A 115,343-nucleotide genomic window follows, 5' to 3' on the forward strand; every position below is an offset into this window, starting at 1 on the left:
ATTTGAATATCAAAAAGTTCTTTGGTCAAAGTGAATGGGCCATTCATAATCAAGTGTACATCGCACTCGTTGTCTATTGCCTGAATGTCTTAGCACAATTAGCGACGCAGAGTAAGCGAAAGATCCTACAAATTAGCCGTTACTTAAGAGCTGCACTCTGGAAACCTGCACATATCTGGATTCGTAAAATAAAAGAGACAGCAGTTCCTTAACAAATAAACTGTCGATGCCGCAAATGTCTAATTGTAAATAAAAACCAAATGGATGGACCCAACTCTATTAGAGTGTCTATCTTTTTGGCTCATAACAAGAAATAATAATTGTAAGAATTTTCATTCATTATTTACGCAACGCTAGTGATATTTATTATATGATATAATTCTGACTTTTCGAGGTGTTAATATATGACTTATTATTTAAAAAAACTTGGTCATCAAGAATTGGGAAGTGTTACGCCAACAAGACCTACTCCTTCTAGAGGGAGATATATTTATATCTCTAAAAATATAAATGTACTTTCATTTTTTCCGCCATTATCTCAAACTGTTAAAAATGATTCATCCTTACTACCGATAATCCCTTTATATTTAAATGAACCTACAAAAATATATTGTAATTATATTTATCACAATGACCATTTGTTTGGTGGTTCACGTAATGAATATAGAATCTATTTAAATAATGCGTTGGAAAATAATTCATTCTTATTTACTAGTACCGATATCATTGTTTTTAAAAAAGAAGAAATTAAAATTGAAGAAGAAATTCAGATTGTTTACTTTTTAGAATTACTTAAAACTACAGATAACTTATATGATCTTTGCAATGATATTATTGAAAATTCAAGTATTCGTGGAGATCATGCAACTTACGACGGAGAACTCAAAATCATTGATGACAAAATTAGTCGTTTCTTACAACATGGAACTTTTAATCCTGTTGTAGATGAAACAGTGGCTAAAAAAGTTGAAGAATCTTCTACTAATATAGAAAACTTATTTAATGCAACTTCCTTTAGAGATTTTGTAATGACAGGTTATGGTGGGGTTTGTGCTATTACAGGAAACGTTATAAAATACGGCCAATTCAATAATTTGGAAACGGCTCATATTAAACCAAAAAGTCATGGAGGGACATATTTACCTAATAATGGTATACCCCTTAGCAGAGATATTCATTGGGCTTTCGATAAAGGATTTTTCACTTTATCGGATGATTATACAATAATGGTGCATGAGAAAGTAGAAAACGAGTATTTAGCTTCATTAGATGGTTCAAAAATTAAAATACCCGAAAATGAATTTTTCATACCAGATAAGTCTAGCCTTAAATATCACCGAAACAATGTCTATGGTTTGTTTTTAACTTCAGGGAGACTCTAAAAATGGCCTAGGGAATGAAAATATTCCCTAGGCCATCATCAGTTAATTAGAATACTTTTCATTGCTATCACTATAATATTAACCTATTGCCTAAATAAAGAGAGGATTTAATAAATCCCCTCTAATTTGTTACAAAATTTCTAAGATTGCCAGAGCTAGCTTTTCAGCAAACTTTGGAGGTACAGCATTACCTATCATTTTATAATTGTCTCCTGCACTAGATATAAATTCATAATCGTCAGGAAATGTTTGTAATCTGGCAGCTTCACGCACGGTAATAGAACGAGCCTGTTCAGGATCTGGATGAATATGACGTAAACCATCTTTATATAGATGAGCTGGTATGGTATTACTTGGTTTATCCCAACGTAACACATGATATTTATGAACATTTGAGTTTTTACCGGTAAGTTGTGTATACAGATTTCTTAATGCCTCTGTCGATGTGTATTCGTTTCTACCTGCCTCAATGTCTTCGGCTAGTAGGCGGAATATATCAATATCTCTTGCGCTGTGGAATCTTGGCATATGATTTTTAATCGTTGGATCTTCGCTATAAGAGTGTGATAACTTTTTTCCGCCTAATTTTTCAATTGTATCTGATGGATACAACCTTGGAAGGTCAAATAATGTATCACGAACTGTTCGAGTGTTCTCTTTATACTGAGGCAAAATATTAGAGTAAAAGTTTATTAGCGTTTCTTGAGGATTTTCATATAAATCATTTCGAAGACCTATTAATATTACTCGTTTCCGTAATTGGGGAACACCATATTCTGCAAGATTTATTTGCGCATGAGTTCGTAAATCATCAATGATGGTATAGCCTAGATCATTAATTGCGTCTCTTATTAAAGTGGTAACAGGCTCCCCACCTGGAGCAGCACTTAGCATGCCAGGAACATTTTCAAATACGAATACTTTCGGTCGGTATGCACCGATGATTTTTAAGTAGCTCTCGAATAGGTAGTTTCGATAATCCTCACGCATACCATTCTCATCTCTTATTCTGCCTGCCACGGAGTACGCTTGACATGGAGGTCCACCTATTACTATATCAACTTCTTTATTATTAATTAGACTGTTTAGCCCCGGATGTGATCCATAATCTTCATCATTGGACCATCCGTTTAATAGCTCCTCAGAACGCTGAATATCAAATCGCATAACAATTTCATCCGCATTTGAGTAACCCCATCTTGTTTTTAAGCGATTGATAAGGTTTAGTACTTGTGGCTTTTCCCATTCAATAGCAGCTAATGTTTTATATTGATTAGTTGCCTTAAAACCTTCAGATAAACCTCCGCAACCTGCAAAAGCATCGATAAAATTATAAGTTGCCATATTATTTATCCTCTTCAGTAATATATTTTTTTAATTGTTTTCCCAAGGCAAATCCTAAGAGTGGAGGAACAGCATTCCCAACTTGTCTATATTGTTGTGTTTTGTTTCCATAGAATCTGAAATCGTCCGGAAATGATTGTAATCGAGCGTTTTCTCTAACAGATGGTACTCGATTGTATTGATAATGAAAGTGGTTACGGTGACCAGTATCAATTGTTTTTGATGGTTTGTTACGATGATATCTTGTCCATGCTTCGTTAAACTTTCGACTTTCCCCTACACCTGGTGGTAAATCTTTATGGTTCCCACCCTCTGGGACTTGGGAAATTACATCTATTACAAGTTCGGTATGTTTTGTTCCTATGTGATTAAATAAATCAGTTGCATGTTTACGCATTAACTTTTGATACTTACTTTGTGGAGCTGATTTGTAAGAACTAACTTCAGACCCCAAATTGTCATCGGTGAAATCGTGCAAATCACTTATTGCATCGCCACATGTTACGTATTTATCAGGTGTTAAAATTGGTTCTGGAAATTCGAATGTCTCCCCGTGTAGAAGGCCAACAAAGAAAAGACGCTTTCTGATTTGTGGTACTCCGTAGTCTGGCGCATATAAAATTTGATCATTGACTGTATATCCTAAATCAGTGAATTCTTTTATGATGACTTCTCGAGCCTTCCCTTTATATAAGGTAGTTAAGCCAGGAACATTTTCTAAAACGAAGGCCTTAGGTTGGAAGAATGCTACAGCATTAACCATTGACTTAAATAAAGTATTTCGTTCATCGTCTTCCTCACGTTTCCCAGTCAATGAAAATCCTTGGCACGGTGGTCCACCTATAATCAAATCAACTTGACTATTATTTGTTAAACTTGCCATTTCTAATATAGTGGAACCTTCAAATAAGTTTCCATTCATTGCGACAGCACCATTATGGTTTGCTTTAAAACTAACTAGTGCGTCTTTATTATTGTCAATACCTAATAAAACTTCGTATCCAGCATCCATAAATCCTCTTGATAGTCCACCGCATCCACAAAACATATCGATTACGGTCGGTTTTTTCTTAGTCATTAATTTCAACTCCGCATATATTTCTCTGTTAATTAAATTTTTGTATAAATTTGTTGATTAGCACTGCTTTTTTTAGTTACTTTTATCCCATCTTTTAAGCGACCGTTTTTAACTTCATTTAAAAATAAAGAACCTAACAAACGGCGTTCACCAATTGCTAGACGATTCCATTCATATCCTTTAAATAGGTCTTTCACCAAGAATTCTTCATCAGATTGCAAGTATTTAGTTTCTTTCACCGCAATTTCTAAACAGTTCATATATTCAACCCTCCATAAACATAAGCATAAGCTTAACTATATGTTTATGTTAAATGAAAAGAGATTCATTGTAAATGGTCTATACAACCAAAAGGAACATATGTTCTTTGATTAGTATATCAAATTCAAGATTCAAAACCAATATAAAAATAGAAAGCTAAAATTATCAAATCAGATCTCCTGAATATCAGCGCTTCTGAGGAGTATGATCCAGATAATGCATGTGCAAGAAAGAGAAGACTCAATTCTTGAGGCATGCACCGACCTAGAAAAATGAGGCAAAAAAAAGAGCTGCCGAAATTGTACCTTCGGCAGCTTCCTGTCTATATAGACAGGAAACTATGTGTACTATGTCTTTGCCCCACTCATTCAATCATCAATATCTCCCGAATATCCTCCTCACTCATACCAGTCATTCCATCCTCACCAGATTGAATAACTTCATCAATCAAACTCATCTTTTTCTGCTGCAATTCATTTATTTTCTCTTCAATAGTCCCTTTCGCTACCAAACGAATAACATGCACTTCATTCTCCTGTCCCATACGGTGGGCACGGTCTGCTGCTTGTCGCTCGACAGCTGGGTTCCACCAAAGATCATAGAGTACGACTGTATCTGCTCCCGTTAAGTTTAAGCCAGTGCCTCCAGCTTTTAAGGAAATGAGAAATAGATCTCCTTCACCTTCATTAAAGCGATTGCATAATTCGACACGATCAGCCGGTGGAGTTTGACCGTCTAAGTAAAAATAGGGTGTGCCTTGGCGGATAAGCTGTCTTCGAATAATGCCAAGCATCTCCGTGAATTGGGAAAAGACAAGCACTCGCCTTCCGGATGTTCTGCATTCTTCTAGTATTTCCATCAATTGCTCGTACTTTGCGGAGCTTCCTTTATACCCTTCCACGAACAGGGCGGGATGGCAGCATAATTGTCGAAGTCTCGTTAGCCCGGCTAAAATTTTTATACGGTTCCTTTTTAAATCGCCCTTCTTTAAGTGTTTTAAAGTGTCTTGTTTTAGTTCCGCGAGATAGGCTGCATATAGTTTTTTCTGTTCCAGTTGTAACTCAGAGAATTGTAAGGTCTCGATTTTATTCGGTAATTCGGTCAAAACGTCTTCTTTCATACGTCTTAGAATAAATGGACGTACGCGTTTTGCAATGTTTGCTCTACTTAATTCACTAAACGCTCTGCGGTCTGGTAAAAGACTTGGGAACACTACATGGAAAATCGACCATAGTTCGTCTAATCTGTTTTCTATTGGAGTCCCCGTCAGTGCAAATCGGTATTCAGCTTGAATCATTTTTACCGCTTTTGCGGTCTTTGTTATCGGGTTTTTGAAAGCTTGGGCTTCATCCAAAAACAGTGTATGAAAGTCCAGCTTACGGTAAAGATCTGTATCCATACGCAATGATGGATAAGAAGTGATAATCACATCCACTCCCAAAGATGCTTTCCATAAGGTGCTTCTTTCTTCTTTATTCCCGTCAATAATTTGTGCGTTTATATGCGGAGTGAATTTTTCGAGCTCGCTCTTCCAGTTGTAAATGAGTGATGCTGGAGAGACGATTAATACTGGCAGTTTTCGCTCCCGCACATCTGGAAGTACAGATTCTATGAATGCAATGCTTTGCAGTGTTTTACCTAGCCCCATATCATCCGCTAATATCCCTCCGAATTTATACTTGGATAATAGTTTAAACCATCTGAAACCTACCTTTTGGTAATCACGAAGGACGGATGTTAATGCTGTAGGTATAGTAGCATTCGAATGTTCCGGATCATTTAAGTTCTTTATTAACTTGGCGAAGTTTTCATCTGGATCTACCAAATCTTCTTGTTCCAATGAATCGACCATCTGCATACCACGGATCAAAGGAATCCGAATTCCTTCTCCCATATTGTCGCTGGATAGCCCCATGTCTTGGATGAAATTAGCTAGTGCCAGATATTCCGGTGTCTCCAATGAAACTAAATTGCCATTTGGAATCCGGTAATATTTTCGTTTTTCTTCTATCGAGACCATTAGTTTTTGAATTTCTTTTTCCGAAATTCCCTTCAAATCAAAACGGAACTCCAACCACTCTGTTCGTTCTTTTACGTCCACTTTTATCCTTGGGCCAGTATATGCCTTTTGGACACGCATTTTAACAGCCGTCGAAGCGTATACTTGCACCCATTTTTCCATACTTCCAAGTACATGGTACAAAAAATGGTACTCTGCTTCTTCATCGTATAAAAAAAATCCACCATCCGTTTGCGTAAAGGAGTTTTCCAGCAGTAAATCAATAATTTGCTGCTCCTTATTGCGCTGACGTCTGATTCCCGGATAATGAGTAAAGATTTCTTCACATGGATTGATGATTAAATGCCCATAATGGAACTCTAACCCTACTAGTAACCGGTGCTTCACTCTATCAAGGAACATCTTAATACGAAGTGGCGTTTCCCCCATTCTTTTGGAAATGGATTCAGCAATATTCACATGACCTAGCTTCATTAGCCCAGGTACGACCTTCTCCATAAAATGATCTATTTGGGTCTCCGATATGATCAGTTGATGCTTGCCAGACTGATCAAGCATTGCTTTCAATTCTGCCAACCGGTTGCATTCTTCTTCTGGAAGCTTAAATAATTCACCGTTTGAAAGTGCATAGCCATAAGCCTTTAAAACGTTAATCCCGTCTAGCCCTTTTACGTTCAGTTGGTAGTCTGTCGTATTTCCTTCCTCAAATTCAAAACTTAAAGAAAGTTCTTTTCCAATACGTACCCCATCATAAATCTCTCCACCTTGCATAAACCTTACTGTCGGTGCTTTTTTCAATAAAGGAAGGAGCTGCTCCCAATCGGAAGCAGAAATCAGTAATAATCCATCTTGTAAAGCGGCTTTACTTTTTACTCGTTGACTTTTCATTAGAAATTGAAGAACTTCATCCGTCTCTCTTGGAAAACTATAGAGCTCCGGCGCATATTTCAAGCCCCGGCCATATTCAAACGCTTTTCTATTTTCTATTGCATCTAAAAAATTGGTTATATGCGAGACTGAATGCAAAGAGTGGGTACCTACTCTTACCTGTATTCCTATTGCATACTCCCCTTCTGTTTGATAAACGGGGCGGCAAGTAAACTCCACATGAAATGTTTCTCGATTGTCAAAATGCAGTTGCTTACCTGTTGGTGGTAAAGATCTATTTTCGAATAAACCCAACATTTGGGCTGCCAAGTGATCTTCCACTAGTTGTTCCTTTTCTATGGCGAATAAGACAGCTGCAACATGCTGACAATATGTCTGTACAAAGTTTACTTGGGGGCATGTACAAGTAGCGACTATTTTTCCATTAGGAGCGACTTTTACCATGACTTCAAAATCATCCCCCGCAATCACGCTAGCTTTTATTACTGAACTACTTGCTTGAAAGGGATGAAGATTTACTTTTTCCGCCTGAAAATAAGCCTTACCCTTTTTAAAAGCGGTAACCCCACATAATTTTTTTATTTTTGTTTCATTCATCGAAAAGTTCATCTTGTAGTCCTTTCTCGATTACTGTTAGGTATCTCTTTTATCGTTCTATTTGGTTATATTTTAGCATGTTTTGCTAAGAAGAATAGAACAAGGTGAAGGTCAATAAATTCTGATATACTAGTATTCATGTCTTTTAATGGAGTGAAATAGATGGGTTTCATTAGTAATCAGCTTTTAAAATTTAATATGGATCCTACCTTAACCAAGTATCTTTCCATTTTTATTATGCTTCTTATAATAATTATTTTCTGTATGGTGGCTAATTTTATTACGAAAAGGGTAGTAATTAGGCTCATCACTAAAATCGTGAATAATACTAAGTTCCAATGGGATAATATGCTTTTGGATAGGAAGGTTTTTCATAAACTATCACATATAGTTCCCGCGATTATTATTTACCGCTTTGCCACCACTTTTCCATCCTATCGAGATTTGATCGAAAAGGGTGCGATGACGTATTTAATTATTATGGGATTAGTAATTATCAGTAGCTCATTAAATGCCATGAATGATATTTATCAAACGTATGAAATATCTAAGACCAAGCCTATTAAAGGATATATTCAAGTAGTTAAAATTATTGTTATAACGCTTGGGGTCATCTTGGTGATTGCGAACCTAATTGGGAAAAGTCCACTTCTTTTACTAAGTGGAATTGGAGCTCTCTCTGCTGTATTTATGTTGGTTTTTAGAGATTCGTTATTAGGCCTTGTTGCGGGGATTCAGTTGTCGACCAATGATATGGTTAAGGTTGGTGACTGGATTGAAATGTCTAAGTATGGGGCAAACGGAGACATTATTGATATCTCCCTAAATACAGTGAAGGTGCAAAACTTTGATAAAACGATTACGATGATTCCAAGCTATGCACTAATATCCGATTCTTTTATCAATTGGCGAGGGATGCAATCCTCTGGAGGACGACGGATCAAGCGATCATTACTTATCGATACAAATAGTATTTCATTTTGTACCGAGGATATGATTAATGATTTTAAAAACATTCATTATCTTACTGAATATATCATCTCTAGGGAACATGAAATTGCAGAGTATAATACGAAAAATAAAATTAACCAAAGTAATTCAGTGAATGGAAGGGCTCTTACGAATATCGGTGTATTTAGAGCGTATATTAGCAATTATCTTCAACATCATCCTGGCATCAATCAAGAAATGGCCTTAATGGTTAGACAGTTAGCACCTAGCGAATACGGGTTACCATTAGAAATATATGCGTTCACAAATGATACAAAATGGACGGTGTATGAAACGGTTCAAGCCGATATCTTTGACCATCTTTTCGCCGTAGCACCGGATTTTGGAGTTCAATTATTCCAAAATCCAACTGGGAATGATTTTAAAAAATTCGCAGATACATGAAGACGAGCTAGTACTGAAAAACTCAGTACTAGCTCGTCTTTAATATTTTTAGACTCTATTTATAGAGATTAGAAACTTTCTAAAAATTATTTTCTAAATTCAAGTATAAAAGAAAGATAGATTGACTATATTGTTAATAGATTACTAGCTAACAAAAAGGAGGGGTGAAAATGATGAGTCCATTTGGATTGCCGGAGCAATTACCGGAGACACTAGAAGAATTATTGAAACTTTTACTAGAAACGATTGTTGCTTAAAGGAGACTTAAGATTATTGATGATATTTATAAACGTAGAAAAGTAGATACTACTACTTGGATATCTACTTTTCTAATTTACCAAAAGCTTCATTCTAATATTTCCTTCACTCGCTCCACATAAGGTTCTTTATTATACAAGTAATACAGTAGACTAGATAGACGTATAGGATCACCAAAGAAAAAGCGTTCGTATAGCGTTTGGCGTGTGCCGAAAGAGCTCATTGTTAAATCCCATGCTAAACGAAAGAGTTTGACGCGTTCTTCTGCGTTAGTTGTTTTTGATTGCAAGTACTGATCTAAGTCCTTTCGTATAGATGATTGAAATGTCAGTTCGGTTGGGACAGTCATCAAGCCACTTGCGCCTAAAAGCTGAATGATTTCGGTGAATCTTGGGTAGACGCGAGGAAAGATATTGATGCCCACTTGCAATGATGTACGATCTGGTCGCATAACCCCCCATTCATCCAGTTGTGCCTCTACTTCTGATTTGATGACTAATGCTTTCATCGTTTCCAGTGCCACAATAATCTCGGAGACCTTTTCTTGCACATGCTGGTAATCTTTGATATTAATTGTGTCGATGATGGATTGGGCGACCCCTAATATAAACTCTGTTTTCACTATTTGTCTAGAAATAACTTGATGTAGTGCAAATGCTTGAAAGGAACTCGTTATTTGAAAGCTGTTTGCAATCTCAGAATTATCATAATAAAATACGCGCTCCCACGGTACGAGCACGTTGTCGAAAACAACAATACTGTCCATTTCCTCATAGCGTGAACTTAATGGATAGCTAAATGCGGAGTCTCCCCCTACAAATGATTCCCTACAAATGAACTTTAAACCTTTAGAATTACTTGGGATGGAAAAGGCAAACCCACTTTCCTCCTCCATAATTTCTCCAGAAGAAAGGACCAAAATTTCATCTGTTATTCCACCTTGTGTTGCAAGTAATTTTGCACCTTTTACAATAATCCCTTCTGCGTTTCGATCAACGACTTTTGCAGCAATAGGCTCATGTTCGTTCTCGAAATAATATGGTGATCTATTCACTTGTGGATCTATAAAAGTATGCGTCATTGATAAATCATGCTCACGTGCAAATTCATAGAACGATTGTAAATACTCCGGAAAACAGTTCTTTTTCCCTTTTAACAGGTCGGAAGATGATGCAAGCGCCATTAATGTCGTATTCATATAATCTGGGCTTCTTCCCATGAAACCATTGTTTGTTTTCGCCCAATGTTGGATCATCTCCCTTCTTTTCACTAAGTCTTCTTTTGTTTTAGGCTGTAAATAAGACATCCCGACTAGTTCTCCAGTAGATGGCGATAGATAAGTCAGAATATCTTTTAACGTATTATCGTGTTGTAGATCATACAAAGTTGCTTGACTCTTCATAACCCCTTTAAATGCGGGGTGCTCCGAAATATTACCCGTTACCCGTTCTCCATTTACCCATACTTCCGTTTTTAACTTATCAATTCTTTCTATATATTGCTTCCCCGTAATCACTGACATTCACTCACTCCTCTATGGTGCATGCTAATTGTTCCGAACTTCTTTAGATGTATATTATTAATAGTTGCTATTAGGTGTGACAAATACAAATTTGTGCACTTTAAAATGGAATAAAAAATAAATCTATTGTAATTTCCGAATTTTAACTATATTATAATAACTGAGAGGTGATTCATATGTCAGAAACAATAAAATTAGCTTCAAATTCTCTACCACTCACTAAGAAAGGAGAAAAAACACGACAGCATTTATTAAAAATTGCGGAAGAAGTGTTTGGCGAAAAAGGATATTTTAATGCATCAATTGTTGATATTACGCAAAAGGCAAAAGTAGCTCAAGGAACTTTTTATAATTATTTCCCTTCTAAACAGTCTATTTTTGAAGAGCTTGTGAGAACGATGAGCCATACTTTTCGGAATGAAATTCGAAATGCAATTACAACTGCTTCCAATTTTGAAGAATCACAACGAATTGGATTTAGAACTTTCTTTTCTTGGGTAAAAAATCATCGAAATTTATATAGCATTGTTCAGCAAACAGTTCTTGTAGATGAGCAGCTTTATCGCTGGTACTATGAGCGGCTTGCTTTAGGTTACATTAAAGGCTTAGAAGAAGCTCTAGGCAAGGAAGAAATTAAAAAGTACGACACGGAGACGATTGCTTATTGTTTAATGGGAATTAGTCAGTTTTTAGGAATGAGATGGATCTATTGGGAAGATAAAAATGTACCAGAAGACCTTTTAGAAGATGCAATATCTTTTATTTTCCAAGGTCTAAAGAAGTAAAGTTAGGAGTGAAATCAAGGTGTACGGCATATCACATTGGATTGATCAGCGTGCGAGCATAACGCCGGAAAGGAAAGCGCTAATCGATGAACATAGAGACCTTACCTATTTTGAAATGAGCAAATTGGTTGATCATTTTGCTGGGTTGTTACAGTCAACGTATTCCATAAAAAAAGGCGATAGAGTCGGTTTGTTATCCAAAAATAGTATGGAATACATTATCACTTTATTTGCAGTAGCCAAACTTAATGCTATTGTTGTCCCTTTAAATACTCGCTTATCCGTAGATGAATTGAAGTTTCAGCTGATAGATAGTGGACTTCAAACACTAATAGTAGACAGGGATCATCATTCGATAGGAAAAGAGTTACTACAGAGCATTCATTTTCAAAATCTACTAGCTTTCGATTCTCTCCATCAAGCCGAGTCAGAATCATTCGTATTCACTGAAATTGACCCCGCTGCACCGTACATCATTTGTTATACATCAGGGACAACCGGCAGACCAAAAGGAGCTGTATTGACGCAGGAGAATATGTTTTGGAACGCAGTTAATAACATATTCAGTCTCGATATTACCTCTAAAGACACGATCATTACACTATTGCCATTATTTCATATAGGTGGAATTGGCCTTTTCACCTTACCTGTATTGTTAGCCGGAGGAACGGTCGTTGTTCCAGACAGATTTGAACCTGAGCTAGCGTTGAAATATATTGAAAAATATACAGTCACGATTGTAATGGGTGTTCCTACAATCCATGATGCTTTGCGAAAATCGCCCATCTTTGAAACTACGAATCTAGCGTCCGTTCGTTTCTTTTATAACGGTGGTGCGCCATGTCCAGAGGAGTTAATACGGTGGTATTTACAAAAAGGCATTCGTTTCGGACAGGGTTATGGTTTAACCGAAACATCGCCTACTGTATGTTTACTTTCTGAAGAGGACTATGAACGTAAAGCCGGTTCTATAGGAAAACCGGTTATGTTTACGCAAATACGCGTTGTGAATGATGAAGGAAAAGAAGTAGTTCCAGGTGAAATAGGAGAGCTGCTAATCAAAGGCCCCAATGTTATGAAGGAGTATTGGAATCTGCCTAAAGAAACCGATAAATCCATTCAAAACGGTTGGTTTGCTACAGGAGATGTCGTTAGACAGGATGACGAAGGATTCGTTTATGTTGCAGGACGAAAAAAAGAAATGATTATTTCCGGCGGAGAAAATATTTATCCACTAGAAGTGGAAAAAGTTATTTACGACATACCTGAAGTAGAAGAAGTAGCTGTAATTGGGGTTTCTCATGACAAATGGGGGGAAACACCTATTGCCTTTGTATCGCTAAAAGGTGAAGTCGTTCTAACGGAGGACGATTTAAAACAACATTGTGCATTAAAATTAGCCCGTTATAAAGTACCGAGTGTTTTTAAGTTTGTAAGCGCTTTACCGAAAAATGCAACTGGCAAAATTGATAAAGCTACTCTAAAAAAATATTACGTAGGAGAAGTGATAAACTTATGATGAATTTTTTTGTAGGTCAGACCGCCTCCTTTAGCAGAACTGTTACGGAAACGGATGTTGTCATGTACGCAGGTATAAGCGGAGATTATAATCCTGTTCATGTCGACCAGGAATTTGCTAGTGGCACTAGATTTGGTCAGCGGATTGCCCATGGTCTATTAACTACCTCCTTTCTTTCAAGGCTTCTTGGAATGGAGCTTCCTGGTCAAGGATCTGTTTATTTAGAGCAGTCCTTAAAGTTCAAAAAACCAGTATTTATTGGAGATACGGTAACAGCAACTGCTGAAATTTTAGACATCGATCATGACAGAGGAATCATTCGACTGGAGACAATTTGCCGAAAACAAGATAACACAGTCGTATTAACTGGCGAAGCGAAGATGATGATGCCAAAGGAAGGAGAAAAGATATGATACAAATTGTACAAACAAGCACTTACTTTCCTAATGGAATTGAAACCGCAAAAGATCTTGAAGCAAAAACGGGAATTCCTGAACAAGTGATAAAAGAAAAGTTTGGTCTCTACGAAAAACATGTAGCGGATTCATTTACGCATGCTTCTGATATGGCCATAAAGGCTGCTTTACCAATATTAGAAAAAATAGACCCTCTCGCCATTGATGTCATTATTTACTTTGGAAGTCCATTCAAAGATTATGGAGTTTGGTCAAGTGCTTCTAAAATTCAACATGAATTAGGCGCCAAAAATGCATATGCGTTTGAAATAATGAATGTTAGCTCCTGTTTTCCAATTGCTCTTAAAGTAGCAAAAGATATATTGAATGCGGACAAAACAGTTAATCATATTTTGCTTGTTGGTGGATGTAAGGAGTCTCAAATAATAGATTATGAAAATCCTAGATCGAGGTTTATGTTTAATTTTGCGGACGGTGGAGCTGCAGCGCTTCTATCAAAAGATGATGGTAAATTTGAGATTTTAGAGTCTTCTATTTACACAGATGGTTCTTTCCATGATGATATCCGGGTTCCAGCAGGAGGATCTGTTCTACCTGCTTCATATGAAACAGTTGAAAATAATCTTCATTTTATTGATGTGAAAGATCCAGCGGAAATGAAAGAACGGCTTGACCCTGTCTCAGTATCTAATTTTATAAAAGTAATAAAGGAATCCGTTATAAAAAGTGGATACTCCTTAAACGATATCGATATGGTGCTCCCATTACACACAAAAAAATCCATGTTTAAACAAATTTTAGATGGACTTAATCTTCCAGAGGAAAAAGCAATATACCTCGATCACTATGGCCATATGTCCTCTCTCGATCCATTAGTTGGATTAAATATGGCAGAAGAAGAGAAAAAATTACAAAAAGGAAGTATTGTTGTTGCGGTTAGTGCAGGTACTGGATACACATGGGCAGCGACAACGTTAAGAAAAATAAAAGACTAGGGGGAAAGAAAATGAAATTGTCTACAAGTAAGAAAGCTTACTTTGGTTTATTCGTTTTACTCATGCTCTTCATCTATGGTTGTAGCTCCGAGAATGGCGATAAACCAGAAACAAAAGCCGATACAGATACAGTTGGTAATAAAAGTACCGAACCAATCAAAATCGGTGTGCTCGCTTCTCTAACAGGTGGGCTTGAATCCTACGGAAAGCAAACCGTCCGAGGATTTGAGCTTGGGCTTGAATATGCAACAGATGGCAAAATGGAAGTCGATGGTCGCAAAATAGAATTTATCATAGAAGATACGGAAACAAAAGCAGAAGTTGCGGTTCAAAAGGCTACCAAACTACTGGAAGACGACAAGGTAGATTTCCTTGTAGGCTCTTCTAGCTCAGGGGACACCCTTGCGGTATTACCACTTGCCGAAGAATATGAAAAAATTATGGTAGTAGAACCTGCTGCTGCCGATAGTATTACAGGAGCGGAATTCAATAAATACATTTTCCGAACTGCACGTAACTCCTCTCAAGACGCTGTAGCAGGAGCTGCGGCCATTGTTAAAAAAGGCGTTAAAATTGCAACGCTTGCACCTGATTACTCCTTCGGTCAAGATGGTGTGGCTGCATTTAAAGAAGCAGCTATCAAGTTAGGTGGAGAGATTATTCACGAAGAATATGTAGATCCAGCAGCGACTGATTTTACTTCCAATATTCAAAAGATTATTGACCAAAAACCTGATTATTTATATGTTATCTGGGCAGGATCCAATACCCCTTGGAACCAAATCATGGATATGAAAGTACAAGAAAAAGGAATCAAAATTTCAACTGGTGTTGCCGACATTGCAACTCTTCCTACTATGAAACCGCTTGTAGGGATGGAAGGCTTCACGGTTTATTATCATGAGTTACCTAATAACGATGTAAATAAATGGCTTGTGGAAGAACACAAAAAGAGACATAATGGCGACGTACCTGATCTATTTACTCCAGGTGGCATGAGTGCAGCGCTAGCGATTGTAGAGGCGTTGAAGAAAACAGATGGCGATACCGATTCTGCTAAGCTTATTGAAACCATGGAAGGTATGAGCTTTGAATCACCAAAAGGAACGATGACATTCCGTCCAGAAGACCATCAAGCACTTCAATCGCTTTATGCAGTAAAACTAGAAAATAGAGAAGGGCTAGATTATCCTGTGCCGGTATTAATTAGAGAGTTAACCCCTGAAGAGACGGCTCCACCTATACGGAATAAATAATTCGTTCATTCATAAAAAAGAAGACTCCCACTTCTATAAGAAGCTAAAATGGGAGTCTTTCCATATTATTGCTCTTCTAACGCGTCTGGATAGATAATTGTGTCAAATACTTCTCCAGAGGCCTCATCTTGAATAGAGATTTCTACTTTGTACGCCTCTGCATCTACTCCATTGAAAATTTGATAGTATGCTCCTACCATTCCTAAGCCTAGCGCTGCAAAACCATCAAAACTATTTTCATATGCAGCTTTATCCACTACTATTGTAAATGCTGAAAAGGAGTCATTGGATGTGATGTCTTTGATAGACGCAAAATCTTCACTATTCTTTGTTTCTTCTACACTTTCCATTATGCTTTTTTGGATATCGGCTAACATTTCTTTATGTTGAGACTTAGACATTTTATATGTAACGGATCCATCCTCATTTGCTGTCGCCTCGCCAATACCTTCTTCTTTTGCATTAGCAACAACTTGATTGATGTCTTCCCCTTCAAAAAAAGTTGCTGGTAACGTAATTTCTACATTGAACAATCCTTTATCCACATTAACGGATTCGCTATCTGCTTTTTCTACACTACTTTTTTCCGTTTCTTTTTCTTTTTCACTGCTTGTTTCTTCTTGACCACATGCAGATACGATAAAAACTAAAACTAATAAAGACGATAATAACTTTTTCAAAACTCTATCTCCTGTCTATTCTATTTAGTAGAGAAAAATACATTATCCCAATTTCCATCTTCGTAAACTACCTTGATTGGATCATCTACTTTCACTTGATTGATAATAAGTCCTTCTACAGTTCCTCCAACATAAACTTTCCCATGGTATTCTGGCTCATGAACAACTGAAACCGTTTCATAAGGAGAACCATCTTCACCGATAAAGTTAAAGTCCCATCCATCAGCTAACCAGGCATAATCTTCCGTTTCTGCTTCCTTCAATGTCGCTTTGACATTTAGCATGATATATTCGTATCCTTCTGGAGGCGTTTCATTGAATTCATTTTGCCCTTTTACAAAATCCAATACTTCTTGACCACGTTTTACTTCAGTAATCGTAATATCTGCTTTCCCTGCGAATGAATTGGATTCATTGTCAAAAATCATGATATCAACCAGCTGAGTTGTCCCTACTGGTACGGGATTTGATCTTTTTCCAAATGCCGCTTCTTCTGCTACATTTTCCTTCTGTTTTTCTGTCGTTTTCACATCTTGCTCTTTTTCTACGTCAGAAGTTGTATTCTCTTGTTCTACTGCTCCTTCACTACATGCAGCTAATAGCAATGCAAATAAAAAAGTTGTAGATAGTAATAATTTTTTCATCACAATTCTCCTACCTTATTCTATTAAATATTGAAACACTCGTATAATTTTACCATATTTTCTATTCAATATTTATCCAATTTTTGGTCCTATTTCCACTTTGATATATATTAATCAGTGGAATCTTTCTAATTAATAAGGTAACTTATAGGAAAGGGGTGATTTTAGATGCAAAATGCAAGTTTTGTAGCTTCATGGAGTGGTGGAAAGGATTCAGCTTTAGCTTATTACCGAGCTTTGCAATTAGGAATGATGCCGAAAAAAGTGCTGACGATGTTTGAAGAAGATGGAGAATTTTCTAAGTCACATGCACTTCCCTTAGAGGTAGTCCAAGCCCAAGTGGACCGACTTGGCGTGCCTTTATTAACAAAAGCAGCTAGTTGGGGTTCATATGAAAACCAGTTTACTAGAGCTATGGATGCTTGCCGGGAAGAAGGAATTACACACGGGGTGTTTGGCGATATCGATCTAGAAGGGCATTTGGAGTGGGTACAAAAGACGTGTGCGAAGTCGGACATCATTGCCGTGCACCCGCTTTGGCAAATCCCAAGAAGAACGGTCGTGGACGAGTTGTTAGCTGAAGGATTCGAAGCTTGGATTGTTGTTGTGAATACAACGATGATGCCCGCTAAGTTTGTTGGAAAAAGATTGACGAGAGATATTGTCGAGGAACTCGAACTTGCGGGCATCGATGCGTGTGGGGAAAACGGCGAGTTTCACACCGTCGTCGTAGACGGTCCGATTTTTTCCTCGCGTGTTCCGGTTATGATTGGGGAACCGCTTGAGAAAGGCAATTATGTGTTCACACACGTCGCGCTTTCGGAGTAGTTTATTGGCTTGTGGCGTTCGGTATGGTGTTTGTCATTTTGAGCGGTTGGTTTGTCGTGTTCACTAGTCGTTTTGTCGCGTTCAGCATACCTTTTGTCTCGTTAGGATTATTTATCCAAATAAGCGACACTTTAATAAGAAAACGCCCTCGTTACTGCAACAAGCCATTGCCATGTATCATTCTCAAATGATGATAGTAAAGGAAGTTTTAGATTCTACGGATGTTCTGGTTGCTACAAAATATCCGGAAATAAAAAAAAGAGCAAAACCTGAATTTAAGGTTTGCTCTCAATTTTCCGATACAGAATACTCTTTTTCCAAACTGGCTATCAGCTATATAGTATTCATCCATCAGCATCTTTAATTCCAGTCAGACAAGGTATTGAAGTGGTTGAAACTTTAGAGTGAATTGATATAACTATTATCATCCGTAGCTGACTAAAGTTACTAACGCCGTCAATCTATTAGATTAGCTTATTTAGCATTAGGTCTTTTTCCATCTGAAATAAGGTGATGAATTCTCTCAATTAATGGTGGCAATTCGCTCATCGATTTGATTGTAAAATCTGCCCCGTTTTGTAAAAAGGATTTTTCTGTTTTAGAGATCACTTTCTCTTGCTCTTCTTTAGATAAAGCATTAAATTCATCTAAACTTAATCCCATTTCAGAGCTGCCGATCACGACACCCACTGCCCAAACACCTGCATTTATTGCCTCTTTAATATCTGAAGTAGTATCTCCTACTTTTACGACTTTCCATGATGCTGATAATTTTAATGCCTCCATATTGCGATATATCATATAAGGATACGGTCTTCCCAAAGAATTTGTTCCATCTGGTGTAATATAAAAATCTGGATCATAGCCTTTTTTCAAAGCATTAGGAACAACAACATCCATCATAGTTTGTGTATATCCTGTTGTTGAACCGATTTTCAATCCTTTGCTTCTTAATACTTGCACAGTCTCCACAACCTCTGGAATTGGATCTGTATACTCGCTTAAAGAAGACATGAGCGCAGTTTCAAATTCAGAATATAGATTCTCTACATCTTGTTCATTAAATGGTCTTTTGTATTTTTCTTCCCATTTTGTCGAGATTCTTGGCATGGACAGCATCGCGCGAATATGGTCAATTTTCAACATTCCCATTGGTTCTCTTGCTTCATCCATGGTTACTTCAATACTTGCATTTTTAAAAATATCAATAAACACGTTTACTGGTGCAAAGCAACCAAAATCCACTGTTGTACCAGCCCAATCTAAAATAATTCCTTCTACATTGTTCATTATTTATTCACTCCCATGTAAGATTCTATAATAGTGCATAATTGTTCCATATCGGCTTCATAAATTTCACCAATATTTCCGATTCGAAATGTATTTTCATTCGTCAATTTTCCAGGATAAAGTACGTAGCCTTTTTCTTTAACAAATGTATAAAAGTGTTCAAAATTAAAGCAATCATCCGGAAAAAGAAAAGTTGTAATAATAGGAGATTGTTTTTCTTTTGATATATAGGCTTGAAATCCTATTTTTTCAAGTCTCTCTCTTAATATCCGATTATTATTCTGATAACGGGAAAACCTTGCTGGAATGCCACCTTCTTCATCTAATTCATCTAGGGCTTTAGAAAAAGCAGCTACTACATGTGTTGGAGAAGTAAAACGCCATTTCCCATCCTTGTCCATTTCCTTCCATTGATCATATAAATCAAATGACAAACTGCTCGAATTACCTTCACAATTCATTAGCTTCTCTAGTCTAGCAATGACAAAAGCAAAACCAGGAACTCCTTGAATACATTTATTGGCACTGCTAATTAAATAATCAATCCCTAGTTCAGGAACATTCATCTCCATTCCACCGAAACTGCTCATGGCATCAATGATTAACGTTTTCTCAAATTCCTTTGATAGTTTTGAAATCGTCTCAAGTGGATTTAATATGCCTGTTGTTGTTTCACAATGGACCATTACTATATGCGTAATGTTTTGATCCTCTTTTAGAATACTTCTAATTTCTTCTTCGCTTGGGTATTCATCGTAAGCTACGCTGTATTCTCTATATGCTAGTCCAATATAGTTAGCAATTTTTACAATTCTTTCTCCATAGGCACCATTCGTTACAATTAAAACCTTATCTTGATTCGATATAGTTGAATTCATCACCGCTTCAACGGCAAATGTTCCACTTCCTTGCATGAGTACAGTTGTATATTCTTCTTGATCAGCTCCGGCTAATTCGAGAAGCTTAGCTCTTATTTTTTGTGTAATGGCTTTATAGTCATTGTCCCAAGTACAACGGTCTAAAAGCATTTCCTCTTTCACTCTACTTGTCGTTGTCAAAGGTCCAGGTGTTAAAAGTTTGTAGTGATTCATGGTTCTATATAATCTCCTTCATTTATGAATTTAGTTAGAAGTTGCTGGAAGGTAACGTTTTTTCAAACGGGTTGAAATGACCTCTAATAGAAAAGCAATAATGAGAATTGCGTAGGTAATAAAGCCAACCTCCCGCAGATCGAAGTAGAAGCTAGATGCCATAAAAAGCTCAAATCCGATTCCGCCTGCTCCAGCTGCTGCACCCATTGCTACTGCTACACCAAAATTAATTTCAAATCGCAAGAAAACCCATGATAGTAAATAGGTAAATGTAGATGGTATGACACCGCTTCTTACGATATGCCACCAGTTCGCACCAGTTGATTGCAGCGCTTCAAAGATTCCTTTATCGACTTCTTCAAAGCCTTCCGAAAATGCTTTTACTAAATAAGCGATAGAATGCAATAGCATCCCCAAAACCGCCGCTTCACTTCCTAACCCAGCGGCAATCGCAAAGATTAACACCCATAATACCGTTGGAACAGCCCGAATAATCGCAACAAAGACACGAACAATTCTTGATACCCATACAGGAGCTAAATTCGTTGCGGCCATCAAAGAAAGGAAAAAAGCAATTATGGCACCGATAATCGTAGCTAAGAACGCTAAACTAAGTGTAATTCCAACTTGATAGATGGCTTCTCCCAAATTAAAATGACTTAATGCCGGCTCAAGAAACATCACTTTCAAGTTATAAGCTGTTTCCGAAATCGCTGAACCTAATTCAAGCCCTGCATAGTTAAAAAATAGAAAGGAAACAACCGTCAAAATTGTCAGAATCAATAACGTCCATCTTACGACTTGATCACCCTTGTTACCCGATTTTATTCGAATCTGGCCGTTTTTCTTTCTATTAATATAGGTTGCTACCATTATAGAATCACCTTCCGTACATAATTTGAAATAAGATCCACAATAATAACGGTAATGACAATACATAATGTCACAAGTGCTACGGCATTATAATTTAACATCTTATAATACATATCAAACGTATATCCAATTCCCGTACCCGTTAAGATCCCTACCAAAGTAGCATTTCTAATATTGGTTTCCACCATAAACAATACCCAGCTGAGCATCTGTGGCAAGCATTGTGGAATAACTGCCTTACTCACAACTTGGAAATAGGTTGCCCCCGTTGCAGTTAATGCTTCAACAGAACTTTGACTGGCTTCATCAATCGATTCGATAAATGCCCTTGTTAAAAATCCTACTGTCCCAATAAATAGAGCGAGAAATCCTGTTACTGAATTTTGCCCAAAAGAAATAAGCAAAACCAAGGACCATGCGACAACTGGAATATTTCTTGATACGGAAGCAATAAAACGAGCAAATACACTTAAGAAGTTGTTTACTTTTGTTGTTTTTGATCCAAATACCCCTAAGAAAAGAGAAACAACAGCCGCTATAGTTGTTGCAGCAATAGACATAAAGATGGTTTCAGCTAATTTTTCTAGGATCTTTGGCAATTTATCAAACGACTCCTGTGTCACCATTAAATTGGAAAAGATCCAACCTATAGCTTTAGGGATTGTCGCCATCCCCTCTACAAAGTTAAATGTTGTAATAACTGATGAAAAATAGGTAAGAACAATGATGATGAGAAGAAAGATTACTGTCTGCCATCTGCTTTTTCGCATCGTTTTTTCATTCACGGTCATTTCTCCTTACGCTGTTATTAAATCTTTGGTTTTGGTTCCGTAGATTTTGTGAATTTGTTCGTCAGAAAGCTCGCGGCCATTTCCATTAAATACAACTTCACCACTATTTAACCCAATAATTCGATCTGAATAGTGTTGTGCCACTTCCACTTGGTGTAAATTCACTAAACATGTAATGCCCATTTCCGTACTAATCGATTTTAAATGGTCCATGATCACCTTAGAAGAATTCGGATCAAGTGAAGCAATTGGTTCATCACATAGAATCAATTTAGGTTCTTGAATAAGCGCTCGGCATATCCCTACACGTTGCTGCTGACCACCGCTTAATTGGTCACATCGCTTATAAGCATGTTCATGAATTCCTAGTTTCTCCAACAGGTAAAAGGCATGTTCTTTTTCCTCTTCTGTATATCTGCCTAGTATTCCTTGTAGCGTTGTTTTATAACCAAACCGACCATGTAACACATTCTCAATCACCGTCAAACGAGGTACGAGATTATAGTGCTGAAACACCATCCCAAAATTTGTTCGCAATTTACGTAACTCTTTTTTACTTAAACTTCCAACATCTTGATTGTTAAAAATAATCTTTCCTTCATTAAATTCAACCATTCGATTCATACAACGCAGCATGGTAGACTTACCAGCACCTGATGGACCAATGATAGAAACAAATTCTCCTGCTGTTATTTCAAAATTAATATTCTTTAGTATTTGTTTGTCTGTTGTATATGATTTACCAAGTCCTTCTACCTTTAACAAAGACATTCGAAATGACTCCTTTTTGGTTTAATTAGCAAGTAAGAGTGTACATAACGAATATCCCCCTAGGCACACTCTTCTTCCTATACAGTTTTACCTATCGATGAAGTGGTGTATTATTTTGAAAGTTCTCGGATTGGATCATACCATTTATCTTCTACAGCAATCAGTCTTTCTTTCCCCTTTTTCGTGAATAAAGCTGACTGTTCTGAATCTACAGGAGCAAAGATTTTTTCATTGTTTGCAAATTCATCTGAAGTTAATAAGGCTTGAATTTTATCAAAATCCTCTTGACCAATTACATCCATGTTTACTACGAATGGCTCATTTAATACAGGTGTTACACTCATTAATGTAAATTCCTTTCCTGCAACCGTATTAAAAGGTTCTGCTGCAACATCTTTTACGTGATAAACAGCACCAACTGTATTTTCATCTCCTTCAGCAATCTCCACATAGTCTTCCACACATGTATCACAAAATGCTGCAACATCTGCATTACCAGTTAATAAATTAACTGCGGAGCCTTGATGAGAGCTACCAAATAATACTTGAGAGAATAACGAGCCGCCTTCCATTAAATCCTCTTGCGTTAAATCTGCATATTTTTCTTGTTGTGTGAAATGACTTAAAACGTTAGAAGCTGGAACCTTAAAACCTGATGTTGAGCTATTAGATACGAAAGAGATCTTTTTATCTGCTATTGTATCAAGTGAAAATTCTCCATTTACTTTGTACTTGTCCTGTTCGTCTACATTAACTGCTAACCAGCTATGATATTTAGCATCCTCCAAAGTACCGGATTCACCAGATTTCACTGCAATTGTATGAATCGAATCATTTCTATTTTTTGCTTGGACATAACTTTGTGAACCCGTAAATGCAATGTCCGCATTGTTATTCACTAATGTTTCAATTGCAATGGCATAGTCAGTTGTTAATTGATGCTCTACTTTTTTACCTGTAGCCTCTGAAATCAGTCGTCCAATTTCTTCACGGGACGATTTCATATCTTGACCAGATTCGTTTGGATACCAAACCATTTTAATCACATCATCCACTTCCGCAACACCATCATTACCTCCAGCGCACGCCGTTAACAAAACAGTTAATACTAAGAGCATTGTGAACATAAATTTAGTTTTCATTATTATTCTCCTTTTTTAAAAAACAGAATTTTTAAATTTTTAACTAGATTTGTTGTCTAGCTTCAGCGTTTTTCTTATTAATAGATAGATAGAAGAATTTGTGTAACATCTTCTTTTGTTAAAGCAACTGGGTTATTATCCATCCGGCCCTTTGTAAAGGCGTTACTGGAGATTTTTTCAATTAATTCTTCATTCGCCTTGTAATCTCTGAGCCTGCTTGAGAAACCAGATAGTTGATGGAAATACTCGATAAGCTCTTGTATTTCACTGACACTGCTTACTCCAAAGGCTTGAAGCAGCTTATCGTTTTCAATAATCGAGTCAAAATTAATTTCCATCACTTTTGCCAAGGTGATGCTTGCCGCAATCCCGTGAACCATTCCAAGTTCCAATGTAAGAGGATACGAGATGGAATGGCATGCCGTTGTTCTTGTGTTGCTAAAGGCTAGACCTCCATACAAGCTTCCTAAAGCAATTTCTTTCCTTACTGTGATGTCATTCGGATGTTTTAATACACTTTCAAAATTGTTGACAATCCGATTGATTGCTTCTAATGAATAGATTCTAGAAATTTCATTAGAGTTTTTTGACCAGTAAGCCTCAGTAGCATGACATAAAGCATCTAAAGCGGTTGCCGCCGTTATTTCCTTCGGTAATGAAGCTGTCAGAGTTGAGTCAATGATAGCGGTATGTGCATATAGTTTTTCCCAATCAACTGACATTTTTACTCCGTTAGCGCGATCCCAAATTGTTGCCCAGCAAGTAACCTCGGAACCCGTACCTGAGGTTGTCGGAATCCCAATCCAGGGTACGAAATTTTGACTCTCTATATAAAGCTTTTGGTTAATGACAGTGCGTAAAGCAGAGGTAGAATCTATTTTCATATTCTTTATAGCAGCTAAGGACTTTGAAAGATCCAGAACGCTTCCCCCACCAATTCCTACTATGCATTGATAATCAAAGCTTTCAATTTGTTTATAATAGTGAAACAAGTCTTCTATATCAGGATTGGATATGTTCACTGCTAATTGTTTGACCTCAAAACCCTCAAGACCTTTGTAGAGGGTACGTCCAGCCTCAGTTTCTAAAAAATCACCTCCTCGATGTAAAAGGACAATATTTTTTAATTGAGGATTAATTGTATTTAAGACTTCCTCGATAACATTTATCGTAGCTATTTTAATTTTTACTGGATTATAATAGTTTCCCATTCAGTTTTTTCCCTTCTTTTTCGGTTTTTGTTTACTTACAATGCAAGATTAGTCCGTTTTTTGCTGTTTTACAAGTGGTTTTACACTTTAATTACATAACATTTACACTTTTTTCATAAAGAATATATACTTTTAACTTTACACATTGCTTTTTTGTGCATCGTTTTGCTTTTTTCAGATTTGTGATATTATTTTTATAAAGTTATATAAGAGAATAGGGGGAGTAGTTCGTGATGCTACAAGAACAAAGACATCAAATGATTGAATCCTTTTTAAAACAGCAAAAAGCTGTAAAAGCTTCTGAGCTCGCTACTTTATTGGATGTCTCAATCGATACTGTAAGAAGAGATTTAGAGGTTCTTGAGAATAAAGGAAACGTAAAACGCGTTCACGGCGGGGCTGTTTTAATCCAAAATACTGATAATGTTGTAAACAAGCTTTTTAATGAAAGAGAAGTCAAAAATCTAGAAAAAAAAGAAGAAGTTGCCTCTGTAGCAATTGAATTAATTGAAGAGGGGCAAGCGATTGCTCTAAACGGCGGGACTACGACGATCGAAATTGCAAAAGCACTTGTTGGAAGGTTTAAAAGATTAACCATTATTACAAACGATCTTCGTATTTTATCGATTCTTGGAGAGAACAAACATTTCAATGTCATCCTCACTGGAGGCTTTTTTAATCCAGATGAATATACATTATATGGGAAACAATGTGAAGAAGTCTTGTCTAATTTCAATATTGATATTGCTTTTATCACGGTGAATGCATTATCACTTGAACACGGTTTAACCGATTTTAGAATGCATGAAGTAGGCGTTATTCAAACTATTATGTCACGGACAAAATATAAAGTAGTAGTTGCTGATTCATCAAAGTTTGAGACATCTTCTTACATCAATATTTGTCCACTAAAGGATATTGACTTGATCGTTACCGATAGTTCATTATCATCTAATATGGTAGAGGAATATAGCAAACATGATATTCGGATTCTTTCTCCACATTAAGCCACTATACTGCTTGTTCACCTAAACCGGCACCCTAGTTTAGGAGTAACATTTCACATTTCGGCCTTCGAAATCTACTTGATGTTCTGGGCATAATAATAGACCATCAAAATGATGGTCCTGTTTATACAGATAGGTAAGGGTTTGAAGTTATCGCTCACTTTTCCTCCACATTATGGGGCTCAATTCCTTCAATCATTTGGCTTTCGGCACGCCACTTAACTGTCTACACTTTAAAAAATAATGTAAATTTTACGACAAATTAGTCCTTTCCTTTAACATATCCATTTTTAAAAAAGGGCTTTCCGTCAGCCGGAAAGCCCTTTTCTTATTATCTACTAGCTTTTACTGGAAAGTAGCGATTTTTCAATTGAGTAGACATAATCTCCAAAACAACCGCTAGCAATAGAATCATATAAGTGATTAATCCAACTTCACGCATATCAAAGTAAAATCCTGATGCCATGAACAGTTCAAATCCTATACCTCCCGCTCCTGCTGCAGCTCCCATTGCGACAGCTACAGAGAAGTTGATCTCAAATCGCAAGAACGTCCATGATAACAAATAAGTGAACGTAGATGGTAAAACTGCATGTGTGACGATATGCCACCAGTTAGCACCCGTTGCCGTCAGTGCTTCTAAAATTCCTTTATCGACTTCTTCAAAAGCTTCCGAAAATGCTTTGACCAAGTAGGCAATTGAGTGGAAAAGCATTCCTAGTACAGCTGCTTCACTTCCTAGTCCAGCAGCAATTGCGAAGATTAGAACCCATAAAACAGTTGGTACCGCGCGAATGAAGGCAACTAAAATTCGTATCGCCTTGGACATCCATGGATTTGATAGATTCGTTGCCGCCATCAACGCTAAGAAAAATGCAATCACAGCGCCAAGAATCGTTGCTAGAAAGGCTAATCCAAGTGTAATACCTACTTGATAAATTGCTTCCCCCCAAGTGAAATGGCTCAAAGCTGGCTCCAAGAACATTGTTTTCAAGTTATAAGCCGTTTCGGGGATGGCCTTGGCCATATCTAGTCCTGCATAATTGAAGAAGAAAAAGGCAAGTATTGTTAAAAGTGATAAAATGACGATTGTCCCGGTCATGACTTGCTCTACCTTGTTGCCCGATTTAATCGATATTCGACCGTTCGCTCTCCGTTTTACATAAGATGAAGTGGCTTCCATTATAAAATCACCTTCCGTATTCTGTTTGATATAAGCTCAATAATAATTACGGAGAGGACGATCGTAAAAGTAACAAGTGCTACCGCATTATAGTTAAGCATCTTATAATACAAGTCAAAAGAATATCCAATTCCCGTCCCTGTTAAAATGCCAACTAATGTGGCGCTACGGATGTTCGTTTCTATCATAAACAAAATCCAGCTGATCATTTGAGGTAGACATTGAGGAATAACTGCTTTGAAGACGATCTGAAAGTAAGTAGAACCTGTAGCTCGGAGCGCCTCTACCGCACTATGACTCGCTTCATCTATTGTTTCAATAAATGCTCTCGTTAAAAAGCCTAAAGAGCCTACAAATAATGCCAAGTATCCTGTTATCGAATTTTGACCAAAAGATAAAAGTAGTATTAATGCCCAAGCAACCACTGGAATATTTCGTGCGACAGAAGCAACAAATCGTGCGATTACGCCTAGTACATTACTAGTACCTGTTGTCTTAGAGCCCATTAACCCTAAAAATAATGAAAAGATTGTCGCTGTTGTAGTAGCAGCAATAGACATAAGGATCGTCTCGGCTAATTTCTTTAGTATTTTCGGTAATCTTTCGAGCGTTTCTGGCGTAATATACAGATTAGAAATTATCCATGTAGCTGCATTCGGTAATGTTGTAATTCCATGAATTATGTTAAAATTTGTAACGTCAGATGCTATATACGTAAACACAATAATAATTGCTACCCAGATAATCGTTTGCCATTTTCGCTGGCTCCGCATTTCTTTTTCATTCACGTCTAGTTGCCCCTTACACAGTGACTAGTTTTCTAGTCTCTACCGTTTTTGTCCCATAAATTTCATCTGTATTATCGGCAGTAAGCATGAAGCTCGGACCGTCAAATACGACATTACCTTTACTTAAACCAATAATACGATCCGAATAACTACATGCAATTTCCACTTGATGAAGGTTTACGATGCATGCAATATTAAGTTCTTTCGTAATCGATTTTAAGTAATCCATAATAACTTCAGAGGAATTTGGATCTAGTGAAGCGATTGGTTCATCACAAAGCACAACTTTTGGTTCCTGAATGAGAGAACGCGCAATACCAACGCGTTGCTGTTGTCCACCGCTTAATTGATCACATCTTTTATACGCATGATCTGCGATACCTAACTTTTCTAATAGGAAAAATGCGTGCTCTTTTTCAATCTCGGTAAATCGATTAAATACACCTTGTAGCGTTGTTTTATATCCTAAACGACCGTGTAATACATTTTCAATAACAGATAAGCGGGGTACGAGGTTATAATGCTGGAAGATCATTCCGATATTAGTGCGCATTTTACGTAATTTTTTTTTGTCTAGACTTCCCACATCTAGACCATCAAAAATGACATTTCCTTCATCGATTTCAACCATTCGATTAATGCATCGTAATAGCGTCGATTTTCCTGCTCCCGACAGACCGATAATGGAAACAAATTCTCCAGCTTCTACTTCAAAACTAACATCCTTTAATACTCTCGTTTGTGCATTATAAGATTTACCTAAATTTCTCACTTCAACTAAAGACACGCTTTTAACCTCCTTTTTTGTAAATTAGAGCATGCACGATAAGACATGCATGCTCTATTTGTTCAAAAGTACATTCAATTAATTAGAAAGCTCACGGATTGGATTAAACCATGCATCTTCCACTTCTGCAAATCTTTCATTTTCTGTTTTGAAGAATAATCCTGGTTCTCCAGAATCTTTTGGAACGAAGATCTTTTCATTATTTGCTACTTCATCAGAAGCGAATAATTTTTTTAATGTATCATAATCTTCTTGACCTAATGCTTCTAGGTTTGCTGCGAATGGTGCATTTAATACCGGTGTCACTGACATTAAAATAAATTCTTTTCCAGTTACTGTGTTAAAAGGTTCTGCTGCATCGTCCTTTACTTTATAAACAGATCCTACTTTGTTTTCTTCGCCTTTTACAACTTCTACATAGTTTCCTACGCAAGTGTCACAGAAAGCTGCAACTTCTGAATTGTTACTTAATAAGTTAACTGCCGAACCTTGGTGTGAGTTGCCGAATAATACTTGTGAGAATAGTGGTCCGCCTTCCATTAAATCTTCTGGAACTAAATTTTCAAAGCCAGATTTTTTGGCATAATGTCCAATAATTGATGATGACGGGACAACAAAACCTGATGTTGAACTATTCGATACAAAAGACATACTTTTTTGTTCTAATGTATCTAATGAAAATTCTCCGTTCACTTTAAAATCATCTTGTGCGTCTACATTTACTGCTAACCAGCTGTGATACAATGCATCATCTAATGTTCCTGATTTACCAGTAGGTACAACTAATGGTTGAATAGCATCGTTTCCATTTTTCGCTTCGATATAACCTTGTGCTCCCATAAATGCAAGGTCTGCATTATTATTGATCAATGTTTCAATGGCAATTGCATAATCCGTTGTTAATTGGTGTTCTACTGTTTTGCCTGTTGCTTCTTCAATTACTCGACCAATTTCATCACGAGAAGCTTTCATATCTGTACCAGATTCATTTGGGTACCAGGCAATTTTAATTACGTCATCCACTTTTGCTTCTTTAGCTCCAGCTGTTCCTTCTGAGCATGCTGATAATAATAGAGCAACTACTAAAAACAGGCTAATTCCAAACCAACTTTTCTTCATTAATAATTCTCCTTTTCGCTAAATAAAATGGCAGTGCAATGTTGACAGTTCACCTTACTATTACATTGAACCATATTATTTTTTACAATTGTGGGAATTTACAGTAACTTTATATACTATTAACTTAATTTACATCAACTTTTTTAAACGTTAAGAAGATTAGATGGGCTAGAAAACTCTCCAAGTTCAATCGTCGTCCCGTACAAACCGTGGTAATCTGACCCACCTGTCATTACAAGGCCAAATTGCTGTGCTAAAGCTTCTACTTTTTGATAATCTTCCGCTGTATGATCTGGATGATTTCTTTCAATTCCTCCTAAACCATATGGCACAAGCTGTGGAATCAGATCATACGAATCTAGTTGACCAGGGTGTGCTACGACAGCAAGTCCCCCGTCTGCAACAATTGCTTTCACAGCATCGACTGCATCAATGTATACAATGTCCCCTGATGCTACCCCGTCTCCTTTAAACAAGCTTTTATACAATTGCTTATATGCAGGAGATGTATAGTCGGCTTCTGTTAAATGACGCATAATATGCTGTTTGTAAATCGTCTCTGAAGGCTTAGCTGTTTCTATGATTTGTTGGATATCTAGTTCATATCCTGCGGTTTGGATTTGTTCTATTTGCCAAAGGGAATGAGCTTGCCGTCGTTTGAGTAAATTATCGCAAATTGATCGAATATGTACTGCGTTGGCATTATAGTTATAACCTAGCACATGTACTTTACGATCTCTTTTAAAGTCATACGCAGAGATTTCAATACCTGGTATGACTTCTATTCCGTAGTTTTCACCGAGTATTGTCACTTCATGTCGTCCTTTAACGGTATCGTGATCGACAAAACTAATTTGTGTGACACCGCGCTCCTTTGCAAGCTTCATCACTTTTTCGGCTGTTTCAGATCCGTCTGAGTAGCTACTATGAACATGTAAATCAGCTTTCATGACTTACTACCTCTTTTGTGGTAGCCAGTTGTCTTGTTTGCATGTCGTAAACCTTGTCGCATAATCCATCCATAAATTCGATATCATGAAAAATTCCAACTAAAGTGGTGCCTTGTTTTTTTAGTTTCTCGATGATTTCTCGAACTTTTATTTTGGATTGTTGGTCCAAGCTTGCAGTTGGTTCATCCAGTAGTAATAGTCTAGGCTTCTTCACAGTTGCCATCGCAATGTTTAGTCGTAACTTTTCCCCACCGGAAAATGTATTTGGATAGCTGTCCCATAGTTTTGGATCCAATTCAAAATGAGCTAATGCTTTTTCTGCTTCTTCGATTGCAACTGTTTCCGACTCACCCATTTCTAGTAATGCATTCGTTACGAGCTGGCGACATGTTGTTCTTGGCATCACACTTAGAAACTGTGACACATAGCCAATTTCATATTTTCTCAAGTACAACATTTGTCTTTCTGAGATTTGTGCCAAATCAATTTCTCCAAAGCGTTCGGAGTCGTACATAATTTTCCCTTTATCAGGTAAATACGTTCGATAAATACTTTTTAGTATGGTGGACTTTCCGCTACCACTCTTACCGACAATACCGATGAATTCTCCTGCTTCCAACGAAAGATTGATATTTTCGATAGCGGGCATCGTTTTTCCTAAATGATGAATGGTGAATCGTTTGCCAAAATCCACTATTTCTAGCATTGCCATATGACTATCTCCTCGTTTCGTTATTTAATCCGGTAATTGGTCGTCGTTATTAATGCACCATTAACCATTGTTGCAGTTAGCATTGGATATCCATCTTCCATTCTTTCAATGATAAGAATGTCGGCTTTTTTCCCAACTTTTATCGAGCCTAGTTCTTCATCCATGCGTACTGCTTTTGCAGGATTAAGTGTGACCATCATGAACATTTTGTGTAAATCATTTCCTTGTTTTTCATGTAAATCAAATATGGCATGTAATAATGCTGCAGGGTAATAATCGCTACAAAGAATATCAACACAATCATGCGTAATCGCTTCTGCTGCAGATAAGTTGCCAGAGTGTGATCCACCAAGCAACACATTTGGTGCACCTGCAATTGTATGTAAACCGATTTCTTTTGCTTTTTTAGCGACTTCTAGCGTAATAGGAAACTCACTTATTGTCGTTCCGAATGATTGCACTAATTCTAATTTCTTTATATCATCATCGTCATGCGAGGCAACCGCAATTCCTCTAGATAAAGCGATATCTGCCACTTCTTTTATTTTTTCAATCGTTAAATACTCCGTACTTTGTCGTTCCGCAATGAGCACATTTACGTCATCATCCGAAATATTACGGTATCCTTTTAATGTTTCGCGGTACACTTCTAAATTACGGTATTGTCCTTGACCAGGAGTATGATCCATAAAGGATAGTAAATGTACTTTACCGTCTTCGATGTTTTGGACAAGACTCTCTACTTCATCGATATTGTCTATTTCAAAACGTGCATGTAAACGGTGGCGTATTAAATGCAATTCATTATGCGTCGCATCAATCGCATCTACCATTCGCTGAATATTTTTCGGATTTCGCATCGGTTTATGAGTAAATACGTCTTCTTTGTAAAAAGAAAGAGAATGGAACATCGTCGTTATTCCATGGCTGATTAATATTTTCTCTGCTTCTCTTAAACTAATATTGAAGTCCATCATGCTCGTCGGTCTTGGCGATGCAACTGTTTCGATATAATCGGAATGAATATCGATAAAACCTGGTGAAATATATCCACCTCTTGCATCGATCACTTGCGCATTTGGATAATTTATTATGTCTGCTTCCGGGATAATCGATTCAATGATCTCTCCCACAACAACGACTGCTTTTCCTTCGATAATTCCTTCTTCTGTTATAACTTTTCCGTTATGAATAATATACAAAGTGGTCGTTCCTCCTATAGTAATGAGTAGACTAATTGTTGCGTGTACTCATGTTGTGGGTCTTCTAACACTTGGTCCGTTAAACCTTCTTCGATAATTTTCCCGTTCAGTAAAACAATGGTGCGGTCTGCGAGCATACGTATAACGGCTAGATCATGTGATACGACAATCATGCTAATCCCTAAATCACGTTGGATTACTTTGATTAAATCGAGTACATTTGCTTGTACAGATAAATCTAGCCCTGTTGTTACTTCATCCAAAAACAATATCGGTGGATTGTTTGATAATGCTTTCGCAATTTGAACACGTTGTTGCATCCCTCCAGAGAAGTTTCTCGGTTCTTCTTTCATACGATGCAACGGGATATGCACGTTTTCTAGCAGCCTTTTACTCGTCGCTTCCATTTGACCAACGTTTCGGTTTCCAGCCGCGATTAGTTTCTCCGCTATATTACCAACCGAAGAAAAGTTCATTTTCAATCCTTGCACTGGATTTTGATAAACCATACCATACACATGATTTCGGATGGAGCGCTTTTGCTGCGCGGACATTTCAAATACATTGTTGTTCGCCAATTCGGGCGTGTCGATATACGCTTCTCCTGATGACACATCGCTATCAAAGTATAAACATTGCATCATCGTCGATTTTCCACTTCCACTTTCCCCAACAATCCCTAATATTTCTCCTGGATACAAGTCGAATGAAATATCTTGGCAAGCATACACGGTGCCACAGCTCTCGCAAAAGTTTTTCACTAGTTTCCTAGTTTCCACTTGTCGACACTCTGCACACCCTGTACCGAACTGCTTTTGTAGATTTCTAACTTGTAATATTGGCACTTCATGCATAGCTCGTTTGCACCTCCGCTTCTGCTTTCTTATTCAACTGCTCTATACAGTAGCTTGTATCATTACATTGATGAATCGTTTCTCCGGTTTCCGGGTCGGTTAATTCATCTAAAAAGACATCTGTTGAACTACATAAGTGACAATGTTTGTCTTCAAAAGCTTCTACCGTAAATGGATAATCTTCAAAAGCAAGTGATTTTACATTTGTATAAGGGGGTACTGCATATATTTTCTTTTCTCTCCCTGCTCCCAGTAGTATTAAAGCTTCTGATTGGTGCAGTTTGGTGTTATCAAATCGAGGTATCGGACTAGGAGCCATTACATACCGATTATTTACATACACCGGATGGTCTGCACCAGTAGCCGTCTTGCCGTATTTCATAATTTGTTCGAATAACATGAGCCACACGCCGCTATAATCATCTTCTGCATGCATTCTCTTTGTCATATATTCGCTCGCTTCCACTTTGCGTAGTGGTTCCGGCATTGGAACTTGCAGGACGATAATTTGATCTTCGTTTAATATCACTTCTGGAATACGGTGTCTCGATTGGATGATGCTCGCTTTTTCCGTTTGTTCGGTTAGCTCAACGCCAGTGGTTTCATGGACTAACTTTTTTATGCTTACGGCATTAACAGACTCGTCTGCTCCTTGGTCAATCACTTTCAACACATCGGATTTTCCGATAATGGAAAGTGTAATTTGCAAACCACCTGTGCCCCAACCTCTCGCAATAGGCATTTCTCTAGAAGCAAACGGCACTTGGTAGCCAGGAATCGCAACAGCCTTCATAATCGCCCGACGAATTTCTTTTTTTGAACCTTCATCGAAAAAAGCAAAATGCGTATTAGTTTTCAACTTCCTGCACCTCTTTCTTCACTTGACGTACACTATCCAGTCTGGATTGGAACGTCACATAATGCGGTAATTTCAAGTGGGAAATAAACCCTGTCGACTCCACAGAATCGATGTGCAATAAAACAAATTCCTCGTCATGTGTAGGAAAGTTAGCTTCTGGGTGCTCGAGACATTGATCTAAAATACTCATAGCAATCGCCTTCGTTTCATTTTGCCCATAGCAAATGCCGTAGCCAATTTCAAATTGTAATTCATATTCATTGTTGGCATTTTTCACTTGTGTCGGGACAAATGACTCCACTTCTGTTATTTTAATGTCACCGATATAAAAGTCGTCATCTGTATCGTGTTCCATTTCATTTGGATGGCCTACATAAATAGGAACAGCGCCAACACGCACTTCGCCGACGTTCGGATGCACTTGCCCGTATCCTCGTAAAGAAGCATATCCAAGAGATGTGACAGCTCCCGTTTGCCCACGCGTCAATACTTGTAGTCTCTCACTTCTAGTAGAAGGAAATTGTAAACTTTGTTTGGTAATGTCTTTAGGCGCTGTGTTGTTTTCCTCGTATTTCTCAAACAGCCCTTCTTCGCGTAAATAATCTACTACTTTAGGGAAATATTTCACTTCCTCGAAAGTTTCTACCTGCTGCAATTCCTCTTGGTAGTTGTTTAGCCACTGCTGGATGCTTTCTGAACTTTCACCTAGCAAATCAAAATCTAATAATCGATGCGTGTAATCATAAGTAGCACCTAATAGTTGACCACCTGGGATATCTTTAAAACTTGCGGAAATGCGACGTTCGACTAGCATAGCCTCGGGTTCCACAGTCTTACTGTAATAAGAGCGAGGCAATGTAGATCGATGCGCACGCATAAGGAAAACGGCTTCTTCCATACTACCTTCCGCTTGTTTAATCGCTAGCGCCGCTAGGAAAGGTGAATATAAGCTACTTTCGGACATTACTTGATCAATCATTCCACGCATCGTGGACATAATGGTATGGATCTCTATTGTTTCCTGTCCTTTTAGACGCTCGTATTTTAAACGTTTAATAGAGGCATCAATTGCTTGTGTACCACCTTTTACTGGAACATAACCCATTAGCTCACCCCCGTAATTTCCACTGTAGTTGTACGAGGAATGCAGACAACTTGGGCATTCTCATCTGTGATAATCAAGTCGATGCCTAGTGGATATTCCTTCGTTCGTTCGTTTCTTGCTTGCCACAATGTCCGGCTTAAACTTGTATGTAGCCTAGCTTCATGTTGTATACCAGGACCAGTTAATGTTAGTTCGCCCGAATTAGATAAGGTTGAACTTTCCATAATCCATATCGAAGAATGTTGCGGATCAATGAGCGTGCCATTTTTACACTCCGCGATAGCATGTTTAATGGACTCTTCTGTATCTTTCTGAAGAATAATAATAAAATCCGCTTCGTTAATCGGTGCATATTTTGAGGATGTATATGCGGAAATTTTATCTATTAAGTTTTGTTGCTCTGTTGAAAGAATATGAAATGTCACTTCTGCATCTAGAAATGTCATCGCACTTAAGATAGTTGCCTCAAAGCAAGGTAGATTGTAATCTACTTGTTCTGCGATTTCTGATAAAGAAGAAATTGTGCCTGGTCGTGACATACTGTGCAATATTTTTCTGTAAACTTGTTGCAAATCATGTACTTGATCAATTGCCATACCTTTCCCTCCTGTTAGACTTCCATTGTTTCAAAGCTGACTTTCGTCTTGAAAAGCTCAGCTTGTTTTTTCGCGCGTTCCTTTGTGATCTGTTTTTCCACTTCAATTAGTTGTGTTTGCCACATAGTTGTTTCTGGTAATTCTGCTTTATATGCTGCATCGATTATTGCAAGGTGTTTGGCAAGTTCATCTTCTATGCCTACAACGATTCCTATACCGATGCAATTATTTATCTCTACCTTTGCTTCTGTTATAAGAACTTCTCCTATATAAAATAAGGAGTTTTTAGCGGACTCACGCATTTTGATCATCGTTAATCCATATTGCGGTGCCAGAATTTCTTTGCATTCATATGCATCTATAATCGTTTCTGCTAGCTTTTGTGCTAAGTGGCCATTTTCTTGAATAAGAATCTCGGTTCTTCTTCTTCGTTTCATAAGGTTGAATCCTCCTTTGCAAGTTCATCTTAACTTGTTGCCAAGTTGCTGTGTTTTAAGGTATCGTAAATGTTTGTAAATTTTCTTAATAATTGGACTCATTTAGTTGGCATGTTCGGTATATTTTACGATGAAAAAACTGCCTTAATAATCGATAGTTCATGCATAATATAGGGATAATGCGTCGTAAGAAGTGAAGTGTCCGCTGTGATTTTCACTGCAGGGCGGACGCTTTCCGCCGGGTGAGCGATGAACCATCGCCGACGCTGCGCGTTCGCCTGCGATGGTTCATCTGTCTCACTCATCCGGCAGGAGTCGCCGCCCTTCCGCTTCAATTCATGAGAATTTCTTTCTAATTTAGTGTCTGCAGTTCGGAGATGTAAATTGCTCAGGTTCACTGTGTGCTATTTAGTAAACCTAATTAGAAAATGCTGTCTCTAACATAAAAGGAATTGGATAAAAGCCTAATTAACTCAACCATTTGTTGGGATAAACCACCTTATTCATCGGCGTCTCATTCCAAGTAAACTTGTTATTTCAAGAATTGGTTGCTTTCCATGACTGATTTATTACCCAAGGTCATTTTCTGGATGCACACATGTGAAAAACTGCATAATATTTAGTCTTAGCGAGTCGGTACTGATAAATAAGCAATTCCTTTTGGATTGGAGCGAAAGGGCGGTGACTCCAGCGGAGGCCAACAGGATGTTGGTCACGAAGGCGTTGCCACACGATGTGGCGCTCCTAGCCTTGGTTCCTAAGTGAGTCAGGTGAGACTTCACAACGTACGCGCAAGCGGCGGTGAAGGCTCATCGCTCACCCCACGGAAAGCATCCGCCCTGAAGCGGAAATCCCAGAGGACACTTAACAGAGCTTTCTTACGACGCATTATCTCTATATTGCGATTAATATAGGCATACCTTATGTTGTTTGGTTATACATTTCCCAGAACATAAAAAAAGCAGGTAAAGGACAATTTCGTCCTTTACCTGCTTTTCAATCCATCGTAATATCGTATTTAAATTTATCACTTCGATACAGTATTTTCGTATGTTCGAGCACTTTGTTTGAAGCTACATCGATGCAATCACTTTCCACGACGATGAGCGGTACCATGCTTTTACAAGAAAGTAATTGTTGTTCCTCGGAAGTTGGAAACGTAATGCTTAACAAACTTTTTTGACTTGCAAATTCGCTGTAGCCGAGTTTTCGATAGTAAGCAAACATTGAATCAATCTTTGGACCGTCTTCCGCAATTTCCGGGAACATCTTATCACCCACATAGGAATAGTGAATGGCTATTGGTTCCCCGTTAATATACCGAATTCGTCCTATTTTATAAACATTATCCTCTTTGCTTGCGTTTATTTTTGGATAGAGTTGTTCGTTATACGCTATTTTTTCGCAGAGGATATTCTCTGTTTTTAAATGATACCCTGCTTCTTTCATTTTATCTGTAAAGCTTGTTTTTCCTGTTAAATGTAGCTGAATTTGAGTGGATGCTTCTTTTAAATAACGCCCTTTTCCTTGAACGGAGTAAATATATCCTCGTTCTTCTAATTTTATCAGTGCGTTCCTTACCGTCATTCTGGGCACTTTATAATTGGTAGCAAGTTTGTTTTCTGAAGGTAGTTTTTCCCCGTGCTTCATTGTTTTTGAAACGATTTGATACATGATGTCGTCGATAATTTGTGTTTCCATATCCGCTGAAATAGGGATCCCCCCTTGGTTTTGATCCTTTATTTTAGCTTCATTATACTATAACAATACCTACTATTTACAGAATGTATCTTTCTTCAATTACGTACATTAAGATCGTTTCCACCAATACAACTATCCCAAATATAGTTGCAAGTTTGCTTTTATCTGAAAAATATAAAGCTGCTACGGCTAGAGCAAATATAATAGATTGAAGTATAATTCTTAATGGAACTGACACTGGATGGGAAGCTTTTGGTGCGATAAAAGTCCCCCAAAACACTGCTATTAGGAGTGGGGTACCTAATCCTAATAAACTATTTATTAGCCATCCGCGATTCATATGAAAGCCCCAATAGGAAAAAGCCGCAAGTGTACATAATTCCATTAGAAAAAATAGACCTAATACTACATAGTAAACAGCCAGCACGATTAATCCCCTCCGAATTTCTTCTCAGTTTTTTGAACATATCCTTCTAATTGTTCAGCAGGGTTAAACACTGTGCTACCATGGCATACTTCGAGTCGCTTTGGTTTTAATTCCTTCACAATAGCACTACTTTGAATTGCTTCATCCATAAAAGGCGTGAACATAGGCGGATGTAACTTTCCTTTTTTGGAGTTAAAAAGGTCGCCTGCTAACAAAACCTTATCTTGCTCATGATAATACACGACATGACCTGGGGAGTGCCCTGGAGTCAAATATGGTGTTAGTCCATCAACTATTCTTAAGTTTCCAAACTGGTCTTCTAAAAGGGGTTGCGTTAATTGTTTAGGCAAATTGTATTCCAATTTCTTTCGTTTCGGATAAAGAAGTTCTCCTTCTAAATAAGGAATTTCCACTCGATGTGCATATACAGGCACCTCATTCTCAGCTACGATTGCCTTTACCGCTCCCACATGATCTGAATGACCGTGCGTTAAGAGGATTCGTTTTAGTGGTCCAGCATTCAGTTGTTTTATAAATTTCTTTATTGCTTTTGCCATCATCGGCATTCCAGCATCTACTAATGTGACCCCGTCTTCATCCACAACGACCCACACGTGAATAGGAACTATCATCCACGTTTTTAAGCTCCAAATATGTTCAGAAATCCTTTCCGCTTTCATCGTCATATCCCCTTATTTTAATTTTTCTTTGAAGCCCAATAAAAGTATTTCAATTGCAAGGTCAAACGTTGGCGTCAATCTCTCCATTAATACGTTAAGCGGTTCATGTTGATACGAATAAGTACTTAAAATACCATTCAACTGATAATAATAAATACGGGATAAGGTCAATAATTGTTCATCGTTTGGAATAGAAAGGCACTCCTGGATTACTACCTTCATCAGCGCAAAAATTTCCAATCGCAGTTTATTGATTTCTAGTTCTGGCACTTCTTCATCTACTCTTGAAGATTTTGCATTGAAAAAAACATCGTACATATTGCGATTGTTTAAGCAAAAGTAAATATATTCATGACTAATTTCTTTTAGTTTGTCTTCCGCTGAGGATGTACTTACTTTTGAAATTTGTTGCAATTGTTCATGTAATTCATGCAAAGAAGGCATAGAAAGCTGGTGCAGAAGCGCATCCTTATCTTTAAAATAAAGATAAATTGTTGTATGAGAACAACCCGCATCCTTAGCAATTTCTCGTATCGTTACTGCATCGTATCCCTTTTTGGCAAATAACTTTCCTGCTGATTGTAAAATCTGTTTTTTTGTTTCTTCTGAACGTTGCACTTGTTTACTTTTCATATAATCACTTCTTCCCACAAAACTAACCACTGGTTATAATATAACCAGTGGTTAGTTTTGTGTCAATATGATTTTTGAAGGAATTTTCTGTGATTTCTGTTGTTTTCCAACTAAAGCATTTACTTTTACAACTAAATATGAATTTTTTACAACTAAACCTAACATTTTTCCAACTAAATCTTTATGTGCCTATTAGATTTATATTTAGATGCAAAAAACCAGAAACGTTTACCTGTTTCTGGTTTTAATTCTTCATTTATTGTTGTGGGAATTTTAACGCCGTTATTTCATCTATATTCCCTTTCGAATCTCCGGAAAGTACATCCAAAAATATGGTAGTATCACCTAAACCATAAGAATATCTATAAGCTGTGTATGGATGTTCAATTAAATCTGCACTATCTGGTTCGCCAAGTACGCCTTTGAAATCTTCAATAGTAACTTTGTTTGGAATTTTGGATGTGAAGTAGAGGATTTCATCTTTATCGTCTGCTTTACATATGATGAAATCTTCATAGTCAGCACACAATCCACCCTCCATATTAAATTCTTCTTTTGGTTGGCCCATTTTTTCTTTCGTTTCTTCGTAGCTTGCTCCAAGGGTAATTGGGAATTTTTTTATTTTAGCATCACCTATAACATTCCAAAACTCTTCCTCAAATAAATTGGTTGAAATTTCTATATTATCCTCAGAATCAGTTTCTACATTCGATTCTTCATCGGTCTCTGGTAACGTTACAATGTCATTTGTTTCTGTTTCCTTTTCATTTTCAACCGGCTTATTTGTGTCTCCCTGACTACAAGCAGCAAGCAAAAAGAGAAGCGATAGGATAGAAATACTTTTTTTAATCACAAAATCTCTCCTTAATAGGTAAATATAGTATTATTTTTAGAATTCAAATAGTAATATTAACATGTTAGTAATTGCTTTAGAAGATTAGAAGTACACGGGTAAATTAGACTAAAAACCTATTAAAAAAAGCCAAGGAATCAACTGGATAATTGACTCTTGTTCCCATAGAAAAAACACCTCCGAATTGATAATTTAGGTATTGTATACCCGTATTTCAACGAAAGATGTTTTATTTGTCTCATTTTTCTAGGTCACTGCAGATTTCAAGTTTTGGGGGCTCTTATTATTTTCAGTTATTCCAGTTCCGATTCATCGATCCATAAAACATTTTCAAGGTCGATCACATCATTCCAAATAGAATTTCCATTTGGAAGTTTTATTGGGTCAATCACGTTGTCAACTTTATCATAAGGCAACCAACGAAAAGTAAAGTATTGTGGATAATTCATATAGTTAGTAAACAAACCCGACTCGCTTGGTGATAGTTTATTGGTTGACTGTATGATAGAAATCCATTCTTTTGGCATTTGCATGCTGCCATATGGATTTTCTGAAATGATTATTTTTTCTTCCATTTGAACACCTGGATAGTAATGCTCCACATTATTACTTACATAATAATTTCTTCTCTTCATCAAGTAAAGTTTCATGTAATCTACCTTAGTTTGTGTTGAAAAGTTCCACACTACCCGATAAGTGGATGGATCTTTTTTGTCTATCCTCCATACTAACGGCTGTCCGTTCGTAGTAACATATACAACTTTCCATTTTTGACTTTTCCATTCCCATAAGCTCATTCCATTAGCGTTCGCATCCGAAAGAAACGGAACATACACATGGCGATTATCTAGGAAAATAGTATTTAGAATAGCTCCGTCACCTGCTTGTGGAAAAACACTGCGTATCTCATCTATTGACTCCTCATTAGAGGGAAATGGCGTTGGTTTCGTAAAAGAAAATAAATAAAAGATTGTTCCAAAAAGCAAAACTCCAGCAATTCCTATAAAGCTCCATAACTTTTTCTTTGTCATATCATTTCCCCTCCTCTATAAGTGATTCGTCGGATTGAAAATAATACTGCTTTTTCGGAGTTGCTATTAAAAGCCCTTTTCCATCTTTTTCGATATAAATAGCCGCGCCTAATCCACTTCCCCATTTAGGCAAAGTATTTATAAGTAAATATGGAAATCGTTCTTTTCTTTTGTCAGCCCCCGCTTCCATATACGTTTCGTTATACCATTCATTACTAAAAAATGTTTTCGTTTTTAAATTATGTATAGGCTTCTGTAAGTTTTCCTTAACTACCATATGTTCTTTTGCAGATGGATGGATTGCAATAATCGATGCATTTTCAACATTTGATATATATGTTCGCGGTTCATTCTCAGGGTAGACGAAGTAATTGATAGGTATAGCAATTAATGCCGTACTTAAGAAAATGAAATTAGACCAAAAGCCTAGCCACGCATAATATCGATATTTCTCCCACAGTCCATCCTTTCTATTTAAAAATGCATATAAAATCCATACGCCAAGTGGTAAAATTGCAATCTGAACGAGTGTATCAAAGACATCCCAATTAATCGAAAAAGAAAAGAGCCCTATTAAGATGACAATAATTGTTTTCCAAGTTTTTGGCTGTTCCAATTGTTTTTTATAGATGCGAATTGCCAGTACCACAATGATTATCCAAGCTGCTATGGATGTCGCAATTTCTATGATATTTCCATTCCACAACAATATCATCCCCCTCGTTTCCTTAAATTCGACAAAACTTCCAGTATTACCTTCATAAATTAGGTAAAAAAGGCGTTACCATGAGTATATTCCGAATTGGAATACTCGATGACAACACCTTACATTTCCATCCTTATTTCCATCAACCCAAAATATCTCGTCTATTATAAGAGACGAACCCCACAATCGTTAGAACCATCGCTATTACTATCAACATGGAAAGCGTCATAACATTCATCTCTTCCACCGGAATCCGTGGAATATGCCCAAATGGTGTGAGTTTACTCACCCAATCGGGTAACTGAAGTAAACCTCCAAGATAAACGACAATGAACGAATATACAAAATATGCCCAAGTGAAGCCTGTGAATTGTGGAAATAAGCCTACCAATAATACTGCAAGACCAATCATCATCCACATGGCAGGCAAATAAACAAGCGCTGATTCTAAGATTGTACTAATAGAAATTGCATCGGCCATCACTGCTAAACCTGCGGACCATAATCCAATTATCGCCAACAATAACATCCCCAAGCTAATAACCATCGAAACTACAAAATAACTTCCCATTACCTTTGTTCGCGATACTGCTCGACTTAATAAATGCTCCGTATGATTCTTCTTCTCCTCGCTCTTTAACTTGAAAATTGTCATTATTGCAGGAATTGTACTAAACATTGCCATTATCATCATTAACACAGGGATAAACTGCTCTGTTAATGAAAATCCTTCCATTGGTTTTATTAAAGCATCCATTATGTCTATATCTTTATAAAAAGATTCTAAATCTCCTAAAACAGAGCCATAGGATGCACCCAAAATAAACATCCCGATTGCCCAAGCGATTAGTCCCGTACGCTGAATTCTTAGTGCAAGACCAATTGGGCTTTGCAGAAGGTTTGAAGCATGTATTTTGCCCGGCTTTGCAGGTAAAAATCCTGCATCTAAGTCACGAATGGAATTCAAATAGAATGCAAGTATCATTAAAAGAAATGCTAAACCTAACAACAATAAAATCGGCGACCAGTAATTGTAAACATACGTTTCCGTTTTTATTATCATCCCTAATGGTGAAAACCAGGAAAGTGTTCCACTGCCAACATCACCTATTGCACGAATCAAATACGCCAGCACAAGCACAGCGAAGCTTAACCCTATCGTCCCACGAGAGTTCTCGGACAGTTGAGCAAATATAGCCGTAATAGCTGCGAAAAAAATTCCCGTTCCACCTAATGCTGCTCCATATAATAGCGATCCCTGTAAATCTATACTGTCGAGCTTCAATACATACATAGCAAACGCCATGATGAATACTAACAATATGTTTGTTCCAATAACTACTAGAACAGTCGCACTCAAATTCGACAAACGTCCAACAGGTAGAGCACGGACCATTTCCATTTGGCCATCCTCTTCCTCCGTGCGAGTGTGCTTTGCAACAAGCAAAATACTCATGATAGCTACCGCTATAGCAGTAAAAAGTAGCATTTGGTGAGCCATCATTGCACCATTTGTATAATTATCTAGCCCTTCGCTAGGACCAACCATTGCGGTCATTGCAGGGTTCAACATTGTTTGTGCAATTGCCTGTCTTTCCTCCGTAGTTTTGTACAAATTCGAAAATGCGGAAGCCGTGCTACAAGTTATTAGTACTAATGCGATAATCCAAATAACAATCCGTAAACGATCCTGACGTAATTGAAATCGTACAAGTATCCCTGCATGTTTGAACAGCTGTTTTGACATTAGAGTACGCCTCCCGCTCCCTCGTAATGGCGCATAAACAAATCTTCTAATGTAGGGGGGGTACTTTCTAGCCTTACAATGCCAAACTGGCTAATATGTCTAATCACACTATCCAAATATTCTGCGTCTACTTGAAATGAAAGCGTCCGATTCTTTTCTTCCATTGCATATACTCCTATAAACTCACTTAATCCGAGAATCGGTAGTTTCGTTTCGACAACTAAATTTGTTCTGGTTAAATGACGTAAATCATTTAGAGTACCTGTTTCGATCATTTTACCTTCACGAATGATCCCTACTCTGTCACATAATTTTTCAACTTCCGATAAAATGTGACTGGATAGTAGTATGCTTTTCCCATTTTCCTTGGCATCCATTACACATTCTTGAAACACTCTTTCCATCAGTGGATCTAATCCTGATGTCGGTTCATCTAATATATATAAGTCAGCACCCGATGCAAATGCTGCTACTAATGCAACCTTTTGGCGATTTCCTTTTGAATACGTTCTACACTTTTTAGATGGATCTAATTGAAACCTTTCAATCATTTCTTCGCGCCGGCTCTTATTTGTCGCACCTCGCAATTTCATCAAAAGATCGATCACTTCTCCGCCTGTTAAGTTCGGCCATAAATTTACATCGCCAGGCACATAGGCAATACGCTTATGAATATCAACGGCATCTCTCCAAGCATCCAATCCAAAAATAGTGGCTTCACCTTCTGTTGCTTTAATCATTCCAAGTAGCAATCGAATAGTCGTGGACTTACCTGCTCCATTTGGACCGATGAACCCATACACTTCCCCTTCGTTCACATCGAGATTTACAGAATCTAGAGCAGTCAACTTTCCAAACTTTTTTGTTAAGTTAGTCGTTTTAACAATCGTCAAGTTTCTCACCCTTCCCTTATTTGTGAAAACAGGTTCGTATCATATCTAGATAACTATAAAACTCCTCTATATATGGCCAATAGTCCAGTTCATTCAATTCCTGACCTTTCAAACGTCGCCTTAACTCATTTTCATAACCTTCAATTGACCACCGGATTAAATTAAATGCCCTTTGAATGTCTATACCCTCTTTAAAAAGTGTAGAATCGATTTTCCCAAAAATTTTAGCGTATCCTGTTTCGTGCAACGACTCTATCCGAGATTTTATGTTCTCATCGATTTGATTATTCAATAGAATAGTTCCTATAAAATTGATGGCATCTGGATATTTCGAAAGAAACTCCATTTTAACTACTACAATTTGTTTCATTCTTTCAAATAAATCCGGCTCATTTTCATCAATTGCACTAAAATATTCCTCTTCCACAACTTTCAAACAATATTCCATTAAGTACAAATAAAGATCCTGTTTATTGTTAAAATAATAAAAGAGCATTCCTTTTCCAATTCCAGCTTGCTTTACTATTTGATTTGTGGAGGCTAATTCAAAACCCTTTTCCTTAAATTCTTTTAACGCAGCGTCTATAATTCTTTTTTGTTTACTAGCATCCAAATTTTCAAATGACTTTGTAATTCCGAATCACCCCTATATGTCATTAGTTTATATTCAAAATAGTAATATTAGACCAGCTCGGTCGATAAAAGTATGGTATATATCGACCGAACTAGTATATGGTCTGAATTTTCCACCTGTTTTATTTACCATAACCAATTGAAAGTTGGAGCCACACACTAACTTTTTGTTATACCACTTTTTTGAGGTTATTATTAACTCACATACGAAAAGGTAATTACATAAAAACGGAGGTTGTTAAATGAGTAAATTATTTCAAGTCGATTACCCAACTCCTATTGGGGTTTTGGAAATCATCGGTACAGAGGAAGCAATAAGTTCTATTATGTTTGCTGAGCAGGATGTTGTTGTACATTCGTTACAGGAGGAAACCCCAGCTGTACTTAAAGAATGCTATGTTCAGATGGATGAATATTTTAAAGGCGAGCGACGAGCGTTTTCATTTCCTTATACTAGTATTGGGACAGAATTCCAAAAAAGTGTATGGAATGCGTTATTGACTATCCCTTATGCGGAAACTGGATCTTATAAAGACATTGCGATTAGCATTGGAAATGAAAAAGCCATTCGTGCTGTAGGAAGTGCAAACGGCAAAAATAAACTAAGTATCGTAGTTCCTTGTCATCGAATTATCGGTTCTGATGGGAAACTAACTGGATATGCAGGTGGCGTGTGGAGAAAAGAATGGTTACTTGCGCATGAAAAAGGCATTACTAAACTTCCAATATGATTGCTGGGCTTTTTTCACTTTTTCAGTTGCTAGTTTATCCTTTTTAACGGTATGGAATATGGGATATTTTAATAGGTACCGTTGGATATCCTACATTTTTTAAATAATAGTTAAGGCTTCTAGCTGTAAACTCATTTGTTCCAGAAGGACCGACTGTTATTTGATTGATCGGGAGTTGGTTATCATTTTGCGTCACTTTGTTATGCGTTAGCAATTCGATATAGGGCAAAATAATATTATCGCGGGCACGGAATTTCAATTCGTGTTGATAAGGCATGCTTTTGGAGTTTGTTACGATGATTCGCCATTCTTTTTCTTCGGAGAAAGTAGAATGTTTGAATAGCGGCAAGAAGTACCCGATTGTTCTCGCTACTTCTTTCGGTGAATATGCTAGTTTGTCAGCATTCATTTCAATACTAGCTAACGCGACTTCGATGATACGATGAATGATCTGCTGTTGTAATTGATGGTTGTAAATGACTTTTCGTGGAAAGAAGTTTTCTTCGCTTAGATGAAAAGAGACGTCAAAAAGAGCAGCATAGTCAAAACCAATTGATACACCATATTTGCTACGACTATATCCCCTCCATTGACTAAGTAAATCTTCACTTTCACAAAAAGATACGACAAAAATGTCCGTATCTTGTTCTTCTAAAATTGTAAATACTTTCTCCAAATAGGCACGTTTTGGATTTTCTTTTGGAAATTCCTGCATTAAATTTTGTACAATTGCTTCACATATTTCCAAGCCATGGCTATATTCTTTGGAATCATTCATAAATTTTATATGAGAAGCCCAAAATGTCTTGTTGCTAATTATCCCTTGGGCTCCTTCTAGATCCGTGTAATGATACAATGCGGTAATATCTTTCGTGAAATGCGTTTTGAATTCTTTACTAATGAATGGAATAAGTGACTTAGAATCGATTGGGCGGTTATTCATTATAGATTGAAACTGTTCATTCGACATCTTTATTCCTCCACTCTCGTAGTTCTTCTGGCTTCATCGGCTTTGCAAAGTAGTAACCTTGAATAATTGGATTTTTACATGTGGCGACTAAAAACTCTACTTGTTCCTTCGTTTCGACCCCTTCAAATACGATGCTTAAGTCTAATGACTCTCCAAGTCCAATAATCGCTTGAATAATCGATGAATCCTTTTTTGAATGCGGTATTTCATCGATGAACGACTTATCTATTTTTAGCGTAGATATCGGCATCTGCTTTAAATAGGATAAAGAAGAGACACCTGTACCGAAATCGTCTAATGCTACGGAGAATCCTTCTTGGCGAAAAATGCTTACTGCTCGCATCGCTTCGCCAATATTTTTCACAAAACTTGTTTCTGTAATCTCAAGCTCTAATTGCACTGGTTTCACATCATAATCGTTCAAAGTGCGTTTTAATACTTCTAATAAACGCAGAGAAGTGACATACTGACCTGGAATATTAATCGCTGCTTGACCAAAAGGAAGTTCCTCGACATTCCATATGGAAATTTGACGACAGACAAGCTTAATAATCCAATCCGTCACTTCAATCATTCGATCATGTTTTTCTAAAATAGGAATGAAGACGCCTGGTGAGAGCATTCCATAAACAGGATGATTCCACCTTAGTAATGTTTCCACTCCCATTATTTCATTTGTTGGCATACTAACTTTAGGCTGAAATACAAGATATAGTTCACCTTTATACATTGCACTTAATACATCATCTACAATTTCTCTTTCAAACGTATATGTATGAATAGATGGATCATACGAAACTACCTCATGGTTGTATTGAAGGGATGGGTGATTTAAAACACTTAGCGCATTTGCGTAAATACTCGATGCTTCATCATAATTATATGCTTTTGAAATTGCACATATAGCTTTGATCGTCACTTCCTGATTGCGAATAGAAAGCGGCTGACGAAGTAATTGCGCTACTTTCTCCATCTCTTCTCGCATTTGTTTTTCTTCATAAATATCCCTCGTCAAAAAAGCAAAACGATTGCCTTCTATTCGGTATAAGTCCACCATTTTGGAAGTGGATGACTCTAACAATTTTGCAACCCATTGTATAACCTCGTCGCCAAACTGGTAATCATACTCTCTATTCACTTTTTCAAAATCATGTATATGCCAAATTGCTAAATGCTCAGGAAATACCGGCTTACTTAACTTTTGCTCAAATAAACGACGATTCGGTAATTTTGTTAACACATCAAAATAATTGGCTCGGTATCCTACATAACGATCGACCAGGCTAGAAAATAGTAAGGATCCAAGTAAAACAATCATTCCAGTAGTTACGCTTATTGCAACTCCATTCATGTTCATCCTATGCATGTGCTTCGGATCCGGAATAAAGTCATTTGGAACGTAAAAGGTAATAGCAGCCATCCCTGTGTAATGCATACTGGAAACAGCAAGTCCCATAACGATAGCCGTTATTAACTGGATAAATCGATTTACTACAAATCGATGGAAACTAGAAAATACATACACTGCTGTAACAGAAACAATCACTGCAATGCTAATAGATGCTACAAACAAACCTTTATCATATGCATATAGAACATCCATCTCCATTGCATACATTCCTATGTAATGCATGGTAGATATGCCCAATCCCATTACAGCACCAGCAAATGTATACGCCCAAAAAGTTCTCTTCGAGCGATTAGATATATAAAACGCAAAAAATGATGCGATCATAGCTGGTATAACTGATACAACCGTTAATAGTCTATGAAACTGCATTTCAACTGGCAATGAATAAGCACTCATTCCTATAAAATGCATGGACCATATTCCAAAACCCATTGCGATAGATGCTAACATTAGCCAAATATTTCGAGGAATAAAACTATTTTTTTGCGCTCGATCATTCATTGATATTGCTGTATAAGAAGCAACTGTAGCTATAATAACCGACAAGAAAACAAGTAAAATGGAATAACTTCCATGTAATTCGATAAATTGTTCTCCAGAAGGAGTAGTGAACATGCTCGTCACTCTTTTCTACATATTCGATATTGTTTATGATTTGAAAAAATAATCACCCTCCTTGTATCGGCTCAGTGAGAATTTTGTTTAGAATCTACATATGAGATAGGAGAGGTCAAAAAAGCACAGAATATTACTCCTGTGCTTGTTTTTCTTCTATATTGTCACTAATTAAGCTCGCTAGTATTTTTAAACTACTCTATTCTCAGGCTCTTTGTTCTCCAAAACTGCTTCAATAGCTTCCGCATTCATCTGCATCATAGCCATGCGGGTGTGAATACTTGCACTCCCTATGTGAGGTAATACAGTTACGTTTGGCAATGTTAGGAGTGGATGATCCAGTGGCACCGGTTCGACTTCAAATACATCAAGTCCAGCAGCCCATATTTTATTTGTAGTTAACGCTTCGTATAGTGCTTGTTCGTCAATAATTCCACCACGTGCAACGTTAATAATTGCAGCAGTTTCTTTCATCAAGCCTAGCTCACGTTCTCCAATTAATCCTTTTGTTTCTGGTGTTAACGGTGTTAATAAAACAACAAAATCCGATTCTTGAAGAAGTGTGTCGAGTTCTACATACGAAAAACCAAATTGTTCCTCTGTCTCGATTTTGCGAGTGCGATTATGGTAAAGTACTTTCATATTAAACCCTTTTGCACGTCTTGCTACTGCTTCACCGATACGCCCCATACCGATAATTCCAAGTGTGGCACCAAACATATCCATACCAGTAAGGCCCATTGGTGTCCATGATTTCCACTTACCAGCACGAAGAGCACGTTCTGCTTCTGTAACGCGTCGAGCGGTCGCTAAAAGCAAGGCAAATGTCAGATCCGCTGTTGTTTCCGTTAGAACCCCAGGTGTATTTGTGACAATGATGCCGTGCTCTTTTGCTGCTTCGATATCAATATTATTGTAGCCAACTGCTAGGTTACTAATTATTTTTAAGTTCGGTAGACTTTCTATCATTTCACGATCTACTTTATCTGAAAGCATTGTCCAAAGTGCATGTGCATCTTTTGCTTCTGTTTTTAATTCATCGTAAGTCATTTGAATTTCTTCGCTATACCACATCGTTACATCGAACTTTTCTTTTAATGGATTTACTATTTCATCTGGTAATTTTCGAGTAATAAATATTTTTTTCAAACTTCAAACCTCCAAACGTTCTAATAATTTAAGCATGGACGAGTTAATGAAATTTTTCAACTATATTTACAATATTTTTTTCGTAAGGTATACTTGGGGCACATTTAAAAAACTACATACCGTTTCTGCACTAGGGGTGCCCATTATGGCTGAGATGCGAGCGTTTGCTCCGATCCCTTATAACTCGATCAGGATAATACCTGCGTGAGGAAGTGCGGTGACTTTCCGATTTTTTCATATTGGATAAGTGGCTGCATCTTCACGGATGTAGTCTTTTTTTTATGAAAATTTATCGGGAGGTTTTTTATTATGCAATGCGGTTTAAGCCCTATCGTTGGATTTCGTTTTTCGCTACATCCAATGACCAATGATTTTATTTCTGTAATTAAAGGAGTGCTTCAAGAAACGGATACGTCGAATGTGTGGATGCATACAGATGATGTGTCCACGGTCATTCGCGGGAAACAAGTGCATGTGTTTAATGTCGCAAAAGCACTAACACTACACGCAGCCAAAACAGGAGTACATGTTGCGTTATCAGGGACTTTTTCTGCTGGCTGTCCGGGTGATTCTGCAGGAGACGCGTATTTAGATAAAGGAGATGAAGTCGCAAATAACGATCTAACGAAGCAATACGTGTCTTCTCAGTTTGCGTTGTATCCAATGAATAACCCCAATTATATGGACGTCATATATCGTGAAGTAGACCGTGCAAAAGAACGTGGCGTTTTCAACGAATCGATGCATTATGCAAGCGGTATTCACGGAGATATTCATGATGTGTTCGCATTTTACGAGGAGACATTTACGCGCGCCCGCCCCGAAGAACACAAACATTTAGTAATGACGGTTTCGATGAGTATTAATAGTCCTTCGCACGGAGGTCTTTAGTATGTTGAACTCTTGGAAGTTAAAAGAGATTGTACTGATGTCTTTATTTGCAGTCGTGTTTGGGATCGTATATTTGTTGTTTTTGCATGTCGGCAATATTTGGGCAGGGTTTATCGGTCCTATTGCGTATGAATGGATTTTTGGTATTTGGTTTATCGTATCAATTATATGTATGTACATTATTCGTAAACCCGGTGCTGCTGTGGTTTCGGAGACGATTGCTGCAGCGATTGAGGTCTTACTTGGAAATGCAGTTGGCCCTCGCTTAATACTTTCTGGTGTGGTGCAAGGTTTAGGGGCGGAAGCGGTGTTTGCTACTACCCGTTACAAACTTTTTGATATGTGGGTACTGATGCTAGCAGGGGTCGGGTCTTCGATATTTAGTTTTGTTTATGGGTATTTTTTAGGCGGTTTTGCAGTTTATAGCACTGGTTACGTAGCTCTGATGTTTGGAATACGAATCTTAAGCGGAGCATTACTAGCCGGGGTGGGTGGTAAAGCAGTTGCTGATGGGCTACTTGCGACTGGTTCACTTCGTGGATATGCGATTGCACGTGCGAAAAAAGGTGAGGCTAGTGCATGAGGTTATTCGGTTTGAAAAAGTGAGTTTTCGTTATCCAGATGAGGAAAAATGGATACTGGAAGATCTCTCACTTACCATTCAGCGCGATGAAAGAGTAGTTATCACTGGTCCGAGTGGTTGTGGAAAGACGACATTGCTATATTTGTGTAATCGCTTGTATCCAGATAATTGTGATGGCATTTTATCCGGTAAAGTGAAACTTTTTGACAAAGATAGCCTTTCTTTTATTCCCGGGGAAATAAATCATCGAATTGCGACAGTTTTTCAGGATCCGGATACGCAGTTTTGCATGCAAACAGTCGAAGAAGAGCTTGCTTTTACATTGGAAAACTTACATGTGGAACGAGAAGAAATGGAGAAAAGGATTCGTGAAGTGTTGGCACTGACTGATTTAACCGAGTTTCGCTATGCAGTTATCCAAAAGCTTTCCGGCGGTCAGAAACAGCGTATTGCTGCTGCATGTGCACTTGTCATGGAACCCGAAGTTTTGTTGTTAGATGAACCGCTTGCTCACCTAGACCCGTATACCGCTAAAAAATACGTCGAATGGTTAGATGAACTCCAACAAAAAAGAGCAATGACGATAGTTGCTATTGAGCATAGGCTCGATTTATGGGGAAACTTTTTTGAAAGAAGCATTTCTTTGAATAAAGCTACAGTACCTACTCCCTTTGACAAGCGGAAAAGTAGTAAACAAGATGACGTTTCATTAGTAGTTGATAAAGTACGAACAAAGTCTTTTTTACAAGAAACTACTTTTGCGTTAAATCATGGGGAAATAGCAGTGCTTGCCGGGCCAAATGGAAGTGGTAAGTCGACGCTTTTGAAAGCATTATGTCGGCTAATTCCATCGAGTGGAACTGTACAACCTTCGCGCATAGGGTATGTTCCCCAGTCTCCTGAGTTTTTATTTCTAACGAAAAATGTGCGGGATGAGGTTGGATTTGGCAGCGGGAATAACGTGGATGAAATGTTGTATCGATTACAGTTGTTACCTATTGCGGATGCACATCCTTTTACCATTAGTCATGGACAAAAGCGACGCGTGGCAATTGCAGCGATGCTTTCGGACGGGCGAGAGGTTATTTTGATGGATGAACCTACTTCCGGACAGGATGCTCAGGCTTTATCCGAGTTATTTCGATTAATCGATGAGCGTGCTCGGGAAGGTACGACGTTTTTAATTGCTACACATGATATGGATTTTGCTTATTGTTTAGCTGATTCAATTTTATTAATGAATGACGGGCAGTTAACTGGGAAATTTGAAGCCAATACGGTGTGGGAAGATGAGCAATTATTATTGGATCATCATCTACTACCTCCGAAAGAGATGATGCGTCGTGAAGAATGCTTTGCATAAAATGAACCCATCTGTGAAATTTTTGTCGATTACCGTTTGTATGTTTACGATGGCATTCTTTTTTGACCCTTTGACGCCGTTAGTGTTTTGGATTGGTGTACTCGTGCTACAAGTTTTCTTTAGTCGGATTATCTGGAAAACATGGTTACTGTTTATGTTGCCTTTTTTTATAACCGCTTTCGGGTATTTTTGGACGACACTTGTTTTTGCGGAAGATCAGTCAGGGCCTGTTGTTTGGTCTATTTGGAATGTGCAAATTACTGAAACGCAATTGAATCATGCACTATCTTTGAGTTTTCGGGTACTAGCATTTTCTAGTTTATCTTTATTATTTGCTTTGACAACGAATCCCGTGACGTTCATTTTGAGTTTAATGCAGCAGTTAAGACTGTCTCCTAAAATTGCATATGGTGTGTTGGTCGGTTATCAGTTTTTACCTGTTTTAAAGGATGAATTTGTGCAAATCGGGCAAGCACATCGATTAAGGGGTGCTTCTCGGGAGAAAAATGCATTGCAGCGATTGCTTGGTGTTCGAAGAATTTTAATCCCTATGCTTGCTGGTGCTGTCCGGAAGGCTGAACGCGCGGCATTTGCAATGGAAGCAAGGGGGTTTACTGGTGAACGGAGAAGTAGTTATTTCCAAGTGATTTCGATAGGGAAAGTGGATATTGTGCTGGTTGTTTTGTTTTTAGTTGTGTTAGTTTTAAGCTGTACGAATGGGCTTTGGCTTAGTTTTTAATAATGTGCTCCTGTTTTTATCTAGGATAAAGCAGGAGCTTTTTCTTCAATATTTTCTTTTTAAACTAGTTATATTAATCGCATGAAGAATCATTAAACCAGTTAGCAAATACCAAATGGCTAGTTTATAGGTTGCATAATCAATGGTACCAATATAACGATCATAAAGCTCGATTGACAACCACCCTAAAGCAATTAATGGAAATACTATGCTGTATGACTTATGTGAAATACTGCGCCCTCTCTCATCCCTTCCCTCACTCCCCCATTCAAATCTAAAAGTTAAATATATTGCAAAGAAAAATATTATTACATATGCAATCCTCGCAACAAATAATAGAACTTCTAACATTTTGTTATTCCTCCTCATGCTCATATTGAAAAACTTCGTGTAAATCCACATTGAAGAATAATGCCAATTCGAAAGCCAATCTTAAAGAAGGATTGTATTTATTTTTTTCTAGTGAAATAATTGTTTGTCTACTCACCCCTAACTGATCTGCAACTTCTTTTTGTGACAGACCTTTTTCTGCTCTAAGAACAATAATTCGATTGTGGATTCTCATATTATTTGAACATTCCAAATACTATCACTCCTTTGAATTAGAGTAATATATTTTTAACAAAAAGTAAAATTTTTTTTACACTAAGGAAATAACTGTTCAAACTTTACTCTTATTCGATATGATAATAATCAGAATATTATATAAGGAGTGATGAATGTGCCGTTTGTTGCTTTACTACGCGGAATCAATTTGGGTGCTAAGAATAAAGTCGATATGAAATCATTGAAGTTACTATTTGAAGAAATGGACTATGAAAATGTGCGAACGTATATTCAAACTGGGAATGTGATTTTTGATAATGCTTCTTATGACGCACAGCAGTTGGAAAACGTGCTTCGTGAAACGTACGGCTTTGATATACCAGTCGTTGTCCGGTCAAAGAAAGAACTAGAAGAGATTCAGCAGCATCCTATTTTCTTGAAAGAGCAAGTGTATGTGATGTTTTTAGAACGTGAAATTTCGGACGAACAACAAGCATTATTAGATAGTTTAGTAGACGATGAGTTTGCCGTATGGAATCGTCGAAATGTCATTATTAGTCTGTCGAAAAACTATCATCAAACCAAATATACAAATGCTTTTTTTGAGAAAAAACTTGGTATGGCCTCTACTGCGCGGAATCGGAATACGGTAAATAAGATTGTGATGAAAATGTAAATGGGTTTCCACCTTGTTGAGGGGTGGAAACATTTTTTAGTTGCTCTTACTGTTGAATTAGTTGCTTTCATTCTAGATTTGATTGCTCTTTCTTATTAATTGATTGCTCTCACTGCCCTGTTAGATGCTCTTCACCATTTAATGTAAAAATAAATAATACCTTTTATGGGAAAGTCCATTAGACATTAGCTTTATTTATGTAAATCTATAATTATAATAAAATTTTCAAATGACTTTATTTCGGTTAAGCTTAATCTAGAACAAAACAAGGGGGATTTATAATGTCGTTTGTTTTTAAATCAATAGACCATGTCCAGCTAGCAGCTCCTAAAGGTTCAGAAACAGTAGCCAAACAGTTCTTTAGTGGGATACTAGGGTTTCAAGAAATAGAAAAGCCTGAGATATTAAGAAAAAAAGGTGGAGTCTGGTTTGCATTTGCAAATTATCAAATTCATATCGGCATCGAAGAACCATTCGCACCAGCTAAAAAAGCCCATCCGGCTTTTCAAGTAGACAACTTAGAGGCATTGAAAATGCATTTAACTAAAAATGAAGTCAGTTACATCGTGGACAAAGATTTACCGGGAGCCAATAGAATTTATGTACATGATCCTTTTGGTAACCGCATAGAAATTCTAGAATGGATTTAATTCGATATATTTTGCAGAAAAAACACCTTGGTCTCAATTAAGCCAAGGTGTTTTCAAGCTCTATTTTCTTTGATTTTTTTAAACTTGCTTTTCTCTTTCTCACTGCACCGTTCCAAGAAAAGTTTGTACCTATTCTTAATATTATCTCAAGTGGACCTCTTCTTATTTTTTTCAAATATAGAGAACTACACACACATTGTAATGCAAAAATTACAAGCCCTAGAATAATACTATTTAACATTCCGAGGTCTCCGAACAATCCTAAACCATAACCATAAAAGATGGTCGTACATATAACACTTTGCATGATATAGTTCGTAAGAGAAAGCTTACCGACACTTTCAAAAGCGAGAAATACCTTCGAATAGGCGAACGCGACAAATAGAAGTGCAAATAGAGATATATATCCAACAGAAAGAAGCTGGGCACCAACATTTAATAAGATTCCAGACCAAGCATTTTCTTGTAGAAGTACACTAGCACCTTTTAACGCAATACCAATTGGCAATAGTACTACTCCTATCTTATACCTTTTTTGTTCCGAACTAGGTCTAGTAAACAAGTTAACTTTTGCTGCCGCCATTCCAAATAGAAATAGTGGAGCAGTTACAAATGGAGCTAAAATCATAACGAAAATTAGAAAGAATTTGTCCTCAATTAAAGGTGGCATCTCATTATTTCGATGATAAGAAACTTCTGAATAAGTGCCGTTTGTATAAATATCATTTGTTTTATTTATGTAAGTCGAAAGTTTTTCTGCCTCTTCTTTCGTTTCTTCCAACACCCCGTAGCTCATCGCGCTCGTTAAAAGAAATAAAACAGCCCCCCATATGATCAGCGTTTTTACCTTCCTGTTTATGAAAAGTAATAAAAAGAAACCCATTAATCCGTAGAAAAATAAAATGTCTCCTTCCCAAATATAAATACTATGTAATAAGCCAAGTACCATAAGCAAGAGGAACCGTCTAACTAAATGCCATCTCACCCTAACATCTTTTTTCCTTAATGATTCCACCAGTTTAATAAGTGAATATCCAAACAAAAATGTAAAAATCGGCATAAAACTGCCTTCTACTACTATTTTTATAAAATTGTATGCTCCTGTATCAAGATCTGACAGCGAGAAGTAAGAAATTTCATCTTTCCCAAACATCCCGTATTGAAATATCAGCATGTTGGCCAGTAATATGCCGAATAGACTAAAGCCTCTTAAGCTATCTATTAATCTTACTCTTTCCATTTCCCCTAAAACCCTCCTAGAATTTGTCTGGAACTAATTTAATTATAACGAGGATAAGTAAACAATTTTGACTTTTTTTGTGATGTTACTGTAAATAATTCTTTAACATATACATTTCTATAAACCTAGGTTCTCGTAATATAGTAACTGGTGGATTATCCGATTATTGTGGATTATTATACGATAATCGCACTTCATCATCCGATTGTCGGCTTTCCGTTAAGATTGGGCATGAAATAAGCGCTCTATCAGTTATTTAAACTGATAGAGCGCTTATTCTTATCACAAATCATCAAATCCATTATCAATCGCATTCACTTTTACGTATTGGCGAGATTTTTGTTCAAAGAAATCCGTTTTTGTACCATCTATATTGTCCGCGTATGCACGAATCCATTTCATCGGATTTTCTACATATTCAGGGTATATTTCATTAAGCCCGAGTAGACGCAGCATTTTATTTGCACGGTATTTGATATAGCCTTGCATATCATCTAGGTCGATTCCTTCAATATCCTTCAATACATAATTAGACCACTCGATTTCTAACTCTACGGATTCCTCGAATTGCTCGTAAACCCAGCCAATTAATTCTTCATTATTAAGCTCGGGATTTTCAGATAAAGTGGCTCTAAACAACTCGGAGATAAAGCGCCCGTGCTCGAGTTCATCACGATTAATATAGCTGATCATCGTGGATGTACCAACCATTTTATTGTAACGCGCTAAATTGTAGAAAAATGCAAACCCAGAATAGAAAAATAATCCTTCTAATAATGTCGTGTATGTTAATGTTTTGACTATATTTTCAGTTGTAGGGTTTTCCACAAATTCATTATAGTATTTAACAATATTCTCGTTTCTTTTCAACAAAATCGCATCTGTTCTTCCAAAATCAAATGATTTATTTTGCTCGTCTAGTGATACAACCGAAGATAAGACGTATGAATAACTTTCGTTATGCACAGCTTCTTGCTGTGCAATTACCGCCATAATCGATTGGACAGATGGATCTGTTGCATAGAGAGATATTAATAATGCTGTTCTTGTTTGCGGTGCATCGAGTGTTGCAAGTAAACCTATTACTTTTAAATAAGCTTCTTGCTCTGCTTTTGTTAAATTTGGAAATTGTTTTACATCACTCGACATATTCACTTCGTCTGCTTGCCAGTAATTTCCGAGTAATCGCTTATATATTTTATACCAGTGTGGATAAGCGATATCATTCCAATTTAGTATACCACTTGATTTGCCATTAAAAATTCCTGTCGATTTATTAGGATTTCTAGGGTCTAATGTTTTTGCTTTTTCCATGTTCAATGACTCCCTCTAACCACTTAGTTACTATTTTTTCTTGGCTTCCTCTTGGAGATTGTTCTATTTTCAAGCCTTCGTATGTACTGTTATAAAAATTTCTTAACTTATCAACAGCTCCGCAAAATAAAACATCTCCTCCGAACTGCGTATCGCCGGAACCAAACACGTATACAACGTCCGGTTTGTAGCCAATTTCACGAGCAAAATCTTTCATTTCGTCTGGTATGCTGCCTTTATCCCATGTGAACGTTCCGAAAAATAACTTGTCATATGTGGATAGATCCGGCACTGTGCCGAAACCTACCATATACATATCCACAACATATCCACTTGCTTCAAGCTGGTCCTTTATTAATTCCGCTACTTCCTCTGTGTTTCCGCTGTAGCTCAAATAGCAAATAATTGCTTTCATTAGCTTGAACAAGAATCGCAATCGACTAATTCAACGGAAGTTGAGCGTACATAATACGTCGTTTTGAGTCCACTGTTCCATGCATCTAAATGTAAATCTAGCAGCTCTTTTGCCTTGATCGTATTTTGCACGTATAAATTTAATGAAACACCTTGGTCGATATGACGTTGACGTGCGGCATTTTGTTTTAATGTCCAATGTTGATCAATGAAATAAGCCGATTTATAAAACCATGTCGTCTCGGAATTCAAATCAGGCACAGTTACAGGAATTTTGTAATCCTTCTTCTCTTCGGAATAGAATTTTTGGAAAATCGGGTCAATACTTGCCGTGCTTCCAGCTAAAATAGATGTCGATGAGTTCGGTGCAACTGCCATTAAATAGCCGTTACGAATTCCATTTGTAGCGACTTCATGGCGTAATTCATTCCACTGTTCGCTGTCGTACTGGCGATTTTCAAAGTAAGCTCCTGTTTGCCAATCTGACCATTCAAATAAAGGATAAGCCCCTTTTTCTCTCGCTAATTCACTTGATGCCTGGATTGTTAGGAAAGCGACTCTCTCATATAACTTATCTGCAAACTCTACTGCTTCATCGGATTCCCATCGAATATTTTTTAGAGCAAGTAGGTGATGCCATCCAAACGTACCAAGACCGATTCCACGGTATCTTGCATTCGTGCGCTCCGCTTGCGGAACTGGAATCATATTTAAGTCGATAACATTATCCAACATGCGCACTTGGATTTTGATTAAGCGTTCCAATACATCCGCTGGAACTGCTCGTCCCAGATTAATAGAAGATAAGTTACAAACAACAAAATCCCCAGGTTTACGACGAGTGACAATAATATCGTCTTCTAATTGAATCGATTCGAAAGAAGTAGCGCTTTGGTTTTGGAAAATTTCTGTACAAAGATTACTGCTGTACACCATCCCTGCATGCTTATTTGGATTACTTCGATTCACCTCATCACGGTAAAACATAAAAGGCACACCTGTTTCAAGCTGAGAGCGCATAATTCGTTTCATCAAGTCGATTGCTGGAACTGTTTCGCGAGATAAGCGATAGTCATTCACGCATTCTTCGTATTTTTGTCGGAATGACCCTTCGCCACGTTTTTCGTCGTAAAAGTCTTCTAATGAATAACCTTTTAACTGGCGAACTTCATGTGGATCAAATAAATGCCATTCTTCCCGTGCATCTACTTTTTCCATAAACAAATCTGGTAAGCAAACACCAGTGAAAATATCATGTGCGCGAAGACGATCATCTCCGTTATTTAGTCGCAAATCTAAAAATGTAAAAATATCTTTATGCCAAACATCTAAGTAAACAGCAATTGCCCCTTGACGTTGTCCAAGCTGGTCCACACTTACCGCTGTATTATTTAATTGCTTGATCCAAGGCAAGACACCACTGGATGCTCCTACAAATCCACGAATCGACGAACCTCGACTTCTTACTTTTCCCATATATACGCCAATTCCACCCCCAAATTTTGATAGGGTCGCAACGTCTGTATTACTGTCGTAAATTCCTTGTAAACTGTCATCGACTGTATCGATGAAACAACTTGAAAGCTGTCCATGAGGCTTCCCTGCATTCGAAAGAGTCGGCGTTGCAACTGTCATATATAAACTGCTCATTGCCCAGTAGGATTCTTTAATTTTAGCAAGACGATTTTCTTTTTCGTCTTTCATAAGCGTCATTGCTATTAACAACCAGCGCTCTTGTGGAAGCTCCACAATGGATTTATCAAAGTCTCTTGCAACGTATCGATCTAGCAATGTTTTCAATCCGATATAGGTAAATAAATAATCACGCTCTGGCACGATTATTTCAGCTAATTGTTGGAGTTCCTCAGATGAATAGGACTCCGCAATTCGTTGATCGTAAAGCCCTTTAGAAATTAGTGCTTGTACATTACTTTCAAATTTTCCATATACCCCGTCCGGAGATGTCCCTCTTTGTGCTGCTACTTTTTCATAAACATCTTGCAAATGGATGCGCGCTGCGACAAATGTCCAGTACGTCTCTTGTTCATCTAAAAAGCTTAGTGCTTCTAGCGACATCGACTTAGCCCATGCGGATGTCGTTCCTTCTGGAAATTTCGCTATCCATTTTTCATGTACTTTCACTAATGGAGCAATATTTCCTTCTCCGAATTCGTTTATTAGTTGGTGCAATAGTTCTTCTTTTGTTGTGTTTAATATAGTTGTCATATAGTCTCCTCCTTAGTTAAATGTGCTGCTTGCTCCTTGGGCCACAAAAAAGCGATGACCTAGCCTCTTCGGCTGAGTCATCGCTCAAAATGTAAAGTAGGAAACAATAGGACAATCCCTTCAGAATGAGTAAGAAAGAGTCCTTCGCCTCCACCTCTCAACCCCCGAAGAAAGTGTTGCTTCGTACGACAAAAAGGCAGGTCTACTGGCTCGTGTTTCATCCTTCTGTTGTCCTTCCCACGATTGCTCGCAGTGGCTATTTCAACAGTCGTCTACACTTACAGTTGCGGGGACAGCTTCGGCATTTCACCGAATTCCCTTTTAAACCGTAACGGTACCTAATTATCGTTCACATACTATATATTGTGTTTCTTTTATTTATATAGCCTAACATATTGTGTTTAAACATGTACAGAGGAAAGAAACAATTGCATCCAAAGAATCATTTTGACAATTTTTTGATCAACTAAAAACTAGAAGTGGACTTTAGTGTATCTTGTTTTCCGAGCTTTCTATGAGGAATAGTGGTCGTAAAAATAATGCGCAATATTTCCCTTAGTACTAGCGATACAGCTTAGCTAGCAAATTCCTTGGATTGGAGCGGAAGGCGGCGACACCTGCCGGATGAGTGAGAAGATGAGACTTCACATCGTACGCTTAAGCGTCGGTGAAGGCTCATCGCTCACCCGGCGGAAAGCGTCCGTCTGAAGCGGAAATCCCAGCGGTTATTTCCTTAAGACGCACTATAATCTAGAAAGTGGTGCACCCTTTGTCATTATGGGAATTATCCACATTTGTGTACTTTATAATTTTCCTAAGACATAAAAAGACGGACATCTGTAAAATGTCCGCCTTTTTTATTACGTAAATACAATAATTGCTAACACCGCCGCTAATACCAAACGATAAATTGCAAATGGCATTAATTTAATACGCGATATCAATTTCAAGAAAAATTTAATCGAAATAAGCGCGAATACAAATGCACTTATAAAACCTACTACATAAAAACCTAAGTCATCCATATTAATCTGCTCCCAGTTTTTCAGAACAGACACTAGGCTTGCTCCAGCCATAATTGGCACTGCCATAATGAACGTGAAATCTGCCGCTGTTTTATGGCTCAACCCGAATAATACCCCACCTGAAATCGTTGCACCTGAACGAGAGAAACCTGGCCATAATGATAGACATTGCACAAGACCTACTTTAAATGCTTGTGCATATGTAATTTGATCTAAACTAACGATTTTCGGTTTTTTCGGTCCAAACTTATCCGCAACAATCATTAAAATGGATCCAGCTACAAGGCTGTATATAACTGTTTTTACACCAAATAAATTATCATCAATAAAGTCCTTTAAAGCGAATCCTAAAACAATCGCAGGAAGCATACCAACAATCACATGTAACAAATTGAACTGTTTACTCGATTGCTCACTTTCTATTTTATACAATCCTACTAAACTAAATAGTCGTTTCCACATAACTACTACTACCGCTAATATAGAGCCTAATTGCACAACAATTTTAAATGTATTAGCTGAATACATCCCTAAAAACTGTTCCGTTTTCAACCACATATCATCAACAATGATCAAATGCCCCGTGGATGAAACAGGTGCAAACTCCGTCATACCTTCAACAAAGCCTAAAATTAATGCTTTTAATAACTCTAAAAGTTCCATAAGATCTCCTTAGTCGCGTTTTTTAAAATACCAAACAAGAAATGCAATACCTACAATTGCTAAAATAGCATACACGATATTCGAGTAAATATCCATATACCCTACGATTTGATCCCAATTCTCTCCGACCGCTGCTCCAACCGAAACTAAAGCCGTATTCCAAATGAGCGTTCCTAAAGTTGTAAATAATAAGAATAACCCAAACTTCATATTCGACATACCAGCTGGAATCGATATTAAGCTTCTAACAAGCGGAACAAGTCTTCCGAAAAACACTGCCCAAACGCCGTATTTATTAAACCAAGCGTCCGCTTTATGAATATCTTTAATCGATAAACGTAAGAACTTCCCATACTTCTGAACTATTTTCTCTAAACGCTCTACATCTAACAGCGTACCGATCCAATACAAAATAGCTGCTCCAATAACCGAGCCGGCCGTTGACGCAACAATTATCCCGAACTTGGTCATCATTGTTGTAGTCGTCATAAATCCTCCGAGCGTTAAAATAACTTCAGAAGGGATTGGCGGGAAAATATTTTCGATTAATATTAATAAAAATACACCAAGATAACCAAACTGATTCATCCAGTCTGCAATCCACGCTTCCACTATACTTCCACGTCCCCTAACTTAATATTTACTGACCATAACTCCGATTGGCTCCCTAAACGAATAGGTGGACCCCAAAAACCAAAGCCGGAAGATACTATAGCATGCAAGCTTCCTTTTTGTTTATACCCGTAATCTAATTCAAATAATTTCCGAGTAAAAAGATGATTCGGCCACATTTGCCCACGGTGTGTATGTCCAGATACGTGAAAATCAGTGCCCTCTTTTTCTGGAATCAATAAATTCGAAGGTGTATGATCCATCACAAACCATGGGAGATTGTGTTCTTGCGGTGCTAAATCTGAAAGTTGCTTTCTTTCTTTATTCGTTAAATCTTCTCTTCCAGTTAAATAGAACGAATCTGCTACTACAATAGTTTCATCTAGTAACATTTTTACATTAGAAGCTTCCATCTCTTCTACTAATAGCGGGATTTGCTTGCCGTAATACTCATGGTTTCCAAGTACTCCATAATTACCATACGTAGAAGTGAGTTGTTTCATTACCTCAGACATTCCTTTTTTCACAAACCAAATTGGATCGTCATCGACTAAATCGCCAACTAATAATACTACATCTGGACGCTCTTCGTTCGACTTTTTCACAAAACGTTTTAAATGCGCCTTATTGGATAATAAACCAAGATGAAAATCAGAGGCAACTACCACTTTTAACTCATCAAGATTCGCTTCCTTTTTGGGTAACGTAATGGAAAGCTCACGAACAACGGGTGTATATGCATTGTACGTTCCAATAACAACACTTAATACAAATAAAAGGAAAACAATCGAACCTATGACTATGAGTTGATCTGGCATGATCCATGTCATAATTGTTGCTAATGGAAAAAGGATTATCCCATACTGCATAATAATCATCCAATAGGAACCTATTATATGAAACAACCGTAATCGATGGTCGATTCTAGCAATTAACAAAGCATATGCAATTAATGCCCATATAACAAAGAAAACTAATTTATTTACAGGCATAATAGCTTCTAACCATGTAAGGACACTCCAACCAAAGTAAAACACTATGGCAGAATAGACAAGAATTACTGTTAAAATAGCGCCTATTTTCTTCATGTTCTGCTCTCCAATTTATGTATTTTTCATTAGTATAGCAGATTTTGAAAGGAGATAATCGCGCAAGCGCAAATTCAAAATTTGCACTCAATCACACGAGGTGAGATTGATCTTATTAGGATTACTACGCCTCTAGACCGATACGAAAATCATTTCTAAGCCCGTTTTGAGAAGATCGTGGAATTGATAAGCTATAACTACAAACGAGAGGAGGAACACTCACATGAAAAAATTTGGTTTATTAGTACTCGGTATTATTGCAGGAATCGTAGCCCTTGCTAACTTAGGTTCCCTATTAGGATTAGGCGTGTCGGCGTTAATCGTATTTGCGGGGATACACTTCTATTTAAAAAGTGAATCTACTTTCTTGAAAATCTTTTGGGCAAGCGTTGGTATTCTTGGGTTAATCTCTGCAGTAGTGAACGTACCTGGTTTCTTCGGAATTTTGGCAATCGTAGGTGTCTGGTACGTAGTTAGAAAATGGAATAACGAAAATGTAAGCTTTTCAAAACCAGTAGTAAAGTCAGATGACCCATTTGTCAATTTCGAAAAACAATGGAACGAACTTTCAAAATAAGGAGGAAACAAACATGACATCATTATGGAATCGATTAAAATATTCAGTAGAGGCAGATTTACACAAACTATTCGATAAAAAAGAAGAAAAAAACCCAATCGCAATGCTGAACCAATACATCCGTGAAGCAGAAAAACAAACAGAGCAAACTGGTAAATGGTTAGAACGCCAAGGACAATTAAAACAACAGCTTGAAAAAGAGCTTGCGGAAACTACGGAAATGGTAGAAAAACGTACGCGTCAAGTAGAGCTTGCTACTGCAAGCGGTGAAGAAGATTTAGTCGCTTTTGCACAAGCGGAAGTAGATGCTTATAGCGAAAGAACAGCTGTCTTACAAAACAGTATTTTACAAACTACCGAAGAACTTTTCGGGTTAGAGCGTAAATACGAAGAGATGAAGCACAAAATTAAAGACATGAAAGTGCGTCAATTACAATTAATGGGCAAAGAAAACGTAACACGTGCGCATCACCAAATGGATCGTGTGCTGCAACCAGAACAAAAAGAAAAAAACTTCGGCACATTCCAAGAGATGGAACATTATATCGAACGCCTAGGACAAAAGATTGAAATAGAACATGAAGTAACTTCGATGGAACAACGTTTATTAATGTTAGAAAAAAACGCACAAACGAAGCAAGAAATTGTGTAAACTATAGATAATGATGAGGGGAAGTAATTTTATCTTCTCCTCTATTTATATCTTTACGAACAATAAGATATGTACTTAACGTTTTAAGTCTGTATCTTACTGTTCGTATAAAAAGGAGGGAAACTGTATGAAGGAAAACCAAACGAACAAGCTTGCCTTTATTCTCATCTGTTTTGTTTTTCTTATGTTCATTGAGGCTACAGTTTTTGGAAACGGTAGTATTGTATTAGCCCTTCTTGGCATTGGAATGATCTATTTTAGCCTTCGTAAACAACGTCGTTTTTTATTTTGGACTGGGGTCATCTTTCTTCTTATAGCTGTTTTTTCTATGTGGAGTTTGCGACTTTTACTGATGGCCATTATGATGTACATCCTTTACAAGCTTTGGAAAAATGAACCGATCCGTAATATGGTCCGACCATTTGGTAATGTATATGAAGAAACACAAAATAGTATCATTCAAAATAAGTTATTTTCCGCACAAACGACTCCTTTTCAAGCGTATGAATGGCAGGATGTCCATGTACAAGGTTTTTATGGAGAGCATGTGATTGATGTGACGGAAACCGTTTTACCGAAAGGTACATCTTTTATTTCTATTCGTCAAACGCTCGGAAAAGTGGTCATTTATGTTCCGTATGAAATTCCTGTACGACTCCATTACGCAACAATTATTGGAGAAGCGAGTATTTTCGGACGTGGCGCTCAGCGCTTATGGAACCAATCTATCGTATTAAAGGATGGTTATTTGAATGATGTGACATATGCTTCGGAGTTAGTAATCACTGTATCTACATGGATCGGGGATATCGAGGTGATTCGCAAATGAAGATTTTTCTAGGGCAAGGTTTTTCTATTTTTATTATTTTATTGGCACTGGCAGCTCTTCTTTTATATGCCGTCTGGGGTTGGCCAAACGATCTAATATGGTGGTCTTTACTAGAAAATACGTATGCACAAATACCTTTGGGGGTTTGGATTATTGTTGTGTTAGCATTTATGAGTTTTAGTTTTTCATTGAACACACTTCAAAAGGTACGGGACCAAGAAAAAAAGATTGAAACAGGCTTACGACCATTGTTAGAGGCAGAAACTTATGTACCGAGCAAAAAAAAATATGTGTATTCCAAGCGACTGCAGGTTACAGCTAATCAGTTAGAACAACTCATTTTTACGCAACGAAAAACATTACAACGAATAACAAATGAAAAAGCAGAAGCACAAGATAAGCTTATTCAAGAACGAATCGTCCAAGAAAGACAAAGATTGGCAAGAGAATTGCATGATTCAGTTTCACAGCAACTATTTGCGGCATCGATGCTTCTTTCTACAATGGTGGAAATAGAGGAATCGCAGCACGGTGAAGCTTCTAAAACATTAATGCAAACCGAAAAAATTGTGCAACAAGCCCAGCTGGAAATGCGGGCATTACTTCTCCATCTACGTCCAGCAGCTTTGCATGATAAATCATTGAAGCAAGGAATGGAAGAACTTTTAGTTGAGCTTCAACAAAAAGTATTTTTCACCATACGGTACCGTTTAGAAGAAGTAGCATTACCAAAAGGGGCGGAAGATCATTTATTCCGCATTGCACAAGAAACATTGTCCAACACATTGCGACATGCAAAAGCAACAGAAGTTGATATTCTATTTGTCGAACGCGACGGTCTTGCCATTTTCAGAGTACAAGATAATGGCGTTGGATTTGAATTATCTGACTCAAAAACAGGCTCGTATGGTCTGGAAAATGTAAAAGAACGGGCAGTCGAAATTGGTGCAACTTGCAAAGTAGTTTCGGTTCCTTCCCAAGGCACGATTGTCGAAGTGAAGTTACCAATTGAGAAAGGTGAAATACTGACGGAAATAAAACAGGAAAAGGAGATAGAAAATGATTCGAATATTATTAGCCGATGATCATGAAATGGTTCGGATTGGCGTATCTGCTTATTTACAAGCTCAACCCGATATGGAAGTTGTCGCGGAAGCAGTAAATGGGCAAGAAGCGGTAGAAATGGCGCTCCAGCATAAACCAGATATTATCTTAATGGATATGGTCATGCCCATTATGAATGGTGCAGAAGCGACACGCGAAATCGTACAAAAGTGGCCAGAAGCAAAAGTAATGATCGTCACCAGCTTTATCGATGACGATAAGGTATATCCCGCGCTTGAAGCTGGGGCAATCAGCTATTTATTGAAAACGTCCAAAGCTTCTCATATAGCCGACTCCATTCGTAAAACACTTAGTGGCGATGCCGTTCTAGAACCTGAAGTAACGAATAAAATGATGAAGCGCATGCGCCAAGGCTCTGAACAGGCACTACATGAAGATTTAACGGATCGGGAACGTGAAGTATTGCTCCTTATGGCGGAAGGGAAAACAAATCAAGACATAGCTGACACCCTTTTTATCGCATTAAAAACAGCTAAAACGCATGTCAGCAATATTTTATCGAAACTGGAAGTAAGTGACCGGACGCAAGCTGTTATTTATGCGTTTGAACATAAGCTTGTTACTCCGAAAAAATAACCGATAAAGGCTTTTTATCATATGCTAATGAAAAGACGAAGTAAAGGATGTTAGCATACATGATACCTGAAGATCCGTATGATGGATTACCACCTAACCTTGCCTTGTCCATTGAAGTTTTAGGATCTGCCATTATTTCGATTGGGTTTATAGTAAATACTATCGCGGCAGGCGTTGAGTTGTATGAAGCAAATCGGGATGATAAGGTAGATGAGCGGGCAGCACGAGATCAAAAACGACAAGTTTCCGAAATGCAGAATAAGCTTGATAGTTTGTTAGATCAAATGGAAGCGATGAAGAAAGAAAAAGATGAGTGTAGAAACTGTTCCCGACATAAAAGAGGATGACCAGAGTGATGGGGTGCTTATAAAAAGAGGATAACCTTAATAGATCATCCTCTTTGTATTTGGTGAAACCAATCTTTTACCTCTTTATCTGTTTGAAAACGATACAATTTATGATCATAAACATTACACTTCATTATAAACTCTGGCTTCATTTGCTCTTCGAAGTATTTATTCCATTTGAACATTCGAAGGAACATAGAGAATGTCGGTTTATAATTTGCTTTCTCTATTCGCAACAACTGGTAAATATATCTTTTTACAATTCGCTGTACCCGCTTTTGAGAAGGGAAATCTAAAAAGATAATTTGATCCGCTACTTGCAACCCTGGATCTGTCCAATCTTTATGAACTCCTTCAATAACCCAATGGTCCAATATAATCGCATCCTGTAACAGCTGATCACGCACTTCTATTTCATTTCGAATGTCCCCCTTCAGATGCCTTGTCCATACGAAATTATCTGTTTCAAAATGTGGGACTTGAAGCTTTGCTGACACTTTACGCGCTAGCGTTGTTTTACCACTACCAACCGATCCTACTATATAAATCTTCATCTCTATAACCCCCTATTAATAAGTATATCTAAAATGGAGAGAGATCGCTTTTCAGCTTAGCTTGTATTTTTTCCAATAAAGTGGTACTTTCTATACTAAATACACTACAACAAAGGAGGCTTTTTTATCGACACACAACGAAACCTGCCCAAAGTCGTTCCAGTCTACAAACGTATACTCCACCGTCTATCTAAAGAACAAAATATCTATTTCGAAATAGAAAAGAAGATTCGGTCCGCCGAAGCGGGATATAAAGGTGAATGTTATGTCGACAACTTTTTAAAACAAGTGAATTTTCCCAAACACTCCGCCATCCTAAAAAATCTCCATTTCCAATTGCATGAAAATAACTATGTTCAGCTCGATACGCTCATCCTGACTAAAAAATATATTGCCATTTTAGAAATTAAAAACATTCGAGGCAAAATATCTTTTCAAAAAAATCCCGATCAACTGATTCGTGAAGTGGATGGTGTAACCACCCCTTTTAAATGTCCTGAACAACAGCTAAAAAGACAAGTCAAAAATTTGCAAACCCTTTTACAAACGCTTAAAATAACCCTCCCTATCAAGAGCTTCATAGTGCTAGCATATTCTAAAACACATGTTGTACTTCCCCCACAGTACACTAAAATTGTGATGGGCTGTGATCTGTTTAATCATATAGACGATTACAACCAACTTCCAGATACCATCTCGACAGTTAAATTCCAGCAATTACTGAACTATTTAATATCCCAATCCCGAGATTTCATCCCAAAACCTTTAGCACAAACCTATCCATTATCGGTCTCACACATTAAAACAGGCCTGTTTTGTCCAAACTGTGCTATAAAACTAAAGGATCGGACTAAATGTCCAAATTGCAAAATCCCCAAACTGCTCATGCAAAAACAAGCGATTGAAGATTGGTTTTACCTTGTAAAAGATACAATTTCCAATCGGGAATGCGTCTATTTTCTTGAACTTAAAGACAAGTATGCAGCAAGCTACTTGTTGAAAAAACTAGATCTTCAACCCATGAACCACTACAAATCCAGATACTATGTCATGCAGAAATCTAAAGCCTCTAAACGCGACCATTTGTGAGGTCGCGTTTTTGGGTTATAGGATCGTCTACTACTAAACTCAAGGATTTTACAACTTTCCTTGCTTGTTCCACTTAAAGACTTTTCTTTCGGAGGTAAAACAAGCAGATTTACTGGATAAAATCACCTTTTACAACTAAACTCGACGTTTTTACAACTAAATCCTCCGAAATTACAACTAAGACCTTCAGTTTTACAACTATCCTTGCTTGTTCCACTTAAACACTCATCTTTCAGAGGTAAAACAGGCGGATTTACTGGATAAAATTACCTTTCACAACTAAACTCGACGTTTTTACAACTAAAGCCGCCAGTTTTACAACTAAACTACCCCTCACTAACAACCAACCCTATTTCCTCACACCAAAAAGCGAGAAACCCCTGCTAAGGTTTCTCGCTTCTGTTAAATCACTCCAATTTTCACTGTTACTTTAAATAAATCGCCATCTACTTCCATTCGTAAGCTGCCACCATGTAAGTCTACGATCGATTGTGCAATCGCAAGCCCTAAACCGGATCCGTCTGTATGGCGAGATGTGTCTGCTCGTTTGAATCGCTCGGTTAATTCATCGATATTATTACCTAATTCATACTTCGCTATATTTTTAATAACGAAAACAGCTTCTCCGTCCAGTTGATCCAAGTTGATATACACCCTTGTATTTGGGAGGGCATATTTCAACGTGTTGATGATTAAATTATCAAGCACTCGCCACCATTTTTGTCCGTCGACGTAGGACATAATTGGTTTTTTTCCAATTGCTACACGGTAATCTAACCCTGATTTATCGATATCTTCCTGGTGTTCGGCAATTGCTTGTTGCAATAATTGCGTTAAATCGACTTTTCTTTTATCTAATTCGATATTGCCTGATGCCATTTTAGACACTTCGAATAAGTCCTCTATCAGAGTTTTCAAACGCATCGATTTTTTATCTAAAATCGCAATATATGATGCTCGCTCTTCATCTGTAATGCTTGGATTTTTTAACAAGTCCGTATACGTAATGATCGATGTTAACGGGGTACGAAGATCATGGCTTACATTTGTGATAAGCTCCGTTTTTAATCGCTCACTTTTTGCTTGTTCTGAATGAGATGACTTAATTAGGTTACGTATTTCATTCAACTTATCGGCATGCTCTTTAATTGCTGATTTTCCTTTTATTTCCATCCCATTTCCAATAACGCCTTTCGCCATTTCCTCCGTTTTCACGAAAATACGGTTTAAGTACGCCATTCTAGACATTAAAACAACGAGTACTGGAATCCCTATCAATAAAGTCGCTGGTATCCAAACGATTAATGCCACTGGTAACATGATTACAAGCAACGTTCCAGCTCCCCAGAAAAACACGACGATTAACATGATTAACGTTTGAAGCCCGATAGATTGCTTCAAGAAAAATCCTTCTAACGACTTTCCCCAGCTATAGATAAGACTTCCCTTCCAGTCAACTAACCCAAATCCAGCACGCATCCACTTCCATTGGTATAGCGTGAACGCTGTAAAAATTACTGCAAAAATAAATGTATAGATTTGCATATCATAGTCATTATATGTTACAAACATTACCAAACTTGACATAGTAGTTATGGCTAATAAAATACTAAGAATAAAAGATGCTAATTTTATATCAATCGGCAACTTACGATACTTTTCTTCGCTTCTCTCGTGTCGAAAGGTTTCGCTATTTTTTCTCCACAATAAAGTAAATGCTACTGCCGCTAAAATTCCTGCTACGACTACTCCGTAAAACTTACGTTGGTTTGTTATAAAACTTTTATATTCATAAGCTCTATGTCCACTTAAAATACTCGATTCCGGAATAGCAATGGTTCCTTCAAAACGCGCAAAGGGATTTCCCATCATATCACTGATTAGCCAACTTTCATCCAATTGTTGAAAGACAGTACGCTCTTTTAAGTAGCCATATTTACTAGAATATTCTTTTTTATAGGCGTTTTTCGAACTTATTTCTCCGTTTGTAAAATGCTCTCCTGTTTCGACATTTTTTAAGTCATACACAAAGTCCTCTTTTTGACTTAATAAATCATTTTTTGCATGTTCAATTGATTTGTAATAGCTATCTACTTGCGCTTCTTTTTCCGCTCGAATCTTGTTTTCTACATAGCTATCATCTTCAAAGTTTTTCGTAATATCCGCTAACCTTTTATCACGCTCTGCAAGCAAAGTCTTGTTCGGTGTTTGTACGGTCGTGGTTTCTTCTTGTACTGTGTCTGACGCTGCTTCTGTCGATACTTCCCCTGCCCTAATTTCGTATTGATTTCTTATCGAATTCAATTGGCTCTCTAGGTCCCCAAATCGATAGCGGTATTCCTCTATTTCCTCTGGCGTTACTGTAATTTTTTTCTTCACTTCTTCTTTATCTGGTGTTGCTAAAACTAACGGAATTATGGATGTCTCAAACTCGGATAACTGCCACCCAAATTCATCACTATCAAAATAACTCATACCGATAAATTTCCGTCCTTGTTCTATTAGTGTAAATAGTGATAACAAAATGATTACCGCCAACACACTAATTAAAATATTTCTTCCTATTGCATGCTTCATCCTGCAACGCCTCCTTTCATATTTCGTATAATTTGAACAAAACTTTCTTTTATTTCTATTAGTGGCATCCAGTTAGCTAGACAGTAGATTAGACAAATAATGCCGCACACAATTGCTAAAATAGACAATAGTAAACTCCATTTACTTGTCGATTTTATAGCCAACACCCCACACCACCTTCACATATCTTGGATTTTTCGGATCTGCTTCTATTTTTTCGCGTATTTTTCGAATATGCACCGCTACAATGTTTTCAGCATTATAGGCAGGTTCATGCCAAACGCGCTCGTATATTTCATTGATAGAAAAAACTCGTCCTGCATTTACCATCAAAAGCTCTGTGATTTTAAATTCGATGGGCGTTAGCTTCACCGGTTCCCCTTCGACCGTAAGTTCTTTTGCCTCTTTGTTTAACATGAGTCCATCGACTTCAATGATTGCTTGCTGCCCTTGATATGTACCGAGCTTTGTGTAGCGTCTTAGCTGCGATTTCACGCGTGCCACTAGTTCCATTGGATGGAAAGGTTTCGTTACATAATCATCTGCTCCGACCGATAATCCGTGAATTTTATCCGAATCCTCGGCCTTCGCACTCAGCATAATAATTGGGATATTTTTTTGTTCTCGTATTTTAAATGTTGCTGCTATCCCATCCATTTTTGGCATCATAATATCTAATACAATGACATGCACTTCATTTTCTTCTATTAACTGCAGTGCTTCTAGTCCATCCGCAGCTTTCAACACATTGTATCCTTCGTTTTTCAAATAAATTTCGATACCATCACGAATATCTTGGTCATCATCGGTCACTAATACTGTAAACTGGGTCATCTGCTTACCTCCAAACCTTCTTCCTTATGTTTCTTATTGTACCGTTCATTTCTTAACATTCCAGAAGGATAATTATGAAGAATTTCTTAAGAAAAAAGTAAAATTATTAGAATGTAACTTTCTACGAGGTAAACTGTCTAATGATATAAAGGAGTGATTCCATGAAAAAACTTATTTGGGGTGTATTTTCGATTTTCATCATTTTGCTCCTAGCGAGCTGCGGATCTTCGACTACAGGCGGAGTTCCGCAACTGCAGGAAGACAAAACTATTACGACTAAATTAGAAATAAAAGAAGATGGCAATGCTTCCTTTACGATTAAAAATGAAACAGAAAAAGAGAAGAACTTAACATATCCAAGTGGGCAGGAAATTGAATATCAACTGATAGACAATGAAAATAATATTGTTTATACGTATTCAGCTGATAAAATGTTTACCTTAGCGCTTCAAGAAAAAGTACTAAAACCAAATGAAGAAATAGTCATTCCACTTGATTTACAAACAGAATTAGCAAATGTACCTGTTGGTTCTTATACACTCATTGCTTGGTCTACTTCAAATGAATTAAAGGAACAAAAAGAACAGGTAGCTTATACGTGGGCTGGAAATGAAGAACTGGAAAGCGGTATATCATCTGAAACAATTACCGTCTATCAAGGGGATGCAAATGCGGAGTATGTGGAACCATATGAAATAATAATTGATCCTTCAGGTGATGTAGTTCGCCAAATTTTTGAAGAAATAATGGTGCTTGATGTTGGATTGATTGACTATCGTTTTGAGAATAATAACACGAAATTAGTATTAAATATGGACAGCGGATTAAATAATGTACAAGGAAGTGCCGGGGAGAACATGTTCATCGGAACCATTGTACACTCCTATTTTGATAATTTTCCCGAAGTAGAGGAAATATATTTTGAAAAAGAGGGCGAATCTCCGGTTACACTCGCTCATCTAGTTGTGTCGGAGCCATTTACGCGAGATCGATTCTATTCTAATTCACCTAACTAAAATATACTCTTTTATAACCATAGTTCGAAACGCAACTAACGTATACACTTAGGTATAAATAGCAAAGTAAAATTATTTTAACAAGGTGGGCTTTACATGACAAATCATGAAAAAACGAATTTACCTCCAAAAACATGTTCAATTGAACGATTAATCACGAAAGAGTCTGATATAGAACTAGTTTTACAAGGGAAGAAAACAGCTACTCGACGTAACGGACGTTATGCAGATGTAGGTGAAGTGATGGAACTAAGTGGTCAGTCTTTTGTTATTGATCATGTGTATATTCAAACGCTCGGTGATTTGACCAATGCGCATGCACAACAAGAAGGATTTGAATCAGTAGAGGACTATAAACAATCAATTCTGTCTTATCACCCTGGTATGCCATGGTTACCTCATATGACAGTTTGGGTTCATGAATTCGCTCCGGTAAAAGCTTAGGTACGGAAATTTTTCCACTATAAAACCACCTGCCATTATTGGTTGGTGGTTTGTTTTACATCTTTTCGTTCATAATAATATAGTGACATCCACGATCTCATCTAGTTGCAATGTGAATGATGTGAGAACGTCTTCCATTTCAATTTTCCTTCTATTTATATCCACCCAAATTACCTTTCCTAAATGAATATGGAATACTCCATTTCTCCATGTTTTTATTTCCACTTCTACATTTCGTTTCATCGCTAGTTGAATATTTTCTTGAATGATATCTAAATCCCATTCATCTAGGTCAGGACGGGGAGCTCTCTTTTGTTCCTCCATGTATTCTCTAAGAAGTTTAACGTGTTCTGGCAACATCATTGCAACCCACTTTTTATTTCCTCGATCCCGTACTTTTGACAAATCTAGTTCACCCAAATTATCCACCTAGATCACCTTGCTTTCTTTTAGACTAACAGGAGCGATTGCTAATACGTTCGTTATGAGAAATGTTCGCTTTGCCTTTCTGTTAAAGCAATATGCTTGAAAAGAGTTATCTTGTACCTTCAGTATTTTAACCCTTCTACTGCTGATTTCATTCAATTTAGATAGGTAAATTAATTCAATATTTTGCCCTCGACTGAAATATTTCTCTAATGATTCACGCACAAACGTTCCCCCTTTTCATTCAGTATATGAAACGTATGTTCTTTTTACAACTAGAAAATACTGCTATTTGCATTTTATTTTATTTGTTATAAATTTTTTCATTTCTTAAACCCAGAAAAGCCCCATCCGTCTCGTTAAAGAAGATAGGGCTTTCGTATGGAGTTATTCTTCGTTCATGCCGATGCAACGTTCGCATTCATAAAGGGATGATTCTACTTTCTCATGAATTTCACATCCGCATTCACGACAATGTTTGGTGCTTACTTCTGGAGTAGTTGTTTTCATGCAAATCACCTCCTATAATTTTTCATAGCCTGGCAATGTGAGAAATTCAACAAAATCTTGTTTACTTATTAAAGAAAGGAATAGCTCGGCAGCTTCGGTATAACGACCATTTGCATAGTTCTCGCTGCCAAATGCTTTTTTCAGCTTATCTAGTTCTTCTTGCAATGTTTCTCGTACTAAACTTTCGGTAACTTTTCGACCGTCCTCCAATTTTCCTTCTGGATGACGAATCCATTGCCATACTTGTGTACGCGATATTTCTGCGGTAGCAGCATCTTCCATTAAATGATTGATCGGTGCTGCTCCGTTCCCACGTAACCAAGACGCAATATATTGAACCCCTACACTGCAATTTAAACGCAAGCCATCTTCTGTAATAGAGCCTTGCGGAACTTCCAATAAATTCTTCGCGTCTACTTGCACGTCTTCTCGTTTACGATAAATCTGGTTCGGTGTAGGCATATGCTCATCAAATTCTGCTAATGCTACAGGTACCAGACCAGGGTGTGCTACCCATGTTCCATCATGCCCATCTGTTGCTTCCCTTCGTTTGTCTTCTCGAACTTTTGCAAATGCAGCTTCGTTTGCTGCTTCGTCTCCTTTAATCGGAATTTGTGCTGCCATTCCACCGATTGCAGGGGCATTTCTACGATGACAAGTTTGGATGCAAAGTTGTGTATACGCTCGCATAAATGGCGATGTCATCGTCACTTGACTACGATCCGGTAAAATCACATTTGGTTGATTGCGCAACCGTTTAATATAACTGAAAATATAATCCCAACGCCCGCAGTTCAGCCCTGCAGAATGGTCTCGTAGTTCATATAATATTTCATCCATTTCGAAAGCAGCCATAATGGTTTCGATTAACACAGTGGCTTTAATCGTCCCACTTGGAACATCTAGCTGCTTTTCTGCAAATACGAAAATGTCATTCCATAATCTTGCTTCTATATGGCTCTCAAGCTTTGGTAAGTAGAAATAAGGACCGGTTCCACGAGCTAATAATTCCTTTACATTATGGAAAAAATATAAGCCGAAATCGAAGAATCCACCTGCAATCTGCTCTCCGTCGATGAGCACATTTTTCTCGAGTAAATGTAAGCCTCTTGGACGAACCATTAGAATGGCTGTCTTTTCTTTTAAGTTGTACTCTTTACCGTTGTCTTGTTTAAAAGAAATGGTTTTTCGAACAGCATCGCGCATATTTACTTGGCCTTCCATCATATTATCCCAAGTTGGTGATGTCGCATCCTCGAAGCAAGCCATAAATGTTTTGGCACCGGAGTTTAATGCATTGATGACCATTTTGCGATTGACGGGTCCTGTAATTTCTACGCGTCGATCCTTTAAGTCTTCGGGAAGTGGGGCAATTGTCCAGCCTCCTTGCCGAATGGCTTTTGTATCTAGTAAGAAATCTAGTGTCCCTCCATTATCAAGCTGTTTTTGGCGTTCTTGGCGAGTTTCCAGTAATTCTATTCTTCTTTCATTAAACAAGCGGTGAATCGATGCTATAAAATCTAATGCTTCTTCTGTTAGGATTTCTCTACTTGCTTCTGTTTCTTTTCCCACTATTTCAATCTTTTTAGCTGTTGTTTGTTCCATTTATTAATAACCTCCATCCCCATGATTGATTATATAAATTGTGCTACTTCTGTAGAACCGCGCATCGCTGTCGTAGATGAAGTTCCACCAGATATTACTTGGGTAATTTCATCAAAGTAACCTGTTCCAACTTCACGTTGGTGTTTCGTAGCCGTATACCCTTTTTCCTCGTTCGCAAATTCTGCTTGTTGAAGTTTGGAGTATGCTGCCATTCCGTTTGTTTTATAGTCATGTGCTAGTTCAAACATACTGTTGTTTAATGCATGGAAACCAGCAAGTGTTACGAATTGGAACTTATAACCCATTTTTCCTAACTCCACTTGGTATTTTCCAATTGTCTCATCATCTAAATTTGCTTTCCAATTGAATGAAGGTGAGCAGTTATATGCAAGCAATTTCCCAGGAAATTGCGCATGAATCGCATCGGCGAATTGTTTTGCTTCCTTTAGACTTGGGTGGGACGTTTCACACCAAATAAGATCCGCATAAGGAGCATATGCTAAGCCACGTGCGATTGCTTGCTCAATACCTGGTTTAGTACGGAAGAATCCTTCTGGCGTTCTTTCACCTGTGATAAAATCTGCATCCCGTGGATCAATATCGCTTGTTACCATATCCGCCGCGTCCGCATCTGTGCGTGCGATTAATACAGTTGGTACACCAGACACATCCGCTGCTAAACGAGCCGCAATTAAATTACGAATCGCATTTTGTGTAGGAAGAAGTACTTTTCCTCCAAGATGTCCGCATTTCTTTTCAGATGCTAACTGATCTTCTAAGTGAACACCTGCAGCCCCAGCCTCGATCATGCCTTTCATTAACTCAAACACATTTAATGGTCCACCAAATCCAGCTTCCGCATCAGCAATAATTGGTGCGAACCAGTCGAAATGATCTCCTCTTCCTTCTGCTTGATCGATTTGATCGGCACGTTGTAATGCTTGGTTAATACGTTTTACAACTGCTGGCACACTGTTTGCCGGGTAAAGACTTTGATCGGGATACATTTGTCCTGAAAGGTTTGCATCTGCTGCAACTTGCCAGCCACTTAAGTAAATCGCTTGGAGTCCCGCTTTTACTTGTTGTACTGCCTGATTCCCTGTGAGGGCTCCAAGCGCATTAATAAAATCTTCCTTGTGTAAAGAATTCCATAAACGCTCCGAACCTTTACGAGCTAGCGTATGTTCAATTTGTAAGGAGCCACGAAGCTTAATCACTTCCTCTGGTGAATATGGACGTTCAATTCCTTTCCAACGATTTTCTTGATCCCACTCTGCACGTAATTGTTCTACTCGTTGTTGCCTTGTTAACATGTTCATCATCCTCTCTTCATTTAATGTATGAAACAGTTAAAAACATTACTTTCTTACTGTTCCATAACAGTTTGTTTTCTTGTAATCTACTATATAACAATATTCTGAATTTTGCATAGACTTTTAGATAAACGACTGTTTAAAGAGGATGAAATACAAATACGGTGGATGAACGAAGAAATTTTTATACTGGAGGGAAATGAATGGAAATATCGAAAGAACAACTTCTACAATATATCGCTTTGTTGGAAGATTGGATTCCGAAAGAAGCTTCTATCGCCATTGCAGCAAGGGGTGAGTACATTTATGTTGATGCAAAAAAGCAAAACTGGCAGCTGAGCAATAAACAAAAAGTGAAAGAAGGAAGCATTGCAGAAATAGCTATGCAGACCTGTTGTAGAACAGAGGGTGTCGTAGAGGATTTCATTCTAAGCGAACCTTATTACGGAATCGCCTATCCTATAAATTTTTTAGAAGAAACTGGAGCTCTTATTGTTATACTACCTCCAAAACACCCTGTTATAAATCCAGCGCCTTACCGTTTCTTGACGGGGAAGTTAGAAGAAGAATGGCGACCAATACCAATCGAGAAAATTGCATACATGGAAAGTCTTCAGAAAAAAACATGGTTTTATGCAAATAAAGAACCTTATAAAACGAGCATTCCGCTGAAAGAATTACAACAACGCCTCCCAGAATCATTTTTACGCATTCATCGATCTTATATTGTAAATGTAGCTTTTATCGATCGAATCATCCGAGATTTTTCTTCTAATTTATTAGTGCTACTCCAGGACGGTACAGAACTTCCTATAAGTCAGACATATACGGCTAATGTTCGGAATGCTTTAGGTTTTTAAATGCGAAAGAGCTACCTCAAGCGGAGATAGCTCTTTATTATATTTAACTATTAACAGGTATTTGCTTCGTCGAACTACTCCCAACAGTCAGAACAACGATACTTCCAAGCAATAACAAAATACCAACCCAAGAAGTCGCACTTAGTATTTCTCCTACGATAAATACTCCCAACAATGCAGCAGTCGTCGGTTCTGCAAGCGACAATGTTAGTGCAGAGGAAGAGGGAATCTTATTCAATCCTCTTCCATATAACACATACGCCACGCTCGTCGTCGCCAGCCCTAAGTAAAAGATAATTCCTACATTTCCAGCATTCTGTAGCCAGCTGACATCGTACAAAAACCAAAATGGTGACAAAAAGATAGCACTAACAGAGAAAGTCATTGCGACTACTGGAATTACTTCTTCTTTTCGAAGGAGCGATTTGCTCGATAGAGTATATATCGCAAATCCCACTCCAGCAATTAAAGAGTACATAACACCAACTGGATTGATCGTAATTTCCCCTTTATTCATAAACAAAAAAATACATCCTAGTAATGCGAAAGCTGTCGAAATTCCCCAAATTTTTGACGGTCTCACTTTTAAAAATACCCATTCGATTACTCCTGAAAATACCGGGGCACTTCCGATTGCAACTACACTCGCAATTGCTACTCCTGTTAATTTAACGGAAGAAAAAAACAATAGCTGAAAAAGTGATATGCAGATTGCAGCGTATATCGTCTCTTTCCACGGCCAACTTTTAAACTTAATTTTCTTTAATAGAATCATTGCGATTAATAATGAAAAACCACCGACCGCTGAACGCCCCGCACTTATAACGAAAGGGTGCGCATTTTCCGGTAAAAACGTTTGCGCCGTCCCCGTCGTCCCCCATAAAATGGCGCCAAGTAATACAAATATGTATGGTATTACAGACAATCCCATCGCCCCTCCTGAAAATTCTTGTTTTACTTTCAATATAGCACATATTGAGATAGTGACCATCGTATCTTATACTTATATAGATAGGAGGCATGCCCCGTGTATATGACAGTAGAAGAAACTGCGAATTATTTATCTATGCCTATTGAACAAGTGAAACGCTATATTGCTGAAAAAAAGATTCGTGCAATCTTCGATGGAGAAGATTATTACGTTAATAGTGCTCAATTCCAAACACATTTGGAGCAAGTAGAAGAGTTAAAACGCCAAATTGACGAATGGCGCAACACACCCATTCCGGATGATATTGATGTGAAAGATGAGGATTAGCATTTAAATAGTTAAAGCAAACAGGGTTTTCTCCGTATGTGGGGAAATCCTTTTGATTTTTAGTACCAGTAGCATACACAATTCGTGGTAATGCGAATCCTAGAGAAATTTAAGTAAGAAAAAGCAAATGCTTATCCTGATGAGTGTTCACGGAACTTGGGAAACCGTAGATAAGTCAAGGCTGGGGAACTTGTCATTCTATGTGGCAAGATGATAGATATTATTTTATAGAAAATAAAAAAAAACATAAAAATGAGCTAGGAAAGTATCTCCAAGCTCATTGTATTTCAACTTTTCGTTTTTTTGAAATGATCCGTTAGCCAATAATGCAGCACAAAACTTCATAGTAGTTGAGAAAAAGATAGTATTAAATTTCTTTTTCCATCAAAACATTTGTAGTCTGATAACCTAATTTTTCATATAATCCTCTTGCTACTTTGTTATGACCAAAAACATGAAGACCTATTTTATTCATTCCAAGTTTCTGCCCAACATTCTCTATTTGCCTCATTGCTTCCTTACCATACCCAAATCCTTGGTATTTTTCTAATATGTATATATCATAGATAAATCCTTCTTTTTCAGATTTTTGTGCAAGCCATATAACTCCAACTGCCTTGTCTTCATTCAGAACAGTGTATAAGAAATTACTCTCTGTCTTCTCGCCTTTCGGCAAAAGCTTCGAATATTCCTCTTTCGCTTTACTAATTGATTCTTCCTGATCCCAATTTCCGGATAAAACTTTTTCTTCCGCATATGATTTTATCGCTGAAGAAAGATATTTTTGATACTCATCGGAATTCATTAAAACTAACTCAACCATCGTTTTTCTCCCCCTTAACTTGTAACTTCTATAAAACAGCATTCAATTCCTTCTTTTCACTAACTGGCTGCATTAAGAAGGGGATTATACAAAAGCGTTAGAAATACCAAGAAACACACTTTCAAAACATAAAAAGTCTATGCCCTATTATTCTTTCACTATTTGTTTTTCCTGAATTTCCATATACAACAATAAATTAAGGCTAACTTCCAAGCTCCCTATATGGAAAAAGCTCATCTTCTTTTAGAAATTTGTGATGATGCAATTCTTCACTTACTAGGGATAATGCGTCGAAAGGGACCGCTAGCCTTCTCGTTTGACGCACCCTGCATGAGCCGCAACTATAGTCATCTCACTCCAAGTAAACTTGCTATTGTAAGAATTAGTTGCTTTCGCAGGCAATTTAGTTGGTCTCGTGCCGATTTAGTTGCTTTCAGACTAGAACTAGTTGCTTTAAATGATTAGTTTGTTGCCCTAATCCAATTACTGGATACAAGCAATTGGAAAACTGGATAAAATTTTGTTTTTTAGCGAGCCGACACTGTAAAGTGAGCAACTCCCATTGATTTTTGCGGCAGGCGGCGACTCCTGCCGGATGAGTGAGCTTAATGAGACATTCCAACGTACGCGCAAGCGGCGGGAATGGCTCATCGCTCACCCGGTGGAAAGCGTCCGTCCTGCAGCGAAAATCATGGCGGATACCTTATGACACACTTTCCCATATTACGTTACTTTCTAATCCCTAGAAAACGACAAAAAATAGGATGATACTCTACAATTAGAGATCATCCTATTTTTTACTTCTATATATTTTAAATCGTAATAAAAAATCCTGCACGTTTTCCAATGATTTCCGCGTAATCTTCTACCATAACACTTGCAGTTGGATACATCCCCGCACCCGGTCCTACTAATGTGAGGGTCCCGATGTAGTTTGTATCTAGTGAAACAGCGTTATTTACTCCTTCTATCGCGTATAAAGGATGATCTGGGCCTACAAGTTGCGGTCCAACCGATGCAAATAGTTCCCCGTTTTCATCTTGCTCAATTTCTGCAACATGTCGGTAACGAAGACCTTCTTGCTTCGCTTTTTTCACATCCTCTAATGAAATTTCATCAATTCCCACTACTTTTACATCGTTCCAGTTTGGCTGTTTACCAAAAGCGAGCGCACTTAAAATCATTAATTTACGGAAGGCGTCTTGACCTGAGACGTCATTATATGGATCTGCTTCTGCATATCCTAGGAGCTGTGCTTCTTTTAAAGCATCTTCAAACTGACATTCATCTACACGCATTTGCGTTAAAATGTAATTCGACGTTCCATTTAAAATTCCTTGAATTTTCTTCACTGAATTGACTTGAAGCAAATTTTTCAATGTTTTAATGACAGGAACTCCACCAGCTGTAGTTGCTTCATACCCGACAAATACGCCTCGGGATTTCGCGCGCTCTTGTAGCGGAATACTATACTTGGAGAACATCACTTTATTTGCTGTAATGACGTGACAACCTTTATCAATCGCTCGACATAAATAGCTATACGCCGGTTCTTCATTGACAATAGCTTCAAAAACTACTTGTAGTCCAGGAATGTTAATGATGTCCTCGAAGTCATCTGTTACTAGTACACCAGGAGTTTCTATTCTTTCTTTGGATAGGTTATGGACAAGAATAGCGCTAATTTCAATATCCAATCCTAGCGATTTTTTTAAGTCTTCTTTTTTTTCATTGACAATATGATATATCCCTTGACCGACTGTTCCGAAACCTAAGATTGCTGCTTTTATTTTCGCCATACTTTCTCCTCCAACTAAATCTGCACAATTGAGCTTTTTACATATTGTAGACTATTTCCGCCCAATTAACAACAAAATTCTATCTAGAGAGGACATTTGTTTTTTCCACAAGTACTTTATCTAAAGCATTTTGTAAGTCCTCTACCGCTTCTAACCCTACAGACAAGCGGATTAGATCCTCTGTTACGCCTGTTTTCACTAAATCTTCTGGTGTTAACTGTTGATGTGTTGTAGAAGCTGGGTGAATAATCAATGACTTCGCGTCTCCCACGTTTGCTACATGCGACCAAATTTCTATATTATCGATAATGCGACGACCTGCTTCTCTTCCGCCTTTTACGCCAAAGTTTAAGATAGACCCAAAGCCGTTTTGTAGATATTTTTTCGCCAGTTCATGAGACGGATGATCTTCCAATCCTAAATAATTCACCCATTCTACACCTTCATGGTTTACTAAATATTCCGCAATTTTTTGTGCATTCTCATTGTGCTTAGGTACTCGAAGATGGAGCGTTTCTAGCCCTTGTAAGAACGAAAACGCTGCTTCTGGACTTAACGAAGGTCCGAAATCACGTAGAAGCTGTACACGTAATTTAATCGCAAATGCGACGTTTGGTACATCGATTCCATAGCGTAATCCGTGATATGTTATATCTGGTTCAGTAAACCCTGGGAATTTATCTGAGTTCCAGTCAAAGTTTCCTCCGTCTACCACGATTCCACCGATCGTCGTTCCATGTCCGCCAATCCATTTCGTAGCGGAATGGATAACAACATGAGCACCGTGCTTAATCGGGTTCGTTCCATACGGAGTAGCGAATGTATTATCTATTAAAAGTGGAACGCCTACTTCATTTGCAATCGCCGCTACTTTTTCTATATCTAATATATTTAGACTTGGGTTTCCAATCGTTTCTGCGAAAAAGCCTTTTGTTTTATTAGTTACTGCAGCACGGAAGTTTTCCGGATTAGTAGAGTCAACGAATTTTACCGTAATGCCGTAACGAGGCAGCGTATGTGCAAATAAATTAAATGTACCGCCATATAAGTTTTCTGCTGCAATTATTTCGTCCCCTGCGCCCGCAATATTCAAAATCGAGAACGCAATTGCCGCCATACCCGAAGATACTGCAACTGCTGCCGTTCCACCTTCAAGAAGCGCTACTCGTTGTTCGAAAACATCGACAGTCGGGTTCATAATACGAGAGTAAATATTGCCCGTTTCTTTTAATGCAAAAAGATTTTGTGCATGTTCTGTATCGCGAAATACGTAAGAAGTCGTTTTGTGAATAGATACTGCTCGTGAACCTGTTACTGGATCTGGCTGTTGACCACCGTGCAAAAGAACTGTTTCTTTTTGAAGATTTGTCATTTTGAATTCCTCCTAAAAATAGTTTAGATGGACGCATTGGGAAACGGGTAAGAATCATTAGGACAAACAAAAAACCCCGCTTCGATTAAGAAGAGGGGTGCAGTTTCGCATGTTCCTCCTCTTATCTTCCAAATTCGAGTAATCCGAATTTGTAGGAATTAGCACCTTTCCAAGTTTAGAACTCGGTGGTTGCCGGGCATCGCAGGGCCTAGTCCCTCCGCCACTCTTGATAAGAGTATTAGATTTAGTTTTCCATCTTGATACAAAGTATAAGATTCTATTAAACTATAAGTCAAGTGTTTTTATAAAAAATTCTGAAACTTCTTTGGTGATGGAACGTTTAATGTATTGTAGTTATTAGATAGAGAGGTGAGATGATGGCAGTTTGGATTTTGATTATATTAGTTATTAGTTACTTAGTCGGCTCAATCCATGGTTCGAAAGTTGCGCAGGTTCTAAGTGGCGTCAATATCAAAAAAGAAGGGCTCAAAAATTCTGGTGCTTCGAATGCGGCGATTGTGCTAGGTATGAAATATGGCATCCTAGTCGCTGTGATTGATATTTTAAAGGGAGTACTCGTTATTGTCGGCGTGCGTTTTTGCATCCAACAATATGGTATTTTTTCCGTTATGGAATCGGATTTATTGCTTTATTTGGCTGGAGCTGCTGTTATTTTAGGGCATAATTTCCCAATTTATACTAGATTTCAGGGTGGGAAAGGGACCGCTTCGATAATTGGAATACTATTTGCTATATATTGGCCTATTGGACTTATTGGACTTTTATTATTAGTAGGTACGACTTTTTTAACGGATTTTTTATTGATCGGTGTGTTTGTATTTTATGCAGTATTTATAGTGGCTTCCATTTGGTTTGCCGAAGGGGTTGCACCTATTGCGGTTGCCGTTTTTTTATTCGTCATGGCTCTTATTCTCCATATCGAAAACTTTCGCCGTCTAGCCCGTAAAGAAGAACCAAGAATATCCGCGTTCTTGAAGAAAAAGAAACCATCTGTGTGAATGATATGAAGAAAAAAGTGAGGTGGATCGTGCTTATTCCTTTACTAGTTGTTATATCAGGCGGATTTGGTATGTGGATGATCACGAGCAAATGGCTAGACGATGGATTAGAACCGAAAGCAAATGGATCCAATGAATACGCCATCGTGCTTGGTGCAAAAGTGAAAAAAGGAAATGTCCCTTCTCTTGCTTTACGTTATCGTTTAGAAGCGGCACTCGCGTATGCTGTAGAAAATCCTCATGTGAAGCTCGTCGTATCTGGTGGACAAGGTCCCGATGAAGATATAGAGGAAGCTGTATTAATGAAAAACTTCCTTTTGGAAAACGGGTTAGCAGAGGAGCGTATCATCGTGGAAAATCGTTCGACCTCTACTTATGAAAACTTGTTGTTTTCGCAAGAGCTGTTGCCGGATGATGTGGATTCTGTGACGATTATTACGAGCGATTACCATCTATATCGTGCGAAAATGCTTGCTCGTAAGCTAAATTGGGATACGGATGTTGTAGCTGCAGAAACGCCAAAAGTGGTGAAGGCGAAAGTGAGATTGCGTGAGCGAGCTGCGCTTTTAAAGACTTATATTGTAGGGAAATAACTCCGAGATACTCGGAGTTATTTTGTCTAAGAAATTCGTGCTTTTCTACCTTCCCTACAAACTAATTTCATAAGAGAACGGTGGGCTGTAGGAACTAGCGTGAAAAAGATATCCATTGTTCTACGCAATGGCATTGGACAAATAATCGGTTTGTTTTTATGAACGCCATCCAAAGCGATTTTAGCTAGTTTTTCTGGAGACATTAACTTTTGCTTTTCTAATTGTTTGTACATAGCTACTTTGTCTATATTGATTGCCTTGGCACTAGTAAAAATAGGCGTATCAACAAATGTTGGACAAAGCGTGCTCACTTTTACCCCATATTCTTCTGCTTCAAAATGTAAAGAATTAGTCAAGCCTACAATAGCATGTTTGGTTGTCGAGTAAGCAGTAGTAAGAGGAGATGGCCCAAGCCCGGCAGCTGATGCTGTGTTAACGAGATGACCGAATCCTTGCTCTTTCATGATACGATATCCAACCTGTGTTCCATTGATTACTCCCCACAAATTAACGTTCACAATTTCCTTCCAGTCTTCCCTCGACATATCATATAACTCTCCATACATTGTAATACCCGCATTGTTAAATAGATAATCTAATCGCCCAAATTCTTTGTACGTATATTCAATTACACTCTCCACGCTTTTATAATCAGTAACATCCATATACTCATACCTAGCATTAGGCCCCGTTTCGTTAAGTTGAACCTCCGCAGTTTTTCCCTCTTTTTCATTTATATCTGCAATAATTACAAATACATCTTGGGACACGAGTTCGTTGCATAATGCCCTACCTATTCCTGAAGCACCACCTGTTACAATAGCAATCTTTTTGTAGTCTCCCATACGAAATCCCCCATTTTTATAACCGATTTATACTTGCTGCATATACGTCCGCTACAATTTGTGCACCAGTACTATTTAAATGAATTCCATCTAATGTAAGATTTAGTCCTCTTTTCTTTGATAACTCGTCGATTTTAGAAGGTTTCTTATAGAAGAAAACATCCAGCATGACTCTCATCGGATTTGTGCTAATGTAATCTGAACTATTTACATTGACTAAGTGCTCCTTAAATGCTGCTTGTATATTCACATAATCTACACTCTTCACTTTACTAATGGATTCGATAAGGGCTGCCAATTCTTTCGTTTCTTGATTAGGAGAATTGTGAAGGTCTTCGCCAACTATGGATGGCGATACGGTAACTACCTTTCTTGATGAAGCAATTACCATATCTAAAATTTGCTGATAAATTTCTTTAAACTCTTCATGGTTATTTACCACTGGCTGTGCTTGAACACTTAAGAGTTTAGAATAGACATCATTGACACCGATCCAAAGGAATATCAAATCATAGTCAGTAGCTAGCTTCATTTTTGTTAACCGTACATGCAAGCTTTTAACTGTTTCCCCTGGTTTCCCAAGATTGACGAACGTGACAGTTGGGTACCTTTCTTTTAAAATGTGAAAGAAAGAAACGCCAGGTCTACCATCTGTTAGACTGTCTCCAATGAACCCAATTTTCATATCAATTCCCCCTTTTTTTAATCGAAGCTAAAAAGATTGTAATCGCTTGTTTAAAAAGTGGCTCTAGCGTACTTAAATCTTGGGTGGTGTTCGTAAGTTGGCATAAGCCACCTAGCCATGTTCCTAATAGTGCAGTCCACTCCTCAATATTTCCTTCTTTAAATTCTCCATGTTCAACCCCTTCTTGAAATATAGAACGGTAAGATCCCATTGGTATTACTGCTAGCTCGAATAATTTCTGCACGGATTCTGGACTTGATTTTGGATCAGATGCTAACTCCTGCCCTGCTTTTAATAGTGGTGTCTGGTAATTGTATAAAACATGCATAGCCATTCCATACCATTTCTCTGTAGCAGTTGAATAAGCCGGTTCCTTTTCCAACCATTTTTCATACCATTCCCGCATTGATTTTTGTGCTAATAAAACAAAAAGCTTTTCTTTATTTTCAAAATGATAATAAATATGTCCCTTACTATAACCAGAGGCTTTTGAAATATCCCCTACGGTTGTTTGAGTATATCCCTTTTCAGAAAATAAAAGGAATGAATTTTCCATTATTACTTGCCTTGCTTTATCGCTATCATAACGTCTTTTATTCAATATTTTAGAAGCTCCTTCTTACATTTGAACAATCGTTCTATTTAAATTATAAATTATTTAACTGAAAATTCAAATCATTTTATGAGTGTTCATAATATTGTCACTTTGGATTAAAAGCAATACATCTTATTGGAAATGTATTGCCCAATGAACACGAGGCATTAGTTTTAGTTATATAGTCTAAATGTAGCTGTACTATATGCTATTAAGTTTCCTTGTTCATCGATTACTTTGCCATTTAAAATCGCCGTATGATCGGAGCGGTGTATAAGCTCACCAATTATTTCACTTGTTCCTTCAAAAACACTATTTAAAAACTTTACTTCCATTTGAATGGTTGATGCAGCCTTAACGCCTAATGATCTAGATGTTATGCCCATTACTATATCTAGACCAGACATTATAACTCCCCCATGCAACATATCCTTTAAGTTAGAAATTTCGGGTCTTTTTTTTATTTGAATTATTACTTTCCCATATTCAACACTTACACATTCGAATCCTATATACTTAAAAAAATTAGATTGTTCAAACTCATTAATCAAAGAAGAAAAGTTCATCATACAAGCCTCCTGTGCACCAATACTGTGATTTTATCATTGTTTCGTCGAATTTATCGCTTGTTTGCCATAAAAAGCACAAAAGGCGCGCATTTGCGTCTCTTGTGCTTTTTATCTTCTCTTGATATTTATAATAGCTATTAACTCTTTTGATATTGTACTTTCTCCAAATGACGTACCATTTGACCTAAGTGACTCTCTATATGTTTAACAATTAAATGATCGATTAAAAAAGACAGCGGTTTGCCATCAAAATTAGCGTTATAGCTTGGTGCAGTTTTACTTAAATCTTCCGCTTGGACTTTACTTAACGCTCGCTTTGTAAGAGAAATTAGCGATTGGAGACGAGTAATTACTTGTTCTGTAGAAACAGAAGCAACATAATTTTCTTCCACAGCGGCTAAACGTCGAACATGCTCGTGGTTACGTCCCCATTTTGCCCCAGGAACGATTAATAATGCTTCTAAATCTGCTACCCAGAATTCGACTGCTTCGATGACATGACAAGCAATTTGCATAACTGACCATTCTTCATCAGATGGCTTTTTATATAAGAAAGATGTTTCTGTTGCTTCTATTATGTGAACCATTTGATCGATGATTGATTTGATAATTGTTGAACTTTCTTTCAAATTTTCTATTGTCATTGTAAAATACTCCTTAGTGTCGGTTCTAAACCGTTAATTGTGATGCATTACAAAAAAACAAAGGAAGAAAGGAATGAATTTAATGTCTAGCAATACAACCATCGGCTCTTTAACTTTAGGAATTCAAATTATCGATGCCGTTGCGCAAAGTGATATTCCTTTAAAGTTTTCAGATATTCAAGAAATTACGGGTATTTCCAAAAGTAATTTGTACAAGTATTTAAATACATTAACGCAAATGGACTTATTATTTCGTGATCAAAAACGAGGGTATTTTTCATTAGGCTATAAGTTTTTAGAATACGGAACAGCAGCACTGCAAAATGCTGATTTCATAGGTAGATTAACTCCATATTTTAAAGAAATTAGTAAACTGACAAGCATGACCACTCTACTAGCAACTTGGATCAATGATGGACCTGTTATTACGAATATTTGGAATACCAATTATGGGTTAAATATTGGTGCACAGGTAGGAACAAAATTACCATTATCATCATCATCAGGTAAAATATTTGCAGCTTATGCCAATTCATTAGAAATAACAAATTGGATTGAACAGGAACAACAAACAATCGAACAATTTAACATAGCTAAATTTCAACGTGAGCTAAAGCAAATAAGGATGGAACATTTTACTTATTCCTATGAGCCACTTGTGCGTCATGTATCATCTATCGGCTTTCCAATTCTTAACTACAAACACGAGCTCGTAGGTTCTTTTTCTGTCGTCGGTTTTTCTGAAGATGTACCTAGTGCCTTCGATACAGACATTATTCAACGCATTATATCCATGAGTAAAGAAATGTCTGCAATATATGGTTATAAAGAGAAAGAGGAATAACTCCCCTCTTTCTTTTTTTATTCTATTAAGCTTTTACCTCGTTTTTTCGAACGTTGAAATAGTTGTATAAATGGTCTGCTACTTCATAATCTGTAGCTTTATGATTATTGAAAACAGTTTCACGTAATAAAATTGTGATTTCATCTTCCGCATGAATGATTTCTCCCCATTTACGTGCAGATGTTTGAACCATTGCACTACGAGGCTGTCTTTCCGCTTGGTATTTGGTAAAAGCCTCATTATAAGTAGATTCTGTTTCCAGTGCTTCCCCTATAACAAAAGCATCTTCCAGTGCCTGCGCACCACCTTGTGCTAAATATTGTAGCATCGGATGTGCGGCATCCCCTAACAATGTCACATTTCCTTCAGTCCAATTTTCAATTGGCAAGCGGTCGAACATTGCCCAACGGAATTGCGTAGAAATAAACTCTAACGCACGCGCTACTAATGGATGAGCTCCCTCAAAACGTTGTGCCATTTCTTCTGGTGTACCCCAGTCACCGTCTGGCTTGTAATCATAAGTTTTAAACACAACAACTTGATTATACAGTTCACCACGACGTACAGGATATTGGACTAAATGTAAGTTGGGACCAATCCACATAATGACATCATCCATTGCTACATCACCTTTAGCAGTGATTTCTTCTATTGGAATCGTTCCACGGTATGCAACATATTCAGAGCAAATAGGCTCGTCATTTGAAAATAATTTACGTATATTTGATTTTAAACCGTCTGCACCAATGACAGCTTCGGCACTATACGTTTCCCCTTTTTGGTTTGTAACAGTTGCTTGCCCTTCTGCTTGTTCGACTTTTTGAATAATTTGATCGTTCATAAATTGGATACGTCCTTGTTTTTGACACGCTTCAAATAGTACACGGTGTAGATCTGAACGATGGAGTACTACATATGGTTGCTTAAAATGTTCTTGGAAACCTTCTGTTAAATCTAAAACTGCTAACTCTTTTGCTGTATAAACATCCTTCAAAACAAGACGTTTTGGGAATACAGAAACTTTTGCAATTTCTTCTTTCACCCCTAGTTGATCTAAAACAAATAGCGCATTTGCACCTAGTTGAATACCAGCACCAACTTCACCAAATTCAGGCGCTTGTTCTAGTACGGCTACGGACTTGTCCGTTCGTTGTACAATTGAAAGCGCTGTCGCTAAACCGCCGATTCCTCCACCAACTACGATAATGTCACTGATTTTCGTCATAAATGATAACCTCCTAGTAATTTAATGTGTTAAATTCCATAAATAGAGAACAATGTTTCCTTATAATGAAAATCTACCTCAAATATAGTATAGTTGTCAATGATAAATCAAAATTTTCTAATTCTTAAAAACGTTTTCACAATAATAATAACAGTGAGTAAAAACTGAAAGAAGGAAACCAAATGGAAGAAAATAAACAGAGGATTATCCAATCGTTACAAACCGGATTAGGATTATTAGAAATGATTGCCAAAGAACGAAAACCAATGAAGTTTACAGATATTCAGCATCTATCAAATATGACCAAAAGCAATCTCCATAAATATTTAACAACATTTATCCAGTCAGGATTTTTATACCGAGATCCCGTTACCTATACATACAAACTAGGCAACAAACTTGTAGAGATTGGTAATGTTGCACAGGGAGATACATCTATTATTAAAATTGCAGATCCATATATGAAAGCTTTTACAGAAGAAACGGGTTTAACAGCACTAATCGCTATACCTTCCTTAGAGGGTCCACTTGTAAAAGAAATATGGAGTGTCACATACGGTATTGACATTGGTGCACAAAATGGAACTACGTTGCCGTTGATTTCATCTACAGGATATATTTTTTATGCATTTAAAGACGGAATACAACAAATCAAATGGATTGACCAATCTAATAAAACATTATTAAACCAAACTCAACACGCTTTTTTACAAGAAATCGAACAGGTAAAAGAACAATTATTTGTAGCAAAAACGGAGCCACTCAAAGAACATATTTCTTCTTGTAGTGTGCCAGTGTTCAATTTCCAACAGGAATTAATAGCTGCGATTACAGCTGTAGGTTACAAAAATCTTATCCCTAATAATCATCATCATCCTACGGCACAAAAAATGTTGGTGTTATCACAAAAATTATCAAATTACTTTAAATAAAATAGTGATTTTTCTGAAAAATCTTGACACTGCACTATAAAATGTATTATATTTTCTTTAAATAGAGAACATTGTATTCTATTTTGATAATAGGAGGATTAGAATGAAATTAATTAACTATACCTTTAATGGCACAACACGTGCCGGAGCAATTGTAGGCGAACAAGTAATTGATTTAAATTATGCTTACGAAACGCAATTAAAAACAGCTGGTGAATATCGCTATAAAGAAATTGCCCATGCATATGTACCATCTACAACAGATGAGATATATCAAGGGGGTAAAAAATCAATTGAATTAGCACAACAAGCTGTAAAATTCCTATTGGCTAATCCAACTGTCTCTGCACAGAACGCAATTTTTTCACTTGAGGAAGTAAAAGTAGAAGCACCTGTCATTAATCCAGGAAAAATTATATGTGTAGGGCATAATTACCGTGAACATATTTTAGAAATGGGTCGTGAATTACCTACACATCCTGTTGTCTTCGCTAAATTCGCGAACACTATTTTAGGTCCTGAAGACGATATCCCATTTTATCCGATTTCGGAGCAATTAGATTATGAAGCAGAATTCACTTTTGTAATTGGAAAACAAGCACGCAATGTCTCAGAAGAAGACGCATTGGATTACGTTGCTGGTTACACGATTGCTAATGATGTGACTTATCGCGATATCCAACGTCGCACATTACAATGGCTACAAGGCAAAACTGTAGACGGTTCTGCACCAATGGGTCCTTATTTAGTAACAGCTGATGAATTAAAAGATCCATCTGGTTTAAATGTTGTATTAACTGTAAATGGAGAAGTTCGTCAAAAAACAAATACAGCCAATTTAGTATTCTCTGTACAGAAATTAGTGTCATTCTTATCCAATTTAATGACGCTTGAACCTGGAGATGTTGTATTAACAGGTACGCCAGGTGGTGTTGGGGTAGCGATGGAACCGCCTACATTTTTAAAAGATGGCGATGTAGTGCGTATTGAAATCGATAAAGTAGGAGCTTTAGAAAATAAAGTCGCTACTGTAGCAGGCACATTAGTAAATGCTTAACGCTTAAAATCATCTTATTTGAAAGGGAGTCGAGGAATTATGGCTGGAGTAACTCCAGAAGTTGCAGAATTTATGAAAAGTCAAATTGTCACAGACTTTACGAAAGAAATTGCTCAATATAACCTTGGACCACTTTGGGAAGCAATACCTGAAATTATGAATAAGACACCGAAACCACACGCTGAAGCTTATTTATGGTCGAAGGAGTTAATCGATAAAAAGATGGCTGAAGCAGCAGAAATTTTCACACCTGACCGTGGTGGAGAGCGTCGCGCTATTTATTTTCAAAACCCTGGTTTAACTTATCGTAAACCTTGGGGATGGGCATCTACATCTCAAACAATTTATGCCGCTGTTCAAATGCTTCTTCCAGGAGAAAAAGCACCATCTCACCGACATTCACAGTCAGCTTTGCGCTTCATTTCCAAAGGGACTGGTGCCTATACAATCGTACAAGGTGAACGTATTTTCATGGAAGAGGGCGACTTCTTAACTACACCTAAAAACTTATGGCATGGTCATGAACATTTAGGCACGGAGCCAATGTTGTGGATGGACGCTTTAGATATTCCAACTCTATATTCAATTGGTGGTACTTTCTTTGAACCTTATGAAGATGGACTACAACAACCTGGTGTCCCAGATAACTTTTCCGAGCAACGATACCGTGGAGGTATGATTCGACCAGTTGGAGACGATAAATTTACAGTTGCACCTTTAGCAAACTATAAATGGGATCGTACGGTAGATGGTATTAAAGGGTTAATGGCTTTTGAACCAGATCCACATCATGGGTTTGCTGTCGAGTATATTAATCCATCAACCGGTAAATCTGCCAATCCAACATTAGGAACACGCATGCAACATTTACCAGAAGGAATGCATACAAAAGCACTGCGTCACACACATTCAACTGTTTATCATGCTCATAAAGGAGAAGGCTACACAGTTATTAACGGCGTACGCTTCGACTGGAAAGCTGGAGACTACTTTGTAGTACCTAACTGGGCTTGGTATGAACATAAAGCAGCAAAAGATTCCTACCTATTCTCTGTAAACGATATTCCAATCATGGATCGTTTTGAATTGGAACAAGAACAGGCTTATGACTCTACTAATGGTCACCAAGATATTACTAGCGAATTCAAAGCGGCATTTCGTTAACGATGAATAGAAGTAATTCCGTAAATTAAAACTACAACTTGATATTTACGGGATTACTATTTTTGTAAAATAATATGTAAGCGCTTTATCTGAACTTTTATTCTACCCAGGTAAAATATTTAAGGAGGTGGCGAAAAGAGTATCTAGAGTTTTCAGAATAGTAAATAATTATTTTATTTTTTCATTAAATCGGTATCATCTTATTTTATGATTTATCTTTCTACTATAACAATACATGATTTTAGGAAGGATGTTTTTAATAATGGAAAAAAAGAAATTTTGGAGCTATGAAAATAAATTAACAATAATCTTCTTCTTTGTAATAGGGTTTGTATTCTTTGATCGTTTAGCGATTAACTATTTATTTCCGATGATATCAGTAGATTTAGGACTTAACTACACGCAATTAGGTTTACTTGGAGCAGCACTTGCATTAACTTGGTCAGTTTCAGGTCCACTAGGTGGATTTATCTCGGATAAGGTGAAAAGTAAAAAAGTAATGTTAGCAATTTTAGTACTCGCATTCTCTGTTATTTCATTATTACATGGATTAGCACAAACTTTCGGTATGTTATTTGTACTACGTTTATTAATGGGTATTGTAGAAGGTCCACTGATTCCGCAAACACAATCGATTTTAGCAATAGAATCTTCGGAGCGTCGTAAAGGTTTTAACTTAGGCTTTACGATGAACACAAGTAACGCATTATTCGGAAGCATTTTAGCACCGATATTAATCGTTGCATTAGCAACTAAGTTTGACTGGCATACTGCATTCTATTTAACGATTATTCCAGGGATTCTTTTAAGTTTAGCGATTTTAAAAGGAGTTAAGAATCCATATCCATCCAGATTTCATGCTATGCATGCAACAAAATCGACTGAAAAAGTGAAAGTGAAAGACGTTCTTAAACATCGTAATATATGGTTATCCATTATTGTTTTCAGTTTAGTTATGACAACACTAATGGCATTTCAAATTTTTGCACCAACCTATTTAGTGCAAGCAAAAGGTTTATCAAGTACAACAATGAGTTTAGTAATGGCTTCATTCGGAGTTGGTTATGCAATCTTCGGATTCTTAATCCCAACTCTTTCAGAACGCACTGGTCGTAAACCAGCTTCTGCAGTTTCTGGTTTGTTATTAATTCTTGTACCATTAAGTATCGTATTCGTTGATTCTATTCCATTAATGATGATTCTCTTATTCATCGGTTCGGCTGGTTCAGGTGTAATCGGTATGTCAATGTCAGTTATTCCTGTTGAGTCTGCTCCATTACAATACTCAGGTCTTGCAATAGGTTTAACAATTGGTATTGGTGAGCTAATCGGTGGGTTCTTAAACCCAATGATCAACGGGGCTTTAGCTGACATGTATGGTATTCAAACACCATTATATGTTGCAGCTGCTGCAGGCCTTATCGCGTTTGTGTTCACGTTATTCTTTAAAGAAACGGCACCATCTAAAATTAATAGAACTCCGGAACCAGTAGTTAACACGAGTGTTCCGGTACAATCCTAGTTGGAATAATAAAAACGAGGGGTTGAGTTTCATTATTTGAAACTCAGCCTCTTTATTTTGAGTCTTAAAGATAAAGTATTTATACTTACAGAGGACTGAGGTGAGCAAAATGGCAAAAAATGAAGTTTCGACACTTAAAAAAGGACTTCGAGTTTTAGAATTGGTAAAGAATCATCAAGGTATTACTTTAAGAGATGTGATGGACGAACATGACCTAAGTAAATCAACAGCATTTCGTTTATTAACAACATTAGAAGAGATGGGTTACATATATAAAAGTCATACTCAGTATTTTATTAACCACAAAATGTTTTGTGAAAGTTTTGAAAAGCGCTCTCCGATGGATTGGACTTCGTTACGTTCCATATATCAAGCAGCGAATAATTTACAGATGAGTACATATATAGGCAAAGTTGACGGTACGGACTTAGTCATGACGCAAATATTACATGCCCCATTTCAAAAGTCGGCAGACACAGAAATCGGAAATCGTTCAAAACTACATCAATCCGCTTTAGGTAAAGTAATCCTAGCCAATTTAGCTGAAGAACCGTTAGAGTCTTTACTTGAAAAGATGTCACTTGAACGTGCCACGAAAAATACGTTTCAAGACTCACAGCTATTTCGATATCATTTAAAAGCAATACGCGAAGATGGCTTTGCTTTTGATGATGAGGAACGGATCGTTGGTATCCGTTGTATAGCCGTTCCTGTGTTTCGTAATCAAGAAGTTATTGCTGCGTTAGCAATTGCAGCACCTGCTGAACAAATTTCTCGAAGCAATATAAAACAGATTGTTTCTAAACTTAATACAGGAAGCAAGGCCATTACGAAAGAAATAGAAACTTTAGTCAATATTCATTAAACTTTGGAGGAATTCACATGAAAGTAGTAGCAATCGTAGGAAGTATTCGAAAAGATTCATATAATTTACAACTAGCAAAGCATGTTCAAAAACGTTATGCAGAGCAATTTGAGTTAGAAATTTTATACTTATCTACATTACCTATGTACAACCAAGATATCGAATTAGATGCACCACAAGAAGTACTTGATTTTAAAGCAAAAGTTAAAGGTGCAGATGCAGTTCTTTGGGTAACGCCTGAATACAATTCAACTATTCCGGGTGTGTTAGGAAATGCGATTGACTGGTTGAGCCGAGTAGACAAAGTAATGAACGGTAAACCTTCTATTATTATGGGCTCGTCAATGGGTATTTTAGGATCAGTTAAAGCACAAATGCATTTACGAGATATACTATTTGCGAGTGGCTTAAACTCACCATTATTACCAATGAATGAAGTATATGTAGGTGCAGTACATGAGAAGTTTGATACAGAAGGTAACTTAACAGATGAAGCGACTATCGATTTCTTAGACTCTGTCATTTCAAACTTCCAGGAATGGATGAAACAATACGTATAAAAATATTACACCTCTTCCCTTACATGAAGAGGTGTTTTTAAAAGGGAGATTACAATGAAAGCCAACTACCAAAATCTATTTCAAGATTATACATATAAAAGTGGCGTCCATGTGAAAAATCGTCTCATTATGGCTCCGATGACAACCTTTTCCGCTGATGAGAACGACTTTGTATCGCAAGAAGAACTTGATTATTATAAAGAGCGTGCAAATGGTGTCGGTACAATTATAACGGCCTGTGCATATGTATCAAAAAGTGGAAAAGGATTTGATGGTCAAATGGGTATTAACCATGATGGAACCATTAAAGGGCTATCTCAATTGGCAGAGGCTATTCATTCTGGTGGAGCGAAAGGCGTTGTTCAACTTTATCATGGTGGTCGTTTAGCTGTCCCAAGACTTATTCCAAATGAAGAAACAGTTAGTGCAAGCTCCATTGCCCCGCTTAAAGATCGTGGATTCTATAGCATTAATCAGGCTCCAAGAGCATTAACGACGGAAGAAGTATATGGAATTATTACTGATTTTGGTGAAGCAACACGTCGTGCTATTGAAGCAGGCTTTGATGGCGTGGAGTTACACGGAGCAAGTGGATATTTAATTCAGCAATTTGTCTCCCCACACTCTAACCATAGAACAGATGAATTTCAACATACGAATCTATTCTCTTTAAAACTGATCGAAGAAGTAAAAAAGGTAATTCAAGAATATGCAACGAAACCATTTTTAATCGGCTATCGTTTTTCACCAGAAGAGCCAGAAACACCTGGCATTACAATGAAAGAAACCTATTCTTTAATCGACGAATTAATTCAAGCAGATATTGATTATCTTCATATTGCAACAACAGACGCTTGGGCAAAACCACGTAGAGGTATCGTAAGTGATAAATCACGTACGGAGTGTATTGCAGAATATATTAATAAACGAGTACCACTAATTGGTGTAGGGAGTGTTCATACGCCTGATGATGCCGCACTTGTCTTAGAAAAAGGTGAAACAGACTTTGTGGCAATTGGACGAGCACTAATTGTCGATCCGCATTGGGTTGAAAAAGTAGAAAAAAAAGAAGCGGATACCATTTCTCTTCAATTAACAAAAAATGATAAGCAACAGGCTGTTATCCCAACTCCTTTATGGAAACTAATATTAGAAATTGAAGGTTGGTTTCCTGTTGAACGATAAGTGAATTTATTTATGTAGCAATAAAACGGAAGTGATCAAACGCAATGTCGCGTTGATCACTTCCGTAAAAAAACTACGAACCTTCCCATCTCAAATTATAGTGAGGGTTGAAAGTTTCTTACTTAGCATTCAAAAAATCACCAGTACGTTTGTAAACGTCTTTATATTCACCGAGATGCGTCCATTTCCCTAAGAATCCATGCGTAACACCTTCATAACGTTTTACTTCCACATGTACACCCGATTTTTGTAAATTCTCCCCAAATAGTTCCCCTTCATCTCTAAATGGGTCATATTCTGCTGTAATAATAAATGTTTCTGGAAGATTTTCTAAATTTTCTTCGCGTATTGGTGAAACAAGGGGATTATCTGTACTAACATCACCTAGTAGATAGAAGCTATTCAGCTCAGCTAGTTGATCACTTTCTACGAAATAGCCTGTACCATTTTCCACTAATGATGGGTAACGGAATTCACTAAAATCAAGGTCTAAAGATGGATAGAATAATACTTGTTTTGTAACTGTAAATTCTTTTTTCTCACGGGCCATTAAAGAAACAGCAGCAACTAAGTTTCCACCAGAGCTATCACCTGCTAGAGCGAGTGTTTTTCCATCCCACTGTAATTCTTCTTTATGTTCTGTTACCCATTTTGTTAGATTATAGCTATCTTCTAACGCAGCAGGAAATGGGTGTTCAGGAGCAAGGCGAAAATCAACAGCAATGACTTTATGGCCTGATGCCGCACACAAGGAACGTGCTACATCATCATGACTTTCTAAGTTCCCTGAGAAGAAGGCACCACCATGGAAATACATTAAAACTGGGTAAACATCTGCTTCTGTAGGTGTATAAATTCGAATCGTCAGGTCTGCTTCAGGCGTTGACACCGTCTTGTCTTCCACCTGATATACTTGTTCTCGTTGTTCCACTGGTAAAGATGGTGCATCGAACATTTTACGATGTTCTTCGGGAACCACCTTTTGTTTTGTATCTGATTTCGGGATGAATTCCAATATCTTTTTTATCTCGGGATGTACCGGCATCTATGAGAACCTCCTTATTTTTTTATTCGTTCTGATTTATCTAAAAAAACGAACGGAATTCCTTACCTATTGAATAGGTAAGGAATTTATTACTTTTAGAAGTGAGCTTTTTCCGGGAATGCAGTTTCTGCTTGATCTGATGGGAATAGACGAGATAATTCTTGATAAAGCTTCGTAATTGGTTTACGTTTTGCTTCATAGTTTTGTAGTGCTTCATCAATTGTATCCGCTTCCAGGATTGATTTTGCTAATACCTCTGCATCTTGCATGGCCATGTTTGCGCCTTGCCCTTGATTGTGGAGCATTGCGTGAGCCGAATCGCCAAGTAACGTAACTGATTTCGTGCTCCATTTATCTATTGGTTCTAAATCACATAATGGACGAGTCACAATGTCTTCAAATGCGATAGTCTCTACTAATTTTTGAAGTGTTGGACCAAAACCTGTAATGCTTGCTAAAATCTCTTCTTTTGTTAATTCTGGTTTCCATGCAAATTCACCCGGTACTGTAATATCTACGGATACTTGATTACGATGCTCTAATGGCAATAAATAAAAGGAGTTATCACCATCTACATAAATTCGTAAAATGTTTTCCTTTGAAGCCATACCAAGTGCATCGTCAAAGTCAATTAATACACGGTGTGCAAGATAGCCTGAATATACCGGTTCCACATGCCCTAGAACCTGATTACGGACTGTTGAACGAATACCATCTGCTGCAATGACAAGATCTGCTTCAATTGTTGTTCCATTTTCAAACGTGACTTCGGCATAATCTCCGTGGTCGGTAATTTTCTCGCAGCGATGATTTAAATGAATTTGATCTTCTGGAATACCTGACACAATTGTTTCTAATAGATCTGCACGGTGAACCAAACGAGCGTAAGCTTCTGTTTTGTCATCGGTTAATACCGGCCATGCTTCTTTAATCAGAACATGATCATCTCCAGCAATAATTTCCATGTGGTCACTTTGTGTCGTTACTTTTTCCAACGCTTCGTAAAGACCCCATTCCTTAAAGCATCTCACGCTTGGCGGCCGAATCCCGACACCTGCTCCAACTTCCTTCATAGATGATGCTTGCTCATACACGTCTGCACGAATTCCTTTTGCCTTTAACGCTACTGCAGCTGATGCTCCCCCAATGCCTCCACCAATAATTGCAATTCTTAATTCAGCTTTTGATTTCATGAACATTTCCCCCTAAATGTGTTTTTTTACAAACATTTTTTATTCATACACCCCAAATTGTGAACCATCTCAACGATTTACTGAAAAAGATAACTTGTAATCATCTGCAATATGGACAGCCTTTCTCCAGCCTATGAGGCGATCATTACGTGTGTACAACTTGGTTTCCGTTATAAGAACAGGTTCATTGTTTTCAATGCCCAAAACCTCTGCCACCATCTTACTTGCACCAGACGCATAAATTTGATGATCTCCTCGAGAAATGAGGATACCTTGTTCTCTCTCAAGTAACACAAAGACACTCTCGGCTTCTTCAAGCTCCCGTTTGTCCGGTTGGAAATCCTCTGGTACGAGCAGGTAAGTCTGCGCCCATACGAGCGGCTTCCCTTTGAGCATGATTAAACGAGAAATTCTCAAAACCTTGTCATTCGGATCAATACGAAGGATTTCACAAAGATTCTCTGTAGGTAATACCCAATCAACGCTTAATATTTTCGACTTGCAATCCATCCCTTGATCGCGAAGAAAACCAACTAGTCCTCCTAACTCTAGCCCTGGAGGTCGTACGGGCATTTCCTGAACAGGAAAGGTGCCCTTCGCTCGCTCTCGGTAAACATAACCTTCATTGGCAAGCTCCTTCAGTGCCTGGCGGACAGGTGCTCGACTCACACGGAACCGCTCAATAAGTTCATGCTCGGTGCTAAATGGTCGACCCGTCTCACCAGCTGCAGCCTGTAGCTCCTTGATTAAGATTTCCTTAATTTGTTTATAAAGAGGCACCGCTGATTGGCGATCAATCGTGTGTTTTAGTGCATGTCTAGTCATTGCTGTACTCCAATCGTCTCTTTTTGTAAGCTAGCATGTAGCCTAAGCGGAGCCGCCGTACGTTCTTGTACATATTCAAACGTAACATTTGGAGCAAGTTCTAAAACTACAAGGCCAGCATCTGTTACGTCGATTATCGCAAGATTTGTATAAATACGATCTACACAACGAGGAGTCGTTAGTGGATACGTACATTCTTCTACAATTTTTGGTCCCTGCTTACTTGTATGTTGCATAAACAGGAAAACACGTTTACTGCCGGCAGTAAGGTCCATTGCACCACCAACACGTCCCAGAGTAGCGTTTGGAAGCTTCCAACTTGCTAAGTCACCATACTGTGATACTTGGAATGCGCCTAGAATCGCTGCATCCAGGTGACCACCACGAATCATGGCAAATGATTCTGATTGCGAGAAGAATGAGCCACCTGGTCTTAGTGTAATTGGCTCTTTCCCTGCATTTACAAGATCCCAATCCTCTTCACCTGATTCTGGTTTTGGTCCTAATCCAAGAAGTCCATTTTCACTGTGTAAAATGATTTCTTTTCCTTCAGGAATATAATCAGCTACAAGTGTAGGTAAACCGATTCCAAGATTCACGAACCACCCATCTTCTAAGTCTAAAGCTACCCGCGAAGCTAGTTCTGGCATTGACCATCCAATTTGCGCTTGATCTTTACTCATGTACCAATACCTTCCCTTCACTTTCCAATTGCACTAAACGATGTACATACACGCTCTGTGTAATAATCGTTTCTGGATCGATTTGTCCCACTTCTACAATTTCGTCGACTTCAGCAATAGTAATTTTTGCCGCTGTCGCCATCACTGGGTTAAAGTTACGCTGCGCCTTGTTATAAACAAGATTTCCCCAACGATCTGCACGATGTGCTCTAACAAAAGCATAATCGCCTACAATTGCATGCTCTAAAAGGTAGTCGCGACCACTAAAATCGCGTGTTTCCTTCCCTTCTCCAAGCTCTGTCTGCACCCCAGTTGGCGTGTAAAAGGCTGGAATTCCTGCACCACCAGCACGGATACGCTCCGCTAACGTTCCCTGAGGGACAATTTCTAACTCAATCGTACCTTTCTGAAGCCGCTCAACTAAATCATCCGCGTGAGGACCGACTGGGAAAGAGCAAATAATCTTCTTTACTTGGTTGTTGCTAATCAGTGATGCCACACCATCACTAACAGCACCTATATTATTTGATACAACCGTCAAATTTTTCGTGCCTTGCTTAGTGAGGGCCGCGATGAGATTTAACGGTAGTCCACTACCTCCAAATCCACCAACGAGTAACGTCGCCCCGTCCTGCATATCAGCAATAGATTGTGCTACATTTTCATATTTTTTTTGGATCATTGGATTTTTCCCCCTCTCATTTATTATGTGTACCATTCAGCTCTTCTTGATAACCATGCATCGTGACAAAAAATGCGCAAGGTAAGTGCCTTGGATCACCTGTATAACCAAGCTCGGCTGCAATAGATTCAAACGGTCCATATAATCCGTTGCTTTCATTTGACCTTATATCTCCTGAGAGATGCCGCTCCACAACGTCAGCCAACTTCGCATCCATATCAAGGCTTGCTTGTAGCACGGATGCTACTTCTTCACCAGTGATTTGTGCACTTTGCAGTTCACCATTGGCATTACGGAATGGATGCCCTAAGTACAAACGACTTGGACGAACTTCTTCCAATAAACGACGTACACTTTCACGGTATAACCGCGGCTTTTCAATTGTAGGTAAGCCACTTAACCCACCATACATTTGTACCGCATCCGCTGCGAATGCAAAGTTCAGACCATCCAATACAAATGTTACTGATCCAATGGAGTGTCCCGGAGTTTCCACAACAGTTAACGATACATCACCACCTAAGTTGATGTGATCGCCATCCTTCACTTCTAGTTCTGGTTCTATATTGTCACCAATATCCGCTGTTAACATGGCAATATGCTTTTCTTGTATTACTGCATCGGTAATGTATTTCCCTTGCAGTGCTTTGTAATCAACAATCTGTTCATTACGATCTCGTAATAATCGAGCCTCTTTTTTCGGTATAACTACTTTTGCACGTCGGCCCGTCATTTCCCAAACTGCATAAGCACCACCGAGATGATCCACATGACCATGCGTGAGTAGTATCCAGCGAATATCCTCCATTTGTATACCGTGCTCAGCTAGAATTGGTTCAATGTTTTGCGCAGCAGATGCATGAACACCTGTATCAATGATTGCTGGTTCTAGCGCGTCCACATAATAAGCAAATGCAGAGACTGGACCAAATTTACATTCGATCGGAATAATACGTACTGACTTTCCCATTCGCTTCACTCCTCTAATTAAGAATGTTGAACTCTTTCGGAATGACTGGTAAAACTAAACGAGATTGGTGTTCTTTGTCCCGATAAATTTTGTGCATTGTCGCACGGCCACTTGGTAAATGATAGCTATCTGGTGGTAATAATTTTGCATCTTCTCCATCCAGTGGTTCGTTACATGCAAGCTCTAATTCAATACGATGTCCTTGCTTGATTAGGAATGAGAATGGATATAGTCGAATCGCATACTCGATGATTTCCCCAGGTGGTACTGGTACCACACGATTATGTGGATGCCACGGCTCACCGTATGTAGATTTCTCTTCATTTAGTTCACGATGGGATGCTTTTAAATAACCTGAAGTCATTAAAGTACGCTTGCCGCCTGGATCTACATCATAAAGCTTTGCGATGAAGTTCGTGTCATCCGTATCGATTTGCGCGTGAATATATAATGCCCCGGTACCTGTCATTTCTACAGGCTCTAGAAATTTATCAGTAGTCCACTTAATCGCTTCTGATTTAGTTGTAACTGTTAATGGTGCTTGGTAGAAGCCATCTGGATGTGCATATTCAGATGTTAACGGCTCTGGCTTCTCGCTAATTTTGTGACGTGGACGTAAGTAGAACTCTTTCTTTTCTTCATATGGTAATGGCCATTGATCCTCGCCACGCCATTTGTAAGAACCTTCTACAGAGAACTGAACTGCTGGTTCATCCATAATGCCTGTGTCAATTCCTTTTAACCAATAATCATACCAGCGGAACATTTCATCATGGTTTTCATGGAATGGGCGCTCTAACATCGGTGGTAGCGCTTGGATATCGAGTTTTTTTATGCCTGATACTTTGTGGAAGCCTTCGATTGTGCCTTCAACGTTCCAACCGCGCCCCCATTTTGCTTGGAAGTAAGTTGGGATAGTCACTTTATGCGCTACCTCTATTGCAGAGTCTTTTTGCCAGAACGGTCCGTCTAGTGGATTCAATAAGTAATCCATCCACAATTCATGACGATCTTGATAATGTAATAGATGAACAAAATCTGACCAATGTGCGATATCTGGATCGTTTAAGCGCTCTTGCGTTTTTTGTTTAAGTTCTTCTTGTGTAAATACTTTCGAGCTCTTACTTGCTACGTTATTGAATGCATTACCGCTATCGCCGCCGCGTCCTTCACGAGAAGCACGTGGCATTAACCACATAATTCCTCCGTGATAACAAAGTTCATAAAGATCGAAATGACCACCATTTGCAAAAATCGCCTTTAAGTGTGGTGGCTGTTCAGCTGCACCTAAAATTTGAACAGATGCAAAGTATGAAATACCAATCATCCCGATGTTGCCATCGCACCAATCTTGCTCGGCTAACCATTCCACGAGGTCATAAATGTCTTTACCATCCCCGTGACCACCAGAATTATAGTTACCGCACATTTGCCCTTCAGAACCGCCTGTACCTCGTACGTCTGCGATAATATGCGCATAACCTCGTGATACTACTTCATGAATATCCCCAGCTTCAATTGCTCCGTTCCATAGATGACTTGGACGTGCTTGTGGTGGCAATGTAAGGGCTTGGGCTTGTAGTTCTTTACCGTATGGACTAATAGCAAGTAATGCTGGTACTTTTTCAGTACCTTCAGGACGGTAAATATCTGCAGCAATATGTACACCATCTCGCATTTTAATGCGCTCATCTTTAGTGATAATCATTTGAATCCGCTCCTTTTATAAATCCTTCTATACGCGCTCAACTGGTGTGAAACAAGCAACAAAAGGCCCCACATTGTCTTGATCTCCACTTTGCTTGAATACCACTTTTACTCTTTGATTTATGTGTACCGTATCAAGGTCACAGTCCACGATATTCGTCATCATTTTCGGTCCTTCATCAAGCTCAACGAATGCAATCGCATATGGTACACCACGTCGCATCACACTATATGTGTAAATACTTCCAGTGCCTTTCGCTTCGATCCATGTTGTTTTATCGCTCATGCAATACGGGCATAACGCGCGTGGATAATAATGATACTCCCCACAGGAATTACACTGCTTGATCAGTAGCGTCCCTTCTGCAGCGGCATCCCAATATTCTTTGTGTTCTGGATGAATCTCAGGGATTGCCATCGTTCTTGATTGATATGTAGTTACCATGATCTACACCCTCTCCAAGATAAGTGTTGCACTACCATGACGGCTTGCTAATCCGCCACCAGTACCGTGAGCTAAAGCGATGTCACAATTTTTCACCTGTACTTGTGGTTGTGCTTCTCCACGTAACTGGCGAACAGCTTCAATTACTTTGACGATGCCACCTCTGCTTGCTGGGTGGTTATTATTTAAACCGCCACCATCTGTATTAATTGGAAGCTTGCCAATACCTGAAATTAGGTTCCCATCAGCAACGAACTTACCACCTTCGCCTTTTTTACAAAAACCTAAATCCTCTAGCTGCATCAACACGGTAATAGTGAAGCTATCATAAATGGAAGCATATTTAATATCTTGAGGTGTTACTCCCGCTTCTTCAAAAGCTCTAGGTCCTGACCAAATTGCTCCTGTATATGTAAGATCTGTTTTACCAACTTGTAGTCCTTTTGTTGCTTCACCGGCACCCATCACTCGGACAAGTGGGCGTTTTAGACTTTTCGCTATTTCAGGTTTCACCACTACTAATGCACCACCACCATCACTTACAACGCAGCAATCTAATCGGTGTAATGGATCCGCAATGAGAGGAGAAGCCAATACATCTTCTACAGTCACTAAATCGCGTAGCATTGCATTTGGATTATATTGAGCGTGATGAGACGCGGCAACTTTGACCCACGCTAACTGTTCGCTCGTCGTACCAAATTCATACATATGACGCATTGTAGCCATCGCATACTCATTCACGGCAGTCGGACCAAAAGGAAGTTCGAATGGTGCATCAGGAACATTCGCACCCACAATCTTTTGTTTCACACCACTTCTACCTTCAGAACGTGGACGACCTGCCATTGTGATCAACGCTACATTACATTTGCCAGCTGCAATCGCCTGGGCCGCATGTGAAACATGAGTAATATACGATGAACCGCCCATTTCTGTAGAATCGATATGGTGAACATTGAGTCCAAGGTAATCGACCATAGATAAGGCACCCCCTGGAGCATCTCCCGCACAAAAGTAGCCGTCTACATCTTCGAACGACAGCCCTGCGTCTTCCAACGCACCTTTAGCACATTCAGCATGTAAGGCTGCAACGGATTTGTTTTCAGCCTTGCGAGTTGGGTGTTCGAATGCACCAGCAATATAAGCCACCCCTTTAATACTCATCCCGCTTACCCCCTAACCAAATCTAAAAAATATTTTGTAGACTTCTAGATTTAGAAGTCTACTTCACTTTATTCGGATATTGCTACCGCTTCTCGAATTCCAACTAAACGTGGTTCTTGCATTGTTAAAATTTTGGCAGGTGTATGAATTAAGAGTTGCTCAAATACTTCTTCACCAACGCCAGCTTTACGAAGATCCGGAATAAATTCCTCGAATAAATAATTTACTGAATGCCCTTTTAACCCTGGCCATCCTAACGCACAGCAGTTTGCGTCTGCAGAAATAACTGCACGATTTAAAAATCCTTTATCAAGGAAACGAAGGAAATGTTCCACACGGTCTTGACGCGGTCTTGACCAATAAGGTGCCCCCTCTACTTCACTGTCATAACCAATTGTGTCAAAGCCTACATAACCACCGAGCTCTGCAATTTTTGAATCACGATCTTCATCAAGATATCCTCCGTCATCTGCATGCCCGAAAAGAATTCGATCAAGTGATAAGCCCTCTTCTTTAAAAATGTCAATTGCAGTCTCAGCATCTACACATAAATGTGTAATGATTGGAGCCCCAGTTTTTAATGCTGCACGTGCAGCGGCGCGATATATACGTTTATCTAATTCATTTAATTTACCACCACGACTAACTCCTACTTTTATAGCACCCGCTTTTGCGTCTGTACCATCAATACCTACTGTTATTTCATGAACAAGTAAATCAGTAAGATACTCGACGGATTTGTTACGGAAATATGGTAGAGCTGAGTCAGCTGCTACAAATCCTGTAACCGCTACAATATGAACTCCAGTTCTGCGTGAAAGGACTTGGAAATACTCGATATCACGGCCATTTCCAATGCCTGTGCAGTCTACAAATGTTTTTCCACCATGCTCTCGAAAGCGACGTAACTTTTGTAATGTAACCTCAAATGCTTCTTCAGGCTTTTTCCACCATTGTGTATCTAAGTCACACCCCGGTAGACCAAACCCAATATGCTCATGCATTGCTACGATTCCCAAATCTTCTGTTGGAATTGGGCCTAAAACAGTATTAATTTTCCCCATGTTTATCACTCCTCACTCTTACTCTATAGATGCTCTACCAATGGCAAGCTTTTAATAATTTAAAATGTCTTAGTCATCCGTTCCCTTAATAAGTGACGGGTTGATATAATTTATCCCATTCATAGTTCCATCCAGAAATCTTTTGCTCTGCTGAAGGATCCACAGTTAGTACCCTTTGTGGGTTTTCCTGAAGTAAGATGCGAATTTGTTCTTCTGTCACTCCCGCTTTACGTAGTTGTGGTACAAATGATGTCAATAAGTGATCAATACTAAGTTCTTTTGCTTCATGACCTTTAGCCACACCAACCGTATTGCTAGAAATTAATACCCGTTCACCATGTCCTGCTGCAAATAATTCAGCGACTAACGTAGCACGTTCTATATCATTTACATAACCTTCATTGGATGACCAACCAACATGGTCTAACGCAACGTATACTCCACGTTCAGCAATTTCAAAGATTACTTTACTTTCTACCGCTTCTAAACGGTCTAACCCTCCGATAATCACACGATTTGGAGCAATACACTCACTTAATAACACCTCTAAATCATTTATAGCATTTGCACCATATTGTACAGATACAGGTATCCCGGTTGAAAGTGCTGTCTGCGCAGAACCACGGAAAAGTCCAGTTTCTACTTGTGTTATTCCTGTTCTTGAGGCGATTGATGTTACTAAACCAGCGGAGCTTGAGCGTTCAACACGCGGTATAACAATTCCTTCTGTCACTTCTTTTGTAAAAAGCCCAGAAAATTGTTCAGCTGACCAAGGTGTAGGTGGATTTTTTTGAGGTGTCATAAAGTACCCACCTAACATTGGCTCAGGCCCTAATCCTGTTGACGCAATGATATGTACACCTGTTGTTTTAGAAAGCGTTCGATAAAGTTCAACATCGCGACCGTGGAACATACCACTACGATCGACAATCGTTTTCCCTCCAAGTCGGCGGTAATCCATCAGTTTTCGTTTCAATATTCCGAAAATTTCACTTTTATCCATGTTAATCTCAGGCGCGTACTCTGCTCCAGGCATTACTGAAAGAAGTGTCTCATGTATAAGTACAACACCAAGTTCCCTTGTAGGAACAGGTCCCAGCACCGTACGAACAACACCTGAATTATTTTCTTGTATATTATCTAGCATTGTTATAACCTCCTATCATTTTAATAGTTCTACATTTAAGAACGTTTTTGGATGTAACCGCTTTCTTCCACAATAAACATAGCAATGTAATATCTAAGTTGTTAATGCAATATTATAATATTGTTATACCAAAGTCAATTACTTTTTCTGACTCTTTCGAATAGTTTAAAGTTAAGGGTTTTAAGAGAATTCTTTAGCGTTTTAAAGAAAGAGTACAAATATTTTGTGAGCGCTTTTTGAAAATCTAGAAGTTTTCTGAGGAATAAAATAAGCAACAAACTTAGACAATCTACGTTTGTTGCTTACTATCAATCTTTTTTTGTATGATAACCATTCTCTGCATATGGTTGCAGTTTATCTATCCACTGATTTAACAGCTTTTCTAGTTCTTTCTTTTCATTCATAAATTGACTTTCTGGAATTTTCAATATTTCTACTTGCTCGATTTCAAATGCTTCTTTTCCATATTGGTTCCACTCTTCTTGAAGCTCTTTATTTGTGTGCATACCATTTTCCAGTGTGAATTTAGTACCGTTTAGCGTTTTGAAATTACGGGTCGATGCGACAAACTTTTTGCCGTTTTGTTTATTTGTAATCGTATAAATACCGCTTTCTACTTTTACTTCTTTGTATGCTTGTTTCAATTCTTTTTTTCTTTCCATTTAAACCAATCCTCTTTTATTAGTTTTTTACCCAGTACTCACTACCGTCGTCTTTGCGATCTAAAAATCCATACTCGATTAAATAACGTCTTAAAGTGACGAAGTCTGCATATACATTTTTGAGTACTTCATTAATTTCTTTTTCGCTGTACACTTTCTCTAGTTCAAATCGTTTAATGATGACGCGCAGTGTTGCTAGTTTTTGCTTCTCTTTTTTCGGAAATTTTACTAGTGGACCATCTGTACCTTCCGGGAAAAATTTCTTTTCCACATCGAGTTGCTCTTCTTTTGTTATGTTGTACCGATCGTCTACCATTGTCGCGTTTTTATGAAGGGGTAAAAATGTCGGTGCATGGTTGTCTTTTTCCTTCAATAGTTCCATCATTGTTAAGAAAATTTTCGCTTGGCGCTCTTTTTCTTTTAGCACAAAGCGATGGTTTCTTATGGTGGAACTGCTACCTATATTTAATTCGGCTTGAATTTCTGCATCATTTTTCCCCTCATAAAATAATCGCAGTAAGCTATTTTGGTGATCCGTTAACCCTGTTAGTTTTTTGTTTAAACTAATTAAGTACTGGAACATGGATCCATGCTCTCGTTCCAAATGCAGCTTCATAAATCGTTCTGCTTCTAATAGAACTGCTTGATGTGGATAAATAATACCCTTTTCTATTTTTTCACCACAAACTAAACAAATAAAAGCTTCTTTTTCTTCCACATATCCTGCTTTTAACTGTTCTAAATCAGCGTTCCAAAATAATTCCGTAATCTCCATTATATAAACACAACCATTCATTGTTTGTTATTTTATAAACATAATATAATAACATCTATAAAATATCAAATTAAAAATATATAGTTGCAATATATCAGAAAATAATGAACAATGAAAAGGACAACGCTTCGGATTTCGAAGAAGCGACTGGGAGGAGAATATCATTGGTTACATTTAAAGACTATGAATACAAACGTCCAAATTTGGAGGAAGACAAAGTAAAGTTTAATGAGGCTTTAACTAAATTTAAGCAAGCTTCTTCTATGGAAGAGCAAAGTGCGGCAATTGAAGAACTAAACACATTGCGCAACGACTTTTCTACACAAGCTAACTTGGTGTACATTCGGGCATCGATTGATACAAACGATGAGTACTATCAAAAAGAACGAGATTATTTTGATGAAATCAGTCCTGAGGTAGATGAACTTGTCACGGAATACTATAAAGCGCTTGTAGCTTCCCCATTCCGTAATGAACTAGAGGAGAAATGGGGAAGTCAGCTATTTGATCTAGCAGACTTTCAAATTAAAGCATTTTCTTCTGAAGTAATTTCCCTAATGCAAAAAGAAAACAAGCTAGCTTCCGATTATTCAAAGCTAGTCGCATCGGCACAAGTTGAATTTAACGGTGAAGTCTTAACACTTGCGCAGCTTGGACCATACTCAGAATCAACGGACAGAGATGTGCGTAAAAAAGCTACAGAAGCAAGATTCGGATTCTTCCAAGAACATGAAGCAAAATTTGATGATATTTATGATCAACTCGTAAAAGTTCGTCATGAGATTGCAACGAAATTGGGGTATAAAAACTTCGTCGAACTTGGATATGTTCGTATGAATCGCATCGACTATAATGCGGAAATGGTGAAAAAGTTCCGTGATCAGGTGCGGGATTATATCGTTCCTTTAGCAACTAAACTATACGAACGCCAAGCAAAGCGCATTGGAGTCGAGCAATTGAAGTTTTACGATGAATCACTCAATTTCTTAACAGGAAACGCAACACCACAAGGGTCATCTGAGTGGATTGTTGAAAATGGGAAGAAAATGTATGATGAGCTTTCACCTGAAACAGCAGAGTTCTTCCAATTTATGATTGATCGAGATTTGATGGACTTAGTTGCAAAGAAAGGAAAAGAATCTGGAGGATATTGTACGTTTATCGATGACTACGAATCTCCATTCATTTTCTCAAACTTTAACGGAACTTCCGGTGATATCGATGTGTTAACGCATGAAGCTGGCCACGCATTCCAAGTATATACGAGCCGTAATATTGGGATTCCTGAGTACATTTGGCCGACATTTGAGTCTTGTGAAATTCACTCGATGAGTATGGAATTTTTTACATGGCCTTGGATGGAATTATTCTTTAAAGAGCAAACCGATAAATATAAGTTTGCGCATTTAAGCAGTGGTTTATTGTTCTTGCCTTATGGGGTTGCGGTAGATGAATTCCAACATGCTGTGTATGAAAATCCTGAAATGACTCCGGCGGAACGAAAAGATGCTTGGAAAAAAATTGAAGAAATTTATTTGCCACATCGCGATTATGACGGCAATAGTTATTTAGAAGCAGGAGCTTTTTGGCAACGTCAAGGACATATTTACGCTAGTCCGTTTTATTATATTGACTATACTTTAGCACAAATTTGTGCATTCCAATTTTGGAAGCGTTCAAGAGAAGATCACGAGGCTGCATGGAAAGATTATTTACACCTATGCCAATTAGGCGGTTCAAAATCTTTCACTAAATTAGTAGAAGAAGCTAATTTAATTTCGCCATTTGAAGAAGGTTGTGTGGAATCGGTTGTTGGCACGATTGAAACGTACTTAAATAGTGTGGATGACTCTGCTTTATAATATTTTGATAAGGGAGTTGTAAATATTGAATCCAGCTGGTTTTTGGGCTCGTTTTGCTGCTAATATATTAGATGGCATAATCATTGGGTTACCTTTATCTTGTATTAGTTATTTGATTGTCGGCAATTGGGACGAAACCCCCATTACAAGTTTTGGAAATATTATTTACACGATTATTGTACCGGTTGTGTGGACTGGATATACAGTAGGTAAGCGAATATTAGGAATTCGAATTGTAAAATTAGATGGTTCGAAACTTGGCTACGGAACGATGCTCTTGCGCGTTCTTGTTGGAGGACTTGTATACGGCTTAACTTTAGGAATAGCGCTCATAGTGAGTGCATTTATGGTCGGTCTCCGAGAAGATAAGCGAGGAATTCATGATTTCATCGCAGGAACGTATGTGACGTATGATTTACCAGAAGAAAGTGAATAGTTTTTGAAGCAGAGGCTACCGAAAGTTAATCCTTTCGGTAGCCTCTTTATGTGGAATTTAGGATAGTAGTAATAATGGGAAGTTTAGTTGGAAAATAGAAGGAGTTAGTTGTAATTCTTGAAGGTTTAGTTGTAAAAATCACCATTTTAGTTGTAAATGTATTTTTCTGGATGAATTATTACAGCTGCCTGGCACCAGTTATAATTCCGAAAGTCGAAGGAATCTGTTAAAATATGTGTATGCGTTTTAATTTGAAAGGGGACTTTTCTCATGAAAGAAATATTAATCGAGCGTTTAACTCGTTATGCAAAAATAGACACACAATCGGACGCAACAAGTACGACTTGCCCGTCAACGGAAGGCCAATGGGATTTGCTTCATGTTTTAGAGAAAGAGCTTGCGGACATTGGTCTGGAAGAAATCACATTAGATGAAAACGGGTATTTGTTTGCTACTTTGCCTTCTAATACAGATAAAGACCTTCCAACAATCGGTTTTTTAGCACATGTTGATACGGCAACCGACTACACGGGGAAAAACGTTAACCCACAGTGTATTGATAACTATGATGGAAAGGACATCACGTTAAATGCATCGACAGTGATGTCTGTAAAGGATTTTCCTGAGCTTACAAACTATGTCGGGCATACACTTCTTACTACGGACGGCACTACACTTTTAGGGGCAGATGATAAAGCCGGCATTGCAATTATTATGACAGCTATGGAATACTTCGTTCAAAATCCGGAAGTAAAACACGGAAAGATTCGCGTCGCATTTAATCCAGATGAAGAAATCGGTCGTGGACCACATAAATTTGACGTGGAAAAATTCGGTGCGAAGTTCGCTTATACTATGGATGGAGGTCCACTTGGTGAATTGCAATACGAAAGCTTCAATGCTGCAGGTGCACGAGTTGTGACGAACGGTACTAGTGTGCATCC

The 115,343-nt window shown here is 37.9% G+C and carries 120 protein-coding genes, 1 pseudogene and 3 riboswitches (1 of these 124 running past the window's edge); of the genes and pseudogenes, 41 read left to right on the forward strand and 80 right to left on the reverse strand.

Going from position 1 to position 115,343, the window contains the following annotated elements; genetic code table 11:
* Both ACIQYS_RS12105 and ACIQYS_RS12110 read left to right on the forward strand, forming a co-directional pair.
* A pseudogene (locus ACIQYS_RS12105) lies at nucleotides 1-212 on the forward strand (IS4 family transposase); the annotation flags it as partial.
* A 192-nt stretch (nucleotides 213-404) separates the two neighbouring features.
* On the forward strand, nucleotides 405-1,382 hold the full coding sequence (locus ACIQYS_RS12110; protein ID WP_402979816.1) for an HNH endonuclease: 978 nt from the start codon (nucleotides 405-407) through the stop codon (nucleotides 1,380-1,382).
* Between the two features lie 129 nt (nucleotides 1,383-1,511).
* On the opposite strand, the gene ACIQYS_RS12115 is transcribed toward ACIQYS_RS12110, so the two are convergent.
* The 4 genes from ACIQYS_RS12115 to ACIQYS_RS12130 form a co-directional block, all read right to left on the reverse strand.
* The gene (locus ACIQYS_RS12115) at nucleotides 1,512-2,726 is read right to left on the reverse strand and encodes a DNA cytosine methyltransferase (RefSeq protein ID WP_402979819.1); all 1,215 of its coding nucleotides are present in this window, start codon (nucleotides 2,724-2,726) and stop codon (nucleotides 1,512-1,514) included.
* A gap of 1 nt (nucleotide 2,727) precedes the next feature.
* On the reverse strand, nucleotides 2,728-3,804 hold the full coding sequence (locus tag ACIQYS_RS12120) for a DNA cytosine methyltransferase (RefSeq protein ID WP_402979822.1): 1,077 nt from the start codon (nucleotides 3,802-3,804) through the stop codon (nucleotides 2,728-2,730).
* A gap of 32 nt (nucleotides 3,805-3,836) precedes the next feature.
* Complete coding sequence (locus ACIQYS_RS12125; RefSeq protein ID WP_402979825.1) at nucleotides 3,837-4,064, reverse strand: single-stranded DNA-binding protein; 228 nt, start codon at nucleotides 4,062-4,064, stop codon at nucleotides 3,837-3,839.
* A 365-nt stretch (nucleotides 4,065-4,429) separates the two neighbouring features.
* The gene (locus ACIQYS_RS12130; protein WP_483880187.1) at nucleotides 4,430-7,570 is read right to left on the reverse strand and encodes a DEAD/DEAH box helicase; all 3,141 of its coding nucleotides are present in this window, start codon (nucleotides 7,568-7,570) and stop codon (nucleotides 4,430-4,432) included.
* 162 nt (nucleotides 7,571-7,732) lie between these two features.
* On the opposite strand from ACIQYS_RS12130, the gene ACIQYS_RS12135 reads away from it, so the two are divergent.
* A complete protein-coding gene (locus tag ACIQYS_RS12135) occupies nucleotides 7,733-8,965 on the forward strand; it encodes a mechanosensitive ion channel family protein (protein ID WP_402979831.1) in 1,233 nt (410 codons plus the stop codon).
* Nucleotides 8,966-9,311: 346 nt separating this feature from the next.
* On the opposite strand, the gene hpaB is transcribed toward ACIQYS_RS12135, so the two are convergent.
* A complete protein-coding gene (gene hpaB, locus ACIQYS_RS12140) occupies nucleotides 9,312-10,745 on the reverse strand; it encodes a 4-hydroxyphenylacetate 3-monooxygenase, oxygenase component (RefSeq protein WP_402979834.1) in 1,434 nt (477 codons plus the stop codon).
* A gap of 176 nt (nucleotides 10,746-10,921) precedes the next feature.
* On the opposite strand from hpaB, the gene ACIQYS_RS12145 reads away from it, so the two are divergent.
* The 5 genes from ACIQYS_RS12145 to ACIQYS_RS12165 are packed head-to-tail and all read left to right on the forward strand — an operon-like array spanning nucleotide 10,922 to nucleotide 15,716.
* The gene (locus ACIQYS_RS12145; protein ID WP_402979837.1) at nucleotides 10,922-11,530 is read left to right on the forward strand and encodes a TetR/AcrR family transcriptional regulator; all 609 of its coding nucleotides are present in this window, start codon (nucleotides 10,922-10,924) and stop codon (nucleotides 11,528-11,530) included.
* A 19-nt stretch (nucleotides 11,531-11,549) separates the two neighbouring features.
* Nucleotides 11,550-13,049, forward strand: a complete 1,500-nt coding sequence (gene menE / locus ACIQYS_RS12150) for an o-succinylbenzoate--CoA ligase (RefSeq protein WP_402979840.1) — start codon at nucleotides 11,550-11,552, stop codon at nucleotides 13,047-13,049.
* The gene (locus ACIQYS_RS12155; RefSeq protein ID WP_402979843.1) at nucleotides 13,046-13,462 is read left to right on the forward strand and encodes a MaoC family dehydratase; all 417 of its coding nucleotides are present in this window, start codon (nucleotides 13,046-13,048) and stop codon (nucleotides 13,460-13,462) included. The genes menE and ACIQYS_RS12155 overlap by 4 nt, the downstream gene beginning before the upstream one ends.
* Complete coding sequence (locus tag ACIQYS_RS12160) at nucleotides 13,459-14,460, forward strand: 3-oxoacyl-ACP synthase (protein WP_402979846.1); 1,002 nt, start codon at nucleotides 13,459-13,461, stop codon at nucleotides 14,458-14,460. Before ACIQYS_RS12155 ends, ACIQYS_RS12160 begins: the two co-directional genes overlap by 4 nt.
* 11 nt (nucleotides 14,461-14,471) lie before the next feature.
* Complete coding sequence (locus ACIQYS_RS12165) at nucleotides 14,472-15,716, forward strand: substrate-binding domain-containing protein (RefSeq protein ID WP_402979849.1); 1,245 nt, start codon at nucleotides 14,472-14,474, stop codon at nucleotides 15,714-15,716.
* A gap of 65 nt (nucleotides 15,717-15,781) precedes the next feature.
* On the opposite strand, the gene ACIQYS_RS12170 is transcribed toward ACIQYS_RS12165, so the two are convergent.
* Nucleotides 15,782-16,396, reverse strand: coding sequence for a hypothetical protein (locus ACIQYS_RS12170; RefSeq protein WP_402979852.1), 615 nt, complete (start codon nucleotides 16,394-16,396; stop codon nucleotides 15,782-15,784).
* A 20-nt stretch (nucleotides 16,397-16,416) separates the two neighbouring features.
* Nucleotides 16,417-17,040 carry a hypothetical protein gene (locus ACIQYS_RS12175; protein ID WP_402979855.1) on the reverse strand — a complete coding sequence of 208 codons (624 nt, stop codon included), beginning with the start codon at nucleotides 17,038-17,040 and terminating at the stop codon, nucleotides 16,417-16,419.
* Between the two features lie 168 nt (nucleotides 17,041-17,208).
* On the opposite strand from ACIQYS_RS12175, the gene ACIQYS_RS12180 reads away from it, so the two are divergent.
* Nucleotides 17,209-17,868, forward strand: a complete 660-nt coding sequence (locus ACIQYS_RS12180) for a Dph6-related ATP pyrophosphatase (protein ID WP_402979858.1) — start codon at nucleotides 17,209-17,211, stop codon at nucleotides 17,866-17,868.
* 474 nt (nucleotides 17,869-18,342) lie between these two features.
* Here the strand turns inward: ACIQYS_RS12180 and phnX are convergent, their stop codons facing one another.
* The 7 genes from phnX to ACIQYS_RS12215 form a co-directional block, all read right to left on the reverse strand.
* Complete coding sequence (gene phnX, locus ACIQYS_RS12185; protein WP_402979860.1) at nucleotides 18,343-19,158, reverse strand: phosphonoacetaldehyde hydrolase; 816 nt, start codon at nucleotides 19,156-19,158, stop codon at nucleotides 18,343-18,345.
* On the reverse strand, nucleotides 19,158-20,249 hold the full coding sequence (gene phnW, locus ACIQYS_RS12190) for a 2-aminoethylphosphonate--pyruvate transaminase (protein WP_402979863.1): 1,092 nt from the start codon (nucleotides 20,247-20,249) through the stop codon (nucleotides 19,158-19,160). Before phnW ends, phnX begins: the two co-directional genes overlap by 1 nt.
* Before the next feature lie 30 nt (nucleotides 20,250-20,279).
* A complete protein-coding gene (locus ACIQYS_RS12195) occupies nucleotides 20,280-21,122 on the reverse strand; it encodes an ABC transporter permease subunit (RefSeq protein WP_402979865.1) in 843 nt (280 codons plus the stop codon).
* Entirely contained in the window at nucleotides 21,122-21,907 is a 786-nt protein-coding gene (phnE, locus tag ACIQYS_RS12200) for a phosphonate ABC transporter, permease protein PhnE (protein WP_402979868.1), read from the reverse strand. Before phnE (ACIQYS_RS12200) ends, ACIQYS_RS12195 begins: the two co-directional genes overlap by 1 nt.
* A 12-nt stretch (nucleotides 21,908-21,919) precedes the next feature.
* A complete protein-coding gene (phnC, locus tag ACIQYS_RS12205) occupies nucleotides 21,920-22,684 on the reverse strand; it encodes a phosphonate ABC transporter ATP-binding protein (RefSeq protein WP_402979871.1) in 765 nt (254 codons plus the stop codon).
* 110 nt (nucleotides 22,685-22,794) lie between these two features.
* On the reverse strand, nucleotides 22,795-23,826 hold the full coding sequence (locus tag ACIQYS_RS12210) for a PhnD/SsuA/transferrin family substrate-binding protein (RefSeq protein WP_402979874.1): 1,032 nt from the start codon (nucleotides 23,824-23,826) through the stop codon (nucleotides 22,795-22,797).
* Between the two features lie 77 nt (nucleotides 23,827-23,903).
* Nucleotides 23,904-25,037 carry an iron-containing alcohol dehydrogenase gene (locus ACIQYS_RS12215; protein ID WP_402979877.1) on the reverse strand — a complete coding sequence of 378 codons (1,134 nt, stop codon included), beginning with the start codon at nucleotides 25,035-25,037 and terminating at the stop codon, nucleotides 23,904-23,906.
* A gap of 233 nt (nucleotides 25,038-25,270) precedes the next feature.
* On the opposite strand from ACIQYS_RS12215, the gene ACIQYS_RS12220 reads away from it, so the two are divergent.
* Nucleotides 25,271-26,044: a DeoR/GlpR family DNA-binding transcription regulator gene (locus tag ACIQYS_RS12220; RefSeq protein WP_402980163.1), complete on the forward strand. Its 774-nt coding sequence runs from the start codon at nucleotides 25,271-25,273 to the stop codon at nucleotides 26,042-26,044.
* 331 nt (nucleotides 26,045-26,375) lie between these two features.
* Here the strand turns inward: ACIQYS_RS12220 and ACIQYS_RS12225 are convergent, their stop codons facing one another.
* The 22 genes from ACIQYS_RS12225 to ACIQYS_RS12330 form a co-directional block, all read right to left on the reverse strand.
* Nucleotides 26,376-27,227, reverse strand: coding sequence for an ABC transporter permease subunit (locus ACIQYS_RS12225; RefSeq protein WP_402979880.1), 852 nt, complete (start codon nucleotides 27,225-27,227; stop codon nucleotides 26,376-26,378).
* Nucleotides 27,227-28,015 (reverse strand): phosphonate ABC transporter, permease protein PhnE, encoded by a 789-nt coding sequence (gene phnE / locus ACIQYS_RS12230; RefSeq protein WP_402979883.1) that lies wholly within the window; start codon nucleotides 28,013-28,015, stop codon nucleotides 27,227-27,229. Before phnE (ACIQYS_RS12230) ends, ACIQYS_RS12225 begins: the two co-directional genes overlap by 1 nt.
* Nucleotides 28,016-28,028: 13 nt before the next feature.
* Nucleotides 28,029-28,802 carry a phosphonate ABC transporter ATP-binding protein gene (gene phnC / locus ACIQYS_RS12235; RefSeq protein WP_402979886.1) on the reverse strand — a complete coding sequence of 258 codons (774 nt, stop codon included), beginning with the start codon at nucleotides 28,800-28,802 and terminating at the stop codon, nucleotides 28,029-28,031.
* A 78-nt stretch (nucleotides 28,803-28,880) separates the two neighbouring features.
* On the reverse strand, nucleotides 28,881-29,921 hold the full coding sequence (locus tag ACIQYS_RS12240; protein WP_402979889.1) for a PhnD/SsuA/transferrin family substrate-binding protein: 1,041 nt from the start codon (nucleotides 29,919-29,921) through the stop codon (nucleotides 28,881-28,883).
* Between the two features lie 143 nt (nucleotides 29,922-30,064).
* A complete protein-coding gene (locus ACIQYS_RS12245; protein ID WP_402979892.1) occupies nucleotides 30,065-30,871 on the reverse strand; it encodes a PHP domain-containing protein in 807 nt (268 codons plus the stop codon).
* Nucleotides 30,861-31,583 (reverse strand): phosphonate C-P lyase system protein PhnL, encoded by a 723-nt coding sequence (phnL, locus tag ACIQYS_RS12250; RefSeq protein WP_402979895.1) that lies wholly within the window; start codon nucleotides 31,581-31,583, stop codon nucleotides 30,861-30,863. Before phnL ends, ACIQYS_RS12245 begins: the two co-directional genes overlap by 11 nt.
* A gap of 20 nt (nucleotides 31,584-31,603) precedes the next feature.
* On the reverse strand, nucleotides 31,604-32,785 hold the full coding sequence (phnM, locus tag ACIQYS_RS12255; RefSeq protein WP_402979900.1) for a phosphonate metabolism protein PhnM: 1,182 nt from the start codon (nucleotides 32,783-32,785) through the stop codon (nucleotides 31,604-31,606).
* Nucleotides 32,786-32,799: 14 nt separating this feature from the next.
* Nucleotides 32,800-33,639 carry an ATP-binding cassette domain-containing protein gene (locus tag ACIQYS_RS12260; RefSeq protein ID WP_402979905.1) on the reverse strand — a complete coding sequence of 280 codons (840 nt, stop codon included), beginning with the start codon at nucleotides 33,637-33,639 and terminating at the stop codon, nucleotides 32,800-32,802.
* On the reverse strand, nucleotides 33,632-34,498 hold the full coding sequence (locus ACIQYS_RS12265; RefSeq protein ID WP_402979908.1) for an alpha-D-ribose 1-methylphosphonate 5-phosphate C-P-lyase PhnJ: 867 nt from the start codon (nucleotides 34,496-34,498) through the stop codon (nucleotides 33,632-33,634). Before ACIQYS_RS12265 ends, ACIQYS_RS12260 begins: the two co-directional genes overlap by 8 nt.
* Nucleotides 34,488-35,603 carry a carbon-phosphorus lyase complex subunit PhnI gene (locus ACIQYS_RS12270; RefSeq protein WP_402979911.1) on the reverse strand — a complete coding sequence of 372 codons (1,116 nt, stop codon included), beginning with the start codon at nucleotides 35,601-35,603 and terminating at the stop codon, nucleotides 34,488-34,490. The genes ACIQYS_RS12265 and ACIQYS_RS12270 overlap by 11 nt, the downstream gene beginning before the upstream one ends.
* The gene (phnH, locus tag ACIQYS_RS12275) at nucleotides 35,603-36,199 is read right to left on the reverse strand and encodes a phosphonate C-P lyase system protein PhnH (protein WP_402979914.1); all 597 of its coding nucleotides are present in this window, start codon (nucleotides 36,197-36,199) and stop codon (nucleotides 35,603-35,605) included. The genes ACIQYS_RS12270 and phnH overlap by 1 nt, the downstream gene beginning before the upstream one ends.
* A gap of 14 nt (nucleotides 36,200-36,213) precedes the next feature.
* Nucleotides 36,214-36,636 (reverse strand): phosphonate C-P lyase system protein PhnG, encoded by a 423-nt coding sequence (gene phnG / locus ACIQYS_RS12280; RefSeq protein WP_402979917.1) that lies wholly within the window; start codon nucleotides 36,634-36,636, stop codon nucleotides 36,214-36,216.
* Nucleotides 36,637-37,632: 996 nt separating this feature from the next.
* The gene (locus ACIQYS_RS12285; protein WP_402979920.1) at nucleotides 37,633-38,337 is read right to left on the reverse strand and encodes a GntR family transcriptional regulator; all 705 of its coding nucleotides are present in this window, start codon (nucleotides 38,335-38,337) and stop codon (nucleotides 37,633-37,635) included.
* Nucleotides 38,338-38,413: 76 nt separating this feature from the next.
* Nucleotides 38,414-38,764 carry a YrdB family protein gene (locus tag ACIQYS_RS12290; protein WP_402979923.1) on the reverse strand — a complete coding sequence of 117 codons (351 nt, stop codon included), beginning with the start codon at nucleotides 38,762-38,764 and terminating at the stop codon, nucleotides 38,414-38,416.
* A gap of 2 nt (nucleotides 38,765-38,766) precedes the next feature.
* Nucleotides 38,767-39,444: an MBL fold metallo-hydrolase gene (locus tag ACIQYS_RS12295; protein WP_402979926.1), complete on the reverse strand. Its 678-nt coding sequence runs from the start codon at nucleotides 39,442-39,444 to the stop codon at nucleotides 38,767-38,769.
* Nucleotides 39,445-39,456: 12 nt separating this feature from the next.
* A complete protein-coding gene (locus ACIQYS_RS12300) occupies nucleotides 39,457-40,077 on the reverse strand; it encodes a TetR/AcrR family transcriptional regulator (protein ID WP_402979929.1) in 621 nt (206 codons plus the stop codon).
* A gap of 256 nt (nucleotides 40,078-40,333) precedes the next feature.
* Nucleotides 40,334-40,930, reverse strand: coding sequence for a hypothetical protein (locus ACIQYS_RS12305; protein ID WP_402979932.1), 597 nt, complete (start codon nucleotides 40,928-40,930; stop codon nucleotides 40,334-40,336).
* Nucleotides 40,931-41,223: 293 nt separating this feature from the next.
* Nucleotides 41,224-41,961, reverse strand: coding sequence for a hypothetical protein (locus tag ACIQYS_RS12310; RefSeq protein ID WP_402979937.1), 738 nt, complete (start codon nucleotides 41,959-41,961; stop codon nucleotides 41,224-41,226).
* Between the two features lies 1 nt (nucleotide 41,962).
* The gene (locus tag ACIQYS_RS12315; RefSeq protein WP_402979940.1) at nucleotides 41,963-42,667 is read right to left on the reverse strand and encodes a hypothetical protein; all 705 of its coding nucleotides are present in this window, start codon (nucleotides 42,665-42,667) and stop codon (nucleotides 41,963-41,965) included.
* A 142-nt stretch (nucleotides 42,668-42,809) separates the two neighbouring features.
* A complete protein-coding gene (locus ACIQYS_RS12320) occupies nucleotides 42,810-44,414 on the reverse strand; it encodes an ABC transporter permease (RefSeq protein WP_402979943.1) in 1,605 nt (534 codons plus the stop codon).
* Nucleotides 44,414-45,307, reverse strand: a complete 894-nt coding sequence (locus ACIQYS_RS12325) for an ABC transporter ATP-binding protein (protein ID WP_402979946.1) — start codon at nucleotides 45,305-45,307, stop codon at nucleotides 44,414-44,416. Before ACIQYS_RS12325 ends, ACIQYS_RS12320 begins: the two co-directional genes overlap by 1 nt.
* 16 nt (nucleotides 45,308-45,323) lie before the next feature.
* The gene (locus ACIQYS_RS12330) at nucleotides 45,324-45,920 is read right to left on the reverse strand and encodes a TetR/AcrR family transcriptional regulator (RefSeq protein ID WP_402979949.1); all 597 of its coding nucleotides are present in this window, start codon (nucleotides 45,918-45,920) and stop codon (nucleotides 45,324-45,326) included.
* Nucleotides 45,921-46,182: 262 nt separating this feature from the next.
* On the opposite strand from ACIQYS_RS12330, the gene ACIQYS_RS12335 reads away from it, so the two are divergent.
* Nucleotides 46,183-46,671 (forward strand): methylated-DNA--[protein]-cysteine S-methyltransferase, encoded by a 489-nt coding sequence (locus ACIQYS_RS12335; protein ID WP_402979952.1) that lies wholly within the window; start codon nucleotides 46,183-46,185, stop codon nucleotides 46,669-46,671.
* A 43-nt stretch (nucleotides 46,672-46,714) separates the two neighbouring features.
* Here ACIQYS_RS12335 and ACIQYS_RS12340 read toward each other — a convergent pair whose 3' ends face one another.
* The 3 genes from ACIQYS_RS12340 to ACIQYS_RS12350 form a co-directional block, all read right to left on the reverse strand.
* Nucleotides 46,715-47,641: a DUF2971 domain-containing protein gene (locus tag ACIQYS_RS12340; RefSeq protein ID WP_402979955.1), complete on the reverse strand. Its 927-nt coding sequence runs from the start codon at nucleotides 47,639-47,641 to the stop codon at nucleotides 46,715-46,717.
* Nucleotides 47,631-49,667 carry a bifunctional diguanylate cyclase/phosphodiesterase gene (locus ACIQYS_RS12345; RefSeq protein ID WP_402979958.1) on the reverse strand — a complete coding sequence of 679 codons (2,037 nt, stop codon included), beginning with the start codon at nucleotides 49,665-49,667 and terminating at the stop codon, nucleotides 47,631-47,633. The genes ACIQYS_RS12340 and ACIQYS_RS12345 overlap by 11 nt, the downstream gene beginning before the upstream one ends.
* Nucleotides 49,668-49,856: 189 nt before the next feature.
* Nucleotides 49,857-50,816 (reverse strand): 2-hydroxyacid dehydrogenase, encoded by a 960-nt coding sequence (locus ACIQYS_RS12350; RefSeq protein WP_402979961.1) that lies wholly within the window; start codon nucleotides 50,814-50,816, stop codon nucleotides 49,857-49,859.
* Between the two features lie 122 nt (nucleotides 50,817-50,938).
* A riboswitch (TPP riboswitch) is annotated at nucleotides 50,939-51,044 on the forward strand.
* An 81-nt stretch (nucleotides 51,045-51,125) separates the two neighbouring features.
* Here ACIQYS_RS12350 and ACIQYS_RS12355 point away from each other — a divergent pair.
* Genes ACIQYS_RS12355 through ACIQYS_RS12370 form a run of 4 tightly spaced genes read left to right on the forward strand, consistent with a single transcriptional unit; the run spans nucleotide 51,126 to nucleotide 54,392 of the window.
* Nucleotides 51,126-51,707 (forward strand): YkoF family thiamine/hydroxymethylpyrimidine-binding protein, encoded by a 582-nt coding sequence (locus ACIQYS_RS12355; protein WP_402979964.1) that lies wholly within the window; start codon nucleotides 51,126-51,128, stop codon nucleotides 51,705-51,707.
* A 4-nt stretch (nucleotides 51,708-51,711) separates the two neighbouring features.
* Nucleotides 51,712-52,290, forward strand: coding sequence for an ECF transporter S component (locus ACIQYS_RS12360; protein ID WP_402980166.1), 579 nt, complete (start codon nucleotides 51,712-51,714; stop codon nucleotides 52,288-52,290).
* Nucleotides 52,283-53,653 (forward strand): ABC transporter ATP-binding protein, encoded by a 1,371-nt coding sequence (locus ACIQYS_RS12365; RefSeq protein ID WP_402979967.1) that lies wholly within the window; start codon nucleotides 52,283-52,285, stop codon nucleotides 53,651-53,653. Before ACIQYS_RS12360 ends, ACIQYS_RS12365 begins: the two co-directional genes overlap by 8 nt.
* A complete protein-coding gene (locus ACIQYS_RS12370) occupies nucleotides 53,634-54,392 on the forward strand; it encodes an energy-coupling factor transporter transmembrane component T family protein (protein WP_402979970.1) in 759 nt (252 codons plus the stop codon). The genes ACIQYS_RS12365 and ACIQYS_RS12370 overlap by 20 nt, the downstream gene beginning before the upstream one ends.
* A 45-nt stretch (nucleotides 54,393-54,437) precedes the next feature.
* Here the strand turns inward: ACIQYS_RS12370 and ACIQYS_RS12375 are convergent, their stop codons facing one another.
* On the reverse strand, nucleotides 54,438-54,743 hold the full coding sequence (locus ACIQYS_RS12375) for a hypothetical protein (protein ID WP_402979973.1): 306 nt from the start codon (nucleotides 54,741-54,743) through the stop codon (nucleotides 54,438-54,440).
* Between the two features lie 4 nt (nucleotides 54,744-54,747).
* Nucleotides 54,748-54,957: a helix-turn-helix transcriptional regulator gene (locus ACIQYS_RS12380; RefSeq protein WP_402980169.1), complete on the reverse strand. Its 210-nt coding sequence runs from the start codon at nucleotides 54,955-54,957 to the stop codon at nucleotides 54,748-54,750.
* A 156-nt stretch (nucleotides 54,958-55,113) separates the two neighbouring features.
* On the opposite strand from ACIQYS_RS12380, the gene ACIQYS_RS12385 reads away from it, so the two are divergent.
* On the forward strand, nucleotides 55,114-55,614 hold the full coding sequence (locus ACIQYS_RS12385) for a DUF1697 domain-containing protein (RefSeq protein ID WP_402979976.1): 501 nt from the start codon (nucleotides 55,114-55,116) through the stop codon (nucleotides 55,612-55,614).
* A 281-nt stretch (nucleotides 55,615-55,895) separates the two neighbouring features.
* A complete protein-coding gene (locus tag ACIQYS_RS12390) occupies nucleotides 55,896-56,264 on the forward strand; it encodes a VOC family protein (protein WP_402979979.1) in 369 nt (122 codons plus the stop codon).
* Nucleotides 56,265-56,301: 37 nt separating this feature from the next.
* Here the strand turns inward: ACIQYS_RS12390 and ACIQYS_RS12395 are convergent, their stop codons facing one another.
* From ACIQYS_RS12395 to ACIQYS_RS12425, 7 genes are all read right to left on the reverse strand, one after another.
* Nucleotides 56,302-57,504, reverse strand: coding sequence for a DUF418 domain-containing protein (locus tag ACIQYS_RS12395; RefSeq protein WP_402979982.1), 1,203 nt, complete (start codon nucleotides 57,502-57,504; stop codon nucleotides 56,302-56,304).
* 282 nt (nucleotides 57,505-57,786) lie between these two features.
* Nucleotides 57,787-58,818 carry a ribonucleotide-diphosphate reductase subunit beta gene (locus tag ACIQYS_RS12400; protein WP_402979985.1) on the reverse strand — a complete coding sequence of 344 codons (1,032 nt, stop codon included), beginning with the start codon at nucleotides 58,816-58,818 and terminating at the stop codon, nucleotides 57,787-57,789.
* Complete coding sequence (locus ACIQYS_RS12405; protein WP_402980172.1) at nucleotides 58,790-59,233, reverse strand: flavodoxin; 444 nt, start codon at nucleotides 59,231-59,233, stop codon at nucleotides 58,790-58,792. The genes ACIQYS_RS12400 and ACIQYS_RS12405 overlap by 29 nt, the downstream gene beginning before the upstream one ends.
* Complete coding sequence (locus ACIQYS_RS12410) at nucleotides 59,233-61,458, reverse strand: ribonucleoside-diphosphate reductase subunit alpha (protein ID WP_402979988.1); 2,226 nt, start codon at nucleotides 61,456-61,458, stop codon at nucleotides 59,233-59,235. The genes ACIQYS_RS12405 and ACIQYS_RS12410 overlap by 1 nt, the downstream gene beginning before the upstream one ends.
* 178 nt (nucleotides 61,459-61,636) lie before the next feature.
* A riboswitch (cobalamin riboswitch) is annotated at nucleotides 61,637-61,815 on the reverse strand.
* A gap of 503 nt (nucleotides 61,816-62,318) precedes the next feature.
* Complete coding sequence (locus tag ACIQYS_RS12415; RefSeq protein WP_402979991.1) at nucleotides 62,319-63,146, reverse strand: undecaprenyl-diphosphate phosphatase; 828 nt, start codon at nucleotides 63,144-63,146, stop codon at nucleotides 62,319-62,321.
* Nucleotides 63,147-63,155: 9 nt separating this feature from the next.
* Nucleotides 63,156-63,758, reverse strand: a complete 603-nt coding sequence (locus tag ACIQYS_RS12420) for a DedA family protein (RefSeq protein WP_402979994.1) — start codon at nucleotides 63,756-63,758, stop codon at nucleotides 63,156-63,158.
* The gene (locus ACIQYS_RS12425; RefSeq protein ID WP_402979997.1) at nucleotides 63,758-64,846 is read right to left on the reverse strand and encodes a metallophosphoesterase; all 1,089 of its coding nucleotides are present in this window, start codon (nucleotides 64,844-64,846) and stop codon (nucleotides 63,758-63,760) included. Before ACIQYS_RS12425 ends, ACIQYS_RS12420 begins: the two co-directional genes overlap by 1 nt.
* Nucleotides 64,847-65,069: 223 nt before the next feature.
* Here ACIQYS_RS12425 and ACIQYS_RS12430 point away from each other — a divergent pair, with 223 nt between their 5' ends.
* The 6 genes from ACIQYS_RS12430 to ACIQYS_RS12455 all read left to right on the forward strand — a co-directional run bounded on the left by ACIQYS_RS12430 (nucleotide 65,070) and on the right by ACIQYS_RS12455 (nucleotide 68,952).
* A complete protein-coding gene (locus ACIQYS_RS12430) occupies nucleotides 65,070-65,423 on the forward strand; it encodes a lmo0954 family membrane protein (protein WP_402980000.1) in 354 nt (117 codons plus the stop codon).
* Nucleotides 65,424-65,436: 13 nt separating this feature from the next.
* Entirely contained in the window at nucleotides 65,437-66,075 is a 639-nt protein-coding gene (locus ACIQYS_RS12435) for a PspA/IM30 family protein (protein ID WP_402980002.1), read from the forward strand.
* Nucleotides 66,076-66,202: 127 nt separating this feature from the next.
* The gene (gene liaF / locus ACIQYS_RS12440) at nucleotides 66,203-66,904 is read left to right on the forward strand and encodes a cell wall-active antibiotics response protein LiaF (protein ID WP_402980005.1); all 702 of its coding nucleotides are present in this window, start codon (nucleotides 66,203-66,205) and stop codon (nucleotides 66,902-66,904) included.
* Nucleotides 66,901-67,989, forward strand: a complete 1,089-nt coding sequence (locus ACIQYS_RS12445; protein WP_402980007.1) for a sensor histidine kinase — start codon at nucleotides 66,901-66,903, stop codon at nucleotides 67,987-67,989. The genes liaF and ACIQYS_RS12445 overlap by 4 nt, the downstream gene beginning before the upstream one ends.
* Nucleotides 67,964-68,605, forward strand: coding sequence for a response regulator (locus ACIQYS_RS12450; protein ID WP_402980009.1), 642 nt, complete (start codon nucleotides 67,964-67,966; stop codon nucleotides 68,603-68,605). The genes ACIQYS_RS12445 and ACIQYS_RS12450 overlap by 26 nt, the downstream gene beginning before the upstream one ends.
* 59 nt (nucleotides 68,606-68,664) lie before the next feature.
* A complete protein-coding gene (locus tag ACIQYS_RS12455) occupies nucleotides 68,665-68,952 on the forward strand; it encodes a hypothetical protein (protein ID WP_402980012.1) in 288 nt (95 codons plus the stop codon).
* 44 nt (nucleotides 68,953-68,996) lie between these two features.
* Here ACIQYS_RS12455 and ACIQYS_RS12460 read toward each other — a convergent pair whose 3' ends face one another.
* Complete coding sequence (locus tag ACIQYS_RS12460) at nucleotides 68,997-69,506, reverse strand: P-loop NTPase family protein (RefSeq protein WP_402980015.1); 510 nt, start codon at nucleotides 69,504-69,506, stop codon at nucleotides 68,997-68,999.
* 228 nt (nucleotides 69,507-69,734) lie between these two features.
* Between ACIQYS_RS12460 and ACIQYS_RS12465 the strand changes: the two genes are divergently transcribed.
* Nucleotides 69,735-70,595: a nuclease-related domain-containing protein gene (locus tag ACIQYS_RS12465; protein WP_402980175.1), complete on the forward strand. Its 861-nt coding sequence runs from the start codon at nucleotides 69,735-69,737 to the stop codon at nucleotides 70,593-70,595.
* 402 nt (nucleotides 70,596-70,997) lie between these two features.
* Here ACIQYS_RS12465 and ACIQYS_RS12470 read toward each other — a convergent pair whose 3' ends face one another.
* From ACIQYS_RS12470 to ACIQYS_RS12480, 3 genes are read right to left on the reverse strand one after another with little or no spacing between them, the layout of a single operon-like run.
* Complete coding sequence (locus tag ACIQYS_RS12470; RefSeq protein ID WP_402980018.1) at nucleotides 70,998-73,172, reverse strand: histidine kinase dimerization/phospho-acceptor domain-containing protein; 2,175 nt, start codon at nucleotides 73,170-73,172, stop codon at nucleotides 70,998-71,000.
* A complete protein-coding gene (locus ACIQYS_RS12475; protein WP_402980021.1) occupies nucleotides 73,169-73,336 on the reverse strand; it encodes a hypothetical protein in 168 nt (55 codons plus the stop codon). The genes ACIQYS_RS12470 and ACIQYS_RS12475 overlap by 4 nt, the downstream gene beginning before the upstream one ends.
* Nucleotides 73,314-74,006 carry a response regulator transcription factor gene (locus tag ACIQYS_RS12480; RefSeq protein ID WP_402980024.1) on the reverse strand — a complete coding sequence of 231 codons (693 nt, stop codon included), beginning with the start codon at nucleotides 74,004-74,006 and terminating at the stop codon, nucleotides 73,314-73,316. The genes ACIQYS_RS12475 and ACIQYS_RS12480 overlap by 23 nt, the downstream gene beginning before the upstream one ends.
* 161 nt (nucleotides 74,007-74,167) lie before the next feature.
* Here ACIQYS_RS12480 and ACIQYS_RS12485 point away from each other — a divergent pair, with 161 nt between their 5' ends.
* Both ACIQYS_RS12485 and ACIQYS_RS12490 read left to right on the forward strand, forming a co-directional pair.
* Nucleotides 74,168-75,022: a BsuPI-related putative proteinase inhibitor gene (locus ACIQYS_RS12485; protein WP_402980027.1), complete on the forward strand. Its 855-nt coding sequence runs from the start codon at nucleotides 74,168-74,170 to the stop codon at nucleotides 75,020-75,022.
* A 96-nt stretch (nucleotides 75,023-75,118) separates the two neighbouring features.
* On the forward strand, nucleotides 75,119-75,466 hold the full coding sequence (locus ACIQYS_RS12490) for an ASCH domain-containing protein (RefSeq protein WP_402980030.1): 348 nt from the start codon (nucleotides 75,119-75,121) through the stop codon (nucleotides 75,464-75,466).
* Between the two features lie 69 nt (nucleotides 75,467-75,535).
* Here the strand turns inward: ACIQYS_RS12490 and ACIQYS_RS12495 are convergent, their stop codons facing one another.
* The 5 genes from ACIQYS_RS12495 to aceA all read right to left on the reverse strand — a co-directional run bounded on the left by ACIQYS_RS12495 (nucleotide 75,536) and on the right by aceA (nucleotide 79,320).
* Nucleotides 75,536-75,886 carry a YolD-like family protein gene (locus ACIQYS_RS12495; RefSeq protein ID WP_402980033.1) on the reverse strand — a complete coding sequence of 117 codons (351 nt, stop codon included), beginning with the start codon at nucleotides 75,884-75,886 and terminating at the stop codon, nucleotides 75,536-75,538.
* A 9-nt stretch (nucleotides 75,887-75,895) separates the two neighbouring features.
* Entirely contained in the window at nucleotides 75,896-76,117 is a 222-nt protein-coding gene (locus tag ACIQYS_RS12500; protein WP_402980036.1) for a transcriptional regulator, read from the reverse strand.
* 162 nt (nucleotides 76,118-76,279) lie between these two features.
* Nucleotides 76,280-76,402, reverse strand: coding sequence for a YhfH family protein (locus ACIQYS_RS12505; RefSeq protein WP_402980039.1), 123 nt, complete (start codon nucleotides 76,400-76,402; stop codon nucleotides 76,280-76,282).
* A gap of 12 nt (nucleotides 76,403-76,414) precedes the next feature.
* Nucleotides 76,415-78,007, reverse strand: a complete 1,593-nt coding sequence (gene aceB / locus ACIQYS_RS12510; RefSeq protein WP_402980042.1) for a malate synthase A — start codon at nucleotides 78,005-78,007, stop codon at nucleotides 76,415-76,417.
* A 29-nt stretch (nucleotides 78,008-78,036) separates the two neighbouring features.
* Nucleotides 78,037-79,320: an isocitrate lyase gene (gene aceA / locus ACIQYS_RS12515; protein ID WP_402980045.1), complete on the reverse strand. Its 1,284-nt coding sequence runs from the start codon at nucleotides 79,318-79,320 to the stop codon at nucleotides 78,037-78,039.
* A gap of 203 nt (nucleotides 79,321-79,523) precedes the next feature.
* Here aceA and ACIQYS_RS12520 point away from each other — a divergent pair, with 203 nt between their 5' ends.
* Nucleotides 79,524-80,180, forward strand: a complete 657-nt coding sequence (locus ACIQYS_RS12520; protein WP_402980048.1) for a LytR/AlgR family response regulator transcription factor — start codon at nucleotides 79,524-79,526, stop codon at nucleotides 80,178-80,180.
* A gap of 43 nt (nucleotides 80,181-80,223) precedes the next feature.
* Here ACIQYS_RS12520 and ACIQYS_RS12525 read toward each other — a convergent pair whose 3' ends face one another.
* On the reverse strand, nucleotides 80,224-81,111 hold the full coding sequence (locus ACIQYS_RS12525) for a DMT family transporter (protein WP_402980051.1): 888 nt from the start codon (nucleotides 81,109-81,111) through the stop codon (nucleotides 80,224-80,226).
* A gap of 96 nt (nucleotides 81,112-81,207) precedes the next feature.
* Here ACIQYS_RS12525 and ACIQYS_RS12530 point away from each other — a divergent pair, with 96 nt between their 5' ends.
* Nucleotides 81,208-81,438 (forward strand): excisionase family DNA-binding protein, encoded by a 231-nt coding sequence (locus tag ACIQYS_RS12530; protein WP_142538991.1) that lies wholly within the window; start codon nucleotides 81,208-81,210, stop codon nucleotides 81,436-81,438.
* A gap of 367 nt (nucleotides 81,439-81,805) precedes the next feature.
* On the opposite strand, the gene ACIQYS_RS12535 is transcribed toward ACIQYS_RS12530, so the two are convergent.
* The 3 genes from ACIQYS_RS12535 to ACIQYS_RS12545 form a co-directional block, all read right to left on the reverse strand.
* Entirely contained in the window at nucleotides 81,806-82,261 is a 456-nt protein-coding gene (locus ACIQYS_RS12535) for a GNAT family N-acetyltransferase (RefSeq protein WP_402980055.1), read from the reverse strand.
* Nucleotides 82,262-83,073: 812 nt separating this feature from the next.
* Nucleotides 83,074-84,060, reverse strand: a complete 987-nt coding sequence (locus ACIQYS_RS12540; RefSeq protein ID WP_402980058.1) for a homoserine dehydrogenase — start codon at nucleotides 84,058-84,060, stop codon at nucleotides 83,074-83,076.
* Nucleotides 84,061-84,139: 79 nt separating this feature from the next.
* A complete protein-coding gene (locus ACIQYS_RS12545; protein WP_402980063.1) occupies nucleotides 84,140-85,432 on the reverse strand; it encodes an O-acetylhomoserine aminocarboxypropyltransferase/cysteine synthase family protein in 1,293 nt (430 codons plus the stop codon).
* Nucleotides 85,433-85,550: 118 nt separating this feature from the next.
* Nucleotides 85,551-85,668, reverse strand: a riboswitch (SAM riboswitch).
* Between the two features lie 141 nt (nucleotides 85,669-85,809).
* Here ACIQYS_RS12545 and ACIQYS_RS12550 point away from each other — a divergent pair.
* Nucleotides 85,810-86,451 (forward strand): glycerol-3-phosphate acyltransferase, encoded by a 642-nt coding sequence (locus tag ACIQYS_RS12550; protein WP_402980068.1) that lies wholly within the window; start codon nucleotides 85,810-85,812, stop codon nucleotides 86,449-86,451.
* 5 nt (nucleotides 86,452-86,456) lie between these two features.
* Entirely contained in the window at nucleotides 86,457-87,044 is a 588-nt protein-coding gene (locus ACIQYS_RS12555; RefSeq protein WP_402980178.1) for a YdcF family protein, read from the forward strand.
* Between the two features lie 26 nt (nucleotides 87,045-87,070).
* On the opposite strand, the gene ACIQYS_RS12560 is transcribed toward ACIQYS_RS12555, so the two are convergent.
* The 5 genes from ACIQYS_RS12560 to ACIQYS_RS12580 all read right to left on the reverse strand — a co-directional run bounded on the left by ACIQYS_RS12560 (nucleotide 87,071) and on the right by ACIQYS_RS12580 (nucleotide 90,382).
* Nucleotides 87,071-87,889: an SDR family NAD(P)-dependent oxidoreductase gene (locus ACIQYS_RS12560; protein WP_402980071.1), complete on the reverse strand. Its 819-nt coding sequence runs from the start codon at nucleotides 87,887-87,889 to the stop codon at nucleotides 87,071-87,073.
* A gap of 16 nt (nucleotides 87,890-87,905) precedes the next feature.
* Nucleotides 87,906-88,574: a GDSL-type esterase/lipase family protein gene (locus tag ACIQYS_RS12565; protein WP_402980074.1), complete on the reverse strand. Its 669-nt coding sequence runs from the start codon at nucleotides 88,572-88,574 to the stop codon at nucleotides 87,906-87,908.
* Between the two features lies 1 nt (nucleotide 88,575).
* A complete protein-coding gene (locus ACIQYS_RS12570; RefSeq protein ID WP_402980077.1) occupies nucleotides 88,576-89,175 on the reverse strand; it encodes a TetR/AcrR family transcriptional regulator in 600 nt (199 codons plus the stop codon).
* A 167-nt stretch (nucleotides 89,176-89,342) separates the two neighbouring features.
* Nucleotides 89,343-89,735: a PaaI family thioesterase gene (locus tag ACIQYS_RS12575; protein ID WP_402980080.1), complete on the reverse strand. Its 393-nt coding sequence runs from the start codon at nucleotides 89,733-89,735 to the stop codon at nucleotides 89,343-89,345.
* A gap of 140 nt (nucleotides 89,736-89,875) precedes the next feature.
* The gene (locus tag ACIQYS_RS12580; RefSeq protein WP_402980083.1) at nucleotides 89,876-90,382 is read right to left on the reverse strand and encodes a DinB family protein; all 507 of its coding nucleotides are present in this window, start codon (nucleotides 90,380-90,382) and stop codon (nucleotides 89,876-89,878) included.
* A gap of 73 nt (nucleotides 90,383-90,455) precedes the next feature.
* Between ACIQYS_RS12580 and ACIQYS_RS12585 the strand changes: the two genes are divergently transcribed.
* Nucleotides 90,456-91,226 carry an IclR family transcriptional regulator gene (locus ACIQYS_RS12585; RefSeq protein WP_402980086.1) on the forward strand — a complete coding sequence of 257 codons (771 nt, stop codon included), beginning with the start codon at nucleotides 90,456-90,458 and terminating at the stop codon, nucleotides 91,224-91,226.
* A 25-nt stretch (nucleotides 91,227-91,251) separates the two neighbouring features.
* Here ACIQYS_RS12585 and ACIQYS_RS12590 read toward each other — a convergent pair whose 3' ends face one another.
* Nucleotides 91,252-92,451 carry an FAD-dependent monooxygenase gene (locus ACIQYS_RS12590; RefSeq protein WP_402980089.1) on the reverse strand — a complete coding sequence of 400 codons (1,200 nt, stop codon included), beginning with the start codon at nucleotides 92,449-92,451 and terminating at the stop codon, nucleotides 91,252-91,254.
* Between the two features lie 182 nt (nucleotides 92,452-92,633).
* Here ACIQYS_RS12590 and ACIQYS_RS12595 point away from each other — a divergent pair, with 182 nt between their 5' ends.
* The 7 genes from ACIQYS_RS12595 (at nucleotide 92,634) to ACIQYS_RS12625 (ending at nucleotide 99,736) form a co-directional block, all read left to right on the forward strand.
* Nucleotides 92,634-93,383: an IclR family transcriptional regulator gene (locus ACIQYS_RS12595; RefSeq protein ID WP_402980092.1), complete on the forward strand. Its 750-nt coding sequence runs from the start codon at nucleotides 92,634-92,636 to the stop codon at nucleotides 93,381-93,383.
* A gap of 103 nt (nucleotides 93,384-93,486) precedes the next feature.
* The gene (locus ACIQYS_RS12600) at nucleotides 93,487-94,440 is read left to right on the forward strand and encodes a fumarylacetoacetate hydrolase family protein (protein ID WP_402980095.1); all 954 of its coding nucleotides are present in this window, start codon (nucleotides 93,487-93,489) and stop codon (nucleotides 94,438-94,440) included.
* A 39-nt stretch (nucleotides 94,441-94,479) separates the two neighbouring features.
* Nucleotides 94,480-95,604, forward strand: a complete 1,125-nt coding sequence (locus tag ACIQYS_RS12605) for a cupin domain-containing protein (protein ID WP_402980098.1) — start codon at nucleotides 94,480-94,482, stop codon at nucleotides 95,602-95,604.
* A gap of 262 nt (nucleotides 95,605-95,866) precedes the next feature.
* Nucleotides 95,867-97,126 carry an MFS transporter gene (locus ACIQYS_RS12610; protein WP_402980101.1) on the forward strand — a complete coding sequence of 420 codons (1,260 nt, stop codon included), beginning with the start codon at nucleotides 95,867-95,869 and terminating at the stop codon, nucleotides 97,124-97,126.
* Between the two features lie 109 nt (nucleotides 97,127-97,235).
* Complete coding sequence (locus ACIQYS_RS12615; protein ID WP_402980104.1) at nucleotides 97,236-97,991, forward strand: IclR family transcriptional regulator; 756 nt, start codon at nucleotides 97,236-97,238, stop codon at nucleotides 97,989-97,991.
* Nucleotides 97,992-98,008: 17 nt separating this feature from the next.
* The gene (locus tag ACIQYS_RS12620) at nucleotides 98,009-98,551 is read left to right on the forward strand and encodes an NADPH-dependent FMN reductase (RefSeq protein ID WP_402980109.1); all 543 of its coding nucleotides are present in this window, start codon (nucleotides 98,009-98,011) and stop codon (nucleotides 98,549-98,551) included.
* A 54-nt stretch (nucleotides 98,552-98,605) separates the two neighbouring features.
* Nucleotides 98,606-99,736, forward strand: coding sequence for an NADH-dependent flavin oxidoreductase (locus tag ACIQYS_RS12625; protein WP_402980114.1), 1,131 nt, complete (start codon nucleotides 98,606-98,608; stop codon nucleotides 99,734-99,736).
* A gap of 118 nt (nucleotides 99,737-99,854) precedes the next feature.
* On the opposite strand, the gene ACIQYS_RS12630 is transcribed toward ACIQYS_RS12625, so the two are convergent.
* The 13 genes from ACIQYS_RS12630 to ACIQYS_RS12690 form a co-directional block, all read right to left on the reverse strand.
* Nucleotides 99,855-100,781, reverse strand: coding sequence for an alpha/beta hydrolase (locus ACIQYS_RS12630; protein ID WP_402980117.1), 927 nt, complete (start codon nucleotides 100,779-100,781; stop codon nucleotides 99,855-99,857).
* A gap of 95 nt (nucleotides 100,782-100,876) precedes the next feature.
* Nucleotides 100,877-101,974 (reverse strand): FAD-dependent oxidoreductase, encoded by a 1,098-nt coding sequence (locus ACIQYS_RS12635; RefSeq protein WP_402980120.1) that lies wholly within the window; start codon nucleotides 101,972-101,974, stop codon nucleotides 100,877-100,879.
* A 69-nt stretch (nucleotides 101,975-102,043) separates the two neighbouring features.
* A complete protein-coding gene (locus ACIQYS_RS12640) occupies nucleotides 102,044-102,799 on the reverse strand; it encodes a GntR family transcriptional regulator (RefSeq protein WP_402980123.1) in 756 nt (251 codons plus the stop codon).
* Nucleotides 102,796-103,482 (reverse strand): 3-oxoacid CoA-transferase subunit B, encoded by a 687-nt coding sequence (locus ACIQYS_RS12645; RefSeq protein ID WP_402980126.1) that lies wholly within the window; start codon nucleotides 103,480-103,482, stop codon nucleotides 102,796-102,798. The genes ACIQYS_RS12640 and ACIQYS_RS12645 overlap by 4 nt, the downstream gene beginning before the upstream one ends.
* Nucleotides 103,475-104,161 (reverse strand): CoA transferase subunit A, encoded by a 687-nt coding sequence (locus tag ACIQYS_RS12650; RefSeq protein WP_402980181.1) that lies wholly within the window; start codon nucleotides 104,159-104,161, stop codon nucleotides 103,475-103,477. The genes ACIQYS_RS12645 and ACIQYS_RS12650 overlap by 8 nt, the downstream gene beginning before the upstream one ends.
* 19 nt (nucleotides 104,162-104,180) lie before the next feature.
* Nucleotides 104,181-105,134 (reverse strand): MBL fold metallo-hydrolase, encoded by a 954-nt coding sequence (locus tag ACIQYS_RS12655; RefSeq protein ID WP_402980129.1) that lies wholly within the window; start codon nucleotides 105,132-105,134, stop codon nucleotides 104,181-104,183.
* 13 nt (nucleotides 105,135-105,147) lie between these two features.
* On the reverse strand, nucleotides 105,148-106,842 hold the full coding sequence (locus tag ACIQYS_RS12660; protein ID WP_402980132.1) for a CocE/NonD family hydrolase: 1,695 nt from the start codon (nucleotides 106,840-106,842) through the stop codon (nucleotides 105,148-105,150).
* Between the two features lie 27 nt (nucleotides 106,843-106,869).
* A complete protein-coding gene (locus ACIQYS_RS12665; RefSeq protein WP_402980134.1) occupies nucleotides 106,870-107,286 on the reverse strand; it encodes a Zn-ribbon domain-containing OB-fold protein in 417 nt (138 codons plus the stop codon).
* Nucleotides 107,287-107,289: 3 nt separating this feature from the next.
* Complete coding sequence (locus tag ACIQYS_RS12670) at nucleotides 107,290-108,453, reverse strand: thiolase domain-containing protein (protein ID WP_402980137.1); 1,164 nt, start codon at nucleotides 108,451-108,453, stop codon at nucleotides 107,290-107,292.
* A 68-nt stretch (nucleotides 108,454-108,521) separates the two neighbouring features.
* Nucleotides 108,522-109,517 (reverse strand): phosphotriesterase family protein, encoded by a 996-nt coding sequence (locus ACIQYS_RS12675; RefSeq protein WP_402980140.1) that lies wholly within the window; start codon nucleotides 109,515-109,517, stop codon nucleotides 108,522-108,524.
* Nucleotides 109,518-109,602: 85 nt separating this feature from the next.
* Nucleotides 109,603-110,664, reverse strand: coding sequence for a phosphotriesterase family protein (locus ACIQYS_RS12680; protein ID WP_402980143.1), 1,062 nt, complete (start codon nucleotides 110,662-110,664; stop codon nucleotides 109,603-109,605).
* Between the two features lie 308 nt (nucleotides 110,665-110,972).
* Complete coding sequence (locus ACIQYS_RS12685; protein WP_402980146.1) at nucleotides 110,973-111,326, reverse strand: GIY-YIG nuclease family protein; 354 nt, start codon at nucleotides 111,324-111,326, stop codon at nucleotides 110,973-110,975.
* Nucleotides 111,327-111,345: 19 nt separating this feature from the next.
* Nucleotides 111,346-112,101: a DUF2087 domain-containing protein gene (locus ACIQYS_RS12690; RefSeq protein WP_402980149.1), complete on the reverse strand. Its 756-nt coding sequence runs from the start codon at nucleotides 112,099-112,101 to the stop codon at nucleotides 111,346-111,348.
* A gap of 164 nt (nucleotides 112,102-112,265) precedes the next feature.
* On the opposite strand from ACIQYS_RS12690, the gene ACIQYS_RS12695 reads away from it, so the two are divergent.
* The 3 genes from ACIQYS_RS12695 to pepT form a co-directional block, all read left to right on the forward strand.
* Entirely contained in the window at nucleotides 112,266-113,963 is a 1,698-nt protein-coding gene (locus ACIQYS_RS12695; protein ID WP_402980152.1) for a M3 family oligoendopeptidase, read from the forward strand.
* A gap of 22 nt (nucleotides 113,964-113,985) precedes the next feature.
* Nucleotides 113,986-114,399: an RDD family protein gene (locus ACIQYS_RS12700; protein WP_402980184.1), complete on the forward strand. Its 414-nt coding sequence runs from the start codon at nucleotides 113,986-113,988 to the stop codon at nucleotides 114,397-114,399.
* A 270-nt stretch (nucleotides 114,400-114,669) separates the two neighbouring features.
* On the forward strand, nucleotides 114,670-115,343 hold the 5' portion of the coding sequence (gene pepT, locus ACIQYS_RS12705) for a peptidase T (RefSeq protein ID WP_402980155.1). It continues 553 nt past the right edge of the window; the window shows 674 of its 1,227 coding nt (coding positions 1-674); it begins with the start codon at nucleotides 114,670-114,672; its stop codon lies beyond the right edge, outside the window.

Origin of the sequence: Psychrobacillus sp. NPDC096426 (assembly GCF_044762745.1) — a bacterium.
GTDB lineage: Bacteria > Bacillota > Bacilli > Bacillales_A > Planococcaceae > Psychrobacillus.

Bases quoted from the DNA above. Each gene is read 5' to 3' on its own strand.
- ACIQYS_RS12110 (WP_402979816.1), top strand. From the start codon at position 405: ATGACTTATTATTTAAAAAAACTTGGTCATCAAGAATTGGGAAGTGTT.
- ACIQYS_RS12115 (WP_402979819.1), bottom strand. From the start codon at position 2,726: ATGGCAACTTATAATTTTATCGATGCTTTTGCAGGTTGCGGAGGTTTA.
- ACIQYS_RS12120 (WP_402979822.1), bottom strand. From the start codon at position 3,804: ATGACTAAGAAAAAACCGACCGTAATCGATATGTTTTGTGGATGCGGT.
- ACIQYS_RS12125 (WP_402979825.1), bottom strand. From the start codon at position 4,064: ATGAACTGTTTAGAAATTGCGGTGAAAGAAACTAAATACTTGCAATCT.
- ACIQYS_RS12130 (WP_483880187.1), bottom strand. From the start codon at position 7,570: ATGAATGAAACAAAAATAAAAAAATTATGTGGGGTTACCGCTTTTAAA.
- ACIQYS_RS12135 (WP_402979831.1), top strand. From the start codon at position 7,733: ATGGGTTTCATTAGTAATCAGCTTTTAAAATTTAATATGGATCCTACC.
- hpaB (WP_402979834.1), bottom strand. From the start codon at position 10,745: ATGTCAGTGATTACGGGGAAGCAATATATAGAAAGAATTGATAAGTTA.
- ACIQYS_RS12145 (WP_402979837.1), top strand. From the start codon at position 10,922: ATGTCAGAAACAATAAAATTAGCTTCAAATTCTCTACCACTCACTAAG.
- ACIQYS_RS12155 (WP_402979843.1), top strand. From the start codon at position 13,046: ATGATGAATTTTTTTGTAGGTCAGACCGCCTCCTTTAGCAGAACTGTT.
- ACIQYS_RS12160 (WP_402979846.1), top strand. From the start codon at position 13,459: ATGATACAAATTGTACAAACAAGCACTTACTTTCCTAATGGAATTGAA.
- ACIQYS_RS12165 (WP_402979849.1), top strand. From the start codon at position 14,472: ATGAAATTGTCTACAAGTAAGAAAGCTTACTTTGGTTTATTCGTTTTA.
- ACIQYS_RS12175 (WP_402979855.1), bottom strand. From the start codon at position 17,040: ATGAAAAAATTATTACTATCTACAACTTTTTTATTTGCATTGCTATTA.
- ACIQYS_RS12180 (WP_402979858.1), top strand. From the start codon at position 17,209: ATGCAAAATGCAAGTTTTGTAGCTTCATGGAGTGGTGGAAAGGATTCA.
- phnX (WP_402979860.1), bottom strand. From the start codon at position 19,158: ATGAACAATGTAGAAGGAATTATTTTAGATTGGGCTGGTACAACAGTG.
- phnW (WP_402979863.1), bottom strand. From the start codon at position 20,249: ATGAATCACTACAAACTTTTAACACCTGGACCTTTGACAACGACAAGT.
- ACIQYS_RS12195 (WP_402979865.1), bottom strand. From the start codon at position 21,122: ATGGTAGCAACCTATATTAATAGAAAGAAAAACGGCCAGATTCGAATA.
- phnC (WP_402979871.1), bottom strand. From the start codon at position 22,684: ATGTCTTTGTTAAAGGTAGAAGGACTTGGTAAATCATATACAACAGAC.
- ACIQYS_RS12210 (WP_402979874.1), bottom strand. From the start codon at position 23,826: ATGAAAACTAAATTTATGTTCACAATGCTCTTAGTATTAACTGTTTTG.
- ACIQYS_RS12215 (WP_402979877.1), bottom strand. From the start codon at position 25,037: ATGGGAAACTATTATAATCCAGTAAAAATTAAAATAGCTACGATAAAT.
- ACIQYS_RS12220 (WP_402980163.1), top strand. From the start codon at position 25,271: ATGCTACAAGAACAAAGACATCAAATGATTGAATCCTTTTTAAAACAG.
- ACIQYS_RS12225 (WP_402979880.1), bottom strand. From the start codon at position 27,227: ATGGAAGCCACTTCATCTTATGTAAAACGGAGAGCGAACGGTCGAATA.
- ACIQYS_RS12240 (WP_402979889.1), bottom strand. From the start codon at position 29,921: ATGAAGAAAAGTTGGTTTGGAATTAGCCTGTTTTTAGTAGTTGCTCTA.
- ACIQYS_RS12245 (WP_402979892.1), bottom strand. From the start codon at position 30,871: ATGAAAGCTGATTTACATGTTCATAGTAGCTACTCAGACGGATCTGAA.
- phnL (WP_402979895.1), bottom strand. From the start codon at position 31,583: ATGGCAATGCTAGAAATAGTGGATTTTGGCAAACGATTCACCATTCAT.
- ACIQYS_RS12260 (WP_402979905.1), bottom strand. From the start codon at position 33,639: ATGCATGAAGTGCCAATATTACAAGTTAGAAATCTACAAAAGCAGTTC.
- ACIQYS_RS12270 (WP_402979911.1), bottom strand. From the start codon at position 35,603: ATGGGTTATGTTCCAGTAAAAGGTGGTACACAAGCAATTGATGCCTCT.
- phnH (WP_402979914.1), bottom strand. From the start codon at position 36,199: ATGGCAATTGATCAAGTACATGATTTGCAACAAGTTTACAGAAAAATA.
- phnG (WP_402979917.1), bottom strand. From the start codon at position 36,636: ATGAAACGAAGAAGAAGAACCGAGATTCTTATTCAAGAAAATGGCCAC.
- ACIQYS_RS12285 (WP_402979920.1), bottom strand. From the start codon at position 38,337: ATGGAAACACAAATTATCGACGACATCATGTATCAAATCGTTTCAAAA.
- ACIQYS_RS12295 (WP_402979926.1), bottom strand. From the start codon at position 39,444: ATGAAAGCGGAAAGGATTTCTGAACATATTTGGAGCTTAAAAACGTGG.
- ACIQYS_RS12300 (WP_402979929.1), bottom strand. From the start codon at position 40,077: ATGAAAAGTAAACAAGTGCAACGTTCAGAAGAAACAAAAAAACAGATT.
- ACIQYS_RS12310 (WP_402979937.1), bottom strand. From the start codon at position 41,961: ATGACAAAGAAAAAGTTATGGAGCTTTATAGGAATTGCTGGAGTTTTG.
- ACIQYS_RS12320 (WP_402979943.1), bottom strand. From the start codon at position 44,414: ATGTCAAAACAGCTGTTCAAACATGCAGGGATACTTGTACGATTTCAA.
- ACIQYS_RS12335 (WP_402979952.1), top strand. From the start codon at position 46,183: ATGAGTAAATTATTTCAAGTCGATTACCCAACTCCTATTGGGGTTTTG.
- ACIQYS_RS12340 (WP_402979955.1), bottom strand. From the start codon at position 47,641: ATGTCGAATGAACAGTTTCAATCTATAATGAATAACCGCCCAATCGAT.
- ACIQYS_RS12345 (WP_402979958.1), bottom strand. From the start codon at position 49,667: ATGTTCACTACTCCTTCTGGAGAACAATTTATCGAATTACATGGAAGT.
- ACIQYS_RS12355 (WP_402979964.1), top strand. From the start codon at position 51,126: ATGCAATGCGGTTTAAGCCCTATCGTTGGATTTCGTTTTTCGCTACAT.
- ACIQYS_RS12375 (WP_402979973.1), bottom strand. From the start codon at position 54,743: ATGTTAGAAGTTCTATTATTTGTTGCGAGGATTGCATATGTAATAATA.
- ACIQYS_RS12380 (WP_402980169.1), bottom strand. From the start codon at position 54,957: ATGAGAATCCACAATCGAATTATTGTTCTTAGAGCAGAAAAAGGTCTG.
- ACIQYS_RS12390 (WP_402979979.1), top strand. From the start codon at position 55,896: ATGTCGTTTGTTTTTAAATCAATAGACCATGTCCAGCTAGCAGCTCCT.
- ACIQYS_RS12395 (WP_402979982.1), bottom strand. From the start codon at position 57,504: ATGGAAAGAGTAAGATTAATAGATAGCTTAAGAGGCTTTAGTCTATTC.
- ACIQYS_RS12400 (WP_402979985.1), bottom strand. From the start codon at position 58,818: ATGGAAAAAGCAAAAACATTAGACCCTAGAAATCCTAATAAATCGACA.
- ACIQYS_RS12405 (WP_402980172.1), bottom strand. From the start codon at position 59,233: ATGAAAGCAATTATTTGCTATTTGAGCTACAGCGGAAACACAGAGGAA.
- ACIQYS_RS12410 (WP_402979988.1), bottom strand. From the start codon at position 61,458: ATGACAACTATATTAAACACAACAAAAGAAGAACTATTGCACCAACTA.
- ACIQYS_RS12415 (WP_402979991.1), bottom strand. From the start codon at position 63,146: ATGGAACTTTTAGAGTTATTAAAAGCATTAATTTTAGGCTTTGTTGAA.
- ACIQYS_RS12425 (WP_402979997.1), bottom strand. From the start codon at position 64,846: ATGAAGAAAATAGGCGCTATTTTAACAGTAATTCTTGTCTATTCTGCC.
- ACIQYS_RS12430 (WP_402980000.1), top strand. From the start codon at position 65,070: ATGAAAAAATTTGGTTTATTAGTACTCGGTATTATTGCAGGAATCGTA.
- ACIQYS_RS12435 (WP_402980002.1), top strand. From the start codon at position 65,437: ATGACATCATTATGGAATCGATTAAAATATTCAGTAGAGGCAGATTTA.
- liaF (WP_402980005.1), top strand. From the start codon at position 66,203: ATGAAGGAAAACCAAACGAACAAGCTTGCCTTTATTCTCATCTGTTTT.
- ACIQYS_RS12445 (WP_402980007.1), top strand. From the start codon at position 66,901: ATGAAGATTTTTCTAGGGCAAGGTTTTTCTATTTTTATTATTTTATTG.
- ACIQYS_RS12450 (WP_402980009.1), top strand. From the start codon at position 67,964: ATGATTCGAATATTATTAGCCGATGATCATGAAATGGTTCGGATTGGC.
- ACIQYS_RS12455 (WP_402980012.1), top strand. From the start codon at position 68,665: ATGATACCTGAAGATCCGTATGATGGATTACCACCTAACCTTGCCTTG.
- ACIQYS_RS12460 (WP_402980015.1), bottom strand. From the start codon at position 69,506: ATGAAGATTTATATAGTAGGATCGGTTGGTAGTGGTAAAACAACGCTA.
- ACIQYS_RS12470 (WP_402980018.1), bottom strand. From the start codon at position 73,172: ATGAAGCATGCAATAGGAAGAAATATTTTAATTAGTGTGTTGGCGGTA.
- ACIQYS_RS12480 (WP_402980024.1), bottom strand. From the start codon at position 74,006: ATGACCCAGTTTACAGTATTAGTGACCGATGATGACCAAGATATTCGT.
- ACIQYS_RS12485 (WP_402980027.1), top strand. From the start codon at position 74,168: ATGAAAAAACTTATTTGGGGTGTATTTTCGATTTTCATCATTTTGCTC.
- ACIQYS_RS12490 (WP_402980030.1), top strand. From the start codon at position 75,119: ATGACAAATCATGAAAAAACGAATTTACCTCCAAAAACATGTTCAATT.
- ACIQYS_RS12505 (WP_402980039.1), bottom strand. From the start codon at position 76,402: ATGAAAACAACTACTCCAGAAGTAAGCACCAAACATTGTCGTGAATGC.
- aceB (WP_402980042.1), bottom strand. From the start codon at position 78,007: ATGGAACAAACAACAGCTAAAAAGATTGAAATAGTGGGAAAAGAAACA.
- aceA (WP_402980045.1), bottom strand. From the start codon at position 79,320: ATGTTAACAAGGCAACAACGAGTAGAACAATTACGTGCAGAGTGGGAT.
- ACIQYS_RS12520 (WP_402980048.1), top strand. From the start codon at position 79,524: ATGGAAATATCGAAAGAACAACTTCTACAATATATCGCTTTGTTGGAA.
- ACIQYS_RS12525 (WP_402980051.1), bottom strand. From the start codon at position 81,111: ATGGGATTGTCTGTAATACCATACATATTTGTATTACTTGGCGCCATT.
- ACIQYS_RS12535 (WP_402980055.1), bottom strand. From the start codon at position 82,261: ATGGTTGAGTTAGTTTTAATGAATTCCGATGAGTATCAAAAATATCTT.
- ACIQYS_RS12540 (WP_402980058.1), bottom strand. From the start codon at position 84,060: ATGGCGAAAATAAAAGCAGCAATCTTAGGTTTCGGAACAGTCGGTCAA.
- ACIQYS_RS12545 (WP_402980063.1), bottom strand. From the start codon at position 85,432: ATGACAAATCTTCAAAAAGAAACAGTTCTTTTGCACGGTGGTCAACAG.
- ACIQYS_RS12550 (WP_402980068.1), top strand. From the start codon at position 85,810: ATGGCAGTTTGGATTTTGATTATATTAGTTATTAGTTACTTAGTCGGC.
- ACIQYS_RS12555 (WP_402980178.1), top strand. From the start codon at position 86,457: ATGAAGAAAAAAGTGAGGTGGATCGTGCTTATTCCTTTACTAGTTGTT.
- ACIQYS_RS12560 (WP_402980071.1), bottom strand. From the start codon at position 87,889: ATGGGAGACTACAAAAAGATTGCTATTGTAACAGGTGGTGCTTCAGGA.
- ACIQYS_RS12565 (WP_402980074.1), bottom strand. From the start codon at position 88,574: ATGAAAATTGGGTTCATTGGAGACAGTCTAACAGATGGTAGACCTGGC.
- ACIQYS_RS12575 (WP_402980080.1), bottom strand. From the start codon at position 89,735: ATGAACTTTTCTTCTTTGATTAATGAGTTTGAACAATCTAATTTTTTT.
- ACIQYS_RS12580 (WP_402980083.1), bottom strand. From the start codon at position 90,382: ATGACAATAGAAAATTTGAAAGAAAGTTCAACAATTATCAAATCAATC.
- ACIQYS_RS12585 (WP_402980086.1), top strand. From the start codon at position 90,456: ATGAATTTAATGTCTAGCAATACAACCATCGGCTCTTTAACTTTAGGA.
- ACIQYS_RS12590 (WP_402980089.1), bottom strand. From the start codon at position 92,451: ATGACGAAAATCAGTGACATTATCGTAGTTGGTGGAGGAATCGGCGGT.
- ACIQYS_RS12595 (WP_402980092.1), top strand. From the start codon at position 92,634: ATGGAAGAAAATAAACAGAGGATTATCCAATCGTTACAAACCGGATTA.
- ACIQYS_RS12600 (WP_402980095.1), top strand. From the start codon at position 93,487: ATGAAATTAATTAACTATACCTTTAATGGCACAACACGTGCCGGAGCA.
- ACIQYS_RS12605 (WP_402980098.1), top strand. From the start codon at position 94,480: ATGGCTGGAGTAACTCCAGAAGTTGCAGAATTTATGAAAAGTCAAATT.
- ACIQYS_RS12610 (WP_402980101.1), top strand. From the start codon at position 95,867: ATGGAAAAAAAGAAATTTTGGAGCTATGAAAATAAATTAACAATAATC.
- ACIQYS_RS12615 (WP_402980104.1), top strand. From the start codon at position 97,236: ATGGCAAAAAATGAAGTTTCGACACTTAAAAAAGGACTTCGAGTTTTA.
- ACIQYS_RS12620 (WP_402980109.1), top strand. From the start codon at position 98,009: ATGAAAGTAGTAGCAATCGTAGGAAGTATTCGAAAAGATTCATATAAT.
- ACIQYS_RS12625 (WP_402980114.1), top strand. From the start codon at position 98,606: ATGAAAGCCAACTACCAAAATCTATTTCAAGATTATACATATAAAAGT.
- ACIQYS_RS12630 (WP_402980117.1), bottom strand. From the start codon at position 100,781: ATGCCGGTACATCCCGAGATAAAAAAGATATTGGAATTCATCCCGAAA.
- ACIQYS_RS12635 (WP_402980120.1), bottom strand. From the start codon at position 101,974: ATGAAATCAAAAGCTGAATTAAGAATTGCAATTATTGGTGGAGGCATT.
- ACIQYS_RS12640 (WP_402980123.1), bottom strand. From the start codon at position 102,799: ATGACTAGACATGCACTAAAACACACGATTGATCGCCAATCAGCGGTG.
- ACIQYS_RS12645 (WP_402980126.1), bottom strand. From the start codon at position 103,482: ATGAGTAAAGATCAAGCGCAAATTGGATGGTCAATGCCAGAACTAGCT.
- ACIQYS_RS12655 (WP_402980129.1), bottom strand. From the start codon at position 105,134: ATGGGAAAGTCAGTACGTATTATTCCGATCGAATGTAAATTTGGTCCA.
- ACIQYS_RS12660 (WP_402980132.1), bottom strand. From the start codon at position 106,842: ATGATTATCACTAAAGATGAGCGCATTAAAATGCGAGATGGTGTACAT.
- ACIQYS_RS12665 (WP_402980134.1), bottom strand. From the start codon at position 107,286: ATGGTAACTACATATCAATCAAGAACGATGGCAATCCCTGAGATTCAT.
- ACIQYS_RS12670 (WP_402980137.1), bottom strand. From the start codon at position 108,453: ATGAGTATTAAAGGGGTGGCTTATATTGCTGGTGCATTCGAACACCCA.
- ACIQYS_RS12675 (WP_402980140.1), bottom strand. From the start codon at position 109,517: ATGGGGAAAATTAATACTGTTTTAGGCCCAATTCCAACAGAAGATTTG.
- ACIQYS_RS12680 (WP_402980143.1), bottom strand. From the start codon at position 110,664: ATGCTAGATAATATACAAGAAAATAATTCAGGTGTTGTTCGTACGGTG.
- ACIQYS_RS12685 (WP_402980146.1), bottom strand. From the start codon at position 111,326: ATGGAAAGAAAAAAAGAATTGAAACAAGCATACAAAGAAGTAAAAGTA.
- ACIQYS_RS12690 (WP_402980149.1), bottom strand. From the start codon at position 112,101: ATGGAGATTACGGAATTATTTTGGAACGCTGATTTAGAACAGTTAAAA.